Raw genomic sequence first — 102,558 nt, 5'->3', positions numbered from 1 at the left:
GAGTTGGATGATATTTAATGTTCGCAGTATCCCGATACTTCCAGTTTGCTCCTCCATCGATCGATTCTGCAATCCCAATTCGTGTTCCGTGCACCCATTTTGATCCCTCCTGAGTCATATCCGCCGCACGACGATTGGTATAAAACATAAACCATTTTTTCTCCTTTTTGTTCCAGATAATTACCGGGTCAGCCGCACCATCATAGATTGGATCACTGAATACAGGCTTGTCAGCCAATTTTCCTTTAGCTTTCTCCTGTCCAAAAGCCACACTTGACATTAAGATACCGCAAAACATCAGGAGCATACTTTTATGTTTTACTTTCACAATGGATCGTTTTATTTTATTCATTGTTATTTTACTGTTTTTACTTGTATTTTTTTTATTTAAATTTATTATTTAGGAAACCTTACTTCGACTTAACATCATTTATTGAAATTCCCAGGGGCGATTTTTTCCTCTTTTATAGCATTTCAAATAATGCAAAAAAGCAAATTGAAACACCATCATTATGGTAAAACAAAACATCATTTCCTCCAATTATCACACAAAAAAAGAAAACATAAGCATAATAATTACTGCCAATACCCAATACATGAAGAATCGGGTACCTGTCTACTGGCACGTAAATGATTTGGAAAAATTTCAATTATAAGGACCAAAATTACTGCTCCCTATCCTATCGCATATGAAGAAATAAGCACAAATAAGAAAATAGGCTCTAGTCAACCACAACAATTTACCTGAGTATCAAAATTACCTACAATGCTAATTTTTTAAGATAAATTATAATTCATTTTACATAAATTATCGCCCATTTAAAACATTAAAATTAAACGCTATTTATATTAATTCATTTTTAAGTATAAATAATTTCATTTTATAAAATTATTTGTACATTTTTTTATCATTTCCCCATATTTAAAATTAGCCAGGCTCAAAATTAACTCTGAACCTGGCTTCTTTATTTAGTAGTTTTATTTCCCTACTGGATTTGCTCTTATTTAGAAACTATGTATTATGAAATCATTATCTAATTAAAAATACACAATTCACATTTGTCAATAAAAGCATTTTATTTCACATTTGGGATTGGAGCCCAATAATAGGCATGATTAGTATCGTCCGGGTGATTGATTAAAGGTACTTCGGATGGATCACGATCAACAAGAGCTTTTGCAACAGTTTCAGTTCTAATAAGATCAAACCATCTGCTTGCAGGTTCACCTCCGGCAAATTCCCATCCTCTTTCAGCTACAACTGCAGCCTTAAAATCAGTTTGAGACAAGCCAAATGCAAGATTAGCTAAGCCAGCTCTGGTTCTTACTTCATTGATAGCAGCATAAGCAGTTGCATCTGGACCTGCAGACATAGCTTTTGCTTCGGCGTAGGTAAGCAATACTTCAGCATAGCGTATAACAGGAACAGTCATGCTTCCCCACCAATTTGACGCTGTATGAGTTGTTTTATTGTAGGAATCATCAAAACGATATTTTAAGAAATAAGGATGTTTACGTATTGTTTGCGTGTAATCCCCTGGAGTATTAGGATTTCCATTCAAAAAATATACTTTTTGATAGGTTGCATCTTTTCTAGGTCCTTCAGGAAATTTATTGTAAAATGCAATTTCAGCATATCCATCACTCCATCCTCCCTCATCTTCAGGCGCAAGACTGTTTGGGCCGCTCATATTACCGTTTTCCCATGACCAAACAGGTATGTTTGCATTGTAATAGCATCCAAAAACAGTCTCATGATTATACTTATGTTGTATATCAAACAGATTAGCACTATTAGGTTCCAAGTTATACCCCCATGTTGCTTTTGCATCAATAACTTCTTTTGCTTTATCAGCAGCTAATGCATACTTATCAGTTTGCTTAAGCGGCCATCCAGCCATGGTAAGATAGACATTGGCCAATAGTGCTTTTGCAGAGCCTTTTGTCGGAAAAACATCTACTCCATTTTGAACTCTTACACCATCCCAATGATCTGGAAGCATTGTTTCAGCCATTTTTAAATCGGCTACGATTAGCTTATAAACTTCTTCTGGTTGAGAATTAGGTAAATCAGTATAAACAACAGCTTCGGTTGGCATAGGGACAGCTCCCCAAACTCTGGTCAAAAAGAAGTAACTAAGCGCTCGTGCAAAATAAGCATAACCTCCTGCACTATTTCTTTCTGTTTCAGTAGCCTCACTAGCATTTGGATAATTTTTAATCAGTGCATTAGATGATTTAATCGCAGCATAGAAGCCGTTCCACCACACAGTCATCCTGTCATTGGATGATGTAGCATTAAATACATCAAAATCAGAATAACCAAATTTATTACCAGCTCTTTGAACAGATATATCATCAGCACCATAGGTGACAGCTAGCCCGCCAGTTTGATTAAAAGCCCCATTCACTTGAATACTCAATGCAGCAGCTGCCATATTCAAATCATTATTATTCTTATAAAAATTGGTTGGCGTAAGGCTTCCTTTTGGAGTTTCATCTAAATTATCATTGCAGGATGAAATACCAATCATCACAACAATTAAAAAAATATATTTTTTCATTTCTTTTACTTTAAGTGTTTCTAATAAATAATCTATAGCCCTATGTTAAGAGACAAAGTCACTGTTTTTGGAGATGGATATGCACCCATATCTATACCTGCGTCTGCATCACTAAATGCTGAAGTTGAAGATGCTTCAGGATCAAAGCCTTTATATTTAGTAAAAGTTATCATGTTTTGTGCACTAATAGATAATTTAATCGACGAGACTTTCAATAAATCTTTTGGCAGTGAATAAGATAGACTAATGTTTTTAAATCGTATATAACCAGCGTCTTGGAGAAAACGAGTTGACTCGACAATGTTCCTATTGGTCTTACTTCCAGGATTAGCCCAAGCTGCAGTTGTATTTTGAGGAGTCCAATAATCAGATACTTCGTTTAATGTTGGATAAGCAACATCGCTTGTAGGGACTGCTGTTGCAGCATAGGTAGCATTAAACATTTTGTTTCCATGCGCTCCTTGGATAAATACATTCAACTCGAAATTTTTATAATTAACTTTGTTATCAAATCCCCACTGATACTTAGGTGTTGCCGAACCTGAAATTACTTTGTCCTCAAAACCGATAGACTTATTGCCATTAACATCTGTATAACGGTTATCCCCAGCTTTAAAACCAAGAGTAGGATCGTCATTGCTATATATACCAGTCCAAGGAATTAAATAAAAAGACCCTAATGGCTCACCAACTTTAACTGCTTGAATCTGACTGGTAACCAATCCATTAATTGGCCCTCTTAATAATATTGATTCTTCTCCAAGACTTACAACTTTATTTTTATTAGTAGAAAAATTACCTCCGAATGACCATTTGAAATCTTTAGTTTGAATGGCAGTATAATCAACCGAAAATTCAAATCCCTTATTATTTACTTCACCGATATTTTTCAAAAATGATCCGCCTCCACTGTAATTTGGAATATTGGTAAACAATAATAAATCACTGGTGTTTTTATTGTAGTAATCAGCGGTGATGGTTAATCTATCATCTAATAATCCCATATCAAAACCTATATCTGTTTGTCTTGAGGTTTCCCATTTTACATCTGGTGTTGCTGGGTTACCTAAAGTATAACCCAAGTAAGCATTAGTGGTGCCATAAGAATAATTAACAGGATTCATCAATCCTAATGTGCTGTATGGTCCGATAGCTTGGTTACCCGTTACTCCCCAGCCGGCTCTTAATTTAAGATTCGAAAAAAGACCTAAATTTTTGATAAATGATTCTTCAGAAAGTTTCCATCCTAAACCAATGGATGGGAAATTACTCCATCTATTTTTTTCTTGAAATTTAGAAGATCCATCTCTTCTCATTGTTGCAGTTAAAAGATATTTACTGTTATAGGAGTATTCCAAACGACTCATATAGGACAAAAGCCCCCAGTTAGAGTAAAAAGAAGAAATACTTTGACTTGCATTCAGCGACAAATTGTTATATCCATTTGTTGTAGATGTTAATCCTGAACCACTGGCATTAAATCCAGATGTTTTATTAGAAGTGTTTTCAGTAACTAAAGTCACCGTTAGGTCGTGAACATCATTAAAACGTTTATGGAAATTAAGGACATTACTGTTTTGAAAAGTATATGATTCGTTCATGCTTTGACCTGACCCCATATTCCCGGGACTAATCCAGTCATTGTTTAAAAATGCTCCTTTAGAAATTTTCATATCTAATCCTGCATTGACTGTAAAACTCAACCAATCAGTAATTTTATACTTTAATTTACCATTAAAAATTCCAATATTTGAAAAATCATTATTATTTGTTTCTTTTAAAGCCATATATGGATTGGACCAAATTGGTGATACCCCTACACGGTTATATAATCCTTTTATTTCGTCATCATAAACAGACTCTGTGGGAGCCCATGTGATTCCAGACATAACAGGATTCCCTTTACTTCCCGTATCAGTATTGTTTTTAGAATTAATTCTGCTAACAAACATTCCAAGGTCTAAATTGAAACGATTACTCAATTTTATACCTAAATTAGAACGAAGTCCGAATTTCTTTTGAGAACTGTTTAAGAGTAAACCTTGCTGGTCGGTATAAAAACCAGAAATAAAATATTTAGTATTTTCATTTCCCCCTGACGCAGAAAGTTGATGATTATGAGTTACAGCATTTGCAAAAATCAAGCTTTGCCAATCAGTTGTTTTATTAGCAAATGAATCTGGATTTGAGAATATGGTTGCACCTGCAGTAACATTGGCTACTTTAGCATAAGTAACTGCATCCATCAAATCATATTTCTTCATAGGACTATTAAAACTCACAAAAGAATTATATTGAATTTTAGACTTTCCGGATTTACCGGACTTGGTAGTAATTAATATTACACCATTTGCTCCTCTTGAACCATAAATAGCAGTTCCTGAAGCATCTTTTAAAATTTCCATTGATTCAATGTCATTTACATTTACATCTTGAAATCCTAAACTGCTTAATGCAATACCATCTACAACATATAGTGGATCATTTCCGGCATTAACAGAATTTGCTCCTCTAATACGAACTTTGATTCCTCCTCCCGGAGCGCCTGAGTTATTACTTACAGAAACTCCTGCTACACGGCCTTGTAAAGCTGAAGCCGAATTCAATACAGGCTGATCTTTGTAGCTGTCAGAAGACAATGTTGTCACAGCTCCTGTTAAATCTTTACGCCTTTTTGTACCATAGCCTATAACAACGATTTCTTCTAATTTACTTGTTTCTTGCAGTAAAACAATTTTTAAATTTTCTGATTTAGAAACTTTTACTTCTTTGGTAGCAAAACCGACAAACGAAATGACTAATATACTTTCGCTATCTGAGGTTTTTAATTCAAAACTACCATCTAAATCTGTAGACGTTGCTTCTTTTGTATTTTTTACAAGTACAGTAACCCCTGGTAAAGGAATTCCATTTTCGTCAGTAATTTTACCTTTAATTATATTTTGCTGAATTGGCAAATTGGTTGATTCTTTTGCCTTTTCAACTTTAGGAATAAATGAAATTGTTTTTCCTTCAATAATCCATGTAATTGGTGTTTCTGCGAAAACTTGTTCCAGCACCTTCTCAATCGGGGCATCTACAACATTAATGGAAATTGGCTTAACATTTTTTAAGATAGCCATGTCATAGAAAAAAACATAATTAGTTTGATCTTTCATGACCGATATTACTTTTTTAAACGGCACATTCTTTCCTGAGAAAGTAATTGTTTGTGAGGACACTGCTGCTGAAACTTGAAAAGTCAGCGCAATAACTAATATGGATGTTAATTTCATAACTTTCCAGGTTTTACTAGTTAGCCAATAATTTTTTGGCTTGGCTTTTAATAATAATTTCATACTTTTGGTAATTGTTTTTGGTTAATAATGAATTCTCGTTACTGGGTTTATCTATCTATTTTTCCATCAACTGTTCCTTTTTTAGGAACAAGCCAGCAATGCTTCCAACATCTGCTGGCTTTTTTTATGGATAACAAATACATATTTTATAAAAATGGGTTTCCCCGTTCTAATCTAATTATGGCATCACTCTTAAAACATTTCCATCGATTTGAAAATGAACTTTATTCTTTTCTAAAATTTTTAATACTTGTGATAACTGTAAATTCCTTTGTATTTCTCCTTCAAATGTTCTTTCAGGTATTCCTTTTTCAAATACAACATCTACCCCATACCAACGGCTTAGTTCTCGTAAAACCATTTGAAGACTGGCATTATCAAAATAGAATATGCCGTTTTTCCACCCCATCACTTCTTCTAAATTTACATTATCATTTACGACAATATCACCTAGTTTTTGTTTTTGCGCTTGCTGTCCAGGTTTCAATAGTACTTTTTTGCCTTTCTCAGTAAGCAACACGCTTCCTTCTAAAAGAGTGGTATTTACGGTAGCTTCATCATCATACGCATTTACGTTAAAATGAGTCCCTAATACATTTACCTGCATATCATTTACCAAAACTCTAAAAGGTCTCTTTTTATCTTTGGCAACTTCAAAATAAGCTTCTCCAGTTAGGGTTACTTTTCTTTCGTTTGCCGCGAAAGAAGTTGGAAAAGTAATTGACGAAGATGCGTTGAGCCATACTTTTGTACCATCTGATAATTCCAGATTATACTGCCGCGCTCTTGGAGTGGTCATAGTATTGTATACGACTTGAGCACCACTGCCCGCTTTATATACAATCCCGCCATTCTTTTTTGAAACAGCCGTATTGTTTTGATTGGCTAACAATCCATTCCCTGCGCTATCCAAAACAATTTTAGAACCATTGGAAAGGGTCAGTATTGCTCCCATTTTTGCAGGCTCTTTATCATTACTCACCTTTGACGCTACAATTACAGGAGATTGATCTTTTTTTTGAAAAAGAACAAAAGTCCCAATACCAATAGCTACTAAAACACTTGCCGCTACCGCTATTTTTCTCCAGTTAAATAACCTTATAACAGACGACTCTTTTGTTTTTGAAGAAGCATCCATTTTCTCCCTAAGTCCTTCAATGAATTTTTTAGTTTCCTCAGGACTAATGGAAGGAAGTTCTACAGAGTCATAATTTTCTCGAAGAATCATATTCAGTTCTTCCAAATATTGGGGATCATCCAACATTACAAGTAGCATTGTTTTACCTTCAGAAGTAATCTCTCCTGAAATAAACTGCTCCATAAGTTCTTTAAATACTTCTTTTTGATACATAAATACAAGTTTTAGGGCGACCAAATGCAGGTCTCTAATTATAAAGACGAGAATTGGCAGCTAAAGTGGCAATGAAAAATGAAAAAAATTATGGAAAAAAATTTATTACCAATAAAATTATCGTTAATAAATTGACATTATAATACTTATGCATGTAGTTTCTAAGAAAATTTAATGCCTGTACCAAATGCCAGCGAACGGTTCTGGTGGCTATTCCTAATTCCTTACTGATATAGTCGGCATCTCTACCTTCCATACGGCTTAACAGGAAAACAGAGCGACGCGGTTCTTGCAAAAGTGCAGCCCCATCATTTATAATTTTGACCAATTCCTGAAACTCATATTGCTCGTCGGGCTTAAAAAATAGCTCTTGCAGCTTTTCATCTTTTAGCGAATCTGTTTCTATAAGTTTTTTCCGAATATGACTAATAATCAAATTGCGACTCGCTATAAAAAGGTAGTTCTCAAAACTGTTTACTTCAGATAGTTTTTTCCGTTTTTCCCAAATCTGAATAAAAACATCTTGTACTAATTCCTCAGCAACCGGATATGATTTCACAAAGCTGAGAGCATGCTGAAGCACCTTTTGCCAGTATTTTTCTACTAGTAAGGTATAAGACAATTCATCGCCAGCTGCAATACGCAATAGAAGAGAAGATTCATTTGAAGATATCAAATTAGTATTCATATTATAGTTTAATGCAATAAGATTAAAACAGACATAATTAAAATACCTTAAGTTAAGCAAAAAAAAACAAGAATACAAATTTACATTTTATTATTGACATGTACTTTTTTATACATATCTTATTATTAAACATAAAAACAGTTAAAAAAGCAGAGGTTAAAATATTGGAAATTTATACATTAAAAAGCCCTAAACAACCATTAGAACTATATCTGCAAATTAACTATAATCTTCTAAAAAACTACAAGTTGTACTTAAAATAATGAAACAACAAAAGAGATCATCAAGACCTCTTTTGTTAAGTTATTTTAAAACCAATTTACTTCTGCTCAAAAACTGTTTCCTGAAGTTCTTCCAATGACTTTCCTTTGGTCTCGGGCATTATAAATATTACAAAAAGGGTCTGTAGAATCATCATCAAAGCAAAAATTAAAAAAACAACTCCTGCACCAATAGTGGAGAATAAAAAGGGTATAGAGGAAGGTATAATTGCAGCCAAAACCCAGTGTGTAGATGATCCAAATGCTTGTCCGTTAGCTCTTAAGTGATTAGGGAAAATTTCAGATATAAAAACCCATATCACTGCACCTTGCCCAATTGCATGGGAAGCGATAAATAAAAATAAAAATATAGGAACAGCCATTCCTTTCCATTCTAAAAAAAAAGCTAAGGAAACCAGTCCCAAAGAAACAACATATCCGATAGAACCAATAAACATCAGCACTTTTCTTCCCAATACATCAATTAAAAAAACCCCAATAAGAGTAAATATTAAATTGGTCAACCCTATCCCAATACTGCTCATTAAAGCAGCACTCTCTTCTAAGCCTGCTTCAGCAAATATTCTGGGAGCATAATACAAAAAAGCGTTTATGCCTGATAACTGGTTGAAAAAAGCAATGAGAAAAGCCAAGATTAATGGAAATCTGTATTTTTTTAAAAAGATGGTTTCCCCTTTTTTATGTTCGCTGCCCCCAATATGCATTTCTTCGATTAAATCTTCCAATTTAGCAGTTGGATCAATTTTTCCCAATACTTTCTTTGCCTCTTCATTTCTTGATTTTGACAGCAGCCATCTTGGGCTTTCAGGAATGGTGAATACGATAAGCGTATAAAAAAAGGCCGGAAATGCCATCACTCCTACCATCCAGCGCCATGAATTTTCTCCAGCATCTCTCAGCAAATAATTAGATAAAAAAGCTACTAATATTCCTAAAACAATATTAAATTGATACAAAGAAACTAAACGTCCCCTGTCTTTTGCTGGCGCAATTTCAGATACATAAGTTGGTGCAGCTATGGTAGAAGCCCCAATTCCTAAACCACCCATAAAACGAAAAAAGGCAAAAGTAAATGGATCATTAGCTAAGGCCGACCCTATTGCAGAAACTAAAAACAACACCCCAATCCAAATCAATGTTTTCTTTCTACCGATTTTATTTGTCGGGAGACCCCCAAAAATAGCGCCGATTACGGTTCCCCATAATGCCATTGCCATAACCACAGAACCATGAAAAACGTCCGAAGTATGCCATAATGCCTGTAATTTTTTATCCGCACCTGATATTACCACAGTATCGAAACCGAACAAAAATCCAGCTAAAGCGGCTGTAACAGACCATAAAAATATTTTCTTCATAATTGATAATTTTAAATTTAATGTATATTGTTTGGTTAGTAAAAAGCGCGTTAACTAATTAATATCTTACCAGCTTGTTAATGTCTAAGAGGTGCAAATAAATCTTTTCCCTCTTTTAGCTTTTTTAAACGCAATAAAGCTTCTATGTAATAATAATCAGCATATATAATTGAATAATCAATCTCGCTTTTATTAGGATAATGCCCCGTTGAATGTAATAAAAAAGCTGAATTTACATTACCGCTTTGATATCTTTTACTAGACAATTCTGCCAACATTGCTTCAGCTTTACCCAAATAAGTCTTGGCTAAAGCTTTGTCTTTTGTATAAGTCGATAATTCTATAAGTCCTGATGCTACCAGTGCTGCTGCCGAAGCATCTCTTGGTTCATTAACAATTTTAGGTGCATCAAAATCCCAATATGGTATTAAATCTTTAGGCAAACGATCTAAATAAACTTTGGCCACCTTATGTGCAAAATCCAAAAATTTGGGATCTTTTGTTTCTCTGTAAACCATTGTATAGCCATAAATCGCCCAGCCTTGTCCTCTTGCCCACATTGTTTCATCCCCAAATCCTTGATGAGTAACCGCTTTTATTTTCCTACCTGTTATGGTGTCGTAAACAACTACATGATAAACAGAATGATCTTTTCTGAATTGATTTTTCATGGTAGTTTCAGCATGCTTGACTGCCATATCATATAAAAATTTATTTCCTCCGTTTTTATAAGCTTCAAATAAGATTTCTAAATTAATCATATTGTCAATAATGGTATTGTGAGGCCAATTCATCTTTTTTACCATTTCCGGCCATGACAAAATAGTTCCCACTTTAGGATTGTATAAAGTGGCCAAAGTATCTGATGCTTTAAGTATAACATCCAAATATTCTTTATTTTTGGTTAATCGATACCCATTGCCAAAACTAGAATATACTTGAAAACCTAAATCATGATCTAGAGCTGGACTTACCGATAATGGAGTTAAAAGACGGCTGTACTTATCGGCCTGCACCTTCCATTTTGCATCTCCTGTGTATTCATATAAATACCACAATACTCCTGGCCAAAATCCACTAGTCCAGTCTTTATAGCCTACCATATTCCAATCTTTTGAGCCTGGAGCCACATTTCTGGGAATAGCTGAGCTATTTGGTAAAACGGTTAATGTTTTTTTAGCCTGTGCTACGCAATAATCTAAATTTTTATCTATACTAAAAGGTTCTTTTTCTTTTCTTTGGAAGCTTACTAATGCAATTATCAATGCAGAAAAAAGTATTATTTTTGTTTTTTTCATTTGCTTTAATTTTTAATTTTATTTTTTACCAAGAGAGTGATTACCTACATCGTCCAACTTTGCAGAAAGGAAGCCAATGCATTTATAACTTTTCTTGAATCATGTATTTCATTTTGATACTTTATACCAATCAAAATCGGCATAACTTCCCATTCTGACATTGGCTTCGCTTACCGCGAATATTCCCATTTTGGCACTGATCCATAAATCTTTTTGCGCTTTGAAAGACTCTCCAATTGGCAGAAAATGAATGCCATCTTCACTAAAGCTGAAATGACAAGCGGCGTCTGGAGATTTTACTTCCATTCTTAAAAAAACCTCATTTTTTTCGAGTTTTTTCTTTTCTACCACTTTTTCTTTGACGCCACTGATGGCATCATTACAAACTGCTTGTTTCACCCAAAAACTTCCCTCTTCAAAAGTGATTCCAACATAGGCATACGACTGTCCCATCATCAATAACCCAGCTGTTTTTCCAGTAGTTTCCCATTCAATGTTTAACTTTACTTTTGTGGTTGTGGTGAAATTTTCTGCTGGTAATTTCTGCAGCAATAAATTGGGTGCATCCCATAAATTAGGAAGCTCTTTTTTACTCATGCAAAAAAGCCTCAAAAAATCAGTTCCCGGAATTTGTGCACTCCATTTAATCGACGAATTAGCATACCATTGCCATTGCATCCCATATTTTCCATCATTAAAATCATCGCTTTCCAGTGGCATTTGAATAGGATATTGTTTGCCCACATTTGGTTTTTTGTGACTCGAAACAGGCTCGCCAATACCATTTCCATCAAAATCTTTTCCCATCAATGGCCAATCATCTATCCAATTTATAGGTTGCAGGTGCAAAACCCTTCCATAAACTCCTTTATCTTGAAAATGCACAAACCAAGAATCTCCATTTTGAGTCGATACCCAAGCTCCTTGATGTGGGCCATTTATTGCCGTACTGCCTTGTTCCAATACAATCTTTTCTTCATAAGGACCATAAATGTTTTTTGACCTCAAAACCAACTGCCATCCTGTTGCCACACCACCAGCTGGTGCGAAAATATAGTAATAGCCATCCTTTTTGTACAGTTTCGGTCCTTCAACAGTATTATGTTTATCATGGCCGTCAAAAACGTGTTTCCCTTCATCAATAACAGCAGTTCCCGAACTATTCATTTGATTAATAGTCAATAAACTGTTAATTCCAGCCCTGCTTCCAGCCCATCCATGAATCAGGTACGTTTTTTTGCCATCCCATAACGGACATGGGTCAATAATTCCTTTTCCTTCCATAACCAAAACAGGAGCTTCCCATACTCCAGCAGGATTTTTTGTTTTGACCATATAAACTCCAAAATCAGGATCGCCCCAATAGATATAATACTCATCATTATGGTATCGTATCACTGGTGCCCATACTCCTTTGCTGTGCTGGGGAACATCAAACACTTTTTCTGGTACCAGTTTATTAACTGCATAATTAATAATCGTCCAGTTCACCAAATCTTTGGAATGAAGAATGGGCAATCCTGGAACACAGTTAAAACTGCTTGCGGTCATATAATAATCATCCCCCACGCGAATCACATCGGGATCGGAGTAATCTGCATGCAGAATCGGATTGATAAAAGTTCCATCTCCTTGATCAGATTTCCAAACCTCAGACACATAATGTCCCGTTTTATTTTCTTGATGAACAGGGGCACTATTTTTTTTATCAATAGAACTACATCCATTGATAATCAAAATACTTACACCCAGAAAAAAACTTTTACTTCTCATTATTAGCTTATTATTAAATTTTAACAGATAATGGATTTTGAATTGCTTGTGATTGTTTTTCCAGCATCGCGTCCCAATCTTGTACAGATTGTACTTGACCGCTTCCTGTCCAAGCAAAACCAGCATAATAAGTCAATGTACTATTCTTGGGTGCTGTTACCACCAAAATCTGGCTTTGGTCTGCAGTTTTAGAATGATGATTTAGCGCCGTTTTTACCACGCTCGGATCTATAACAATTCCTTCTCCCACGAAAGAATCGTCGATAGGTTCCCAGTGACGAAAAATTCCATTTTTGGCATTTATGGCAACCACTCCTTTTTCTTTATGCAGCGTAATTCCTAAAGTACAGTTTGGTATTTTATTTGTTGAACTTATTTTATCTTCAAATTTTGAAAAATTAGAACCTAAGTCAAGAGAAATTCGTTTGGTTTCTTTAACTCCATATTTACTCCAAGGTGCGTAATCCAATTCAAAAATGGTACGTAAAGGTCCTTTTGCAATTACTCTGTACTGCGTATAGTTTTTAGAAATGTACAAACTATCATTTTCCCAAATTCCTGTCCCGCCCGTACCTCTACTGCTTCCCACGTGATAAGGGTCATATCCTTCGCCGTGCTCAATATGATAGTAACCTGGCGCTGCAACATTTTTGGCATACCAGGAATCAATGATGGAATAATTTACTTTTTTCAACCAGAGATCTATTCCGCTTGAAAGCGTACCGCCTTCTTTTCCTTCCTCTACCAAGCGTTGGGCTTCCGGACCATAAGTACGAAAAGCCACTCTGTCATTTTCCCATGCAAAATCATCGATTCTTTCCGGAACAAAACGGGCATAGGTAGCAGTAACACTTACGGGACTTTTTTGATTGGATTCCATGTCTATAAATAAAGTATAAGCAACTTTAGACATTGCAGGAACACTAGCTTGAAACAATAGCTCATCTGGAATTCCATCAATATTTGTATCAATTAATTGTGTAACCAATAGTTTCCCTTTTGCATCTTTCACCAATACCCTGCTAAAATCTTTAATTTTAGAAAGACATTTATAGGCATTTAAACGAATAGCTACGACTTCATTTCGATCAAAATGAAGCTTGTTTTCAACAACTACCTTTTTGTTTAGTTTATTTTCATTGTCAAAACTGGAAAACAAAACAATGATTCCCAAAAAACAGCTGATATTCTTTATGCTTAATTTCATGCTACTTAATTATTTAAAAACTATTCGAATTATAATGCTCCACTGAACATTAGACTATGACATAAATCTACTGGTGTGAAATGAGGGTTTCATTTCCAAAGGTTTCGCATTTTGGGTTTAATTCTTTATTTCGCTAATCCAAATGGCAGCACCGCCAGAAGCTTTAAGATTTAATTTAATCTTGTCTCCTTTTTTAATGACAATATCTTTAAGTGCAACTTTTGTTTTAGTCTGAATATTTTCATCATCTTGATAGAATCTGGCTTTGTATTTTTTATTGGCATCCAGAAAATTAAAGTCCAATTCCAAAGTGCGCGCCTCATTATTAGTAATACTTCCCACAAACCAATCTTTTCCTGATTTTCTTGCGGTAGTAATGTATTTTCCAATTTCACCGTTTAGTACTTTGGTATCATCCCAAACTGTTGGGACTTTATCAAAAAATTCTATTTCAGGTTCTCCCTGATAAGCCGATGGTTGGTCATACCAATACAAAAACTGAATAGGACTATAATAAACCACTGATAATGCTAATTGATGTGCATGCGTATTTTTAATCGCCTTAGAATAATAGGCGATTGTATAATCAGCCGGGCCTGCTAAAAATCGAGTAAATGGCAAAATGCTGTTATGGTTAGCATCGGGCATTTCTTCGTTCCCACGAATTCCTTCCTGTGTCATTAAATTAGGATAAGTACGACTGAAGCCAGTAGGTCTATACTCATCATGTATATCTACCATCATGTCATATTCGGCACACTTTTTTACCGCTTCATGCAGCCAAGTAGTCCAACGCTGATTTCCTACTTGCACAAAACCAAATTTTATCCCTTTGATGCCCCATTTTTTATATAATGGTAAAATCGTATCTAATTGCTGTATCAATGCACGCTGATTAACATATACCCAAAGCCCGATTCCTTTAGCAGCACCATAAGCAGCCAGTTCAGGAATATTGAGGTCTTTTGTTTCTGAAACAGTAGTAGCATCTGAACTCATTTTCATTTCAGATCCATACCAACTGGCATCAAGATGAATATATTGCAATCCTCTTTCAACTGCAAAATCAACACATTTTCTAGCATCAGCCTGGGTTAATTTTGCTACGCGCATCACTTTTCCTGGTTTAATCCAAGACATGTCTTTTAATTGACTTTCAGGATTTAAATTCAAAATAATACTGTTATTAGCAATCAAATCAGTTGCTTTATCTGCAGCCATAATTACACGCCAAGGAGTAGAATAAGCCGGAATTACATCAACACTGCTATAAATTGTAGCCTGAAGTGTATTAGGTTTAGTCTCGTTCAAACTAAATTTCATTCGAGCGTAATCAGTCATTTGTGCTTCGGCAAGAGCCACAGTTAACCCATTACTAAGCTTCATTGTTAGCGGGCGTTCACTTTGTCCTTCCCAATCTTTTAATGGTAACAAAGAATAAGGCCCCTGTGCCCATGGCTCATAATATGCTAAAGTTCCTTCAGGCATTGTAAATTGAGTTTGCTCCCCTGCTATATGAAGAAACAAACCGTTAGTTGGTTCAGGAAAATGATAACGTATTGCAATACCTTCATTATAAGCACGAACTACTATATTCATAAAGTATCCCTTGCTTTTATCATAACCATCTGTAGCCGCTTTTTTCGTCTCGTCTCCTTTACTAAAAGACAAAATCATTTCGTTATAGTTATTACGAATGAAATTGTTTTCCCCGTATATAGGTTTCCAAGTCTGATCAACACTATTTCTTTGAACATCTTTAAATTTCAAATTTTCTCCCCATACTTTGCAAGTGTCATTTGGCACAGCAAGAGCAGATTCAAAAGTTTGATTTTCTATTAACACACCTAATTCTGACTCCAGCACAACTGTTTTGCCTTTAAAATTCAAACGATAGCTAAGACTATTTGCCCCTGAAACATCCTGCTTTTGCTGTATAACAAACTCATAATTTTTATCAGGGGAAGACAGTTTTTTTTCAAACGTTTGATTTAAAGCTGAGTCTTGAGCAAACATCTCTATACTAATAAAAATCAATAAAAAGACTATTAAAATTATTTTTTTACTATAAAACATTCTTTGTTAAATTTAAAAAATAAACCAACTGAGTGTAAACAACTTAACCGACACGCCTTATGTGTTAAAAAAAGGAGTACAAATAATTAACAACTATTTTTAGAATATAAACAAGGGGATAATTTGCTTAATCCCCTTGTTTTATAATTTATAAACTGTAAATTAATTTTTAACTAATTTTATATAGGATACCCAGAAGTAATTATTCACTGTCAGATTTCCTAAGAAACCGATAGAAACCACTTGAGGAGAAGTAATACTAAATGTTAAAGTTTTAGTTTCCGTAGCACGAGGCTGACTCGTTCCAACAACTGCCGGATTTGGAAGGGCCACTGAAGCTATTGCTGTAGAAAGATTAGCCAAAACCGGAATACCATTTCCACCTGCAGCTACCACACAATAAACAGAAGAGTTTGTCTGAATTTCAGAGTAAACTTTAAATGTTATAGTATAACTCCCTACTGATAAAGGCATCGAAGTTTTTTGATAAACAATTCCATCAGTAATAGGAGTATTGCCATACGTTTCCCAACAAATATTACCCACAACATTATCTGCCTTATCAGCTGTATACCCTCCATAAGTGCCTGATTTATTTTTTCCGGCAGCATTTGTAACCCATGGGGCAGCAAGAACGCCCCATCTACCGCTTACGCTTGAATTGGTAAAACCAGGTCCACAATTACCTAAAAAATAAGGGGTGATATCGCCCGATGCATTAGGGTTAACCATTGCAGGAGTCCCCGAAATCGTTAAACCTCCCATTGTAACTGTAACAAAACCAGTTTTGAAATTATCCGGAGCCACTACTGTAATCTTTGTGTCTGCAATAGTTACTATCGGAGCAACAGTACCATTAAAACTTACCACTGCTTTTGACGCATCGGTACCAAAATTAATACCGTTAATAGTTACGGTATCAACTCCAGATAGTGCAACGGTATTAATTGCATTACTTGAAACAACTGATGTAATTGCCGGGGCAGGCAAAACGGTATATTCTGCAAAAGAATCATTAAGATGTTTCCATACTTGTAAACTTACTTTTCCGCTAATTGCTCCAGCAGGCACCTGTACTACAATTTTAGTATCCTCACAGGAAACTACATTAGTAGCCAAAACACCTCCAAAATATACTTTTACGGCACCTTTTAAAGTCCCAAAATCAGTTCCTGTAATAGTGACATTGATTCCTGGATATCCAATTGCAGGGCTTATTCCTGTGGCTATTTGTTCAGGGTACTCTTGAATTCTAAAATTTGGACCTTCTTCACAGGCCGTAAAAAAGGCAAAACAAATAACCATCATAAATCCTCTGATGAGGATACTATTATTTTTAAATATTTTCATAATTCTTGTTGTTTAAATTTTATCTATTATATGAAATAATTATAATATTACTTTTAATCTCTAGTATACATAAGTGTTCCAAATCCTAATTGGTCATACCCGCCGCTATTAGGACCGTAATCGCCTCCACCGCCTTCAGGTGCAACACTATTTAATCCCATTTTTGTATATTTTGCAAAATTTTCGGAAACCTTTTTAATTTTCGTATAATGAAAATAAGGTCCACTCCACATAGGACGAGCTGTTCCCTGACTAGCACTACTAACTTGGGTATGTATTTCTACCCCGCCGCAAACACTCCAGGCATCTTTAAAATTCCTGGTGTACTCAGCAAACGGAACATTAAGCCTTGCTACATTATACTTTGCCGTATATTCACATGCTTTTAAGAAGCGGTTATTATCCAATCCATAAAAATCATCTCCCTGGTTCCATGTTAACTCGCATATATGCCCCATCAATGCAATGCACAATGTTGCATGCCCCTGGTCCCGACCGCTTTCCTGAATCTGAGCCAGACCTTCGTTTTCTCCATCAAAAACATGGTTTATGGCTTTATACCAATTCCCATTACCATCGCCTTTCTGTAAATAATTAATGGCATAATTATAAATAGATCTGTCATCTGTCAAAATACCTATTGCCAATACTGAAGTTAAGTTAGCCAAATCCCAATTGGCCCAATAATGAGATTTACAAGTACCCCAATGGGTTTCTAAAAAGGCTTTATTCAAACTGTAGAAAACATCTTTCATCCATTTTTGGTATGCTGCAAAATCATTTGGGTTCCAGCCTTGGTACCCTCTCAGCATTTCTCCGGCAATGGCAAATTGATAACCATATATCCCTGCTGCCAAAGCGGTATTGGAATCCCCGCTAATCCGTTTACAGGTCAAAGCCCATGCATTCAGAATATTGACTGCGGTTTGGGCATAAACAGCATCTCCACTTATCTTCCACCTTAATGCTAATTGATAAGCTGCAGCCGCATCATTAAAAGCACGACTATAATTATCCGGATCTGGTTCCTCTGCAGAGCCTCCTCCTCTTACCAATTTCTCAACAGGACTAGGAGTATATGTAGATTGTGCATGCGAATTAGCTTTTAATTTATTCCATCCAGACATCCATGGCTCAGCTTGCACTGCTATTTTGGCTCTTATTCTTGCAAAATCTTCTTCGGTATGAAGCCCTCCCACATGTTTCATAGGAACAGAAGGATCCAAAGTCTTAATAGTAAGTACAGAAGACGTTGGAGGAGGAGTGGTAGTATTATCATCCCCAACCGAAGGTTTTGAACATGCAAGCATCATACCTATCACACTTAAAATTAGTATTGGTATCACTAATCGGTAAAAATTAAACTGTTGTTCTTTCATAATTACTATTTTTTATAGACAAACCTTACAGGCATAAAACCTGCAAGGTCTATCAAATTTCAGTTTACTAATAACCAGGGTTTTGAAGCAACTTATTATTCAACAGCATTTGACTTTGAGGAATAGGGTACAAATAATGTTTTTTGGCCACTGAATGGTTTAATTTGCTATCAATTACGACGCAACTCAATATACCTTTTGGAGTTTCTACTGTCTCTTCACCAAACACATATGTATTTGCTTTATAAGCTGCAGTAGGATTACCGGAAGCATCTTTAAATGGTGTAGCGTAAGAAGCACTACCCACTACTCTACCCAAACGGGATGGGTTTAATGATGCTTCTAAAATACCCCAACGCTTCAAATCGTCAAAACGTTTACCTTCACGATATAGCTCAACAGCTCGTTCCCTTCTTATTTCTTGTTTCATATCCAAACCATAGGCAGAAGCCAACGCATTGGTCAAATTAGCTACCTTTGCACGGTCTCTTAATTTATTGATTGAGGCATTCAATTGCTCATCGGTAATGCTTCCGTTTAGTTCGTACAAAGCCTCTGCATAGGTTAAGTACACTTCTGCCAATCTAATAATAGGCCAGTTAGCCGATTCGGTATTATCCAATCTACGAGTACCAAAACCATACACGGCGTATTTCGAGTTACCGTATCCGCTTGATCCCAAGCTTCCAAAATCTAAAGTAACAGAGGCTGGTGCTGTTGTTGCACTATATAAATAGTTTAACAAACGTAAATCTCTGTTCTTAAATTCATCGGCTGCAGCATGATATCCTTGAAATAATGGTGATGCCGTTGCTGGTAATCCATCTGTACAAACTGCCATATCAACAAATTTGCGGCTCGGATACAGCTGCCAGGATGTCCAACTAATATTTTTCCTAGACTGTTTAAATGTATAATCATAGACGCTGTATAAAATGAATTCCTTATTTGTAGATTTATCATATCCCCCAGGGTTAGATCCTGCATCCTCAAGATTGAATAAATACCAAGAACTTAAGTTCCCCATACTGCTGGTGGCATTTTTGTTCCACAGTTCGTAGCCCCCATTATCCATGATTTCTTTACACAGTGCCACGGCATCTGCCAAGTAAATTTTTGCGTTGGCAGCATTATATCCTGTTGTTCCTGCACCAATTGCAGTACCATCTCCATCTGCATCCTTGCCTACATATTTTTCCCATGTGGCTTCATATAGTTCGGCTTGTGCTTTTAAGGCCATAGCTGCCCCTTTACTTATCCTGCCTTTATCGGCACCTGCCAAATTCTGTTCTGTAGGAAGATTTGAAATAGCTTTATCTAAATCACTTAAAATTTGCGCAACCACTTCGTAACGACTGTTTCTAGGCTTAAATAATTCAGGAGAATTAGTATCTAATACTGTTGTTACCAAAGGCACTCCTCCAAAAGTTTTTAGTAAATTAAAATAGGCATAGGCACGGAAGAAATGGGCTTCACCCACATATTGGCTTATACTTCCTTCTCCATTGTATTCATTTGCCTTAGCTAATAAAATATTACAGACACGGATACCGCCATAATCCCAATTGGTACTACCTGTTGCAATAGTCCCTTGCCCTAAAGCCGCACCATTGCCGTTTGCATTGGCCGACAAATCTGAGCCATTATCCATATTTCCAAAATCCCATCCTTGCAACTGACCATAAAAACCGGTAGTATATGCTTTAAAATCACTCGGTTTTTTGAAATAGACTGCATCTGTAAATTGTCCAGGTGGATTTAAATCAATAAAATCGTCCTGACAGCCCGACAAGCTTAAAAAAAGACCTCCGAGAACTATATAATTCAATATTTTTTTCATTGTTTTTTTCATTTAAATTATTAGAATCCAATATTTAATCCAAAAGACCAAGTACGTCCAAAAGGATACCCTGCATTATCACCATCCGTTGCATTTTCGCCTGACTCCGGATCAAATCCATCTTTAATACTTGATGCTTCCCATAGATCATTACCAGAGAAATACACCCTTACTTTAGTTAACTTTAAACGGCTTGTTAATCCTGCGGGAAGTGAATATCCAACTATCAATGTTTTTAGTCGGATATAACGGCTGTTCTGTAGCATAAAATCGTTATTACCATAGTTCCATCCTGCACGGGTTGGGTTAACCGTTAAACGCGGATACATTGCGTCAGGGTTTTCTTCTGTCCAAGTATTACCCAAAAAGGTTGGATTCTGGTTAGTAAATAATGCTCTAAATGGATAAGCCATATATCCTGAGCGCATAATATTTTGCTCTAGATGACCTTGAAAAAAAGTATTGAAATCAAACCCCTTCCAAGTTGCTCCCATGTTAATTCCATAAGTATAATGCGGTGTTCCATCTCCCATATAAACCAATGAACTATTCTTATTGCCATTTGCTGTAATATTCCCTGTTCCCGCAACATCTACTCTTTTCGTATCCCCAGGACGTAAAGCTACAGCTTGATTATTTTTTGGTAAACCTGCTAAAGCATCACTAGTTCCATAAGCTTGATAATAAGCATCAACATCTGCTTGGTCTTTAAAATAACCATCGGTCTTGTATAAAAATATAGGTTTCCATGGAAGTCCATTTACAATTCCGTTTTGACCTGCACCATAGCTATCAGCATTTTCTACCCCGCTTACCATAGTTTTTGCATCACCCATGTTGAAGGACACGTTGTAGCTAAAATCCTTGATATTGTCTTTCCAGCCAATAACAAATTCCCATCCCTTGGTATTGAAATTTCCACTATTAGTTTTAGGCGGTGTTCCTCCCAATACAGATGGATAGGTTACCCCAATCAACATCCCTATATTTTCTTTTTCATAAAGGTCGAAATTAGTAGTCAAACGATTCGTAAAAAAACCAAGGTCGATACCCACATTTTTTTGTGTTACTCGTTCCCAAGTACGCGTATAGCTAATCAAACCATTATTATATGATGCCGTTTGTTGTGAAGCAGGCTGTCCTAAAACCGCCGAACCAATGCCCATAAGAGAAAGATAGTCAAACGCTCCTAGGCCTTTTGCCTCATTACCTGTAGTTGAAATGCTTCCTCTAAGCTTACCAAAATTAAGAATGTTGTCAATAGGGCTTAAGAATTCCTCTTTGGTAAATACCCAACCCAACTGAGCCGATCCAAAATTTTGAAACTTGTAGCCTTTTGCAAAACGCGAGTTACCATCCCTTCTTCCTGTCAATTCGGCAATGTATTTTTCATTGTAGTTATAATTTAATCGTGCTAGATACGAATAGCGGCCGTTAATATCTTTATAACCTCCGTTTGTTTGCGTGGTAGTAGCTGCTACACTGATATCATAAATACCCAAATCTTCAAATCCCACACGTGATGCACTTATCCCTTGGGCAGTCCATTTTTCAGAATTCACACCCCCCATAACCGAAACATTATGTTTCCCATTAAAGGTTTTATCGTAGCGTAATAATGCCTGATAATAATGGTAAAATTTTGACTCTGCACTGGTTTCATAAACATTGTTAATTCCATCGGTTTGATAAGCATTGCCTTTAGGATTCCCATACCAATCATATAATCTTACAGGAACCACATATCTTTCATGATTAAACCGCTCATTTTGAATGGAAGCCAAGCCTTCTATAGAAATTCCGTTCCATATTTTATAGGTTCCTTTCAAATCTACGCGACCAGTTAATTGTTTTTTTTCATACCTGCCCCCATCGGAAGTGGTTGCAGCGGAATTTTTAATAGCGCCACCATCAATCCCGTTAAAAGGAGCAAACCATTGTCCATACGGATTTTTTGCTGGGTAGAAAGGCATATCTGTTGAATAAAGTATGTTTCCTAACCCTTTAGAAGGCTGACCTGTATTAGTATTGACAATACTAATGCTTGATTCCAATTTTAATCTTTCCGACACATTGAAGTCATAATTAAAACGGGCATTTAACTGTTTCTGACCATCATAAGCCGTTGCCAAATTACCCTGATTATCTGCAAAACCCAAAGATAAACGGTAAGTCGATTTATCGTCTCCACCAGAAACACTCAAGTTATGCTGGTAGGAATAGCGGGTAGAAAACATTTCTTCAATACGGTTTGCATTGAATATAAAGAAATCTGTACCAAAAAGATCGTATTTCCCTTCAACTCCCTTCTGCATGTTTAACAGATTATCTTTATTACCCCAAATCCACCAGTTCGGTGTAGTTTCTTCCTTGTTGGCCTCTAACCACATCGTAGCATATTCCTGCATAGTAGGTGAATAGCCAACCAGACCATTAGTAACAAAACGAAGATTGGTATTAAAGTTTACTTTAATCTTTCCTTTCCCCCTTTTAGTAGTTACTAAAACAACCCCATTAGATGCACGGGAACCATAAATAGCAGCGGAACCGTCTTTTAAAACCGAGATACTTTCTATATCATCAGGATTCATATTTTGAAAAGATTGAGCATTTAATACCGGTACTCCATCTACAATAATCAATGGTTCAGACCCATTGACTGAAGAGGCACCACGGATAGCGAATGACAACCCCTCATTTCCTGGTCGGGAAGAGCTTCTGGTAACAACTAAACCAGGTGTTTGTCCTTGAAGTGCCAAACCTACGTTTGTAACCGCACGATCTTCAAATACCTTAGAACTTATAATTTCTACCGCTCCACTTAACGTTGCTCTTTTTTGGGTTCCATACCCTACAACTACTACTTCATTTAATTTAGAAACATCTGCTGCTAATTTCACATTGATTACTCTTTGCGCCCCCACTTTAACTTCCTGGGTTTTAAAACCAATCTCGCTAAATACTAATACTGCATCGGGTGACGAAACATTTATAACATATCCCCCATCAAAATCAGTACTAACCGTACCACCTTTAACGCCTTTTATGGAAACGTTAACTCCGGGTATCCCCATATTATCATCGGCAGAAACTACTTTCCCCGTTATCGTAATATTTTGCTGCACACTTTCTAGCCTAGCAGCATTCAAACTTAGGTTAACAGAACTATCAGAATTCGTAGCGTACACTTCACCTACCACACTACTTCCTAATAATAACACTAACAAAGTTGGTTTTGATAAAAATTTCAGCTTATGCTGAATGATTTTTGGTCTGTTCATAAAACAATTCATTTTGGTTAATAATTTTTCTTCTTTTGGTTATTTATTTTCATATTTTATTCAAACTATCCTCTTCTATCTATTGAAAACAGCCATAATTTTGCAACAGTACAAATAAGAATTCGCAACACTGTTATGAACTATTACGATTGATTGAAAAATAATATTGAAGCAATTAGGCAATCATACGCTGCCTTTAACATACCGTTCTGTCAGCCATTACATTAAACACTACAATGAGTTCCTGACAAAAACACCAAACCCATTCCGAATTTGCTCTTTTCTATTTTTTAAAACCATATGAGCAGCCTGCTTGCCTAATTGATCAAAGTCAGATGAAATAACAGTAATTCCGTCAAGCAAAACCTCTTTTAAAGAAGAATCGTTATAGGAAATAATACCAATATCTTCACCTATTACAAAATCATTGCTTTTTATTTGTTTTATAAGATGTATCAGGTCATTTTCTTCAACATTAATATATACTGTGCGTTTTTCTAATTTTTCATTAATTGCATCTTCAACGATACCCCAATCATATTTAAACTCATTGCAAAATTTGAAAAATCCAGTTTTTATTCCTTGAGGCAAATGGCTTTTTTCAGGAAATACTAACTTAATTGCCTTATATTTTTTTAGTAATGGATTTAATTCTACTAGAGCAGAAATAATATCACTTTCAAAATCCTGATAAACACAGGCAACTTCACCGAGTTTGTCCATTTTTTTATCAAGCATAATAAGCCTTTTCAATGGAATTTCATTTTTGATAAATTCAACGACATCTTGGTCTCCATCATCAAAATGTGCATTTAAAATATAATGTGTGTAGTCTTTCGACTTACTGTTTAATATCAGTTTTTTAAACTGCGCATAATCATTTTGATATACATAAAAATCAATTATCGCAAACTCATTAAGAATGCTTGTTAGAGCATCAAAAATTTTCTTTTGGCATGAACTTAGCTTATTAAACAATAAAAAAACTTTTAATTTTAAATCATTAGATGCTAACTTTAGATAGTATCCTTTGCCAGGTATAGATTCTATAATATTATTCTCTTTTAAAAAAGCATAAGCCCTTACAACCGTATCTCTTGAAACATTATGATCAAACGCCAATTCATTTACCGATGGCAATTTGTCGTTAAAACTCAAAGACCCCATTCGAGTAGCACTCATAACAGAATCAACAATCTGCTTATGCTTGCGAACTCTTGAGTAATCACTAATTGATATTATATCTTTAATTTTTACAAAATTTTCCATTTGAATAACTTTTAAATTCATCTAAATAATTTAGGCTGCTTTAGAATTTGGTTTACAACTGCCAATAATAACTATCGGCAGCTGTCATGTAACTAACACAAACTAACCAAATTTGTTTCTTCGAATCCTAATCACATCCTCTATTCTTTTATATGTAAAACAGATTCCTATTCTGTGTTTAGTCTTACTATTTTTTTACTGAATAATAAAAATTCATTTAATCAGTATATTTTTTATCAGATTGATATGTTCTTACTAAAATTCATTTATTTATGATTTACCCTTTATAATTTCTAGAGTAGAAAAAACAGAAGTAATATGAAATTAGTTTTGCTTACTATTACGTTTGAGAGAACTGATTTGATTTGTCAATGTTACAAACAATAGCCTTTTTAACTTATAAATTATCATCCATTATGCATAAATTATAACCCATTATTCCAGTAAATTAAGAGAAAATACGGGTTTTTCTTATTTTGCAGATTGCATTTAAAAAAAGACTGAATAATTCGCTTAATTATCATTTCAAATTAATTACGCAAAAACTATATTTTCCACATTATTATTGATACCAAAATAATTAGTTCAAAAAAAAATGAATTATGAAAAAAAAGTAGAACTTTATGAATGAAATAAAAAAAACATTTTTCTTACTGTAATTATTCTTCTTGGTATAATTTTTGAAAAATCAGAACTAAAAATCAACTACAGAATTAGTGTTATGTTTTTAAAAAAGATAATTCAGAATACTATTAAGCCTGAGTTCGATTATTGTTTATTCCGTAAGGATTTAATATAGTAGTAGTATCAATGCGTTAAAGTCATTTATCCCGTAGGGACTAAATCAATTTAATTAAAATATATAGTCCACTGCGACGGACAAAAAAAATATGTGCAATTATTCTACACCTATTATTTAACCCCCCACAGAATTAAAACTACTGTAATTCAAATAGTTAAAAACTTAACTCAAGTTTAAAAAAGGCTTAATCGTCAAAAATGGTTGGTGAAAATGCTGTGAAGTATTATAAAATATAATGTTCCCGAAAGTTTATTGAAATTCGTTTMAATAAACTTTTTTATTTATGCAAAACTCAAAAAAAAAAAAAAAAAAGCATTGCCCAGCGTTTAAAAGTCTTCAAACAATAAAATAGGGAATAAGAGAAAACAAACTGCTACTTAAATATAAAGATTGCAGCCAATTATTCACCTCTAACAATAAATCTGTTTCAGATTCTAATAAGGAAATTTGGTTCAAGAATTGGATAATCAGCAAAGACACATTTGATAAAATCTCACTTGAATCTTAGGTATAATAAAAGTAACTTTTAGGTTTACAGAAACTTTTCATTTAAAGTCAACACAGCTTTATAGAATGACTAATGGAGAACATATTGCAGAAGGCTTGCAAAATTCATTAAATCTGGGAATTAAAATGAAAAACATTACTTCTGATGGAGACAAATCATCTATAATAGCAATCAAAAAAGTTTATTCAAGAGTACCTTTTCAAAGATGTTTGATGCATCTATCAAAATTTACTGATTTAAACTCTAAAAATGTATTGGAAACATTGACTTTACTGAATTTCCAGTCTATCAAATTAGTTGATTTCAGCAACACCATTCCCTGGTTTGAATCCCATCCTTTGGTGGCTACTATATCTGTAGCCACCATGTAGAATGCTTTGCCATTAAGCGTACGCATAATATGAGGATCGCGAATTCCCCCGCTTTCACTAATCTTCTCTGAACTTAAAATAGTTTGATTGTGATTTAATACTTTAAAATTATATTCATCATAGCTCAGTGCAAATCGATTTTACTCTTTATCTGCTGCTGTAAAATAAACAAATAGGCAAGAATTATATTTATTTGTAGTTTATTCTTTATGTTTTGCGCATTTGTTTTTTGTTGACTATATCCTGTCATTACTGCACATAAGATAAGTGAGATACAGAACCTTATTTTGGATAGAATTTCATTTGATTAAAATCATTTTGGATTCTTCATTAATATTTTTTTATGATGCAGAATTAGATCAGCAAAATTCTATTTGAAATCCTCAGGTGACAAAATTCTTATCTGATTCTTTTGAAAAATGAAATCAACAATTTTCCCATTATAACGAATTTTACACACAGTACCACCAACGCTTTTTATAGTTACTGTTTTCATTTGTTTGTTCTCCCAAACAATATCTACCTCAAAACCGCCACGAGCTCTGAGACCTTTAACAGAACCATTTACCCAAGAATCTGGTAATGCTGGCAATATGTCAACTATATATAAATCATGATTAGCTTGTTCAGCATTTACATCTATTTCCTGGCTTTGCAGCAACATTTCGGTCATACCGGCAGTTGCTCCAAAATTTCCGTCAATTTGGAAAGGCGGGTGGGCATCAAAAAAATTAAGGTAAGTACCTCCACCGGTTACGCCGCCTTCCTCCTTATCGGTATACTGTAAAATATCGCGTAGCATTTTATAAGCATGATTGCCATCACGTAATCTTGCCCAAAAATTTATTTTCCAAGCCTTACTCCAGCCTGTCCCTTCGTCACCTCTAATTTCTAAGGTTTTTTTAGCAGCTTCAGCTAATTCGGGAGTTTTTAATGGTGAAATTTCATGTCCGGGATGTAATCCAAACAAATGAGAAACGTGTCTTTGATGTGGTGTTGCCTCTTCATACTCTTCATTCCACTCCATTAATTGTCCCTTGCTTCCGATTTTAGGAGGAAGCAGTTTTGCTCGTTTTTCAATCAATTGATCGCGGAAATCAGCATCAATATTAAGGACCTTAGAAGCTTCAATAAGATTAGTGAACAAGTCCCGACAAATAGACATATCCATCGTTGAAGCAACTGTTACGCCATAATTTTTTCCATTCACACGAAATTCATTTTCTGGAGATGTAGATGGAGCGGTTACCAGAAAGCCATCTTTTTCTATCAGCCAATCAAAACAAAAGAGAGCAGCCTCTTTCATCACTGGATAAGCTTTTTCTCTTAAAAATTCTTTATTTCCAGTGTAACTATAATGTTCCCAAAGGTGTTGGCAAAGCCAAGTTCCGCCCATATACCAATTGGCCCAGGTTGGAGCGCCATCTCCCTTATTGCCAACAGCATTACTCAATCCCCAAATATCAGAATTATGATGTGCGACCCAACCTCTGGCCTTATAATATTCACTTGCGGCAATCCTCCCTGATTTAGACAAATCAGTAATCCAATCCAGTAAGGGTTCGTGCATCTCAGAAAGATTGGTTTGTTCTGCCAACCAATAATTCATTTGGGTATTGATATTAATCGTGTAATTAGAACTCCATGGCGCACGTAATTCTTTATTCCAAATGCCTTGCAAATTAGCTGGACGGCCTCCTGAACGAGAAGATGAAATTAGTAAATAACGACCGTATTGGTAAAAAAGCTGTTCTAACTGAGGGTCAGAGACTCCTTTAGAATACGCTTTGAGACGCTCATCAGAAGGCAATGATAGCTGATTAGCGTCAGTTTTATTTTCTGACAGATCAAGACTTACCCGATTGAAATACTTCTGAAAATCATCAAGATGTTTCTTTTTTAAATTATTGTACGATAATTTTAATGCTTCATTCAACAGATTTGAAGCAATCGCTTTTTCATCTTTTCCTTGTGAATCAGGACATTTATCAAATCCATTAAAACTGGTCGCTGCAGTTAGATAAAGAATTACCTCTGAAGCATTGCGGATATGAAGACCATCAGTATCTACTTTTACAGAACCTCCTTTAAGTACCGCTTTTAGATTAGATTGAAAACGCATTCCATTGCATCCTGTTGTATCAGCCCATGAAATGGGTTCACGTCCTTTAAGATTATAATAACTTGGATCAACACGACTTGGCGCTTTTCCATTTATGACTAACTGATCATTACTTTTAGTAAGTACTGATTTAGATAAAGGACTGCTCAAATTGATGTCAAGCGTAAGGGATTTTGGCTTGGATGCCGTGATTCGAATTGCCATTACATTATTTGGGGCAGAAATAAAAGTTTCACGCATGTATTCAATACCATTTACAGTAAAACGGCTTGTCGATAATGCGTTGTTCAGACTTAAATCCCTATAATATTGCTTTGGCTGAACTCCTTTAAAATTTTGCTTAATGACCAAATCACCCAATGGCAAAAAACTTTCACTAAAATAACCCTGCATTTTTTTACATAAATTAGTGGCAAGTTGATAATCATTATTTTTCAATGCCTCACGGATCGATTGAAGATATTGATTGGCTTCAGGATTAACATTCTTTTGCATCGGGCCACCTGACCAAAATGAACCTTCGTTGAGTTGAATCAGTTCTTTTTCCACTCCGCCAAATACCATTGCTCCTATCTGCCCGTTACCAATAGGCAAGGCTTCAACCCACTTTACAGCTGGTTTATCATACCATAATTTTAATAAATTTCGATTATCCTGGGAAATATCGGTGTTATTTCTTGCTGTATTTATCCCCCTATTTGTAACCTGTGCCGATAAATTTAAAAATCCTGACAACAGAATTCCAATAACTAATTTTGAACTCATTATACTTTATTTTAACCCGTTGGGTGTAATTATTATTGTCCTTTATTTTCTTCTGTTAATTCCTCGTTTTTCTAATTCTATGTAAACACGCTTATCCCTGTCCACAGTTATTACCCCGTCTTTATATTCCAGTTCAGCTACCTGAATTACACTGCGGCGAGTTTCAACATTGTCTGCAAATTTTGTCGTAACTCTGCCAGGATGAGTAAAATAATATACGAAAGCACGGTCACCTGAAACTACCACATCCGCATGACCGCCAATAGCCTGATCTTCCTTTCCTTTTCCTGGAAGCTCCAGAATCCTTTCACCTTGCTGTTTCGTCCAAGTGGCTGCATCATCGGAATAATAAAAACTCATACCGGACCAGTTATCAACCAACATCCAGTATTTTCCTTTCCAGCGAAAAACTTTYGGTCCTTCTCCTCTATCTTCAATTACTCTTCCTTTTAGATCCCAGTTTTCAAGATTTTTACTATCTGCATAATAAATAGATTTTCCATCTTTTTCGTTATTATACCAAAGCCGCCAARTACCATTTGGCAAYTGATAAACTGTTGCATCTATAACATGATCATTAACCAATTTCAAGGTAGATTTATAATCCCAGTTCAAAAGATCTTTACTAGTAAGATGAATGATTTCRCGGGGATGATCCCAACTGGCAAAAACCCCTGGCACATAAGTAAGATACATATGATACACTCCTTTATGTTCAAACACATCWGGCGCCCAATGGGTATATTCGAGAGTTGGATGATATTTAATGTTCGCAGTATCCCGATACTTCCAGTTTGCTCCTCCATCGATCGATTCTGCAATCCCAATTCGTGTTCCGTGCACCCATTTTGATCCCTCCTGAGTCATATCCGCCGCACGACGATTGGTATAAAACATAAACCATTTTTTCTCCTTTTTGTTCCAGATAATTACAGGGTCAGCCGCACCATCATAGATTGGATCACTGAATACAGGCTTGTCAGCCAATTTCCCTTTAGCCTTCTCCTGTCCAAAAGCCACACTTGACATTAAGATACTGCAAAACATCAGGAGCATACTTTTATGTTTTACTTTCACAATGGATCGTTTTATTTTATTCATTGTTATTTTAGCGCTTTTACTTGTAATCATTTTTTATGCATAAAGCATAAATTTAAAATCAGCTAGGTTCAAAATTAACTCTGAACCTAGCCGATTTTTATTTAGCAGTTTTATTTTCCTGCTGAATTTGTTCTTATTAAGAAACTATGCATTATGAAATCATTATCTAATTAAAAATACACAATTCACATTTGGAATCCGAAGTTTGATCCTTTTACAAAGAATAAACCTTGGACTGACAAGAAAATCAAATCTATAACTGACACCAAAAAAGTAATTAAATTGGTCGGACAGCGGCCATTTTTAAAAACTATTGCCAATTAGGATTTTGTATCAAAACACCGTTTGAATTTGTAACAAATGTAGACGGAATTGGAAATTTACTGTTCTTAGCATAATTAAAATTGGATCTGCCTAAATTGTTCATAATATTGGTGGTATAACCTGGAACAACTTTTTCATAGCGAACTAAATCAAACCAACGGTTACCTTCAATAGCAAGTTCTACTCTTCGTTCTTTCCAAATAATCTGGCGCAATTTAGCCTTATCAGTTTCTGTAATTTGTGGCAGTACCCCAGCCTGTAAGAACGTTTTATTGCCACGAGCTCTAAAACGCACCTGCTCCAGCGCATTAAGTGCATCTCCGCTATTACCTAATTCATTCGCTGCTTCTGCATAAATAAGTAATAAATCGGCATAACGCAGAAATGGAAGATTAAGTTGCTGCTTAAAAAAATCTGCATCAGGCCATTGTGTAGCTGGCCAAATAACTTTTTTATTTGCATATTGAAACCCGGAAGCCCAATTGAGGGTACCTGTATAACCTTCAACTGTTTCACCCTTGTTAAAAATAGAAGCGGCTTTACGTGGATCATTAACTTCATAACTGTTCACTAAATCATCAGATGGAGCAAAAAATGCACTTCCAAGACCCGATCCCGGTATTCCCTGGAATTCTACATAAGGATTTCTGGTACGCCCCGCAATATTCTGATAAATGTAATGCCCTGGCATCATACTTTCAACAGAATATTTGCCGTCTATAGAGAATAGATTTCTGTAGCTGGGATCAAGACTGTATTCACCGCTCTGAACCAGTTGTTTTGCATATTTATAAGCATTGCTATAATCCTGTCTGTATAGATAAACTTTAGCCAATAATCCCAATGCTGTACCTTTGGTAACCCGCCCAAGGTTACTGGCTCCCCATTCCTGTCTGGTAGGCAGATTCTCTACAGCATATTCAAGATCACTGATGATAAGTTTGTAAACATCTTCCTGCGGGCTTTTAGGAATATTAAATTCGTCCGTAGTTGGTACATGGTCACGTATCACCACATCTCCAAAAACATTTACCAGATCAAAATGCCAATATGCTCTAAAGTAACGTGCCTGCGCATTGTACTGTAAAGCTTTACTGTCATTATAATTACTTGCCAGCTTTAATACCTGATTACAGTCATTAAGATACTGATACCATCTTTCCCAAAGACGCTCTATATATATATTAGAAGGGCTATTGGTAAAGGTATAAGCTGAGGTAAAGTTGACATCAGCAGTGTTCATTTTCACATCATCGGAAGAAAATTCATGTGATGTAAAATACATGGTTCCTAACCTGAAGAAACGCCAGTTAACTGAAGAATATACCCTGTTAAGGGCGTCATTTATACTTTGTTCATCAGAAAAATAAACATCAGTAGTCAGCTGAGCCTCAGGAGTAACATCCAGGAATTCATCACAGGAAACCAAAAGGCTTAATCCTGCAATGGTTAATACATATTTTAGCTTTTTCATACTTAATGAATTTTATTGTTAATTAAAAATTAAGGTTCATACCAAATTGCATACTGCCTGAGATAGGAAAAGAATTATAATCAAGCCCATCAGCCAATTCCGGAGTAAAACCTTTGTACTTAGTAAAATATAACAGGTTGGCTCCTGTAAAATAAAATCGTAATTTGCTTATTCCTATTTTTTCAGTAACTGAATCCGGCAACGTATAACCAAGTGTTGCACTTCTCAATTTCACATAGTTTCCGCTAAATACCATAATATCGATGGTTCTGTTCATGTTTACAGATCCTGCAGCCAGACGCGGCATAGCTGCTCCGGTATTATCAGGGGTCCATGAATCCAACCAGTCTGTATGCATGTTATTGTTAGGCGAAGTAAAATCGTTATAAGAGTTATTCATCACCTTTGCCCCAAAACTTCCAGTAAAATCTAAATTAAAATCAAAATTTTTATATTCTGCATTCAAAGCAATACTTCCTGTAAATTTAGGGAACGGACTTCCAATATTAGTCTGGTCAGCCGAAGTTATCTGACCATCACCATTAGTATCCACATAAATCAAATCTCCTAATTTCGCGGCTGTATGGTAAGCTGCCTTTCCTTTGCTTACTGCATAAGCATTCCAGCTGTCAATATCGGCTTGTGTGCGATAAATCCCTTGGGTTTTGTAGCCGTAGAAATAATTGAAAGGCTGACCTTCCTGTATTCTGGTTTGTAAATTTGTAGAGAATGCTGTGTTGGTGGTAGTAATGCCATTCCAGTCAACAACTTCATTTTTAAAAGAACTTCCAGTGAAGCTTACTCCATATTTAAAATCATTTTTGCTATCCTGCCATCCTAACATTACCTCATACCCCTTATTTTGTACAGAACCAGCATTACTGTATGTTGGAGCTATACCCACAGAACCGCCCTGTATAGGCAATATCAATAGTAAATCTTCTGTTTTTCGGTTAAAATAATCAAATTCAAAAGTAAGTCTCTTATCCAATGCGCTCATTTCGATACCCAAATCAGCCTGAACATTGTTCTCCCATTTTACATTAGGATTATAATCATTTACAATACCAGCCGCAGGGTTTACCTGATTATTGAAAATCGCATGAAATTCATCGCTCTGTGTTACTAAAGCATAAGCCACGTTATTAAAAATTTTATCATTACCAGTCATCCCCCAGCTTCCTCTTATTTTTAAATTATCAAGCCAGCTTAGCTGTTTTAGGAAACTTTCTTCACTGATTCTCCAACCTAAAGCTGCAGAAGGGAAATAACCCCATCTGTTGTTTGGACCGAATTTTGAGGAACCGTCGGCGCGGATAGTTGCCGTAAACAAATAACGATCCTTCAATGCATAATTCGTTCTGAACCAAAACGATGCTCTTGATGATTTTGCAGGCAGAAATGCATTTACAGTCCTGTTATTTATACTGGCAGAATATATAGAAGCATAATCCAGATTATCCACCGCATATTTTTTGCCTGTTGCTCCCAGGCCACGCAACTGGGTCTCTTCTGAACTCTGGCCTACAAGCAGGTTTAGACGATTGTTTTCATTAAATTTTTTATCATAAGTTACTGTATTGGTCCATAACCATGTATTATTAGTACTATAGTTTTCCGTATAGCTGTTTGGATTATTAAATTGGAATGAAGGGTTTATGCTGTACTGCGGCAGGAACTGGTCAAATCTTGTGAACATCCAGTCTTCTCCAAAGGATGTCTTAAACTGAAGTCCGTCTATAATGTCCCATGTTCCCCATAAGTCCCCTACAAAACGAAGATCATTTGTATTAGCGTCCTTATTAAATTCTAATTCCGCAACAGGATTAATGAGATCATTGTTCTGCATCGGATTCCATTTTCCCTGATCGTTTTTAGGCGTAATAAGCGGTGAGCCTGAAAGAACGGAACGTACTGTTCTATAAGTCAATCCCTGACCTGCATTTGCGTTACTGAGATTGAAATTATGCCCGATTTTTATCTTGCTGTTCAGTTTGTAGTCATTATTGATTCGCAAGGTCAAACGGTTATAACCTGTATTATTCCAAACCCCTTTCTGTTCAAAATACCCTAAGCTTATATTGTAGCCTACATTTTCAGTGCTTCCTGAAGCAGATATCTGATGATCGCTCATCAAGCCCGCCTTGCTGATTTCGTCCATCCAGTCGGTTCCTTTTCCATACTGCGAAGGATTTGGGTAGGGCTGTGCCAGCCCGGCCGAGGAAGCAACCGTATTCATCAGCGCTGCATACTGACTTCCGTTGGCTACCTTGTAATTATCAAGGACAAATTGACTACCTACACTTCCTGAATAGGAAATAATACTTTTCCCCAATTTTCCTTTTTTTGTTGTAACCATGATTACCCCATTTGCACCTCTGGAACCATAAATAGCCGTAGCCGAAGCATCTTTCAATACACTCATTGATTCAACATCTTTAGGATTTAGCCAAGCTATATCATTTGTCATCATACCGTCTACTACATAGAGCGGAGAAGAATCGCTGTTGGTACCGATACCACGAATCCTAACTACAGGACTTGCACCCGGTGCTCCAGATGACACTACAGTTAAACCACTTTTTCCTTGTAGCGCTTCCGCAGCATTACCACCTCTGATACCGTTAATATCTTTTGCTTTCACCATCGTAACAGCACCAGTAAGATCTTTTTTCTTCTGCGAACCATATCCTACTACAATTACTTCTGTAAGGTTCTCAGAAATGGATGCCATGGTTATATCAATTACTGATCTAGCTCCTACTTTGATTTCCTGCTGAACCAAACCAACGAAAGAAAACACCAATACGTCATCATCAGAACTAACTTCAATCTTATAACTACCATCAAAATCTGTAACAACAGACTTTTTTGTTCCTTTTACAACAATAGTAACACCCGGAATTCCATTCTTATCTTCAGAAGAAATTACCTTTCCTGTAACAATTTTTTCTTGTCCTGCAACCATTCTGACCTCTATACTAGATTTAATAGTATTTTCTTTGGCCTGCACCAAGTTTGTAGACACCAGTGCCATGGATAACACAATTAGACCCCCTTTTTTACTGAGTAAATTAGGAATCTGGTACTTTTTTCTCATTTTTTCAATCATATTTAAGGTTAATTAAGGTTAATTCGTCATTTAAAGTTGAACTTAAACAATTAATTTTTTAAATAAATCATTTAGACTCTTGCAATTATGTGTTATTATTAAATTGACTTCTCATTTTGGTATATGGCTACCGATAATCTATCAGAAACAGCTATGTAAAAAAACAGCAAACTAACCAAGATTTATATTTTGAGTTCCAAACCCCACCCGCTAAAGAAATTAAAATCCAGCACGTTTAAGCTTTCTCATAACTATAAATACCGATACCTATAAACTTATTGACAGTTCATAATGTATTAACCTTAGATTAATAATTTATTGATTTATCAACATATCAAAATTACCCTAAACAACTTAATTAAAAGATAAATTATAATTCATTCTGCATAAATTATCGTTCTTTTTTAGCTATAAGTAAAAAAAATAGCACTTTTTTTATTTATAATACATTTTTAAAGATAAAATATTATCAAATAAAAAACAGAGGCAATCCCATAAATCAAGATAAAAAAGGGTAGTATGAATTCTGTTTCTGCTACTATTTTGATGATGTAAAGCAAAAATTCAAAAGGATATATATTCTAAAACAGGAAGGGAATAAGCTATTGGGAATCATAATTAAAAAGTCAGTCCGAAGTTTGATTCTTTAAAAAGAATAAACTTCGGACTGACAAAAATTAAACATTAATTATCCTCTATCAACAAAGAAAGACAATTAGAAATTATTGATCCTGTTTTTGTTCAACATACTGGGTAGGTGTTAAACCAAAAAGCTCTTTAAAGGTTTTGGTAAAATAAGCAGAAGAATTAAAACCGCACAAATGAGTCAGTTCCTTGATAGAATACTGTTTACTCAATAATAATTCTGAAGCATATTTTAATCGGATAGTCCGAATAAAATTACTTGGATTTTGTCCCGTAATGGAACTGATTTTTCTATAAAACTGAGACCTGCCCAATCCCAATTCTTTTATAATGTCCTCTAATGCAAAATCAGGATCAGAGATATTCTCCAAAACGATTTTGGTGGTTTTGTCCAAAAACATTTCATCTATAGTGTTTGTAGCTATTTCGCTGGAAGGCAATATTCTGCCAATAGAGGCAAAACGTTCTTTAGCTCTTTTTCTTGCTTCGAGCAGGTTTTTAATTCGCGCTTTTAGAACATTTATGTTAAATGGTTTGGATAAATATTCATCGGCACCGGTATCATAGCCTTCTATTCTGTCTTCTTCAAGACTTCTTGCAGTCAATAACACAACTGGGATATGACTCGTTTCTATGTCATTTTTAACCTGTCTACACAATTCAAAACCATCCATCTCAGGCATCATCACATCACTAATTACAATATCAGGATAGTATTTTTTAATCATTTCCAATCCAATAAGCCCATTAGCCGCCTCCTTAATGTGAAACTGGTTACTCAATTCGTTTTTGAGATGATTACGCAACTCCTTATTATCCTCAACAATGAGCACCACCGGACGGTTTCCTTTATCTAAATCCGAAGCAACTATATCATCCTCTTCATTCGATATAGCAATTTCATACTCGGTTGATGCTATTGAGTTCTGGTCTATTTGATAACTGCCTGCTTGATAAAAATTAGCGGATTGTTTTTTCTCAAGTGGCAGATCCGCAGGCAATCTTACTATAAAGACAGTTCCCACTTGATACTGACTTTCTACTAAAATTTCTCCTTTATGCAATTCAACCAAGCTCTTGATAAAATTCAATCCAATTCCTGTTCCGGTATTGGAGCTGTCTGGATGAAAAAATCGTTGAAAAACTTCTTTTAATTCTTCTTTTTTAAAACCTATTCCTGTATCTGAAACACGAATTTCAACCTCCCTTTCTAATTTTGATTTTCTAAAAAACCACAATAAAGGCTCCGTTTTTTTTCTGTTTAATTCAGAAATCGACAATTTTATTGTGCCCCCTTTCTCTGTAAATTTGACAGCATTTGACAGAAGATTAGTTAGAATTTTTTCAATTTTATCAGGATCGAACATTCCGTAAAATTCTTTTTTAGGAGAATCAAACACAAACCGAATACCTTTTGCCTTTGCCAAATCTTCAAACAGCAAAAAAACGTCTTTACTGAACTTTACGATATTTATATTGGTAATTTCCAATGGCGTTTTTCCAAGATCCATTTTCCGGAGATCAAGAAGCTGATTGACAAGATGCAGCAGGCGCCTGCTGCTTCTTTGTATAATCAGTGCTGATTTCTTGACTTCTTCAGGATCATTGTAAGCTGAAAGAATTTTATCAACAGGATTTAAAATTAATGTCAGTGGTGTCCTAAACTCATGCGAAACATTGATAAAAAAGTTTAACTTCATTTGGTCTAATTCCTGCTCTTTGTCTTCCCTTACCTTCTTGGTATAATAATATACGGAGAACCAAAGTGCCGAAACAAAAGCCAAAATATAAATACTGTAAGCCCACCAAGTTTTCCAAGGAGGCGACAACACAGTAACCTTTAAAGCAGATCTTCTCGCCTGTTCCCACTGGCCGTCTATAGAAGCCATGACTTCAAAAGTATAAGTGCCTGGCTCTAAATTAGAATAATTTGCAATCCTGGTATTACCTGCATTAATAAAATTTTCATCCAGCCCATTCATCCTGTAGGCATATTTAACCCGTTCCGGATTTTGGTAATTTAGAGCAACAAAACCAAAAGAAATGTATCCCTCGTTATATTTAAGTTCTATTTCTTTAGCAATACTTGCCGATTCTTTTAACAGTATCCTCCCCTTTAGAGTATCGCCTGGATTTACCCTTTTATTAAATAATCTAATTTCTGTAATAACCGGACTTACAACATTTGATTTCAAAGAAATACTATCCGGATTAAAAATATTAAAGCCATTTATACCGCCCACAATGATGCGGCCGTCTTGGGTTTTACTTATAGACTTACTTTGAAATTCTATGCCTTGTAACCCATCATGCACATTAAAATTTTTAAACGCTCGTGTTCTTGTGTTAAGTAGCGATAAACCACCTTTGGTTGTAATCCATAAATTCCGATTATTGTCTTCTTGAATACCCACAACTAAATTATTGGGCAGCCCATTCAAGGAAGAATAGGAATGTTTCAAATTCAAATTGGAATCAAGCTCATACAATCCGATATCGGTTCCAACCCAAATGTTTTGCCTATAATCCTCGATGATATGATTAACGCGGTTTCCTAGAATATTTTTTATTTTAATTTCCGTGAATGGTATCTTTTCAGGTACCCTTCCTTTGAGTTTGGCCAACTCCGTATAACATAATCCCTGTGCAGTACCTGTGAATAGCCTGTTTTTTGAATCAATAAAAAGTGAAAAGACAAAATTGCTTATGATGCTTTTTGGATCCCCCGGAATATTCTTGTATTGGTAAAATTTTTCAGTAATGGGATCAAACAAATTTAAGCCTGCTGTTGATGTTCCCAGCCATAATCTGTTTTGGGAATCCTTTTCGGCATACCAGACTGTATTCTGGCCTATTGAAAAAAGATTATTTCGATTGTATTGATACGATTTAGCTATTCCTTTATCGGTTTCAAACTTGTTCAAACCGCCATCCCACGTACATACCCAAAGGATATTATTACTGCCCTTCAACAGATATGTAATTTTATCAGAACTCAAGGAATTTGGATTCCCAGACTTTGCCATGAAATGTTTAAAAGTGCCTTTCTTTTCATCAAAAAGATTCAAACCTCCTCCGTCAGTGCCAATCCAAATTCTCTTTTTGTCGTCCTCCAGAACAGATTGTGCAGTTTTGGCACTCAAGCCTTCATTGCTTTCCGGTTTATAAAAATAATGCCCGAATGAGGATTTAGATATCGCCAATTTGCTAACCCCGCTGTTGTATGAAGTGATCCAATAAATCCCATTTTTATCCTCCAAAACTTTCGAAGGCTGATTGTTGGATAATGAAAAAGGATTATTTGGATTATGTGTCAAGTGTTGCAGTAAACCTTTCTTTTTATCCATTAAAAATATCCCATCACCGTCCGTAGAAATCCAGACAATACCTTTTTTGTCTTGAAAAAGATGAAAAATAGGGACTCTTTTATTTAAAGGAGAGACATTTTTAAAAACGTTTTTTTCAACATCAAACAAAAACAAGTGAGACAAGTCATTTCCAATCCAAAAATTACCCTCTTTGTCTATTAAAATTTGTTTTGGCAAATGATTCAAATACTCATTGCCTTCAAAATCTATGGAGAATCTTGCAAAATTATTAGCCTTTGAATTATATCGGTGCAAATGACTGCCTTTAGTTCCAACCCAAACATTTCCCTTACTGTCATTTATAACATTAGTAACATCGTTGCTGTCAATTGAAGCCTTGTCATTCGGCTTATTTACATAATATTTAAACTTAATTTTGTCATAAGAACCAGCTCCTGTACTATCCAACACTAATTTAATAACGCCTTTTTTTGAAGCTACCCAGAGGGTGTTAGTTTTTTTATCATACAAAAGAGCATTGATAACTTCTCTAAAATTAGCTTCACCTGCCTTTGTCGGATACAAATCAATCTTATAGAATCTCTCTGTATTCTTGTCAAAAACATTTAATCCATTATCAGTTCCAATCCATAAACGGCCATAACCATCTTCCGTTATGGCATTTATTCTATTATTGCTGATTGAATGTGAATCATTTAAAACAGTACGGTAAACTTCAAATTCGTACCCATTATATTTATTGAGACCATCTATGGTTCCAAACCATAAAAACCCTTCGCGATCCTGAAAAACATCAAGACAGGTACTGCTCGAAAGTCCTTTTGACGTATCAAGATTTTCGAATTTTAAATTTGAAAATTGGGCATAAGAGAAAGAGGTAACTAAAAAAAACAGGAACCATATTAATTGTTTCATTTTCATTGCTTTTATTATTCCAACTACTTTAAAATAAATTCAGTCCTATTTTTTGACTATCAAAATTACTCAATTAAAAAGGAGATTTCAATAATAGGAAATTTTAATTTTGATTTAAGGGTGAAATTCATCTCCAATTATATAACCATAAATAGTCAACGTAAATTTGTCAGATAAAAAAACTCCCTCGAAAATCTATCCCTCGAAATTACCTAATAAACGAACGACATCCTCTTCATCAGATGGGTTTTTCCAAATTGGCGTGTTGCCAGAAATTCAGTTTTCAAATCTTCTTCAAAGATTTGAAAACTGAATTCTCACTTCCWATTGTTAAGATGGCTTACTTTTGTATTCGATCTGGTCAATATTTACTTGCACCGCAAAAAACTATTTACATTAGCCTATTTTCACTGAAAGATATTATTCAGGCTAAAATTGGTGCTTTTTGAATTGGCTTTCGGCTTATAAAACATCATAACCTGAAAATCAATAAATGTTTTATTTTATTGATTGAATTAAATTCAAAACCTTTTTTGTTTCCGATTCAATAGTAACATAATCCCTGTTAATCCAATTAATTAACTTCCAATTCCTACTGCAGAAACTCCAGCTTTGAACCAGCCACCGATATTTCCACTTGTTGTACTATAGCATCGGATACAATTTGAATTTTATTCACTATTTATAAATTTTAATTACTTTTTTTTGATTTCTTCTTCTCCAATCATTGGGCATGTACATCTTCTGGATAAAATCCTCCAAATAACCATTGGTTAATTAAAAATACATAACGACGCAAAGAATTAATAGAGCTTGGCCAATTGGATTAAATGATTTATGAAAAACATTTATTTCACTTTTTAGCAAAATACAATCGATTTTACAAAAATAGTTTTTAATCCCATATATTTTAAGTGTTTTTTTATACATTTTTTAAAAAATAACACAAAAAGCTGATCTTCAATAGATACAATAAAAAAGGAAGTAACCAAAAAATAAAATCTTAAATTAACGGAAGCTCAATGCAAAAAGGGAAGAATATATTTGATAAACAGAGATGCGTTATACCTATTAATTACTAAAAATCAATTAATTACATTTAAAACCATCTCAATATTAGATGTAAATAAAACTACGAAGCGTACATTATTATAGACGAATTAATAAAAATCAGTACATTCGTTTTTAAACCTGTAAAACAGCTTCCTGTAAGCATCATTGCCAAAGGCTCTTAGACGCTTTCTGTTTTTTTTTGATTTAGAAAATATTATTTCTTAGGTCAAATTGAAAAAAATGGTCGCTACAAATTGAAATTAGATCATCAATCATAATTCGGAGAGAAGAGTATCTCTTCTTTATCGTTTGTTTTAATCGAAATTCTAATCTCTTTTAAACAAGCGCCTTTTTCATCTTTGGCCACACAGTATACTAAAACTTCATCAATAAGTGCATCATTTTTATCCCTGATAATAATTTTGAAGAGTTCTTTGTTTTTATAATAAAAATACTGTGTGTAGAAAGTAGCAAAATTATCTGCTATTTTATCAATAGTTCCATCTTTATTATAATGATAAATTGCTTCATTTTGTTTGTATTGTTTTTTAGTATAGCAACTAATGCGTTCTCGTTGTTTAAATTTCCAACGTGTTTTACAGTAATAGGGTTCTTTATCTGGATACAATTCAACTACAAACCATAATTTCTTTTCGGTTTCTTGCAACAGATTGCCTACAGAATCAATAGTTTTGGAGTATTTGATTCGCCCATTTTTAGTAAAAAGCATTTGCTTTTTATGCAAAAGCTTTTTCTGATTATTTACTGTTACATATATTTCTTCGGTAGCAGATTTTATTCCTTCAGGCAGCAGCAGTTTCTTACTATCCTTTTTTGTAGCACATGATTCTGCTGTTAAGAGTAAAATAATAAAAAATATAGCTCTCATGATCGTAAAACTTAGTTAAACACTAAGTTACGGATTTTAAAAATTTTAAAAGCAGAACTATAATACTAGTAGACTGCCCCCAAAAAGTCAGACACTTTTTGGGGGCAGTGCAGTGTTCGACAGATGCTTTCTTAATAGTATAAACTGTTTTCGAATACTATACGTATAAATTCTCTTTTTTGTAAAACATTTAATTTACTCAACAATAATTATATTCAAAGAAAGATGATATATCAAAAAATGCTTTTTTTTTGTACATTTATGATTTAACACCCAAAATAACAGTTGGTAATTTCTTTTAAAKAACTTTGTTCAAAATTATTTAGACACATAATTTTTACCTTTCGATAAATGAATAACGATATTTCCTCCATACCGCAAAACGAAATGGAACGCCTGGCGGCATTGAAACGTTATAATATACTTGATACTTTACCCGAAAATGCTTTTGATGATGCTACAAAACTCGTTTCTTATATTTGTAGCGTACCCATTGCCCATATTTCATTTATAGATGATAGCAGACAATGGTTTAAATCTGAAATAGGGATTGGCGTATCCGAAGTGCCAAGAGAAATTAGTTTCTGCAGATATACCATTATCGAATCAGAAATGGTCGAAATACCAGATACCTTTTTAAACGAACGTTTTAAAGACGATCCTAATGTTACAGGAGGATTTAAAGTAAGGTTCTACGCCGGTATTCCACTCACTACACCCGATGGTTACAACATAGGGACAATATGTGCTATAGACCATGTTTCTAAAAAGCTTAATGAAAACCAGCGGAATGCACTTTCTATTATTGCAAAACATGTAATAAACCAATTAGAATTAAGAACAAAAAATATTGAGTTAAGCATTCAGAAAAAGATTGCCGAAAAAGCTATATTGGCAAAAGACAGTTTTTTAGCAAATATGAATCATGAGATCAGGACTCCATTAAATGCAATAATTGGCTTTACTGACCTCCTAGCCCAAGAAAAATTGACGCCAATTCAGCGTGATTATATTAAAAGCGTACAAATAGCTGGTGAAAATCTGCTTTTAATAATTAATGACATTCTCGACCTTTCTAAAATTGAATCAGGAAATTTAACTATTGATGCTGCACCATTCAATTTGAAAAAGACTCTTAAGCATGTTTATAACTTACTAAAAGTAAAAGTCCCTAAAGATGTTGAATTCAATCTCTTTTTAGACGCTGACATGCCTGACACTGTAATTGGCGATCAGGTAAGATTAAACCAAATACTGGTTAACCTTACTGGTAATGCTCTTAAATTTACTGAAGAAGGCGAAGTGACAGTTTCTGTAAAAAAGGTCGATGAGACAGCCGATCAGTATTCACTTAGATTCTCCGTTAAAGATACTGGCATTGGCATACATCCGGAAAAGCTTAAAACTATTTTTGAACGGTTTACACAAGCAGAAGAAAGCACTACAAGAAGATTTGGCGGTACAGGACTTGGCCTCAACATTGTAAAACAGCTGATTGAATTACATGGCGCTGAAATTCATGTAAAAAGCAAACAAAAGCGTGGTTCAGAATTTTTCTTTGTGCTTACTTATAAAAAAGTAAATCAGGCAGAAAAAACAGCTAAAAAAGCAGCTAAAACATTAACAGGAGACAATCTTGGCAAACTTAAAATACTGCTTTGTGAAGACAATGTTTTAAACCAGGAACTTGCAAAAAACGTTATCAGCAACTTTGGTTTTAAATTAGACATTGCCGAAAATGGTGCTGAAGGAATAGATTTATTATCAAAAAATAAATATGATGTGGTGCTAATGGACCTTCAAATGCCAGTTAAAGACGGTTACCAAACTACAGAATATATTAGAAATGAAATGAATTTAACCATCCCGATAATAGCGATGACTGCCCATTCTCTAGCCGGCGAGCAGGAACGCTGTTACAAAACGGGAATGAATGGTCATGTGCCAAAACCTTTTAAACAGAAGGAACTTCTGGAAACAATTAAGGCAGTCCTAAGTAAAGACAATATGCTTCCTCAGAAAAAAATGGCAGATCTGTCTTTTTTGGATGAAATGTCCTGTGGCGATCCGAATTTCATACAGGAGATGATAAACCTTTTTATAGAAAAAATGCCAAATGAAACAGTCCAGCTGGAAAATGCATTTCATAATAAAAACCATGAGACCGTAAAGAAACTGGCGCATAAAATGAAGTCTAGTTTTGATATGTTTATGCTTAATGATCTAAGCAATTGTTTGTCTGTTATTGAGGAAGCAGCAAATTTAGGTGAGTTTACCGCCGAAACTGCAAATAAAATAGACATTATACACAATAGAACCAATGAAGTAGTTAAATACTTAAAGGAATTATGATAAAAAAGAAATATACTATAGCTTTACGTTAATTTCTGATGCTTTAAAATTAGTTTGCCTCAAAATATTTAAAACCAATGAGAGTAATTTTAGCCGAAGATAATGACATTCTACGCAAATCATTATCTTTTTTCTTAGAGTCTAAAGGATTTAATGTTGACCAATTTTCTGATGGTAAAGATGCATTGGACGCTATCGAAATGAATAGTTATGACCTGATTCTGACCGACATCAATATGCCGGGCATAAGCGGCATGGAAATTACGCAATATGTAAGACAAAATATTAATTCAGATATTCCGATAATTATATTTACTTCTTCTGGCGTAGAACAGACAGAACTGGATTCTTTTGATATAGGCGCAAACGAATTTATAGCCAAACCTGTTAGTCCAGCCGTGCTTTTAGTGAGAATTAATAAATTATTAAATACACGTGTATAATGAAGTTCTAATATATGATAAAACTCTGGAAACTTTTTAAGGATGGTACATGGGTAGAATCTTTTCTAATTGGGTCGATCTGCCTGTTTGTCATTGCCTCTTTTATTCTGTATCTAATGATTATCAGAAGCCGCAGTAAGAATATAAGAAAAGAAAGACTCCGGATAGAATACAGCATAATTATTGAAAAATTAATGTTCTCGGTGATTTTTCAGGGCATTCCTTTTTCAGCCGTTAAGGAAGACAAAAATTACAGGATGCTTTCTAATGCTATTTTTTTTAGAGAAGTGATAACGGAATCGATTATAAATCTCCATAAAAATTATGAGGGCGTTTATGCACAAAAACTGGAACAATTTTATAAAGAATCCGGATTAATAAATGATTCATTTAAAAAACTCAGAAATCTGAAATGGGAGATAAAATGTAAAGGGATTACAGAATTGGCAGAATTCAATGTTAATGAATCTTTTGACACCATAATAGCATTTTCTAAAGCCCGAAATAAAACTTTAAAAATTACAGCAATAAATGCCTGTATTAAATTGGCAGGCATAAAAGCCATAATGCATCTTACAGAACATCCCTATCCTATTGATGACTGGACGCAGCTGAATATTATAAATGCTTTTAAAAAACATGATATAGGCGATAGTAAAGGTGTCGAACTCTTACTGGTGTCACAAAACACAACTGTCATTACGCTTGGCTTAAAGCTTATTAATGAACTTAAGCTTACGCAAAAACATTCCTATGTCGCACAATTAGCGGATAGTACTCCAAATACATTAATACAATATGAAGCCCAAAGTGTTTTGCAGACATTAAACAGTTTAACAGTATAAACAAATGACTTTTTTAAATAATGATATAACATGGTTTTTGGATTTGTATATAATCCTCATTCTTGGATATGCAGTACTAATCATGTCATCTTATTTTTTTTTAGCCTACCTTTCTACAAAAGAGCTAAAGAGTTATCTAAAAAAAAACAGTTTTGCAGATTATGAGGTGCTTCTTACAAGTGAATTTGCACCCAGACTTTCCCTAATTGCCCCTGCCTATAATGAAGGCTTTACCATTGAAGAAAATGTAAAATCCTTACTTTCATTAAATTACAATAATTATCAGGTAATTGTGGTAAATGACGGCAGCAAGGACAATTCGATGGGAATTCTTATCAAGACTTATGATCTTGTTCTCACAGAACTTGATATTCAATCAAAAATTGAAACAAAAAAAATCAAAGGGATATATGCCTCCAAAAACGCTGCATTTAAAAAACTGATAGTCGTAGACAAAGAAAATGGAGGCAAAGCCGATGCATTAAACGTAGGCCTTAACATTGCACAAAATCCATACGTAGTATGCATTGACGTTGATTGTATCCTGGACAAAGACTCCCTGCTCAAACTGGCTAAACCCTTTTTGGAATCTCATGGCAAACGCATTATTGCTACCGGTGGCGTAGTCAGAATTGCAAACCAGTGTGTCATTAAGAACGGGCGTTTGGTTGAAATAAATGTTCCGGATCTTATGCTGTCAAGGATACAGGTTTTGGAATATCTGAGAGCTTTCCTCCTAGGAAGAATGGCTTGGGGAAGACTGGACGGGCTATTGCTCATTAGCGGAGCATTTGGTGCATTCGATAAAGAAATTGCATTGCTGGCAGGTGGCTATAACACAAAAACGGTTGGTGAAGACATGGAGCTGGTAGTAAGAATGCGCCGTTATATGATTGAAAACAAAACCCCTTATTCTGTCAGTTATATACCCGATCCGCTTTGCTGGACAGAAGCGCCTGAAGAGTTTAAAATATTCAAAAAACAACGCAGCCGCTGGATGAGAGGAACGATTGAAACACTTAGTATTCACAAGAAAATGTTTCTGAACCCAAAATACAAACTGCTGGGCATGCTCAGTATACCCTACTGGACATTCTTTGAATTTTTGGCTCCAGCAATAGAGTTTACAGGTCTTTTAGTAACAATTATATTAATTGCTTTTGGTTTGCTTAATTGGCATTTCTTTTTGCTGCTAGTATTATTTGTTTACTTTTTTGCTGTTTTATTTTCAGTTATTGCTCTTTACAGCGAAGAGTATACTTATCACAAATATCCAAAGCAAATCGATTTTTTCAAACTGCTGCTCGCCGCTTTTATAGAGCCATTGTATTTTCATCCTCTTACGGTATATGCCGCTTTAGTTGGTTATAAAGAAAAAGTTATGGGAACCAAAGGCTAGGGCGAAATGACACGAAAAGGTTTTACGAAGAAACAATAATCATCTGATGAAAAAAATATTTCTGTCTCTCTTATTCTTAAGTTTCTGTTATAGCAATGCGCAGCAAAATTTGGTTCAATATGTAAAACCAATTATTGGCACCGAAAAAATGGGACACACCTACCCTGGCGCTACAGTACCATTTGGAGCTGTGCAGCTTAGTCCGGAAACCGACACTATTTCGTATGAACAAAACGGAAAATATAATGGCGAAGTATATAAGTATTGTGCCGGATACCGCTATGAAGATAAAACCATAGTCGGTTTTAGCCATACCCATTTAAGCGGAACAGGACATTCCGATCTTGGTGATTTTTTGATTATGCCAACGCAAGGAAAACTGCAGTTAAATCCAGGAACTGCTTCAAATCCAAAAAGCGGCTACCGTTCGGCATTTTCTCATGTTAATGAAACTGCCGAAGCTGGTTATTATAAAGTTAAATTAGATGATGAGAATATTTTGGCCGAAATGACCGCCACAACCCGAGTTGGCATGCATCAATACACTTTCCAAAAATCGGATGAAAGCCATATAATATTCGATTTAATGGCTGGAATTTATAACTATAATGACAAAAATGTTTGGACTTATGTAAGAGTCGTTAATGATACTCTGGTTACAGGTTACAGACAAACCAATGGATGGGCAAGAACAAAAACAGTTTATTTTGCCATGGCTTTTTCCAAGCCTTTCATTCAATACGGCCAAAAGAATTATGAGACTAAGCAGGCCTATAGAGGTTTCTGGGGAAAATTTGATCAAAATAAAAACTTCCCAGAAATAGCTGGAAAAAAAATCAGAATGTATTTTGATTTTAAAACAAACGAAGATGAAAAAATTAAAATAAAATTTGCGGTATCTCCCGTTAGTCAGGAAAATGCTCTGCAGAACATGAAAGAAGAAATAAAAGATTGGAATTTTGAAAAAGTAAAAGCACAAGCACAGTCTAATTGGAACAAGGAACTGAATAAAATTAAAATTACTGCTCCCGAAGATGTCAAAGTAAATTTTTATACGGCCATGTACCATACTTTTATAAATCCTACTGTTTATACTGATGTAAATGGAGAATACAAAGGCTTAGATCAAAGCACACACAAAGCAAATGGATTTATCAATTATAGCACCTTTTCACTATGGGATACTTACAGAGCACTGCACCCCTTTTTTAATATAATTCAGCCTTCAAGAAACAACGATATGGTAAAATCGATGCTGGCTCATTACGATCAAAGCAGTCTCCACATGTTGCCAATTTGGTCGCATTATGCCAACGACAACTGGTGTATGAGCGGCTATCACAGCGTTTCTGTAATTGCAGATGCCATCATAAAAGGAGTTTATAACGGCGATCCAAATGAAGCTTTAAGAGCCTGTGTCACTACTGCAAAACACCGCGATTACGAAGGCATTGGCTACTATATGGACTTAGGATATATCCCTGCCGAAAAAAGTGGTATTTCAGTATCCAACACTTTGGAATATGCCTATGATGATTGGTGCATTGCTCAGTTAGCCAAAAAATTAAATCAAACCGAAATTTACAGCGAGTTTATAAAACGCTCTGAAAATTGGAAAAATAATTTTGAGCCAAAAACCGGCTTTATGCAGCCTAAATTGGCAGACGGTAGCTTTAAAAAAGAGTTTGATCCTTTAAGTACCAACGGACAGGGATTTATAGAAGGCAACAGCTGGAATTACAGCTTTTTTGCACCGCATAACCCAACAGATTTAATAAACTTAATGGGTGGCAAAAAAGCTTTTGCCTCACGGTTAGACACTCTTTTTACAATGCATCTGCCTGATTCATTTTTTGCCGAAACAGAAGATATTACAAGAGAAGGAATTATTGGAGGATACGTTCATGGCAATGAGCCGGCACACCATGTGGCTTATTTTTATAATTGGACGGACCAGCCTTGGAAAACACAGGGGCAAGTCCGTAAAATTTTAAACATGCAGTACAAACCCGCTCCAGACGGCTTAGGCGGTAACGATGACTGCGGGCAAATGAGTGCCTGGTACATTTTCTCCTCCCTAGGATTTTACCCTGTAGCTCCAGGATCAGATCAATATGCATTGGGATCTCCATTAGTAAACAAAGCCGAACTGACATTAGAAAATGGAAAAACATTTACAATTGAAGCTGTTAACCAAAGTCCAAAAAATGTTTACGTTCAAAAAGTACTGCTGGACGGAAAACCTTTAAATAGTTCATTCATCAGCCATACTGCTATAACTAATGGCTCGAAAATAACTTTTTATATGGGACCGAAGCCCAAAAAAATAAATAAATTTGATATTAGAAAAATTCATTAAAATAAAAACATGAAAAACAAGATATTTATAATAGGAATGTTATTCTATGTATTAATTTCCAAAGGCCAAACCAAGACAGAGGATTTGGCTGATTATGTAAATCCTTTGATGGGAACCCAATCAACTGATGAATTATCCAGCGGGAATACTTATCCTGCAATAGCCAGACCTTGGGCAATGAATTTTTGGACTCCACAAACCGGTAAGATGGGTGATGGTTGGTGTTATACTTATACTGCTAATAAAATTAGAGGCTTTAAACAAACTCATCAGCCTTCTCCTTGGATGAATGATTACGGTCAATTTGCCATAATGCCAGTAACCAATAAAATAGTTTTTAACGATGATGATAGGGCAAGCTGGTTCAGTCACAAGGCAGAAATTTCAAAACCTTATTATTATAGTGTCTATTTAGCAGACTATGATATCGTTACTGAATTGACAACTACCGAGAGAGCAGCAGATTTTCAATTTACTTTTCCTAAAAACAAACAGTCTTCTATTGTAATTGATGCTTTTAAAGGAGGTTCATATATAAAAATAATCCCAAATGAAAATAAAGTAATTGGGTATACCGTACTTTCAAAAAAAAGCAAAACGGTTGATTTTAAAAACTATTTTGTTTTAATTTTTGACAAACCATTTAAATCCACCGCTTGTTGGTCTGATGGAAATTTCCAAAAAGACATATTAGAAATAGCGGCTGATCATTCTGGGGCTGTAGTTAATTTTGAAACTAAAAAAGGAGAAATCATAAATGTGAAAACAGCTTCTTCTTTTATCAGTTTTGAGCAGGCTGAGTTGAATTTAAAAACAGAATTAGGAAATAAATCTTTTGACAATTTAGTAACCGAGTCAAAAAATGAGTGGAATAAAGTATTAGGGAGAATAAAAATTGAAGGCGGAACTGATGAACAATTAAAAACTTTTTATTCTTCGCTGTTTAGAGCAACGTGTTTTCCGCAAAAGCATTATGAAATAGATGCTACAGGAAAGACAATTCATCGTAGCCCATATAATGGCGGGGTTGAACCTGGTTATATGTATGCAGGAACAGGCTTTTGGGATACTTTTAGGGCATTATACCCATTATTAAATTTAGTTTATCCTTCCATAAACAAAGAAATGCAGGAAGGTTTGATAAATGATTATAAAGAAGGAGGCTTTTTACCCGAATGGTCTAGCCCTGGCTTTAGAAACATAATGGTGGGGAATAATTCGGCTTCGGTTGTTTCTGACGCTTATATAAAAGGATTACGAGGATATGATATTGATATATTATACAAAGCCTTGTTGAATGGAGCTAATAACGAAGGACCAATGGAAGCCGTTGGAAGAGCAGGAATTAAGTATTATAATGAATTAGGATATGTACCTTATGATGTAAAAATCAACGAGAATGCAGCAAGGACTTTGGAATATGCTTATGATGATTTTACAATTTGGAAATTAGCTAAGGCATTAAATCGTCCAAAAAATGAAATTGCTTTCTACGAAAAACGAATGATGAATTATAAAAATGTCTTTAATCCATCAGCTAAATGGATGAGCGGAAGGAATAAAGACGGCTCATTCCCTGCTAACTTTAATCCATTTAAGTGGGGAGATGCTTTTACCGAAGGAAATAGTATGCATTATAGCTGGAGTGTGTTTCATGATATTAATGGCTTAGTGAATTTGATGGGTGGAGAAAATGCATTTATAGATAAACTGGACTCTGTTTTTGACACACCGCCTGTTTTTGATGAAAGTTATTATGGCAGCGTTATTCATGAAATTCGTGAAATGCAGATCATGAATATGGGACAATACGCGCATGGCAATCAGCCAATTCAACATATGATTTATTTGTATAATTATGCTGGTCAGCCATGGAAAACACAGTATTGGTCTAGAGAAGTAATGAATCGTTTATATAAACCAACTCCCGATGGATATTGCGGAGATGAGGATAATGGACAAACCTCAGCTTGGTATATCTTTTCTGCTATGGGCTTTTATCCTGTTTGTCCAGCTTCTGATGAATATGTTTTGGGAGCTCCTTTATTTAAAAAAGTAACTTTGAATTTAGAAAATGGCAAACAATTAATAATAAATGCATCTAATAATTCTGATACAAATAAATATGTAAATGAATTAAAATGGGATAATTCAATCTATTCAAAAAATTACATCAATCATTTCGATTTACTTAAAGGAGCTGTTTTGGATTTTGATATGATTGCAAAACCAAATACCCAAAGAGGAACTTCTCCAAGTAGCTATCCTTATTCCTATTCGAATAGCAAAAAATAAAAATTTAAACAAAAATTTAAGGAACGATTTTTATTTTTTTTTTGATGTGTCGTATCAGATATTGAGAGAATGAAGCAATATGGCCACCATTTTAAATGGGAATAGAAGCCAATACAATAAATATTGGCATCAAATACATATATTTCCAGAAGAAAATTGATGCTCAAGTCAAAGCCATAATGACCGTACATTGGGCAGGTTTTGCATTGGCACAACACAGCTTGACTGAACCTAAAGAAAATTTAAAATACATTGTGCCGCAGTTAGGGGTGGTGGCACTTATTTCTAATGTCACTGCATCAACTTTTTGGTTTAAATAAAACAGGGATACTATTAAATAATTCTTTCATAAATCCTGCTTTATGACCACTAGTTCAAAAGCTACTTTTATATGGATTAAAGTCCAAAATGAAATAACTCTGTTTTGATACATCAAGAAAATATTAAACCCAATAKAATGATTTAATTTAAAAAAAAACAGCCTTTGAGTTCATATTTTGAACCAAAGGCTGTTTTTTTTTAATATGAACTAATCCCATTTTACTATTGAATTCAGCATTAAGAAATTAAGAGAATTTAGACTTAATGGTTTATAAATAAAAAACAACGTTTTTTATTCAAGTAAATTCAAAGAATAAATGATATAAATTATTCTAATACGACAACTTTTTGTTTTTGAATTTTATTCTGAAGCCAATCACGTACGGGTTCATCATATAGTTTCAAGCACAAATAGGCAATTAAAATACTGGCAATTAAAACACCTATTCCTAATGCATAACCATTTTCTAGCGAAACTTTATTATCTACAACCCAAGCGGTATACCAATAAATAAGCGGATAATGAGTAATATAAATTGGATATGAAATATCGCCCAGCAGTTTGCAGATTTTAAGAGAAAAAGGGTTTTTAATTTCGCCCCCAGCTCCAATTGAAACGATTAAAGGAAAAATAAGAATAATACAAAAAGACTCATATAAACCATTCATCCATAAACTGTTTTCATCACCAATTCTTGGCACGATAAGAACAATGGCAATCAATAAACTGCAAACCCAGAAAGCCCCTTTTACATTGATTAATTTTCCTAAACGGGAAAGTAAAATCCCTGCAAAAAACGGATATAACAAACGGGTAAAACCAACATTCATTTGTTCCAAATTCAACGACCATCCACCAATGACATCTCCTTTTGGTCCAAAAACAGTATAATTAATAAGCATTCCTGCAAATATCAAAACAAAAATGGAAAGCACTTTATTCGAAAATTTTCGAAAAACTAAAGCATATAAAATATTAGCTATATATTCAAAAAATAATGACCAGGCAGGACCATCAAGCGGATGCATTTCGCCCCAGCCTCTAATTTCTGCCGACGGCGTTAACGGAATTAGCGTAAATCCTATGAACATTACCAATAGTAATTTCCATAATGGCATTGCCGCTATTTGAGGAAATAAAATATCCGAAGCCTGAAAATAATATAAAGAGGCTCCAATAACCATCCCCATAATAACCATAGGCTGCAAACGAATTAAACGCCGTTTATAAAACTCCCATTGTGTCATTTTTCCCCAACGGTCATCATACGCATAAGCGACAACAAATCCTGATAAAAGGAAAAAGAAATCAACGGCCAAATAACCGTGATTGATAATTTGGACAAAACGATTCCCTCCGCTAAAAGTTTCAAAAATGTGAAAAGCAACGACTAAAATTGCTGCTACTCCACGTAAACCGTCCAAAATTTCATAATGCTTTTTGGGTTTAATATCTGTAGAAATGGAACTCATAAAATGGTTATTGGTTAAAAGTGAATTTTATATTTTGGTTAATCTAAAAATTAAAAATACTATTTAAAACATAAAAACATAGATTTATTTATTCTTTACTCTTGATGATTTTTAAGCCGTTTAATTTTAAACAATAAAGTCTTTTATTTTTTGAACCATTAAGAGATTAAGACAATTAAGCCTTTATGACTTAATGAAACTTAATATCTTAATGGTATTTTTTTTTTTAGATTAGTAAACACAACTCTTAATTTTTCTTAATCGCTTAATGGTAAAAATAAAAATTTAATTTTAAAAAAAGCTGCAACTATTTATCATTGCAGTTTTACAACCAACTAACTTAGAATTAATGAAATTTATCGAAGTGAAAAAATCACTTTATATTTTATATCCGTAGATGATGCTCCAATTAAAGCTTCGAAATCACCTGATTCGGCAACCCAATCGTGTTTTTTATCATCAAAAAAACTCAAGGCTGTTTTATCTACTGTAAAAGTTACTGTTTTTTCTTCACCGGCTTTAAGTAAAATTTTCTCAAAACCTTTTAGCTCTTTTATTGGGCGGGGCAAAGATGATTTTAAATCGCTTATATACAGCTGAACCACTTCTGATCCTTCACGGCTTCCTGTGTTTTTTACTTTAACAGAAAATGTAATTTGATCTGCATTTGTCATTTGTTTTTTATCAGCAGTTACTTTTCCATATTCAAAAATTGTATAGCTTAAACCGTGGCCAAAAGAAAACAAAGGCTTTATCTTTTGTTTATCAGCCCAACGGTATCCAACAAAAATTCCTTCTTTATAGGTCACTTCATCACCACCTGGAAATTCTCCAAGAAAATGTGCACCATTATCGCTTAATTTTACTGGAAAAGTAAAAGTCAGTTTTCCAGACGGATTCACATCTCCAACCAAAACAGCAGCCAAAGCAGTTCCAGCCTCAGTGCCTAAAAACCATCCTTGTACAATTCCGGGAACTTCATTTACCCACGGCATCGCCACAGCATTTCCCGAAATATTTATAAAAACCACATTTTTATTTACTTTAACCAATTCACTTATTAATTTATCCTGATTATAAGGAAGACCTAAATCTTTACGGTCTGCTCCTTCAGCATCCTGATTATCGCTTTTATTTAAACCTCCAAAAAACAATACTACATCTGCGTCTTTTGCTGCTTTTAAAGCTTCTGCAGTTAATTCAGCCGGAGAACGTTTGTCTTCCAAACTCACTTTTGCAACTACTCCATTATAATTACTTGTTGGGTCTCCTACATAACCGCGGGCATAAACCACTTCAGCCTGGTTTCCAATCTTTTTCTTTAATCCATCAAGAGGTATCACTTCATATTTCGCTTTAAGCGAAGAACTTCCGCCGCCGACAGTCATCATCTTGATGGCGTTCTCTCCGATAACTGCAATTTTCTTCGTTTTAGAAAGATTAATCGGCAGAATATTGTTTTTGTTTTGAAGCAGTACAATTCCTTCTTCAGCGATTTTTAATCCAGCTTCAGCGTGTTCTTTTGTCCCAAATGATCCAAAAGGTCTTTCTTTATTCATTGTAGTTAAGAACGATAAACGCAAAATACGACGCACTTTTTCATCTAATTCTTTAGTCCCAATTTCACCTTTTGCGATCATAGCCGAGTATGGTTTTGCCAAATAATAGTTGTCGTATGCATTACTGGTTCCCCATGAAAGTCCGTTAGTCCAAGAACCAAATTCCATATCCAAACCATTATGAATAGCCTGTTTTGTATCATGGGCTCCTCCCCAATCTGAAATTACAACTCCTTTGAATCCCCATTCCCCGCGAAGAATATCATTCAATAAAAACTCATTATGACAGCAGTGCTGCCCTCTGTATTTGTTGTATGAACCCATAATTGCCCATGCATCTCCTTCCTGAACGGCTGCTTTAAATGCCGGCAAATAAATCTCATATAACGCACGGTCATCAACAATTACATTTACAGCATTACGATTGGTTTCCTGATTATTTAGGGCAAAATGTTTTACGCAGGCAGCCACTCCGTTTAATTGTACCCCTTTAATATAAGGCACTACCATTTTTGAAGTAAGAAAAGGATCTTCTCCCATATATTCAAAGTTTCGGCCGTTTAATGGTGTTCTGTAGATATTTACTCCGGGGCCTAACAATACGTTTTTGTTCCGGAAACGAGCTTCTGCCCCAACTGATTTTCCGTATAAAGAGGCCATTTCTTTATTCCAAGTTGCAGATAAAGCGGTAAGTGCCGGAAATGCAATACAAGAATCATTTGTCCAGCCTGCCTGATTCCATTCGTCCCATAAAACTTCGGTACGAATTCCGTGTGGTCCGTCAGTCATCCAGTTTTCTGGAATTCCCAAACGCGGAACGCCTGGCGAACTGAATTTTGACTGCGCATGAATCATGGCAATTTTTTCTTCAGTTGTCATTTTAGAAAGCGCATCTTCTACACGCTCATTAACAGATTTTTTATCATCAAGATAAACAGGAACTTTATTTTGTGCATTCATACCGAATGAACTCAACAACAATAAAAAAACAATTGTTTTAGTATTTTTAAACATACCTCTAATTTATTAAAGCATTAAAATTTACAATCAGGATACTTACTTTCAAAAGTATCTTTTAATAATATTGTAAAGCTAAAACGTTATCGTCTGCATTGAATTTCTAAACGAAAAAAGTAGTAAAATAAAAATGTAATTATATAAATATCAGAAGTTTAAAATAAATAAAAAGCTAAAAAAAGTAGTGATTTTAAAATAAACAATCAGACTTTCAACGATAATAATCCTATTTTCATGACTGATTCTTCAAAATCATTTCGAGAAACTGCAGCTTTATTTCGAGCTTTCGTACGATAATTATAGATAGTGCTTAAAGAGTAACGAAGAAATGCGGCAATTTTTACGCTGTCAGTTATTCCCAAACGGATCAGTGCAAAAATACGGAGTTCTGTATTTAACAATTCTCCTTGTTTCAATACGATTTGCTCTTCATTAATAAGCAGAACATTAAAGTCTTTTACAAAAGTCGGATACAGGTTTAGAAAGATTACATCAAAGTTCTCATACAGTTCTTCCAATTCTTTTTCAACCAAAGTGGTCGATTTTAGCATCTTGTAAATCTCATCAAACTGTTTGAGAGCTGCTTTTTTATTTAAAATAACACGATAATTTTCTAACTTATTGATGTAACTGGAACACAGACTGAAAAAATGTGCAATATATTCTTCTTTAATATGGTTGGATTCGGATAATTGTGCGTTCCGTTCCTGTAACTGGCTATTTGTTTCGGTAATATCTTTGTTTAATTCGGCTAATTTTTGACTGGTTATAAAAAGTTCTCCTCGAATTCTGGATACTTTTTTCATTTGTCTGTACACATAAATAACAGCAGCAATCAAGAAACCCGAAAGCAGACTAATACATAACAGATACAATTGCAATTCCATTTTTCTTTGAGCCTCTCTTTCTAAATAGGCGGTATTTATAATCGAATAAATCTCAGACATCAGCAGTGTTCGAAACTGAACATTACAATAAAGCGCATCTTCAATTGCCGACTGTGTGAGTTTATAAGCCATGTCGACATCGCCAATTTCATAAAAAACCAAAGCCAATTCCTGAAGTGAAGCATTATCTTTTATTGCATTTTTAATATCTGCAGTGGCAGAAAGCGCATAATATTTTTTTCTTAATTCTAATTGATTCGTAGCTTCATAAATTTTCCCAAAAAGGTACGTAATCATGGCATATTGTGAATCCTCCTCTTTTGCGTCCTTCAATAAAACCGATAATTGCTTTAGGGCAATAGTAAACTTTTTATCAAAAATATTTTTCTGAATCTGATTAACTTTAAAATTCAATGCTGCAGGATTTAATATGCCTAACAAAGAATCTCTGTATTTCCCTATTTGCTCAGTATATATTTTACTGTTACTGTTTGCATTATAATGTTCAAAAAACTCCCGATAAACCACATAATAATTTGGAAGCAGTGATTTGTCTAATGTTTTTTTGTTGATGCTTTTTAAAATAGATTCAGATTCGCGGTATTTTCCTGATGAAGAATATGAGTTGGCTAACTGCAGTTTAGCTAAAGCTGATAAAGCTGCATTTTGAAGTTTAGCAGCAATTTCAAGATTCTTTTTGACATATAAAATCGCAGAATCAGAATTAAATTTTTGGTATTCTGCATATAAAGTTTTGTTGTAATTGTATTTTTCTTCTTCCGATAAATCCTCTGACTGAATTTTTTTGAAGTTCAGAATGCGTTCTTCTTTTAATAAGACATACCGCTGTTTGTTTTTTATTGCTTCATTTAGCTTATCAAAAATAGAATCAGCAGTACCCGATGAATGACCCGAATAACTTATTGTAAATAAAAAAAACAGCAGATAATTTTTCAAACTAAATAATAGCTAAATGATATGGATTACAAATATAATAAAGTGACTATTAAATAGAATGTTTTTCGATTTCTATTTATAAAATAGCATCCAATTTAAACATTCAGTTCCTTTTTTCGAATCCAGTAAAAATAAGGCCTAATACTATTTTTTGTTATAAAAAAAACATACAAAATATAAAGGCTGTTCCTCCTGCGAGAAACAGCCTTTACCAACTAACTAAACTGAAATTATTTTTTAATTCTCTATAATTTATTTTACCTGAATAGTAACCTCTGTAGGTTTTAACCAAGTGCTGGTAAAATTAACTTTTATAGGCTCATTACCTCCTGTAGACTGAATATATGCTACAAGATGTCCGTGAAATGCTCTTTGAACATTATCGGTATAATCACCCATATCGCTGTTATTTCCAGCTTCCAATCCCAATAAAGTCCCAGAACCGCTTATTGCACAAGTAATTTCATTATCTGAAAGCATTACAGGCAGTCCTTTTTCATCCAATATCTGCACTATCACTTTGGCAACACCGTCTTTATTTACAGTAATGTCTTTTTCATTAACCACTAAAGCATAAGGCTGCTGCGAAGAAACAATCGAATATCGGCTCTCTATTTTGTTATCAGCACTAAGTCCGATTGCTTCTAATTTGCCTGGAGCGAAAGGAATATCCCAGTAAATAACACCTGTTTTTTCATCGTAATTTTTTTCTTCGCCAACCACTTTTCCGTTTAATTCCAAGCGGGCTTTGGCAGCATTAGTATAGCAAACCACTCTGATTAATTGTCCTTCATTGTAGTTATTCCAAATAGGCCAAGCATCTTTAGAAAGCTCTTTTTCATTATTGCTGATGTACGTTCCTGCATAAATCATTGGTTTCTCTGACCATAATGACTGACGGAAGTACCCTCTAGGCTTAATAATCCCGGCAAGATCAACCAATCCAGAATAGAATCCTCTTGATGGCCAGGCATTAGATTCACCCAAATAATCAATACCTGTCCATAAAAACTGTCCAAATATATGCTCGTTATTTTTTACTGCCAGCCATGGTCCCATATCATGAACATTCTCACTTCCAAAAATCACTCTGTTTGGGTATTTTTTGTGATCTGAAGCATATTTGCTCTCTGTATAATTGTATCCTGTAATGTCTAAAGCTCCTGGATATTCTGTTTCGTTGGACATTGCAACTCCGGCAAGACCGGCAGTAGTAGGACGGGATTTATCATATTTTTTCACAGCTGCTACAAGACGTTTGGCTATTCCTCCAAGACGCATAGCATCTGGTGCATCTTTTTTGTAGCCTCCATAATTTGCTTGTCCGAAACCTTCTGTTCCTTTATCCAAAACTGGGTGTGAATACGGATCATTTGGATAATCTACTTCGTTACCGATACTCCACCCAAATACGGAAAGATGATTTCGGTCACGGCGTACCATGTCTTCCAAATCTTTCTCACCCCATTCAACAAAAATATCATTAGACCCTTCAAAACCAGGAGTACCTACGTTCCATCCTGTTAACCATTTACGTTTAGGAAATTCCCATTCGTCATACGCTTCATTAAGAACTAAGATTCCTAATTCATCACAAAGGGCATAAAAATCGGGAGCCTGCGGATTGTGGCTCGTACGGATAGCATTTACCCCTATTTCTTTCAAAGTCTGCAGTCTTGTTTTCAAAACCTCTTTAGGCACTGCCGATCCTAAAACTCCGGCATCGTGGTGTAAACAAACCCCTTTCATTTTCATCCATTTGCCGTTAAGTGCAAAACCTTTATTGGCATCGAAAGTAAAACTTCTGAAACCTGTTGAGGTAACTGTTTTGTCGATTAGTTTTCCGTCTTTTAAAACAGTTGTTTTTAACTGATATAGATTTGGATGTTCTAAATCCCATAATTGAGGATTCTTTACATTTATTTTAACTGCAGTTTTATTGGCTGCATTTGCTTCTACAAGAACTTTTTGAGAGCTTTTGGCAACAACTTTTCCGCTGTTATCTAAAAGTTCATTTACAACAATAAGATTTGTTTTTGCAGACGAACCATTTTCTAAAGCAACTTCTACATTCAAAGTTCCTGTTCCATTAGCAACTTCTGGATAGGTATAAACACCCCACTGCGCAATATGCACTGGATTTGAATAAACCAGCCACACATTACGGTATATACCAGAACCTGAGTACCAGCGGGAATCTGCACTCTTACTGTGATCGACACGTACCGCAACGATATTGTCCTCACCATATTTTACAAAAGGAGTCGCATCATAAGCAAAAGAAATATATCCGTTAGGACGTTTTCCTAAAGAATGTCCGTTTATAAAAACTTCGCTTCGGTTATACACTCCTTCAAAATATAAATAGACTTTTTCGCCTTTCTTATTTTGAGGAATATTCAATGTTTTTCTGTACCATCCAATTCCGCCTGGCAAGTAACCTTGACAACTCGCCAAAGTTGGGCTCAATCTCCCTTCAACACTCCAGTCATGAGGTACATTTACCGATTGCCAATTAGCATCATTGTAAGTTGTGTTTTGAGCATCTGGGGCATCTTGCAGCGTAAACTTCCAGTTGTCATTAATTTTTTTGGAATCCCCAAACGATATCTGGCTAAAAGCAGATAAGCAGGAAAAAAGAAGAATTGGCAATGCGAATTTTTTAATAGTCATTGTGTATTTATTTTAATTATTCATCCATTCGTTTATGATGTCTAAAGCTTTTTTGACATAAAAAGCCTGCAATAGATTACCTCTATTTGATTAAATCATCAAGTTTTTTTTGATAAAGCTATTTTTTTAAAGGCTTAATTCCTTCGTGAGTGGGTATTATGGGAAGGATTGCTCCGTCCTTATCAAATTCCATTTTATCTATACAGACTTCCCTGTTAAATCCAGCCGCATCACCCATTGTAATTCCTTTTGGATAATTAAAGCGGTGATATACGATATACCATTCATCTTTACCGGGAATCTGAAGGATTGAATTATGGCCTGTTGCATAAATACCGGCTTCCTTGTTTTTGGCTATAACCAAGTTGTTTTTGGGAATAGTGATTTTACCGGTCGGAGAATCGGAAATTCCATAGCGCACACGATAATTTTCACTGCGGGTATCTTCTTCTGACCATAAAAAATAATATTTTCCATTTCTAAAAAAGACAGTAGTGCCTTCACGAAAAGTATCATCAGGAGTTATCACTATAACTGATTCGGGCTTAAACGAAATCATATCATCATTAAGTTCTGCGCAAGCCATATAACCGTTACCCCAATACAAATAGCTTTTGCCCGTTTGAGGATCGGTAAATACATCCGGATCTATCTGCTGTCCTCCTGAAACTCCATTAGGCAATTTGTCTACTAATGGTTTTCCTGAATCAACAAATGGTCCTTCCGGCTTATCAGCAACTGCTACACCAATTTTTTGAGCTCCAGTAAAATAGAAGTAATATTTATAATCGTTCCCAACTTTTTTCTCAGTAATACAAGGAGCCCAAGCGTTTTTATTTGCCCAAGTCACATCTTTTTCGAGATCCAGAATAATTCCTTCATCTGTCCAATTCACTAAATCAGGCGAAGAAAATGTTTTGAAATAAGTTCCAGACCAGCCATTAAATCCATCACTTGTTGGGTAGATGTAATATTTGGATGTTTTTTCAGAATACATAACATCTGGGTCAGCATAAAACCCGTTCAAAACAGGATTATTGGCAATTGAAGCGGTAACTGACCAAATCTTCGATGGCTGTCCCTCTATTGCAACTGTATATTTCACAGCACCTTTTGTAAAATTCTGAGCTGTTTTTGGCTCTACAGTAACTCCTGCAAACTTTGTAAAATCAGGTTTGAATGACGATAGATTTGTTCCCCATTTTACAGGCAGATGAACATGTTTTGCGTCATCATCTGCTTTGATATTGGTTTTCTTAATAGCTGTAGCTTCAACAGAACTCAAAATGTCTTTTGCACTTCCCCATTTGCTTTCCAATCGTGCCAATTCATTTGCCGTTATTGGCATAACCGTTCCATGACGCGGATGAAAATTCATCGAAATAGCATTATCAATCACCGAGAAATTTTCAAAATCATTCGTTTTTGTAAACTGATATTTTCCTTTGGTATAAAGATCATACATCAAGATATAATCGTTGGAATTGTTTAGTTTAAAAACTCCGGCACCCTCTACAGGATATTTAGTCTGCTGCACATATTTATCTCTCAAAACATAGCCTTCGGTAAGTTTATTGGATACGGCAACTTTTATGCCAGCTCCTGCCCCTTCTGTTTTGAAAAACAAATGATATTTATTGTCTTTAAAGATAATTTCCCCATCGATACAAGAGCCATTTGTCGGACTGAAAAACAGTTGTTTAGGTTCGGTTTCCAAATCAGTAAAATCAGCATTGGCGTAAGCATAATAAATTTTGTCAATATCGTTTCCGTGCTGCATCGACCAATAAATCATATATTTTCCTTTTTGGGCATCATATATGGTTTGTGGTGCCCAAACCCGTTTTAGATTTTCATTGTTTGGATATTTTTTCTGAATATTAATAATTGCAGAACTCCAGTTGATTAAATCAGTTGATTTCAATAAGACCATTGCTCTGTTAGAATCCCAGCCTTTGTCCGAAGTCATGTCAGTGGCAACCATATAGAATGTTTTGCCATCTTCTGCACGCAAAATATGAGGGTCGCGCACACCTCCTGTGGAACTGATTTGCTTAGAATCGATTACTGGCTGATTGTTATTTAATGCTCTAAAATTATAGCCGTCATTACTGACTGCAAAACGGATTGCTTCTTCATTACCTGAATTACCTGTAAAATAGGCAAATAAATAGGCAGTCGTTTTTATTTTAGGGCTCTTTAATTCAGATTTGGCAGATTTCTTTTTGGAAGCCTGCTGCCCATTAGCTGTTCCCAAAGTTATCAATGCCAATAACATAACTATGCATTGGTACGCATTACTTTTTTTGAGAGCTATTTTTGAAATATGGTTCATGCTTTTTTAAATGAAATTATTATTTTGATGCTTTGACAATTTTATACAACCCTGCTCCGTGCCTGTTAATTTCAGGCGCAAACTCACCCGAGAATTTGCCAAGCACTTTACCAGACCATAAATCAGTGATTATATATTCATCAGAAAGTCCAATATTTTTAAGATTGACCGGGATTTTTGCACTTGGCGGAGGCATTGACCCCGAAGGGTTTTCTGTAAATACAAAAAAGTTAACTGTTGCTCCTGTATTTTGGGTCACGCAAGCTTCGTCCAATCCTACAAGTGCTTTAAAATGAGTATAGCCTTCTGGCAGATCAAATTCTATAATTGAATTAGAATGTGTGCCAATTCCGTTTTCATATTTAACTTTATTCACGGTAAGCGTATTGCCCGAAACACTTTTGCCAACTCTTGGTTTTTCCCATCCGGCTGTTGCTTTGTTCCATTTTATATCAGTAAGCTTAATCGATTCTTTATCATTATATAAAGTTGGTTCTATCCAGTTGGCATGATCCCAATCGGTTTTATCGCCTCCGTCATTTGCTGCTAAATACAATTTTTTAGCCCCCGAAATATCAATATCAACTGTGGCACTTTGACCAGAAGTTGTTTTAGAAATCAATCCGCTGTTCCAAACTGCTTTTTCAGCAGTTATCAAGTGCTGATCGGCCGTGTTGAAAACTGCTAAATATTTAGCTCCTGTTCCTTGTTCATCTGCAATCCAAGCGGCTTTGTCTTTGTCCGTAAAAAGCGGTTTGTTATTGGTGCTTTCGTTAAGAACCTTTAAGACATTTTTATTCGTCAGTAAAGAAAGTGTGAAAGGATCATTATCAGGAAGATTTCCTCCAAACATTAACGGTGACTTAAAGATTGTCCATAAGGTCATTAAAGTATATTGTTCATCTTTAGTAAAAGAAGTCATACGCGGATCTCCTCTTTCTGCCCTAATGCCAATACGCCCCATTGGCAGCATATCGCCGTCAGGATAGGCTCCAAAAGAACGCCACGCATTCCAACGCTCAAATACTTCAAAATGATCTTTTAACTGTTGCCAGCTATCCCAAAAATCACCAACAGTACGCCACATATTGGCATTTTTCTGAACGTGATCAGCATGTGCGATAGGAGTTTCGCCGGGCGAAGTGCTCAATACAATTTTGCGCCCGGTACGGTCAATCGCTTTACGGATCATATCTATTTCACCTTCAAAATAAATAGGCGAAGAAAGGTCATCTATCTTCACAAAATCAAGCCCCCAAGAAGCATATAATTCAAAAAGAGAATTGTAATATTCCTGAGCCCCCGGTTTACCAGGAACAATGGTGTACATATCATGCAGCCAGCTGCATTGATCTTTATCCGAATAAATATCTCTAGCGGTCAGCTTTGTCCCTTTTATAGGAATGTTTTGTTTTACAGCAATTACAGGAATACCTCTCATGATATGGATTCCAAATTTCAGTCCTTTTTTATGAAGATAATCGGCCAGCGGTTTAAACCCTTTTCCTCCCGCAGCTGATGGAAAACGATTTACGGCAGGCATAAATCTGCCATATTGGTCAATCACATAATCAGGATCTTTTTCGTTGTATCCGTGTGCCTTGTCGTTCCCTACATACCATCGGATATCCACTATAATATAATCCCAGCCATAAGGTTTTAAATATTTAGCCATATAATCGGCATTTGCCTTTACCTCTGCTTCAGTAACTGTAGGCCCAAAGCAATCCCAACTGTTCCATCCCATAGGTGGTTGTGGGGCCCAACTATGGAATTCGGTTTTAGTTTGGGATTGAACAATGTGGCCAATTATTAAAAAAAACAAAACAAATACTGCCGTTTTATGAAATTTATATCGAATCATTGGTGTCATTTTTTATTGTAATTGTTTAAATATTGATTTCAAGCAAAAAAATTATTAAATAAGTGTCTTTTATACATTTGTAAATGTACCTGAAAAAATATATCCAAACAAAACAACATTATAAAAAAAGTCTACAAATTATGAATCCCTTCAATTGTCTGAAAACTTTAAAATAAACTTAAATTATACCTTATTTGAATTCTCCTACGAATGTTACAACAGATCTCGCCGGAATTGCCAAATTATCAATCTTCTGAATGTCAGATCTTTTTAAATTGGAACTTTCGGAAGTAACATACGGAGTCAACTCATTATTTTTCAGCGTTCCTTTTGTCAAATTAAAAGCATATTTCTGATCCGATTTGCCGCAGTTTACAGCAACAACAATCAGTTTTTTATTTGCAGCATCTTTATAAGCTGTAAGCATCACATCATTTGCTGCTCCCAATTCATCCTGATTGGGAACATCAATTCTTAGCATCCCCGGACGCACGAACAATGAATAATTTCCTAAAGCCCAAAGCAGTTTTGAATCATGGAATTCTCCGTCATTTCTAACATAATCAGGTGCTGTACCTCCTTTGCTTTTTCCGTCATCGAGATAAATCAAGCCGTCTTTATAATCAACACGTGTAATTGATGTCCACCATTGCCATGAAGCCGCATTGGCAAGAGCAATATCATTGTGTATCAAGCGAGCTACAAACAAAGCTGTCTGCATACCCAAATCCCTGCCACTTCCTCCACCGCCTGGGATTTCAGCTTCTCCAGGATTCTCTAAAATACAGTATTCTGACTGCCAATATTTTAAACCCGGATGCTGCTTAACATTTGCAGCAATCAATTTTCGGCTTAAAACCTGTCTGTCAACAGGCCAAGTTGTAAAATAACTGTGTGCCAAAATGGAATTTTTTACATTTGGTAATTTTGAAATATTTGTCTTTGAATTACCAAAAAAATAATCGATCTGATTATCACGATTTTCACCATTTACATTTTCATACAAATAGTTGATTTGCCCAGCCTCGGCAATAACAATTTCTGTATTCATTTTTTGAGCTTTCAGCTTTTCAGAAAGCGCTTTTGTCAAATCGTAAATTTCCTGATTGGTAGCAGGCGTTCCTTCCTGACTGTTTTTATCGCCATTATTGGCCATCCATTCCCATTGAGGCTCGTTGATCGGGCTAACGTAATCAAACTTAATTCCTTCTTTTTTCTCTAATCCCTGAATACTTTTAACAAAAAAATCGGCAAAATTTGGAATTGCTCCTTCTTTCAGATTCAGTTTGTTTTTTTGAGTTGCAAAAGACAATCCGTTATTTGTCATATAAACCGGAGGACTGTTTGTAAAAATCAAATACTTTTCCACACCGCGTTTTTTGGCTGCCTGCAAAAACCATCTTTGTCCTTCCTGTTTGGAAAAATCATAAGTTCCGTCAGCATTAAGGAAACATTCGCTTCTTCTCCATTCGTCAGAAACCCTGCTGTTTTCTCCTTGCTCCGTACTTCCTGCTCCAAGATTAAACCTCCAAATGGAAAGCCCGATTCCTTTTGGATTTCCCTGTGCATCAATTTCTTTACTGAACAATAAATCGGCAATGGCGTTCTTTTTTTCGTCAGGCCAATTTTTTCCAACAAATTGGCATCTCCAAGCATCAGAACCTCCAAATCCATCCATGGTCTGTACGACATTATCGGTACTAATGCTAATTGTTCGCTGTGCAAAAGAATGCATACTCATTAGCAATACAAGCGAAACATATACCTTTTTCATTTTTTTATTCTTTGTATATTAATTTATAACTATTATCAGCTTTTACGATAACCCGCAGGAGATTTTGCTTATTAACTTGCGAGAGAATCTGTAAAAAATATCATAATCTGAACTAAAATCAATGCCTTACAATGAATTGTTTGACAACAGATTTTTCGTCATTTTTCAATTTCAGTATATAGGTTCCAGATGGAAGATCAGAAGTATCCAATTCAATATTTTTACTATCACTATACGTTCTGTTTATAACAATTTTTCCTTGCATATCATATACAACAAGAGCTGATGCAGTACTATTCATTTCGGCAAGCCCCATACGCATCACCTCATTAGCAGGAACAGGCCATAATGACACGTTTGCCGCCCCGCTTCCGTTCATCTCATTCGAATCTACACCTAAACTGCTAGACGCAAGAGCTGCTATTTCGTTTTCAGATAATGTGTAATTGTAAATCCTGAAATCGTCTATATAGCCATTGAATAATGGATCCGCAATGTATTGACTGCGGCCGATATAATTAAGAATTGGCTTAAAATCATTTGGGCTGACAGTGGAGTTATCCAGCTGTTTTACTAATTTGCCATCGACATACATTTTTAAACCTTTTGTTTTACTTATTGTTACAGCAACATGTACCCAAGTGGAGGTGGCTAACTTGGCAGTCTCCATTTGAATCTCACCATTTGCATTTTTGATTACAAAACGTAAATTACCACCGGAAGCATTGGTAGTTAAAAACATATTTTCATCCACACCGTTTCCAAAATCAAAAATTCGCTGCCACTCATTTCCGCCTTTCCAATTTACCCATGCTGCAATGGTACTGTCATCATGATTAGCCACATTTGCTGGAAGCTGCAGAAAACCATTGGTGCCTTTCAGTGAAATTGCTTTTAAGCCATTTTTTCCGTCAACAAAGGCAACATCACCGTATGAAGCACTGTGGTTTAATTGAATACTTTTGTCTAATGTATTATCATCAAATTGAAAATGTGCTATAATATCTTTATTGCCTGTGGATGCAGCCGAAGTTTCATTTGAATAAACAGAACGATTCAACGAATTATCTACAGCTTTGATTACATAAAAATAAGGCTTCCCAGTAGCAGTCGTATTGTCAACAAAAGAAGTTGTTTTTATATTTCGAGCTATTGTATTGTAAGATCCACCTTTCGATTCGGCTCTAAAAACTGTATAGCCAGCAACATCTGTATCCGTACTAGGCGTCCAGTCTAAACGAATAGATGCTGCATTAGCTGTAGCTGTCAAATTACCCGGAGTACTAGGAGATACAAAATCTATAGGAACACCAATAGGGATTAAACGCCATTGCTGCTGAGTCCCGCCAGATTTTTCGTATTGTTCAATATTATCCCCTGTACTAGCAACCTGCAGACATTTTGCACTGAATCGGCTGCGAATATAAAACCATCCATCCTCGGCATAATCCAAATACCACTGCTGGTTTGCCGATTTAAGATCGTTCCAAACGACAATATTTCCCCCATCTTCTAATGAATAATTATAGATATCCAGAGACATGCCACTATGCTGTGCAGTAAATGTAAAATAGCTAAAATCACCGCCAATCCTGGAATCAACTGGAGTTACGTTCCATTGCTGATATGTTGCACTTGAATTATAATTGTATTGCCGAATGTTTGAGCCTGCTGCAGTAGAGCCATTTTCTACTTCCAATACTTTTCCGCTTTTGCGATTTACTAATATATAACGGCCATTAATAACCGGCTGTATATCATCACCCCAAGTAATATTAACAACTCTTTCGGCATTGGTTTGTCCCTTTTGGTAGCCAGTACCCCCGGGCAGTTGCATCGTATACTCCCGTTGCGGGCCATAACCGTCAAAATAAACCTCTTTATCTTTTGATATAAAACGGTACGAAGTGGCTGTAGCCTGTCGTTCAGAAGTTCCGCCAAATGCCTGTACGTTGCCTTGGCTTGTTTTATAAACTGCGGCGGCTGTCCATTTTGGACGATTTTCTGCATAAGCCAATCGTTTTCCATTTCGGCTTGCCTTTACAAATTCACCTCTTGCAAGTTCTGCAGTACCCCACCATATTCCAGTCTGCATACCGTATTGGATGCCAACTATTCCTTCCATTACATTGTGTAATTCATCAGCGGTGGCATACTTGCCGTCACTTCGGACTTTCTCAAAAAAACTTGCATAACTATCAAATCCACCGGCAAGCTGATGGGTGTTTCCTTCATCTAAATTAGACTTTAATTGGTCATACCAATTTTGAGCCTGATCGCAATTGAGCGTATTTCCCCCCGAAACACGGATAGCAGAAAAATAAGGATTATTTTTTAGACGAGCAGCAATATCATTAAAATTTGAAACAGTACCTTGTCCCCATCCATTATCTGGTTCATTAAAGGGTGCTACAGATACTACGGTTCTTCCTTTTCCCTGAGCATATTTTGTACTTGCATAAATCAGCTGTTCCCAGCGTTGGGCATAAGCAACACGATCTCCAGGACTAAACCAAGAAGCTACAAAAGGGTGGTCACAATTGAATGCCACTTTTGTTTTTTCTCCTGTTAAAGCCACAAGAGCAAGACGTCTGTCCAGCCAATCTGTTTGACTGCTGTACGTTTTTCCATCCGCTCCTACATAGTTTCCACTTTGAAATTCACCATTAATCAGTTCACGAGTAGGCTGAAATGATATTCTTACAATATCAACATTTTCTTTGCCCATAAAAGATATGCCTCTACGCATATTATTTTCATCAGGCCAAGCGGTATCAAGTCCCCATGTAACAGGAGATGAAATACCATTATCCAAAACACTAAATGGCACTGTGTTATCTGTAATAGGCTGTGCTATTAAGTTATCACTTGTGCTAGATTGTGCATTTATGTTTATTATTCCAAATCCTAACAATAAAACCCCTAATAGGAAATATTTTTGTCTCATGATTGTTAATTGTTTTTCACTTATTTTAACTTTTATATCAGATAGATGCAAATTGCAGTTCACAAATAGCGTGTACAATATGAAAGCTAATTATATATCATTTTTTTGCCCTGCCTTTTTTGCCCCTAACAACTCTAATTCATGAAATTAGGKGTAAAAAAAGCTGCTTTTTGCTATTTCAGCAAAAACAAAGTTCTATCCAAAAACATTTTACTTGTAGGTACCTACGTATGTTACAACTGATCTTGCTCCTATCTCAAAACTTGTCGCATCTACATCAGTTCCTTTTTTCAGACTTTTAGTATCTGAAGTTGTATATGGCGTAAACTTATTATTTGTTAAAGTACCTCCTGAAAGATTCAATTTATACGTTCTGGCTGTACTGCTGAAATTTACAGCTACGATTACCAGTTTTTTAGCAGTTGCATCTTTGTAAGCAGTCAGCATTATATCAGTAGCTGCTGCAGCATTATCCAATCCTGGTATCTGAACTCTTACCATTCCCGGTTTTACAAAGAAAGAGAAGTTTCCTAAAGCCCAAAGTGTTTTAGAATCCCTAACGAAACCGTCATTTTTGCAGTAATCGGCATTACCTGCTCCTTTACTCGCTCCATCATCAACATGAATCAGACCGTCTTTATAATCACCGCGGCTAATTGCTGTCCACCACTGCCATGAAGTAACACCTCCAATAGAAATGTCTGTACTAATAATACGGGCTGTCCAAAGCGCTAACTGTATTCCCAAGTCTCTTCCAGGACCACCACCGCCAATCAATTCAGAAGTCCCAGGGCTTTCAAGAACACAATATTCAGAAGACCAAAGACTAAGTCCCGGTGCTGTCATAATTTTTGAAGCGGCCAATTGTCTTGATGTAATAAGCTCATTCAGTGGCCAAGCCTGCCAATAACTGTGACCAGATATTGTTTTCTTCACATTGCTCATTGAAGCAATATTTTTTGTAGAATTTGGTCCAAAGAAATAATCAATCTGACCCGATCTGCTGGCAGTACTGCTCACCGTTTTATACAATGGCTCATAAGCACCTGCTTCTCCTACAACAATTTGAGAACTAAGACCTTTTGTCTGTAGTTTTGGAGATAAAACAGATACAAAACTGTAGATATTTGCGTTTGTAGCCGGCGAACCTTCCTGACTTGTTCCGTCCCACTCGTACTGCGGTTCGTTGAAAGGACTGATATAATCGATTGTCAAACCATGAACTGTTTTCAATTTATCTATTGAATTCACCCAAAAATCTGCCAATTCGGGCATTTTTCCATCCTTTAAATTGTAAAACTCTTTAATGCTTGCATGAGCTTTACCATTATTTGTCAAATAAACAGGCGCACTGTTTGCAAAAGCCAATAACTTTTCAACTCCGCGTGCCTTAGCCGCTTTCATAAACCATATTTGACCAGCCTGTTTGCTCATATCATAAGTAACACCATCGGCGGTAAAACATTCGGTACGTCTCCATTCATCCCCAATATCACTTGCATCACCCTGCTCAGTACTTCCTGCGCCTAGATTAAAACGCCAAAGTGATAATCCAATTCCTTTTGGATTTCCCTCAGCATCCACATCTTTGCTGAATAATAAATCAGCGATAGTATTTCTTTTATCCTGAGGCCAGTTTTTACCAATAAAATTACATTGCCAGGCATCCGAAGCTCCAAAGCTTTCCATTGTCTGCAGATTGGCATCAAGATTTACATTCAGCTCTCTTGTGTTAGGATTAACTGGCGTTGTATCATCTGTATTATCAGAAGAACTGCAGCTAATGAATGGTGAACTGATTAAAAGCAAGCCCGCAAATAGCAGGCTTACTTTATAGTTTTTAATACTAATCATATTAGTAACCAGGATTTTGTGTGATCAAACCGCCACTTAAATCTATTTCCAATTGAGGAATTGGCCATAATAAATTTTTAGTAGGGTTAAAATTAATTCCTTTATCTTGTGCTTCTTTCAAATTCGTAGTTTCATAAGGATCTGCAGAGCTCAAGTTATATTTTACAAAAGTTCCGTTTGGTCCCATCAAAGATTCTATAACTGGTCTTCCAGTGCTTGGATCTTTTTCACGACGAATATCAAACAAACGTAATCCTTCGAAAGCCAATTCTAAACGGCGTTCTTTGTAGATTTGTCTCAATAAATTTGGACCTGCCAAACCTACTTTAGCGTCAAGTTTTACACGGGCTCTGATAACATTGATATCTGCCAAAGCTCCTCCGGCATCTCCCAATTGGTATGCTGCTTCTGCTCTTGTCAAATACATTTCGGCCAAACGAATCAACGGCACATTCAATGGTAAGTGTCCGTCTTTTTTATCCAAAGCACGGCGTGTAGCAATTGGAATATAATATTTACGGCAGATACGTCCTGATTTGTTGTCATTCAAACTAAATTTATGGGTTGGGTTTAGCACCTCATCTCCATAAGCGGCTTCACCCCATTTGGTAATTGTGCTTCTGCGGCGTATCACATCATTTTCAGAAATATAAGCATTCTCCAAGTCACTGGTTGGCATACACCATCCCCATCCGTCAATAACATCTTTTGCATCATTGCTTGGGAAATATTTCTTGTCTTCGCCTCTTGCTCCTGAGAAAGTAGGTAGCATAGATCCTAAATTCTTATCCTGCACAGAAGATGACTGAGCTTCTAAAATTGATTCTACACCATTATGATTATTCACATTCCAGATGTTCAAGAAATCTGCTTCAAGAGCGTAAGGTCCTTCCGTAATAACTTTGTTTGAATATTGTTTTGCTTCTGCCCATTTTCCCTGAAATAAAGATACACGAGCTAATAAAGCATAAGCTGCCCATTTGTTTACTCTTCCGTTTCTGTCAACTGGAATAGTTTCTAATTTTGCTGCAGATTCTTTAAGATCGGCCTCAATTTGTGCATAAACAGTAGCCGCAGGACTGCGCTCTAATTTCAAATCACCAGTTCCAAGAGATGTTGTATATAATGGAACAGCTCCAAAAAGATTTACCAATTCATAGTAGCAATAGGCACGAATAAACAATGATTCACCTACATATTGATTTTTCTGCGTATCAGAAAGCGGTGATAAAGCCATTTTTTCTAAACCAGTATTAGCTGATTGAATGGTATAATAATGAGCTGTATAAATACTGTTCATTGATCCCATGTTTTCAGGCGTAACAATGTACTGCGCACAAGGCCTGAAAGCACCGCTGTCCTGTCCGGTATTACCCATCCAGGCATCATCTGTAGCCGTTTCGTTTGTCAATCTTGGTGCTAGTAATGCATACCAATCATTTGACAGCAATAATCTGTGCGTTAATTCATTTACATAATTTTCGCATTCTGTCGCTGTTTGAAAGTAGTTTTCCAAGGTTTGCTTTCCTCTTTGTTCTTTATCGATAAAATCTTCACAAGAAACTGCAAATACAGCAAAAGCGAGTACTGATAATATTATTTTTTTCATGTTCTTTTTTATTAAAATCCTACATTAAGCCCCATCAAGATTGTTGGCTGCACTGGATAGTTCCATCCTCCAAAACCTGCTCCTTTAACTCTATCTCCTTTATCAGGATCTCCTCCTGCAACTTCAGGATCAACACCTGTATAATTAGTTACAGTCCATAAATTTTGACCCGATATAGACAATCTAAGTTTGTCAAGTCCAAACTGATTAAGGAATGTATATCCAATTTGAAGGTTTTTCATACGCATGTACGATCCGTCTTCAACATACAATGATGAAAATCTGTCAAAATTACGATTGTCGTCATTTCTAGACAAACGGGGAATATTAGTTGAAGTTCCTTCTCCATGCCAAGCCATATCTTCAAGTCCTGCAACTTTGTTAGTCAAACTTGCACCATTATATAAGTCAGAAATATTTTGATTTACAATGTCATTTCCAATACTTGCATAGAAGTTAGCAACCAAATCGAAACCTTTGTAAGCTAAATTCAAATTAAATCCCATAGTGTAATCTGCCCATGGAGAACCAATTTTTGTTCTGTCTTTATCATCCAGTTTACCGTCACCATTTACATCTTTGAAACGAATGTCTCCCACTTGAGCATAAGGCTGTAATTTAGTTYCATGATTATCTGTATGAGAATTCAATTCTGTTTGATTTTGGAACAGACCATCAGCTACATATCCGTAAAAATATCCGGGTACATCGCCTTCAACGGTTAAAGTTCTGTTGTTTGATCCATATAACTTTTCACCATCAGCTGATAATGAAATCATATCAACGTTAACAGTCGTAAAAGTAAAATCTGCACCATAAGAGAAATTACCTTTTTTATCTTTATAAGACAAAATCAAATCAATACCATTGGATTTCATAGAACCTACGTTTGTCCACATAGTTGAATAATCTGGAAATCCACTGTAAGTTGGAAACTGCTTCTTGAACAACATATCTTTTGTTGTTTTTTCATAATATTCTATAGTTCCTGAAATTTTATTTTTCCACAATCCAAAATCAAGACCAAAGTTAAAATCTTCGACGGTTTCCCATTTGATGTCTTTGTTGGCCATAGAAGAAGGGTAAGAAGTATCGACAACATTACTTCCGATAACATAATAACCAGTTCCAATGTTTGATTGATAAACAGCGTCTGGTAGATTTTGATTACCTACTCTACCCCAACCTGCTTTCAATCTAAGATCATTAACAACTGATTTTGTGTTTTCCATAAAATCTTCATTTGAAATTCTCCAAGAGGCAGAAGCAGAAGGGAAATTCGCCCATTTGTTTTTAGCCATAAATTTTGAAGAACCGTCACGTCTGAATGAACCTGTCAAATAATATTTGCTGTCATAGTTATAAGAAAGACGTGAAAGATAAGATTCCATAGAACTAGACCAGCTGTTACCCTCACTCTTAAAATTTTTGGTAGCCGCATTTAGTTCTCTCATCAAATCTGAGTTGTTAGGCACTCCTTCTCCGTAGCCCTTTACATCATTTCCATTGTACTCTTCCATTGTAGCACCTACCATTAAAGACACATTATGTTTACTGGCAAATGTTTTGTTATAGGTCGCTGTTGTCTGCCATGTCCAGTCATGATTAGTAGTATTTTTTCTTTCAATACTATTGATTTCTGCTTTTTCGTGCGCAGCATCAATTACGAAATCAGGTCTAAAGATACTTTGTGTTTTATCACCCACTTCAATAGATCCTTGAGTACGGAAAACCAGTCCTTTGATAGGCTCATATTGTAAATATGCATTGGTATTCAAATTATACTGATCGGTATAATCATCATATCTCGCAACTGAAGCTACAGGATTCCAAACATACGAAGGAGAACGCGCATAGATGCTATATTCATTTTCCGTACCGTTCAATTGATCTGCTGGCTTATAAATTGGCGTAATTGGATCAATTTTATCAAAATCGGCCCAGTTCCCTGGTGAACCCCAAGTTTCAAAACGTGGATTTAAAGTGATACCAACAGAAACTTTATCAGAAAATTTGAAATCATTAGCAATTCTTGCTGTAATTCTTTCCCATCCTCCAACTCCGTAAAAAGAGTCCGATTTATAATAGTTCAAACTTGCTGCATAAGTGTTTTTTTCAGAACCTCCAGTTACTCCTATAGAAGCATTACTCACTGGTGAAGCTTTTTTTATTCCAGTACCCCACCAATCGGTAGTTTTTCCTCTGTATTGCTCAGCATTTGGCAAATACTCAGAATATCCTGAATTAGTATATGCTTTGTTCATAATATTAGCATAGCTTTCAGCATTTGCCATATTATACGGATTATCCATCATTTGGAAGCCATTGCTTAAATCAACATTGAACTTAGGTTTTCCAACTTTACCTCTTTTGGTAGTAATAAGGATAACACCGTTTGAAGCACGAGAACCATAAATAGCACTTGCAGAAGCATCCTTAAGCACATCCATAGATTCAATCTCATTGTTGCTCAAAAAGTTGATGCTAGTTCCCATTGGGACACCATCTACCACATAAAGAGGATCGGTGCTAAGGTTTAGGGTAGAAATACCACGAATCAATACTCTTGGCTGAGCTCCTGGACCTCCTTGTCCTGTAACTTGTACACCTGACACTTTACCTTGCAATGATTCGGTAACATTACCTACAGTCATTGTTTGAAGTTCTTTTCCTTTTACAGAAGAAATTGAAGTCGTTACATCTCTCTTTTTCACTGTTGCATAACCTACAACGACTACTTCATCCAAGTTTTGTCCCACTTGTTCCAAGACAACATCTAGTGATGTTCTGTCTCCAACTGTAATTGTTTTGGATGTAAAACCGATGAAAGAAAATTGAAGCTGAGCGTCTTTATTTGGAACGACAATAGAATATTTACCGTCAAAATCAGTGGAAGCAGAAGTTCCTGCTCCTTTCACAATGATATTCGCACCTGGTACCGGCAAGGCACTTTTGTCCTTAACAGTCCCTTTTACTGTTATCTGAGCAAATGTTGCAGCACTGCACAACACGGCTATAAATAACCATATAAATCTATATTTCATATATGTTAAATTTAATTATTAGAGGTCATATATGATGTCGCCTTTTTTGTTATTCGTATTTGCTTGCGCAAATTTGTTTTAAAAGGCGATTTCATATTCTGATATTTTATTTATTAATGTTATAACAAGGTAATAACTAACTATTTTTTTGTTATGAAAGCTCTTTCCAGTTCAGTATCAAGAATAACTTTATACACGCCTGGAGCAGCAGGATATTTAGCATTACCGTTTTCACCTGGTGACATAGTTGCAATACCATTTTTGATAAGTCTCCAAGATGGGTTCCACCATTGTCCTGTAAATGTTGCTTCTATAGTTCCAGTAAGCGTATACTCACCCACTAACTGATATGGATTGTTAGGATTGTTTGCTAAATGAAGTCCTGTTTGAACCCATCCATTCCAAGTATCCCAGTTAGCATCTTTGATTCCGCCTCCGCAGACACTTACGAAAGGTCTTCTTAGCGCTTCATCATCATGCCATAATCCGTTTGCAATATCAGCCCAAACTTTACTTGTTGGGGTATATTTTGTAACTGTGTATGCTAATGTATTTGGATTCACTTTTATTTTATAGTATCCTTTTGTTGGCAGAACAATTGGTGCCGAAGCAACATCATCTGTCAAACTTCCTGATGCGCTCAATCCAAAACAGTGCGGTGCAAAATCAGACTCTTGCCCTAAGAAATAAACTTCTTTATTATCTGCGTTAGCATAATATTTGAATTCGAAATCCTGTCCGTTTTTATCATGGAAATACATTGGAACACCAACTGCATCTGTTGTAAGATTTGTCCCTTTTGGCTGATCGCATAAATAAATTGCAGGATACTCATTGGTAGCAACCACATTAATATTTAATGCACCCGTGTTTGGTATCGCAAATTTATCTCTTGCAGTAATTGTCAATACATAATTAGCGGCAGTTACCGGCAATGTATATATTTTACTGAAAGAATATGATTGAGGCGAACCTGTTAATTGCACTGTTTCATCAATACCTAAAGCAACGCATTTTACTTGAACAAAATCGATACCTGAATTATCATTAACAGTGAAATTCACCGGCATTTTATTGCTTGTTGACAATAAAACAACAGCTCCTTCTTTTGGAGTTATCATTGTTATGGCAGGAGCATCAAACTCTCCGTCTAAACGCAGATTAATATCCTGATCAACTGAGTTATTAGAAACGTCTGTTAATGTCAGCTTAATTTTAAAAGCTTCTGATGTTCCTCTATCAGCAGGGATTTCAAAAAAGTAGCTCAAATCATAAGTTGTTACCAAAGGCTCTGTTTCAAATGAGATTACTTTATCTAACGACAGTTCCGGTATTTGAATTCGTACACTTCTTAATCCTAAATCATCTGCCAAAGCAGCTTTAATTTCAAATTTTCTGTTAGGAGCACCATATATTTCTGTTGTGCCTACAGCCAGCGTAGGTTTTTCTGATGTTGGAAAATCATCTTCATTATCTTGACATCCCGTAAAAAGGACTGCAAAAAAAGCAAGAAAAAATAAAAATTTAATTTTTTTCATTTCTTTAATTTTAAAGGTTATTTATTGGTTTTGTTTTTTTTTTTGTAATTATTTAAACATAAACAAGACGGGTTGTTTTTGTCGGATTTAATAAATCAAATATTATATGATCCAATAACTTTTTTGATTTTAAGTGTCCCTTCATATTCTGCAACAAATTATTGCTGTAAGGAAATTTTTTTTTGTTTTTTTTCATACGGGTTTTTTTAGATTAATTGTTAGGGTTTTGGCTATTTATAAGTGTTTATTTTACATTTTTAATTTTAAGAAAAAAAATTATTCGCAAGAGCTGATAAATTAAGTTGCTAACAGATTACACAAATAATGTTTTTAATTAAGTATTCCTTTTTAATATTCATTTTTCGACAGATCCGGCAATCGATTCAAAATTTATTATAGATTACGAAAACGATTTTTATTTTTATTTAGCATACTCCTAAAATATACTATTAACAAAACTTATTAAATTGATAATAATACAACGTTGTAGTAACTATAAGTGCAAAGTAATGATTAGTTCCAAAGCTTTAGGAGGGGTAAATTGGAAAAAAAAGGAGGGCAAAATTGCAATCAGATAGTTTTTAGCTAAGAAAAATACGAAATAATAAAAAATAACAGTTGATTTTTAAACGATGTGTAATTATTGTTTTATACTTTCGACAGATTCATATTTTTTAAATAATGACATAAATTTGAAAAAACAAGGATATAATTACCTATTCATACTTAAATGATGCATCACTATTTTAACGGAATCAAAAAATAAATCGTGAAATGAAATCTTAAAAACACAATTGGGAATACTTTCCCTCCGATTTAAATATTAGCTGATAATATTTAAATCGGAGTTAAAAGAGTTTTTGTATTTCTTGATGTACTCCGAAGGCGTTATTCCAAAAAGCTTAACAAATTGCTGTCTGAAATATTTTGGATCTTCAAAACCTACCTCAACACTTGCCTGGGCAATATTCATGTTTTCGGTAAGCATTAACATCGCGGCTCTTCTTATACGTATAGAGCGAATAAATGCATTTAGGGTTTGCCCGGAAATGATTTTAATTTTAGTATACAGCGTTCTATGGCTCATTCCCATTTCGGCGGCAAAATTTTTAATCGTAAAATCACGCTTGTGAATATTGGCCTCAATAATAAAGATACATTTTTTTAGAATTTCCTGATATTCGGCAGGAACCTTTTGGGTATTCTCTTTTAAAGTAATACTGTCCAGAAAATATGTTCTTAAATTACTGCGGCTTTTTAATAATGATTCAACACGGGCAACAAGCAAATCATCATCAAACGGTTTGGTTATGTAATCATCTGCTCCATCACTTATTCCCTGCAGATGTGTTTCAGGATTTTTGGATGCGGTTAACAATATTACCGGAATATGAGACAGATTGCTGTTCTCTTTAATTTTTCGGCATAACTCAAGTCCGTCCATCACATCCATAGCGATATCACTGATAACCAAATCCGGCATGTGTTTTTTGGTCAGTTTTAAACCTTCTTCCCCATTATCTGCACTGTATATTATATAGGTATCTGAAAAAAGCCGAATCAAATAATTCCTGATATCGGTATTGTCATCTATAATCAAAAGTGTGCGCTTATCGGTGAGCATCTCTTTATGCAGTTCGTGCTCAGAAACTGCATGGGTTGCCACATCTGCAATCTCCTCGATATCGTCTGTCATTAATTCTTCGACTAACGGGCTCAATTTTGGAGTAACTATGTTAATGTGCAGATCATCAAAATGATCCTGACCTTTTAAGAAAGTTAATTTGAATGTGCTTCCTTTTCCTATTTCACTGGTACAGCTTACTGTACCTTTATGTTTTTCGACAAAATATCTAACGATGTAAAGCCCTATTCCAAAACCGGAACTCCCGCCAACCGGAACCTTCGAATTCACTCTTTTAAATTTCTCAAAAATAGTTTCCAAATCATCTGTTGCAATTCCTGTCCCGCTATCCAAAACCTCTATAATTACATTGGTTTCAGTTTCAGATAAATTAAGGCTGATTTCTCCTCCAACCGGGGTGAATTTGAACGCATTGGAAATCAAATTAAACAAGGAAATCTCAATTTTCTCGTAATCACCTATTATTTCAATATTGTTTTCCGGTATTTGAAAAGTATAGTCAATATTTTTATCCTTTGCCTGATTTACAAAACACTGATGTATTTCATAGCAAAGATTATTGACATTTATTACAGACATCTTGAGCTCATCGGCATCATTTTCAGCTTTGCGAAAAAGTAATAGCTGATCTACTAAACTCAAAAGCCTTTTAGCATTTCTATGTGCAATGACTAAATCGCTTACCGAAGAACTATTTTCGGTATGGCCTTTTTTAATGGCCTTTTTCAACGGATTTATAATCAATGACAAAGGCGTGCGGAACTCATGAGAAATGTACGTGAACATTGACGACTGCTTCTCGGCAATCTCCTTTTCTTTGATTCTTTCTAATTCTGCAATTTTTACTTTATACTTTAATTTTTCTTTGTTTTTATTGTATCTGATGTACCCGTAAATAATTCCTGCTCCTGCCAATAAATAAAAACTGTATGCCCACCACGATCTATACCATGGCGGTGAAACAATAACCGTAATAAGACTTTCTTCTTTGTTCCAGCCTCCTCTAAAATTTGTTGTTTTTACTTTAAAAACATACTTGCCTTCTGCCAGTTTCGCATAATTTGCCTTTCGGGCCTGACCCACATAATTCCAGCGGTCATCCCAGCCATCCAAGTAGTAGGCATAATTAATTTTATCGGCATTATTATAATCTAATGCCACAAATTCTATTGATAATGTAGTCTGATCATAAGGCAGATTCACTTCTTTAATTCTGCCGGAATCCCATCCCGAAATAAATTCGTTTTTACTTTCTTCTATAGGCTGGTTATTTAAATAAAAATCAGTCAGCAGTAAATTATTCTTCTGATTAAACTCTTTTATATCTTCAGGGAAAAAGGAGTTGAAACCATTTATTCCCCCAAAAAGAAATTCTCCAGTAGATAATTTCAGACCGGCATTAAAACTAAACTGATTGCTTTGCAGTCCATCATTGACCGAAAAATTCCTGAATGTTTTACTTTTTTTATCAAATCGGCAGATTCCGTTGTAAGTGCTCATCCATAAATTCCCGCCTTTATCTTCCAGCAGTCTCAAAATCGTATTGGAAGGCAAACCATCATCTGTCGTCAGTCTTTTAAACTTATTTGTTTTCCGGTCAAACAGCAGTAATCCTCCTTCTTGTGTACCTAGCCAAAGATTTTTGTTTTTATCTTCATGTATGCATCTTATAGGATTCCCAATAAGATACTTCTTGTATTTTCTGTCTTTTTTATCTATAGCTAATAACGATGTATAATTACAGCCCCAAAACTTACCGTCACTCGCCTCAATAAGGCACTGCAGATTATCAATGGTTTTATTAAAAAGCACAAAACTGTTTTTAGTCCTGTCAAATAAATACAAAGAGCCTTCATTGGTCGCACTGGCCCAAATATCCCCATCAAAATCTTTATAGACAAACCAGATATTTTTCTCAATCTGTTTAGTAAATGGGTTATAACATGAAAAACTTGTAATACTGTTGGTTACAGGATTGATACGGTTTATACCTCCAGCCCAAGTTGACACCCAGATCTCATTATTATTATCTCTTATTATTCCGGTAATAAAATTACTGCTGATTTTATGAGACGAAGCCGCTGAAGTGCTATAAATTGTATAGGTATTATTTTTTTTGTTCCAATATTTCAAACCTGCCCCATCGGTTCCTATCCACAGATTCTTTTTCTCATCTTCGCAAAAAGACAGTATGAAATTTTCGGCAGGATCGCTGTCCTTTTCATTAGATCTAATGTTTTTAAAATATTTTGGACTATTACCTATCATGCTTATACCGCCACGCAAAGTGCCAATCCACATATTTCCCGAAACGTCTTCATGCAGGCTCCATATCGAATTACTCTTCACAAGCTGTTTACCTTTGGCCAAGCTGTATGGGACTGCTTTTTTATTTTCGCCAGTCACTTTATAAATACCGCGTCCATCTGTAGTTGCCCACACTTCTTTTTTCTTGTCTATATGAATATCGGTCACCGTACAGTTAACCGGCAAATAATTGGATGATAATAAATTAGTACGTGTGTCAAAAGAATACAGCCCGTCATCTGTTCCCAACCAAAGAGACGCATCTGCTGAAAGCTTCATGCATTTTGCTTCCATTGAAGACGAATACACTACCCTCAATCTTTTTGAATTATAATTATACTGACAAATACCCACATTTCTTACATATACCCAGCAACGGTTATTTTTTGGATCATTTTCAAGAACAGTAGCATTATAGTTGTATAACAGTTTATTGGATTGTTCAAGACGGAGATTCTTTCCAGTATAGGAGCCGTTTTCGTAAATAAGCACCCCGTAATTTTGTGAAGCGACTAACACCTGTCCTTTTGAAACAGACCGAATCTGATGAACTATATCTTTTAAGACTTGAACAGTATTGTTTTTTGAAACAAAAACTAGAGGATGAAAAACAGATTCTCTTTTATCAAAAACACAGGCTCCATTTGCACCTCCAACCCATATATTTTTTTTAGAATCGCCCTCTATATTATAAATAGTATTGAACGACAAGGAATTTTTGTCATTAATCTTATTGCGGTACACTTTAAAATTATAACCATCATAGCGGTTTAATCCGTCATAAGTGCCAAACCACATAAAACCATCACTGTCCTGATAAATTGTCGTAACCGAATTATTAGACAATCCATCAGATATATCAAGAAATTTAACTGAGTACTCTTGTGAAAAAGCAGTCAAAGAAAAAGCCAGTAACAGTATAAAATGCGGTATAAAATTCTTCAAGAAAGTAGGTTTAAGAATTAATTTTTTAATACGTGTAAAAAACACAATTAAACGGTCCAAATTTACCAATAACAAATAGAAACAGCGAAACAAAATACTTATAAATTGCTTCTTCTTTATTAAAATTAGCATGCTAAGTTAGTTGGTATTTGAGTTAAAAACAAACAAAACCAGCTTTAAACAAATCTTCCATATCCTGACTTACGCTTTTATAAGAATACTAAGATACTTGAAAAATAAATCTTGGAATTTTCTTAAATTTTTAACTTAATGGCAGAAATCTTTATTTTTACAAAAAAAGATACATGGAAAAGCTATATTCCCTAGTTATTCATCCTCCGGAGGACATTCTCATTTTGGTCAAAACAATGAAAGAGCAATTGGCCTCCAAAGTGGGCTGGTACAATAGTAAAAACTCCGTAGGACACATTACCATCTGCGAATTTAAAGCAACCGAAACTGCGATTGAATCCATCAAAAAACAAATAAGCACACTATGCGATTCTTTGACTCCCGCTACAGTACACTTGAACAGCTTTGGTTCCTTTCCCAACGGCGCATTTTTTATAGCACCCGACAAAAATTCAAAAAAGGATTTGAAACACATCATGAAACGTTTTAACAAATCCCTTCAAATTCAGGGCATAAAAAAAAGCGACAATCCGCATCTCTCTATTGCCCGAAGGCTAAGTCCCGAAAATCTAATAAAAGCCAACCATTTATTTACCGAAATCGATTTGTATTTTGTTTGTGACAGCGTGGTTTTACGCCAATTTGACGAGAACATAAAACAGTTTTTTGTAACTGATACTTTTCCGTTTAACAACAATCCTCAGCCACAATTAATACAAGGAACTCTGTTTTAATACAGCCAAAAACATTAAATTGCAATTTCAAAACATCAATGAATTAGCACCAAAACGTCAATAAATGAAAACTTCTGCAAAACATACCTGCATTATTATTTTATTGCTATTAACAGCAACGCTAAAGGCACAAAAAGCAACCATAAATTTTATAGAAAACGATTATAAATTGGCACTTGAACAATCCAAAGCGTCCAAAAAAACAATTTTTGTCATGGTCTACGCCACTTGGTGTACCCATTGCAATAAAATGAAGAATACCGTTTTAAAAGAGCCAGCTGTGATTACTTTTTTCAACAGCAATTTCATTAATGTAATGATCGATTCTGAAACAGCCTGCGGAAAAGACTTTATGAAAAAATTTAACATAAAATCCTTTCCCGCCTTTCTGTTTTTGGACGAAAATGAAACCCACCTTTACAGTACCGGAGGCGAATTTACTACCGAAGATTTTATTAATGAAGCTCAAAAAGCGTTAAACCCAAATATGCAGCTGCCCTATTTGGAAAAAAAGTTTAATGAAGATGTAAGGAATCCCGAAAACTGCATTATTTACTTAAATGCTCTAAGGAAAAGTATTGATTCAGACAAAAGCGACGACGTTACTGCCAAGTATTTAGCAACCCAAAAAGACCAGCTCATAACTGCTGTCAATTGGAAAATCATAGCCTTTGGTGTTAATGAACTGAATTCAAAAGGATTTGAAACAATCATAAATCATCAAAATGATTTTGCCAAAGTGGCTTCGCCAAAAAGAGTCGAAACCAAAATTGTAAGCATAGTCAATAAAACATTAAGACAGAATGTTAATTATTTGGATTCCGTCAGCTATTCCAAAAACAGAATTCTGGCAAAAAACAGCAATCTGGCAAAAGCAGATTCTTTGGTTTTCAGGTATGATTTACAAATATATGAAGCCTCAAAAAACTGGAAAAAGTACCAGCAGACCACTCTAGAATCTGTAGAGAAATGGGCATGGAATGATTATTCGGCTATCAATGAAATTTGCAAAGTCTATGTTGAGCATGTAAACAAAAAAGAAGATTTAACCACAGCAATTTCTTGGGCAAAACGTTCAATTGAAATTAAAAATTCTGCCGAAAGCACGCTTTTATTAGCCAGACTGTATAACAAAATCAATGATAAAAAAGCAGCAATCGAAAATGCAAAAAAAGCTAAAAATATAATCACGGCGATGGGCTGGAACACCAAAGAAATTGATCAGTTTTATACGGATTTAGGAATCAGGTGAATTCAAAATTGACATAAAAAATATTGCTTTTTTGAACTATTCCAACTATCATTCTAATCATTTTTAGGCTAATAAAAATAGCCTGAAAAAAGGATTTTCTCTTCACACGAGCGATAGCGAACTGGCGAAGCAATCTGGGCTAGGGCATTTGGCATTCAGAAGAAATTTATTACATCATTTCAAACAAAGTCAAAACCATTACCAGCTTTCACCAGACAAAAATATGATTTTATATAGATACCGTTTTTTTTAAAATACTGGTAACAATTTCATATTTTAACCGTCATACTTTAAACTATGTAATCAAATATGAAACTTTCTCTCAAAAATTTTGAAGGCTCTCCACAGCTTTATGCAAGGATAGCTGGAGTACTTTATCTAACAATTATAATAGCAGGCGTATTTGGAGAACTTTTGGTTCGAAACAAATTACTTGTTTATGGAGATGCAACTGCCACCGCAAACAATATTATGCATTCAGAATTGCTATGGAGAATTGGCATCAGTGGCGATTTGATTATGCATATTTGTGATTTGCCTGTAATGGTAATTCTGTATTACCTGCTTAAGCCCGTAAACAAAAAACTTGCCTTACTTAACTTGTCTTTTAATTTAATACAAACTGCTGTTTTGGTAGTCAATAAACTGAATCTGCTGGCTGCGTTATTTTTCTTGGGAGATGCTGAATATCTAAAATCATTTAGCCCTGATCAACTGCATGCATTATCTTATCTTTCCATTAAACTGCATGATTTTGGTTTTGGAATCGGTTTAATCTTTTTTGGGTTTGTCTGTCTTTTTGAAGGATATTTGTTTTTTAAATCCCGTTATTTCCCAAAAACAATTGGAGTTCTAATGTCAATTGCGGGTTTATGTTATCTGACAAATAGTTTTGCACTGCTTCTTGCTCCGCAATTTTCAAGTATCACATTGCTAATGCCATGTTTTATTGCAGAACTGTCACTTAGTTTATGGCTTATTTTTAAAGGTGTAAATCTGCCAATCTGGAAAACAGCGGTTAATCAAAATTTATAAAAGGAGTGTTTTTCAATCAATCAGATAATTCCCTTTAGAAATTGATTAATTTTAGACGGATTTGGGAAAAAATAAGTTCAAATAGTGTGGTTCCTCGTGCCTCGGAATGACAAAACATGAAAGATAGATATAAAAAAAAGCCTGCAGGAAATTAATCTCAGCAGGCTTCATTTTCGAAATAATTGGATTAGTAAGCACTTTTTATTTCTAAATTTTATTTTTTCAACCGGTCGGTTAATTCTCTTCTGTAAGTGATCCCAATAGGCAGTTTTTCTTTTTTAATAAAAACAAAATCTTTGTCAGCATCATCAATTTTATTGATAGCAACTATATAGGATTTATGAATCCGGATAAAGTTTTTTTCGGGAAGGCCTTTTTCTAACTCGCTGGTAGTAATCGAAGCCAAATACGTTTTCTTGGCAGTATGCAGTTTCACATAATTACCAAAACTCTGCGCATATAAAAGCTGGTCTAATTCAATATCTGTCAAATACCCGTCGATTTTCACGCTTATAGAATTGACAACAGCTTCTTCGGGTTCGGTTTTTATGATTTCTATGGAGAAAAAACGCTCGATAGCCTTTAAAAATCTTGGGAAATAAATAGGTTTCAAAAGATAATCAATCACGCCATAATCATAACTTTCGAGAGCAAATTCAGAGTAAGCAGTCGTTAAAATCGTTTTTGGATAAATTGGAAGGATTTTTAGCAGTTCCATACCTGAGATTTCGGGCATATTGATATCTAAAAACATCAGATCAACTTTGTTCTCCCGAAGATAATCCATCGCTTCAATGCCATTATAAGCCTGAAACATCAATTCTAACTGCGGGTTTTGCTTGATATAATTCGCCAAAACATAATGCGCTGCCGGTTCATCGTCAACAATAATACATTTTTTTGGTTCTTTCATCTGTTTATAATATGTTTTTTATCGGAGGATGTAACGCCTAGATAATAATTCCTCTGTTTTATCTTAATCATGGGCGTTTCATTATACAATCTTTTTTAGCTGCAGTTTCAAATCTACAATGTAAGTATTTTTATCATCTTTAATATCCAGTTCGTAATCTTTTCCATAAATCAGATTCAAACGCTCAATGGTGTTTTTCAAACCAATTTTTGTCGAAACCACATCGGTTTTCTTCGGAATGGAATTCACAACATGCAAATGCAGTAAGCCGTTTTCGACAGTAATAATGATGCGCACAAAACATTTTTCGATAGCGCAGGTTCCGTGTTTAAAAGCATTTTCTATAAAAGCAATCAACAGCATCGGAGAAACTTTATAGGCGTTCTCATTGTCAATTTTGCAGTCGTAAGTAATCTCACAGCGATAACCTACTCTCTCTTTTTCCAACTGAATATAACTGTTAATAAACTCCAGTTCGTCTTCCAAAGAAACACATTGCTTGTTATTACTTTCCAATTGATACCGCATTAACTGCGAGACTTTCATAATCAAATCGGGTGTTCTTTCAGGAAATTCTAAGCTGATTCCGTAAAGGGTATTAAAAGTATTGAATAAAAAATGAGGATTTAATTGTCCTTTCAGCGAATTCAGCTGCATCTGATTGAAAAGCAGCGTTTCATCTGTTTGTCTTTTATTAATCCTATAGAATTTAAAAACAATTATCGGACTCAAAATACAAACCAATGTCCCTAAAACACTTGCCAATTGATAAACATAACTTCTTTGATGGGAGTTTTGATACAAATGGCATTTGGCAAACATCTCCAAAGACGTAATTTCATATAAGACTATTGAAAACACGAATACTGCCAAGAGAGTTAAAACAATATAAGTTAGCGGTCTTTGTTCTTTGAATAATATGGGAAGTATAAAAAACCGGTTAAATTGGGCATGCATATACAAAATGCAATAGAAAAAAATCCCCATCAAAATAGAAATGAAAGAACTAAATAACATCCAATCATTTTTCAAGGTATAAATCGTAAATGAAAAAGCAACGACAGCAATTTCCTGCCACCATTTATTCTCCATTATATCATTAAACTTTTTGTTCATTTTCATACTTAAATAGTTTACAAATTAACCACAATTTTTTAATTATTATTACCAATAAATGACCAATTCAATTGGTCATTTATAATTGCAGTACATCATTTAAGGACGCTTATATCCGCTTAAGAGAAATAATTTTGAAGCATAATTTCTTATTTGAGTTTTATGTATTTCAAAAAAATCACTTTATTATTTTTCTTGGTTTTTGCCAGCTCCGGCTTTTCACAAACCCTGTCTTTAAAAGAAGCCATAAAAACAGGTCTTGAAAACTACGGTGCTGTAAAAGCAAAAAGCAATTACAGCAAGGCTTCGCAGGAAACACTTAAACAGTCCCGACGCGATTATCTTCCTAACTTAAACCTATCCGCTCAGCAGGATTACGGGACAATCAACGGTCAGAATGGTGCTTTATACGGTTTCAATGGTTTAGGAACGGCTTCTTCAGGACCAGCACTTCCGGAGCAAAACTGGAATGCTGCATTTGGTGCTTTGTACCTCGTCAACATGAACTGGGATTTTTTCACTTTCGGAAAAGCGCAGGAAAAAATCAATTTGGCCAAAGCCGATGTTCAGACGAAAGAAAAAGATTTGAATCAGGAAAAATTCCAGCTGCAGATTAAGATTTCGTCAGCTTATTTAAATTTACTGGCGAGCCAAAGATTATTGATTTCACAGCAAAAGAATCTGTCCCGTGCCGAAGTTTTCAAAAAAACAGCCGTTGCCCGCGTGAAAAACGGATTATTGGCCGGAGTCGATTCTACATTAGCCACCGCCGAAGTTTCGAAAGCTAAAATCGCTTTAAATCTGGCTCGAAATTTCGTCAAAGAACAAAACAACAAACTGGTCGATTTGATGGGCGCTGCACCTCATGATTTCATAGCCGATACGCTTTTTGTGAATCAGATTCCGAAACAATTAGCTTTCGCAGAAAAAGCTCCTGACAGTCTGCATCCGCTGTTACAATTTTATAAAACCAAGACCGATTACAGCAATCAGCAGGTCAAATTATACAAACGTTTTTATTACCCAACCATGAGTGCGTTTGGTGTTCTGCAGACTCGGGCATCTGGTTTTAATACAGGCTATGCCATCGATCAGACTGCTTTTACCAAGAACTATTGGGACGGTGTAAATCCTGATCGCACTAATTATTTGGTCGGAATTGGAATCAGCTGGAATCTGACGACTCCTTTTAAAATGAGTAAACAGGTAAAAGCGCAGAAGTTTGTTACCGAAGCCTTACAGGAAGAATACAATCAGGCGGACAGAGAATTGAAATCGCAATTGGCATTGGCTGATGATAAAATAAAAATCACGCTGGAGAATTACGCCGAAGCTCCGATTCAGGTGAATGCTGCACAACGCGCCTATTTACAAAAATCAACTTTATATAAAAATGGATTGACGGATCTGACCGATTTAACACAAACCATGTTTACTCTAAATCGTGCCGAAATTGACCGCGACATTATCAATAACAACGTGTGGCAGTCTTATTTGCTAAAAGTAGCGGCCACGGGCAATTTTGACTTATTTACAAATGAATTTTAACCTATAAATTTAAACACATAGAAACATAGTCAGCATTGGTTTTATTTAGTCGTTTCACTTAATTTCAGAATACATAAGCTATGCGACCCGAGACCGAAGGTCGAACAGGCGAAGCAAAACCAAGTATTGGTCTATGACAATCTTTTTTCTATGATTCTATGTGTTTCATTTTTTTTATCTCTTAAATATTTAATAATTTGAATTTTAATAAAAAATCCCAATGAATTTAATACGTTTTGCACTCCGCAAACCCATCTCTATTTTAGTATTGGTGGCCGGTTTATTTTTCTTCGGAATTGGTGCCATCAAAGACATCAAAGTAGATATCCTCCCGAAAATGAATTTACCGGTAATCTACATTGCGCATCCGTTTGGAGGTTATACACCTGACCAGATGGAAGCTTATTTTGCTAAAAACTACGTGAATATTTTACCTTTTGCCAATGGCGTAAAATCGGTAGAAACCAAGAATATACAAGGGTTAATGATTATGAAATTAACCTATTACGAAAATACGAATATGGCTCAGGCTGCTGCCGAATTGAGTGCGCTGTCAAACAGAATTCAGGCGGCATTTCCTCCAGGAACACAACCGCCGTTTATCATTCGTTTTGATGCTTCTTCGCTGCCAATCGGACAATTAGTACTGAGCAGTAAAATACGTTCCAATAATGAATTACAGGATTTGGCCAACGTCTACGTTCGTGCTTCGTTTACTTCGATTCCGGGTTTATTATCGCCGGCACCTTTTGGCGGAAGCCCAAGAACGGTAGAGGTTAACGTCGATCCAGATTTACTCCGTTCACACAATATGACACCTGATCAGATTGTGGAAGCGATTCGTGTGAACAACCAAACGGCTCCTTCTGGAAATGTTAGAATCGGGAATACCAATTACCTCACGCCTACTAATAATACGATCAAAGAAATTAAGGATTTTGAACAGATTCCGCTGTTTAAAGGCGGTGTTCAGAACTTAAAATTAGGTGATGTTGCCACTGTAAAAGACGGAGCCGATATTACCAACGGATACGCCTTGGTAAACGGAAAACGCTCGGTTTATATCAGTATTGCCAAAGCGGGAGATGCTTCGACCTGGGATGTGGTTCAGAAATTAAAAGCAGAACTGCCTAAAATTCAGAGCACACTTCCTGAAGATGTACAGCTTTCATACGAATTTGACCAATCGGTTTACGTAATCAATTCGGTTAAAAGTTTAATTACCGAAGGAATTATCGGTGCTGTTTTGACCGGTTTAATGGTGTTGCTTTTCCTTGGCGACAGACGTGCCGCTTTGATTGTAATTCTGACGATTCCAATTTCGATTATTTCGGGAGTTTTATTTTTGAAATTATTTGGGCAGACGATCAACTTAATGTCTTTAAGCGGACTAGCATTGGCAATTGGAATTTTGGTGGATGAAAGTACGGTAACTATCGAAAATATTCACCAGCATCTCGATATGGGAAAACCCAAAGCACTCGCCATTTGGGATGCTTGTCAGGAAATAGCTTTGCCAAAATTATTAATCTTGCTTTGTATTCTTGCCGTATTTGCACCCGCTTTTACAATGGTAGGAATTCCGGGAGCTTTGTTCCTGCCGTTGGCATTAGCGATTGGATTTTCGATGGTGATTTCATTTTTGCTGTCGCAGACATTTGTTCCTGTAATGGCAAACTGGCTGATGAAAGACCATCCAAAACACGAACATGCGCCAAATATTACGGATGATGAAGCCGAATTTAACGCCTGCGGACTGACTCCTGAATCGGAGAAAGAATTGATTACGCAGAAAAAAATGATGGTCGAAAGAGATGATTTTAATAACGATGGAAAAATAAGCCGTTTTGAAAAATTCAGATTGCGATTTATGAAGACCTTAGATCGTTTGTTTCCATACAAAAAAGTAACCGCTTTGGTTTATCTTATAGGAATTACGGTTCTTGCTGTTGTGTTTATTTCGTTTATTGGAAAAGACGTTTTCCCGAAAGTCAATTCAAGTCAGTTTCAATTGAGAATGCGCGCTCCAGACGGAACACGTTTGGAACGCACCGAAGAAAAAGCAATTTTAGTATTGAAAGAATTGAAGAAAATGGTGGGCAATGAACACATCGGAATATCTTCGGTATATGTTGGTCAGCATCCGTCCTTGTTCTCTATCAACCCGATTTATCTGTTTATGGCAGGTTCTCACGAAGCTGTTTTCCAAGTGAGTTTGAAAGATTATGAAGCGGATATGGACGAATTTAAAGATGATCTTAGAGCCAGAATTAAAAAGATTCTGCCCGATGTAAAAATTTCATTTGAGCCTATTGAACTGACCGATAAAGTATTGAGTCAAGGCTCTCCTACTCCAATTGAAATCCGAATTGCAGGAAAAGACAAAAAACGAAATGAAACCTATGCTAATCAAATTGTAGCCAAACTTCAAAAATTCTCTTATTTCAGAGATGTGCAAATTGGTCAGCCGATTCATTATCCTGCAATGAATATTGACATTGACCGAACACGTGCTGCCGAATTGGGCGTGGATATGAATGATATTTCGCGTTCGCTGATTGCTTCTACCTCATCATCGAGATATACGGAGAAAAACACCTGGATTGATGAAAAATCAGGTTTATCAGTGAATGTTCAGGTTCAGGTACCGCTGAATCAAATGAAAAGCAAAACCGATATCGGAGAAATTCCAGTATTAAAAAACTCGCTTCGTCCCGTTTTAAGTGACGTTGCAAAAATTACACCAGGCTTTGTAAGCGGTGAAAATGACAATTTAGGAGCCATGCCATACATTACGGTTACAGCAAACATCAATCAAACCGATTTAGGGACGGCGGCTAAAGATGTAGCTGCAACGATAAATTCATTGGGCGAATTACCGCGGGGGTTATTCATCAATCCAATTGGGATGAGTAAAGTATTGGAAGAAACATTAAGCAGTTTACAAGTTGGATTATTAGTCGCCATCTTCGTAATCTTCTTAATGCTGGCCGCTAATTTTCAGTCATTCAAGGTTTCGTTAGTGATTTTAACAACAGTTCCTGCGGTAGTTTTAGGAGCGTTATTAATGCTGACCATTACAGGTTCAACGCTCAATTTACAGTCGTATATGGGAATCATTATGTCGGTTGGGGTTTCGATTGCCAATGCCGTTTTATTGGTTACCAATGCCGAGCAATTGCGAAAAATAAATGGTAACGCTTTAGAATCGGCACGTGAAGCTGCGGCGCTTCGTCTTCGTCCTATTATCATGACTTCGGTGGCGATGATTGCAGGAATGTTACCAATGGCAATTGGTCATGGCGAAGGAGGCGATCAGGTTTCTCCGTTGGGTAGAGCCGTTATTGGCGGATTGTTATTTTCGACTTTTGCCGTATTGCTAATATTGCCTTTGATTTTTGCCTGGGCGCAGGAACATACCTCAACACAATCCGTTTCCTTAGATCCAGAAGACGAAGAAAGCATCCATTATATCTCATCAATAAATCCGAAAAATGCAAAATAAAATTATACAACCGACCGCGCTGTTTTTTACAGCACTATTTATTCTGAGCAGCTGTAATTCCAAAAAAGAAGAAACTGCTGTCACAGAAATCGAACCTAAAACAGAAACTTTTCTTTTGACAAAAGAAAAACTAACAACCGAATTGCGTTTACCAGCCGAATTAACTGGTTTTCAGCAAGTGGATTTATACGCGAAAGTGAGCAGTTTTGTCAAATTATTAAAGGTTGATATTGGAACCGAAGTTAAAAAAGGACAGCTTTTGATTGTTTTGGAAGCTCCCGAAATCAGTTCGCAATTGGCTGCTGCCGAATCGAGATTAAAATCGATGGAAGCCATTTATTTCACCAGCAAAAGCACCTACAACCGTTTGTATGAAACGAGCAAAGTAGAAGGAACGATTTCCAAAAACGATCTGGAAATGGCAAGCGGCAAGAAAAATTCTGATTATGCGCAGTATCAGGCGGCGATTGCAGCGCACAAAGAAGTTTCGATTATGAGAGGTTATCTTGAAATCCGCGCTCCTTTTGACGGCGTTGTAGCAGCTAGAAATGTGAATTTAGGAACATATGTCGGTCCTTCCGGAAAAGGTTCCGATCTGCCATTATTGACCATTCAGCAGCAGGATAAACTGCGTTTGGCGGTTTCTATTCCGGAGCTGTACACGGGATATTTACACAATGGCGACGAAATGAGTTTTAATGTAAAATCACTGCCTGATACTTTCAAAGCAAAGATTCAGAGAATGTCCGGCGCTTTGGACTTGAAACTGCGTTCCGAAAGAGTTGAAATGGACGTTCACAACACCAGCGGCAATTTACTGCCCGGAATGGTTGCCGAAGTGCTGTTACCGCTTAACGCAAAAGACAGCACATTTGTAATTCCAAAATCGGCATTGGTAAATTCTGCTGAAGGTACTTTTGTGATTAAAGTGGTAAACCACAAAGCCACTAGAATCGATGTCAAAAAAGGAAGAGAAATCGATGATAAAATTGAAATATTCGGTGATTTAAATTCAAATGATAAACTGGTAAAAATCGCCAGCGAAGAAATTATAGAAGGTGATGATATAAAAGAATAGTTTTTTTATTTGGTTAATTTGGGGCGAAAGTGCTGTAAGACTTAGGTTTTACAGCATTTTTTTTTTGGAGCTGATTCCTGCTATTCGTTTCAATCTTTTGTGCCTCTCGTCTTTTGGGACGAGACGGCACAAAAGGATTTTCACTGCTATCAGGGCTAGAGTTTTTGTGGTTTATCAAGATGTTTTATACTCTAAAAATTCTTCTGTTAATTTGTGAAAGTCTAGCAAATACTTGCTAAATAAATTAGCTTTAAGCACATTCAACTACAATAATAACATTTAGCTATATTTGCCGATATAAAAATTAAACTAATGAAAATATTTATTTCACATTCATCAAAAAATGCAAATTATGGACAAGCCATAGTAGATTTATTAGTTGCAATTGGCGTAAATAGCGAGCAAATTATTTTTACGAGTAATGATGCTTTTGGAATTCCCACAGGTCAAAATATTTTTAACTGGTTAAAAGCAAAAATCACTGAAAAACCACACGTTGTATACTTACTTTCAACAGCTTATTACTCAAGCATTGCTTGCTTAAATGAAATGGGAGCTGCATGGGTCGTAGAAAATGAGCATACAATGATCTTCACTCCAGAATTCAATATATCAAGTTATGAATTTCAAAATGGTGCGCTTGATCCAAGAGAAATGGGTTTTAAAATTAATAATCACGACAGAGTGGTTGAATTCATTGAAACACTTCGCAGAACTTTTCCAATCTCAACAAATGCTGTTTTAGTCGGACAAAAAATCAGAGAATTTATTGAAAAAGTTAATTCTTTTCAAGTACCAAATGAGAGTTTACCAATTAATAAATCTAATGTCGAAGAACCAAAAGCCTTAAATGAGTGGAAAAAAAGCACAGCTCAAAAAATTTACAATAATTTTTCAATCTTGGAACAACAATTTTTTAAATCAATGATAAATAAATCGGGGGTATTTGAAGCACAACGCGTTCCGCCTTCATCCATTAAAACATTCATAGAAAAAGAGATAATTGTAAACACTGAGAATGGTTTGGAACTGACAGAATTAGGAAGATCTATATGGATGGAAACTATATTTATTTCCTAAACCAAAACCGATCGCGCAGATCTACGCAACGATAACGCAGAATTGCATCGCGCTAACGTGAATGCAATGTCATCAAATTAAAAAGAAGTCTTGATTTCACTAGGAATGTTAAGTCTTATGTGTGATCTCTTCTGCGTCGAGATGACACTTTGCGTATTATTCGCTCCTATTTCGTTCAGGTTTTGTCATTCCGAGGTACGAGGAATCACATAAAGTTTGTCACGTACTTTGTATTCTCTAAACTTAACATTGGGTATATTAGCTATTATTGTACTAAAGTAAATATTAAAGAGTTACTTGTGTGATCTGCTTCGCCTGTTCGCTATAGCTCGAGTCTCCTTCGTCGAGATGACAAACTTTGCGTATGATTCGCCAATATTTCGTTCAGATTTTGTCATTCCGAGGTACGAGGAATCACATAAAGTTTGTCACACAATATGAAGCTTTTTTTATCTTAGTTAATAGTATAAATTATCCAAATATGATTGAATACACCGAAGGTTATCATAGCTACTATGTTTATATTATTACAAATAAATATAGATCAACTTATTATGTTGGTATGACAAATAATTTAGGACTAAGACTGCGGCAACATAAAGAAAACATAGAAAAAGGAAATAAAACTTTTGCTTCAAAATATGGCATTGAATTTTTAGTCTATTATGAAAATTTCACATGGGTTGAGCAAGCAATCGCTAGAGAAAAAGAAATTAAGGGATGGAGAAGAGAAAAAAAACTAGATTTAATTCGTTCGTTTAATGATAATTTTGAATTTTTAAATTACCGTTTTGAAAGTGGATTTTGACACTTTATTTTATAGTCTTAATCGCTAAAAAATTGGTTTGAAGAAATAGATTGCGGAGCTGCTTGTGTGATCTCTCCTTCGTCGAGATGACAAACTTTACATATAATGCCTGCTCGCGCAGATTTACGCAACGATAGCGCAGAATTGCATTCATAAGTGTTCGAAACCTTAAAAATACTTATTTTTGAACTAAAAACGATGAAAGTTTCTGATGTTTTAAACTATATTCCTAAAGCAGAATTAGAAAGATTATTATTAGAGTATAAAGTTAATTATCAAGTTAAGAAACTTGACGGTCAAACTATATTTCAGTTGTTGCTATTCTCAATGTTAAACGTTCGAGAAAATAGTCTTCGGATAATGGAGGAATTTTACCATTCATTAGCTTTTAAAAATATTGCAAACAATAGCTTTGAAGGGGTAAAATATAATTCAATAAGAGATAGACTCGTTACTATTAATCCTGATTATTTTGAAGCAATTTTTAATAGTTGTCTTACCCAATTTCAAACTAAATATTTAAAGAAAAAGCATAATATCATTTCTTTTGACTCCACTATGGTTACAATTTCATCAAAATTATTAAAGGATGGAATGAAACTTAATAAGAAAGGAGATAAGAAATACGTAAAATTCAGTATGGCATTTTCAAACGTGCCAATTCATTCAAAAATATTCACAGAACAGCAGTTTCTTTCAGAAGAATTTGCATTAAAGGAATTAATAAATGAATGTCCATTAAGTACTAATAATATCTTAGTTTTCGATAGAGGTCTTCAGGCTAGATCTAGCTTTGAAGAGTTTAGCAAACAGGATCAGATTTTTGTAACACGTCTTAATAATTATGCTCGTTTTGAAACAATAAATGAATTAAATATTGTCGAGAATGAGACAGAACGATTAATTATAGAACAAGATTTACAAGTAACGCTATTTGACAAAAGAAATAAAAGAACCAAAAATTTTTTACGTTTGATTATTGCTAAAGAAAAAGAAACTAAGGAAGTATTTTATTTTCTGAGCAATAGTAAGGAATTGACATCTAAAGAAATAGTGGAGATTTATAAGCAAAGATGGGAAATTGAGGTTTTCTTTAAATTTATCAAACAAAATTTGAATTTTAGTCATTTACTAACCAGAAATGTCAATGGAATAAAGGTCGTTATGTATATGACTCTAATTATGGCAATTCTTCTAAATGTTTATAAAAAGCTGAATAATCTCAAAGGATATAAAATTCCAAAACTAAAGTTTGCTAATGAATTAGAGGTTTTAATAATCAAAGACATTGTAGAAAAATGTGGCGGAAATTCTAATCAAGTTGATGATATTCTCAAACCTAAATAAGGTTTCGAACACTTATGAATGCAAAACTGCGCTAACAGCGACTTTGCGGATGGGAAGAAATACCTACATTATGAATAAAATATTTTTTTTGCTATTACTTTTTACTGCTTTTTCTTTCGGTCAGGAAACAAATAAAAACACTAAAATAATCAGAGGTTTTGTTTTTGAAGATTATTGCCTGCCAGCACAGGTAGAAGTTAGTGTAAAAGGAACAGCTGTGAAAACGTTGACAGATGCAGATGGAAAATTTATTATACAGGCAAAAGCTGGTGATGTTTTAATTATTTCAACTTTCGGAGGAAGACCAATTGAAATTACTGTAACTGAAAAAAATTGCTATACAGCCCAATTATTCAAAGACACGGGATTATATTACCATACTAAAAAAGGTGCTAGAAAAACAAAGAAAATCAGGCGCAAGACAATACGAAAGTATAAACAAGGCTTTTATGATTGTAACGACTAACGATATAATAAAACAGCTCCATTAGGAGGATTTGGATCCACTGGCTCGAATGCAATCTTCATTAAGTTAAGAGAATAATGTTAATTATATAAGGATTGTGGAGTTACTTGTGTGATCTCTCCTTCGTCGAGATGACAAACTTTATGGATAATGTAAACCTATTTTGTTCCCGTTTTGTCATTCCGAGGTACGAGGAATCACATAAAGTTTGTCACACACTTTGTATTCTCTAGACATAACATTAGCTAAATTAGCTATTATTATACTACAATAAATGTTACGGAGCTACTTGTGTGATTTGCTTCGCCTGTTCGCTATCGCTCGAGTCTCCTTCGTCGAGATGACAAACTTTATGGATAATGTAAACCTATTTTGTTCCCGTTTTGTCATTCCGAGGCACGAGGAATCACATAAAGTTTATCACGAACTTTATATTCTCTAGACTTAACATTCGATAAATTAACTATTATTGTACTAAAGTAAATGTTACGGAGCTACTTATGTGATTTGCTTCGCCTATTCGCTATCGCTCGAGTCTCCTGCGTCGAGATGACAAACTTTATGCATAATTCACACCTATTTCGTTCCCGTTTTGTCATTCCGAGGCACGAGGAATCACATAAAGTTTATCACGAACTTTATATTCTCTAGACTTAACATTCGATAGATTAGCTATTATTGTACTAAAGTAAATGTTACGGAGCTACTTATGTGATCTGCTTCGCCTGTTCGCTATCGCTCGAGTCTCCTACGTCGAGATGACAAACTTTGCGTATGATTCTCTCCTATTTCGTTCAGTTTTTGTCATTCCGAGGTACGAGGAATCACATAAAGTTTGCTACGCAATATGATTTTTTTTTATATTAGTATTGATTGAAAGTGTTCTAAGCAGTATAAATTATCGAAATATGATTGAATATACAGAAGGTTATCATAGCTATTATGTTTATATTATTACAAATAAGTATAGATCAACTTATTATGTTGGCATGACAAATAATTTAGGACTAAGATTGCAGCAACATAAAGAAAACATAGAAAAAGGAAATAAAACTTTTGCTTCAAAATATGGTATTGAATTTTTAGTCTATTACGAAAATTTCACATGGGTTGAGCAAGCTATCGCTAGAGAAAAAGAAATTAAGGGATGGAGAAGAGAGAAAAAACTAGATTTAATTCGTTCGTTTAATGATAATTTTGAATTTTTAAATTACCGTTTTGAAAGTAGAATTTGATACTTTATGTTATAGTCTTAATCGCTAAAGAAATTGGTTTGAAGAAATAGATTGTTAAATTATTTGTGTGATCTGCTTCGCCTGTTCGCTATCGCTCGAGTCTCCTGCGTCGAGATGACAAACTTTACGCATAATTCGTTCAGTTTTTGTCATTCCGAGATACTAGGAATCACGTAACAAGAGTCGGCATACAGAATCACTAAAAGTGAGTATCTAATGCGATTCCTCATTCTTCGGAATGACAAAACAATGACTTTATATCCTTAACTTAATGACATTGCACTCGTACCAGCCCTGAGGACTACAATCGGCAAAAGTTTTTATGAAAAACTAAATTTCTCGTTTAGCCCCGATGGAAGTGAAAATCCTTGTGAGCCGGGGTTCGGCTCACAAGATTGTAGTGGACAGCGGGACTAAAGTTCTTATGAAAATGGATTTTCTGCTCCTAAAAATCATCTCGTTATTCTGCCACTCCCGAGAGAGTTCAATGGAAACATCTCCTCATAAAAAAACGAGATCGTTTCTAAAAAGAAACAATCCCGTTTACTGAACTTAAAAAAATCAGAATATTAATTATCTATGTGCTGCTGCAGAAACGTCAGCCCATTCTTCCCAGACAGCAATTTTTTGTTCGTAGGTTTGTTTAGCGAATGGCAAGGCCACTTTTCCTAAAAATAGTCGCAGAGGAGGATTTGCAGCTTCTACCAGTTTGATAATCGCCGGAACTGTAGCACTTATTGTCCCGAAAGTATCAGGATCATGTCCATCTACAATTGCTTTTTTTAGTCCATCATAAGCATCGATGCTCTGGCTGTTGAATCCATTACCCCAGATATCAGTAGCATAACCGTTTGGCTCTAATAAAGTTACATTGATTCCGAATTGTTTCACTTCTGAAGCCAGCGTTTCAGTTAGACCTTCAACGGCAAATTTAGAAGCATTGTATAGTCCTAAAACGGGCAAAGCGACAATCCCTAAAATAGAAGAAACCTGAATGATGTGACCGCTTTGCTGCTTTCTCATAATAGGCAGGACAGCCTGTGTTAACCATAAAGTTCCGAAGAAATTGGTTTCGAATTGTGCTCTTGCTTCGCTTTCGCTGGCTTCTTCAACAGCACCGTTTAAAGCATAACCGGCATTGTTAATCAGGATATCAATTTTTCCGAAATGCTCTTGCACTTTTTTAACTACTTCGAACGATTCTTCGCGTTTGTTTACATCTAATTTTAGCGGTAAAATCGCATTTCCATATTGTGCTTTTAAGTCGGCTAAGGTGTCAATATTTCTTGCTGTTGCAGCTACCTGATATCCTTTTGCTAAAAATGCTTCTGCCCAGATTCTTCCAAATCCTTTTGATGCTCCTGAAATTAAAATTGTTTTTGACATGGTTTCTAATTGTTAATTGTTGATTATTAATGTTGTTACTATTGAAATTGTTTTTGTTATTAGTGCTTTAAAATGACCTATCGGTCATTTTTTTGATAAAAAAAATTAGAGGCTGTTTTCCTCTATCATTGATTTTAGGGTACTGGTAATTATTTTCATCTTATCATTATTGCCTGACATTCTTGATATTAAGTGACCGCCTTCCATCATGGCAACGATTACGGTGGCAAAATCGACTGCATTCCAGTCGGCTCTGAATTCAGAATTGGCAATTCCTTTGTTTATACTGGTTTCTAACACCTTCTGATTTAAATTGATACCCTTATTTATTTTTTCTTTGATAACTGGATTAGTGTCATCAGCCTCTGTCCCGAAATTCAATAAAGGACAACCTCCGGTAAGGGGCGGATTTACAGCATTGCTGAAGAAATCGATGTATGTAAACAACTCCTCTTTGGCTGTTTTGCTTTTGGCCAGTCTTGCCATCAATTTGTCTCCCAATACTTTCATATTGTAATCTACAGCAGCGCAGGCAAGGACTTCTTTATTTTCAAAATGAACGTACATACTTCCCTTAGACAATTTGGTCGCTTCCATAATATCACTCATAGCAGTTGCTGCAATCCCTTTTGTGTTAAAAATGGGAGCGGCTTTTTCTAAGATGAATTGTCTGGTTTCTTCGCCTTTTGTCATGATAATTGTTTCTTTACTTTATCTATTCTAAAGAATTACAGCGCAAATATATGACCGATTGGTCATATATCAAAATTTTTTATCATTTATTTTTGATAGCGGTTATTTTAACCTGACAACGCAGATCTACACAACGATAGTGCAAAATTAAATTCTGTATCCACAAAGTAAAGCAGACAAAGCGTATAAAATTGCTTAATAACAATCCTGTACTTCTTATATTTGTAAGAATAAAGAATGATATGGCAACAAAATACAAAACAACACCGCTATCAGACGGAATATAGAAACTACAAATTAAATTCATCAATCAATGGAAAATTATAACAAAGACGTTACTGCTTACATTGCAAAAATGGCTGACTTTGCAAAACCTATTCTAACCCATTTAAGAGAACTAATTTTTAGTACCTGCCCCGAAGTAGAAGAAAATATTAAATGGGGAACTCCGCATTATTCCTACAAAGGCGACCATTTAGTTATGATGGGCGGTTTTAAACAGCATTGTTCTTTTAGTTTGTACAAAGCTGAATTGATGAAGGATGAGGACATACAGGCAAGTGTAAAAGCAGGTAAAAAATTCGGTTATATGGACAAAGTCAAAGATATATCTGAACTGCCTGACAAGAAAATTTTAATTGCATATCTCAAAGAAGCGATAGCATTAAACGAAAATGGCACTGCGAAACCCAAACCAGTAAAAGAGAAATCAGCAGTAGAAGTTGCTGCTCCTACAGCATTTATCGACGCATTAAAAAAAGACAGCAAAGCAACCGAAATCTTTGAAAATAAATCGCCTTCATTTCGTAAAAATTATATTATCTGGATTGCAGACGCAAAGACAGATGAAACCAGAAATAAAAGAATTACCCAATCATTAGAATGGATAGCAGAAGGGAAAGACAGATTTTGGCAATCTAAAAAATAAACCTCCACGCGTAAAGTACAACACTACAACCGGCTAAAATTTTTATGAAAAACTACACTTCTCGTCTAGCCCCGATTGCAGTGAAAATCCTTGTTGCCCGGGGTTCGGGCAACAAGATTGCAGCGAAAAGATTCTGTGTTGATTTTCTAATAAATCTAAATTTTATTTTTTAWTTTTTATCATTAAATTTGTCCTCTAAGTCGGCCATAGAGCTAGACTGTATAGCGTGCTTATGCCTTTTGTGCTTGCACGCTATTTTTTTTATAATCCTTGTCGTAAGTTGTTTTGTTTTTATAAAGAACATAAATCAATTCCAATAACTTTCTCTGAACGGCGACACATCCTTTCATTTTAATCCCATGTTTTGCTACTTTTAATCCCATGTTTTGCTACTATT

At 35.3% G+C, this 102,558-nt stretch carries 58 protein-coding genes and 1 pseudogene; 20 read left to right on the top strand and 39 right to left on the bottom strand.

What is annotated here, in order from left to right; all coding sequences use genetic code 11:
• The 15 genes and pseudogenes from AC1DVP_RS16890 to AC1DVP_RS16820 all read right to left on the bottom strand — a co-directional run.
• Positions 1-298 (bottom strand): annotated as a pseudogene (locus tag AC1DVP_RS16890) (glycosyl hydrolase); the annotation flags it as partial.
• Positions 299-1,076: 778 nt separating this feature from the next.
• Positions 1,077-2,564, bottom strand: a complete 1,488-nt coding sequence (locus AC1DVP_RS16885) for a RagB/SusD family nutrient uptake outer membrane protein (RefSeq protein WP_477184659.1) — start codon at positions 2,562-2,564, stop codon at positions 1,077-1,079.
• Between the two features lie 32 nt (positions 2,565-2,596).
• On the bottom strand, positions 2,597-5,902 hold the full coding sequence (locus tag AC1DVP_RS16880; RefSeq protein WP_477184658.1) for a TonB-dependent receptor: 3,306 nt from the start codon (positions 5,900-5,902) through the stop codon (positions 2,597-2,599).
• A 178-nt stretch (positions 5,903-6,080) separates the two neighbouring features.
• On the bottom strand, positions 6,081-7,253 hold the full coding sequence (locus AC1DVP_RS16875; RefSeq protein WP_477184657.1) for a FecR family protein: 1,173 nt from the start codon (positions 7,251-7,253) through the stop codon (positions 6,081-6,083).
• A gap of 88 nt (positions 7,254-7,341) precedes the next feature.
• A complete protein-coding gene (locus AC1DVP_RS16870; protein ID WP_477184656.1) occupies positions 7,342-7,941 on the bottom strand; it encodes an RNA polymerase sigma factor in 600 nt (199 codons plus the stop codon).
• A gap of 319 nt (positions 7,942-8,260) precedes the next feature.
• Complete coding sequence (locus AC1DVP_RS16865) at positions 8,261-9,580, bottom strand: sugar porter family MFS transporter (protein ID WP_477184655.1); 1,320 nt, start codon at positions 9,578-9,580, stop codon at positions 8,261-8,263.
• Between the two features lie 77 nt (positions 9,581-9,657).
• Positions 9,658-10,878 carry a glycoside hydrolase family 88 protein gene (locus tag AC1DVP_RS16860; protein ID WP_477184654.1) on the bottom strand — a complete coding sequence of 407 codons (1,221 nt, stop codon included), beginning with the start codon at positions 10,876-10,878 and terminating at the stop codon, positions 9,658-9,660.
• A 108-nt stretch (positions 10,879-10,986) separates the two neighbouring features.
• Entirely contained in the window at positions 10,987-12,651 is a 1,665-nt protein-coding gene (locus AC1DVP_RS16855) for a glycoside hydrolase family 43 protein (RefSeq protein WP_477184653.1), read from the bottom strand.
• Positions 12,652-12,664: 13 nt separating this feature from the next.
• Entirely contained in the window at positions 12,665-13,858 is a 1,194-nt protein-coding gene (locus tag AC1DVP_RS16850) for a DUF4861 family protein (RefSeq protein ID WP_477184652.1), read from the bottom strand.
• Between the two features lie 117 nt (positions 13,859-13,975).
• A complete protein-coding gene (locus tag AC1DVP_RS16845; RefSeq protein ID WP_477184651.1) occupies positions 13,976-15,934 on the bottom strand; it encodes a glycoside hydrolase family 97 protein in 1,959 nt (652 codons plus the stop codon).
• Between the two features lie 162 nt (positions 15,935-16,096).
• Positions 16,097-17,284, bottom strand: a complete 1,188-nt coding sequence (locus AC1DVP_RS16840; protein WP_477184650.1) for a DUF5013 domain-containing protein — start codon at positions 17,282-17,284, stop codon at positions 16,097-16,099.
• A 53-nt stretch (positions 17,285-17,337) separates the two neighbouring features.
• The gene (locus AC1DVP_RS16835) at positions 17,338-18,663 is read right to left on the bottom strand and encodes an alginate lyase family protein (protein ID WP_477184649.1); all 1,326 of its coding nucleotides are present in this window, start codon (positions 18,661-18,663) and stop codon (positions 17,338-17,340) included.
• 67 nt (positions 18,664-18,730) lie between these two features.
• Positions 18,731-20,503 (bottom strand): RagB/SusD family nutrient uptake outer membrane protein, encoded by a 1,773-nt coding sequence (locus AC1DVP_RS16830; protein WP_477184648.1) that lies wholly within the window; start codon positions 20,501-20,503, stop codon positions 18,731-18,733.
• A 20-nt stretch (positions 20,504-20,523) separates the two neighbouring features.
• Positions 20,524-23,784: a SusC/RagA family TonB-linked outer membrane protein gene (locus AC1DVP_RS16825; protein WP_477184647.1), complete on the bottom strand. Its 3,261-nt coding sequence runs from the start codon at positions 23,782-23,784 to the stop codon at positions 20,524-20,526.
• Between the two features lie 231 nt (positions 23,785-24,015).
• Positions 24,016-25,053: a GntR family transcriptional regulator gene (locus AC1DVP_RS16820; RefSeq protein WP_477184646.1), complete on the bottom strand. Its 1,038-nt coding sequence runs from the start codon at positions 25,051-25,053 to the stop codon at positions 24,016-24,018.
• A 1,375-nt stretch (positions 25,054-26,428) separates the two neighbouring features.
• Here AC1DVP_RS16820 and AC1DVP_RS16815 point away from each other — a divergent pair.
• On the top strand, positions 26,429-26,734 hold the full coding sequence (locus tag AC1DVP_RS16815) for a hypothetical protein (RefSeq protein WP_477184645.1): 306 nt from the start codon (positions 26,429-26,431) through the stop codon (positions 26,732-26,734).
• Between the two features lie 370 nt (positions 26,735-27,104).
• On the opposite strand, the gene AC1DVP_RS16810 is transcribed toward AC1DVP_RS16815, so the two are convergent.
• From AC1DVP_RS16810 to AC1DVP_RS16785, 6 genes are all read right to left on the bottom strand, one after another.
• Positions 27,105-29,621, bottom strand: a complete 2,517-nt coding sequence (locus AC1DVP_RS16810) for a glycoside hydrolase family 95 protein (RefSeq protein ID WP_477184644.1) — start codon at positions 29,619-29,621, stop codon at positions 27,105-27,107.
• A gap of 42 nt (positions 29,622-29,663) precedes the next feature.
• On the bottom strand, positions 29,664-30,752 hold the full coding sequence (locus tag AC1DVP_RS16805; protein WP_477184643.1) for a glycosyl hydrolase: 1,089 nt from the start codon (positions 30,750-30,752) through the stop codon (positions 29,664-29,666).
• Positions 30,753-31,032: 280 nt separating this feature from the next.
• The gene (locus AC1DVP_RS16800) at positions 31,033-32,520 is read right to left on the bottom strand and encodes a RagB/SusD family nutrient uptake outer membrane protein (RefSeq protein ID WP_477184642.1); all 1,488 of its coding nucleotides are present in this window, start codon (positions 32,518-32,520) and stop codon (positions 31,033-31,035) included.
• Positions 32,521-32,542: 22 nt separating this feature from the next.
• Positions 32,543-35,620 carry a SusC/RagA family TonB-linked outer membrane protein gene (locus AC1DVP_RS16795; RefSeq protein ID WP_477184641.1) on the bottom strand — a complete coding sequence of 1,026 codons (3,078 nt, stop codon included), beginning with the start codon at positions 35,618-35,620 and terminating at the stop codon, positions 32,543-32,545.
• 734 nt (positions 35,621-36,354) lie between these two features.
• On the bottom strand, positions 36,355-40,521 hold the full coding sequence (locus AC1DVP_RS16790; RefSeq protein WP_477184640.1) for a hybrid sensor histidine kinase/response regulator transcription factor: 4,167 nt from the start codon (positions 40,519-40,521) through the stop codon (positions 36,355-36,357).
• 1,321 nt (positions 40,522-41,842) lie between these two features.
• Positions 41,843-42,463 (bottom strand): hypothetical protein, encoded by a 621-nt coding sequence (locus AC1DVP_RS16785; RefSeq protein ID WP_477184639.1) that lies wholly within the window; start codon positions 42,461-42,463, stop codon positions 41,843-41,845.
• A gap of 351 nt (positions 42,464-42,814) precedes the next feature.
• Here AC1DVP_RS16785 and AC1DVP_RS16780 point away from each other — a divergent pair, with 351 nt between their 5' ends.
• The 7 genes from AC1DVP_RS16780 (at position 42,815) to AC1DVP_RS16750 (ending at position 52,476) form a co-directional block, all read left to right on the top strand.
• Positions 42,815-44,815, top strand: a complete 2,001-nt coding sequence (locus AC1DVP_RS16780) for a GAF domain-containing hybrid sensor histidine kinase/response regulator (protein WP_477184638.1) — start codon at positions 42,815-42,817, stop codon at positions 44,813-44,815.
• A gap of 77 nt (positions 44,816-44,892) precedes the next feature.
• Complete coding sequence (locus AC1DVP_RS16775) at positions 44,893-45,258, top strand: response regulator transcription factor (RefSeq protein ID WP_477184637.1); 366 nt, start codon at positions 44,893-44,895, stop codon at positions 45,256-45,258.
• Positions 45,259-45,272: 14 nt separating this feature from the next.
• Positions 45,273-46,103 carry a hypothetical protein gene (locus tag AC1DVP_RS16770; protein ID WP_477184636.1) on the top strand — a complete coding sequence of 277 codons (831 nt, stop codon included), beginning with the start codon at positions 45,273-45,275 and terminating at the stop codon, positions 46,101-46,103.
• Positions 46,104-46,107: 4 nt separating this feature from the next.
• On the top strand, positions 46,108-47,502 hold the full coding sequence (locus tag AC1DVP_RS16765) for a glycosyltransferase family 2 protein (RefSeq protein ID WP_477184635.1): 1,395 nt from the start codon (positions 46,108-46,110) through the stop codon (positions 47,500-47,502).
• A gap of 46 nt (positions 47,503-47,548) precedes the next feature.
• Positions 47,549-49,861 carry a GH92 family glycosyl hydrolase gene (locus AC1DVP_RS16760; RefSeq protein WP_477184634.1) on the top strand — a complete coding sequence of 771 codons (2,313 nt, stop codon included), beginning with the start codon at positions 47,549-47,551 and terminating at the stop codon, positions 49,859-49,861.
• A 9-nt stretch (positions 49,862-49,870) separates the two neighbouring features.
• Positions 49,871-52,156 (top strand): GH92 family glycosyl hydrolase, encoded by a 2,286-nt coding sequence (locus AC1DVP_RS16755; RefSeq protein ID WP_477184633.1) that lies wholly within the window; start codon positions 49,871-49,873, stop codon positions 52,154-52,156.
• A gap of 95 nt (positions 52,157-52,251) precedes the next feature.
• A complete protein-coding gene (locus AC1DVP_RS16750; RefSeq protein ID WP_477184632.1) occupies positions 52,252-52,476 on the top strand; it encodes a hypothetical protein in 225 nt (74 codons plus the stop codon).
• 328 nt (positions 52,477-52,804) lie between these two features.
• Here AC1DVP_RS16750 and AC1DVP_RS16745 read toward each other — a convergent pair whose 3' ends face one another.
• The 13 genes from AC1DVP_RS16745 to AC1DVP_RS16685 form a co-directional block, all read right to left on the bottom strand.
• The gene (locus AC1DVP_RS16745) at positions 52,805-53,950 is read right to left on the bottom strand and encodes an acyltransferase family protein (RefSeq protein ID WP_477184631.1); all 1,146 of its coding nucleotides are present in this window, start codon (positions 53,948-53,950) and stop codon (positions 52,805-52,807) included.
• 356 nt (positions 53,951-54,306) lie between these two features.
• Positions 54,307-56,523: a glycoside hydrolase family 3 C-terminal domain-containing protein gene (locus tag AC1DVP_RS16740; RefSeq protein WP_477184630.1), complete on the bottom strand. Its 2,217-nt coding sequence runs from the start codon at positions 56,521-56,523 to the stop codon at positions 54,307-54,309.
• Positions 56,524-56,729: 206 nt separating this feature from the next.
• Positions 56,730-58,370 carry a DUF6377 domain-containing protein gene (locus tag AC1DVP_RS16735; RefSeq protein ID WP_477184629.1) on the bottom strand — a complete coding sequence of 547 codons (1,641 nt, stop codon included), beginning with the start codon at positions 58,368-58,370 and terminating at the stop codon, positions 56,730-56,732.
• Between the two features lie 252 nt (positions 58,371-58,622).
• Positions 58,623-61,043, bottom strand: coding sequence for a glycoside hydrolase family 2 TIM barrel-domain containing protein (locus AC1DVP_RS16730; RefSeq protein ID WP_477184628.1), 2,421 nt, complete (start codon positions 61,041-61,043; stop codon positions 58,623-58,625).
• A 118-nt stretch (positions 61,044-61,161) separates the two neighbouring features.
• Entirely contained in the window at positions 61,162-63,378 is a 2,217-nt protein-coding gene (locus tag AC1DVP_RS16725; protein ID WP_477184627.1) for a glycoside hydrolase family 43 protein, read from the bottom strand.
• Positions 63,379-63,397: 19 nt separating this feature from the next.
• Entirely contained in the window at positions 63,398-65,242 is a 1,845-nt protein-coding gene (locus AC1DVP_RS16720) for an NPCBM/NEW2 domain-containing protein (protein ID WP_477184626.1), read from the bottom strand.
• Between the two features lie 190 nt (positions 65,243-65,432).
• Entirely contained in the window at positions 65,433-67,016 is a 1,584-nt protein-coding gene (locus AC1DVP_RS16715; RefSeq protein WP_477184625.1) for a glycoside hydrolase, read from the bottom strand.
• Between the two features lie 118 nt (positions 67,017-67,134).
• On the bottom strand, positions 67,135-69,963 hold the full coding sequence (locus tag AC1DVP_RS16710) for a LamG-like jellyroll fold domain-containing protein (protein WP_477184624.1): 2,829 nt from the start codon (positions 69,961-69,963) through the stop codon (positions 67,135-67,137).
• A 210-nt stretch (positions 69,964-70,173) separates the two neighbouring features.
• Complete coding sequence (locus tag AC1DVP_RS16705) at positions 70,174-71,817, bottom strand: glycoside hydrolase (RefSeq protein WP_477184623.1); 1,644 nt, start codon at positions 71,815-71,817, stop codon at positions 70,174-70,176.
• A gap of 1 nt (position 71,818) precedes the next feature.
• Positions 71,819-73,426, bottom strand: a complete 1,608-nt coding sequence (locus AC1DVP_RS16700) for a RagB/SusD family nutrient uptake outer membrane protein (RefSeq protein WP_477184622.1) — start codon at positions 73,424-73,426, stop codon at positions 71,819-71,821.
• A gap of 11 nt (positions 73,427-73,437) precedes the next feature.
• Entirely contained in the window at positions 73,438-76,470 is a 3,033-nt protein-coding gene (locus tag AC1DVP_RS16695; RefSeq protein ID WP_477184621.1) for a SusC/RagA family TonB-linked outer membrane protein, read from the bottom strand.
• Between the two features lie 140 nt (positions 76,471-76,610).
• Positions 76,611-78,008 carry a cadherin repeat domain-containing protein gene (locus AC1DVP_RS16690; protein WP_477184620.1) on the bottom strand — a complete coding sequence of 466 codons (1,398 nt, stop codon included), beginning with the start codon at positions 78,006-78,008 and terminating at the stop codon, positions 76,611-76,613.
• An 823-nt stretch (positions 78,009-78,831) separates the two neighbouring features.
• Entirely contained in the window at positions 78,832-82,905 is a 4,074-nt protein-coding gene (locus AC1DVP_RS16685; RefSeq protein ID WP_477184619.1) for a two-component regulator propeller domain-containing protein, read from the bottom strand.
• A 305-nt stretch (positions 82,906-83,210) separates the two neighbouring features.
• Between AC1DVP_RS16685 and AC1DVP_RS16680 the strand changes: the two genes are divergently transcribed.
• The 3 genes from AC1DVP_RS16680 to AC1DVP_RS16670 all read left to right on the top strand — a co-directional run bounded on the left by AC1DVP_RS16680 (position 83,211) and on the right by AC1DVP_RS16670 (position 86,058).
• The gene (locus AC1DVP_RS16680; RefSeq protein WP_477184618.1) at positions 83,211-83,771 is read left to right on the top strand and encodes a 2'-5' RNA ligase family protein; all 561 of its coding nucleotides are present in this window, start codon (positions 83,211-83,213) and stop codon (positions 83,769-83,771) included.
• 64 nt (positions 83,772-83,835) lie between these two features.
• The gene (locus AC1DVP_RS16675) at positions 83,836-85,023 is read left to right on the top strand and encodes a thioredoxin family protein (protein WP_477184617.1); all 1,188 of its coding nucleotides are present in this window, start codon (positions 83,836-83,838) and stop codon (positions 85,021-85,023) included.
• A 309-nt stretch (positions 85,024-85,332) separates the two neighbouring features.
• On the top strand, positions 85,333-86,058 hold the full coding sequence (locus AC1DVP_RS16670) for a DUF4386 domain-containing protein (RefSeq protein WP_477184616.1): 726 nt from the start codon (positions 85,333-85,335) through the stop codon (positions 86,056-86,058).
• A 214-nt stretch (positions 86,059-86,272) separates the two neighbouring features.
• On the opposite strand, the gene AC1DVP_RS16665 is transcribed toward AC1DVP_RS16670, so the two are convergent.
• Entirely contained in the window at positions 86,273-86,971 is a 699-nt protein-coding gene (locus AC1DVP_RS16665) for a LytR/AlgR family response regulator transcription factor (protein ID WP_477184615.1), read from the bottom strand.
• Between the two features lie 81 nt (positions 86,972-87,052).
• Positions 87,053-88,087 carry a sensor histidine kinase gene (locus AC1DVP_RS16660; protein WP_477184660.1) on the bottom strand — a complete coding sequence of 345 codons (1,035 nt, stop codon included), beginning with the start codon at positions 88,085-88,087 and terminating at the stop codon, positions 87,053-87,055.
• 162 nt (positions 88,088-88,249) lie between these two features.
• Here AC1DVP_RS16660 and AC1DVP_RS16655 point away from each other — a divergent pair, with 162 nt between their 5' ends.
• The 8 genes from AC1DVP_RS16655 to AC1DVP_RS16620 all read left to right on the top strand — a co-directional run bounded on the left by AC1DVP_RS16655 (position 88,250) and on the right by AC1DVP_RS16620 (position 99,154).
• Positions 88,250-89,635: a TolC family protein gene (locus AC1DVP_RS16655; RefSeq protein ID WP_477184614.1), complete on the top strand. Its 1,386-nt coding sequence runs from the start codon at positions 88,250-88,252 to the stop codon at positions 89,633-89,635.
• Positions 89,636-89,855: 220 nt separating this feature from the next.
• Positions 89,856-93,140: an efflux RND transporter permease subunit gene (locus AC1DVP_RS16650; RefSeq protein WP_477184613.1), complete on the top strand. Its 3,285-nt coding sequence runs from the start codon at positions 89,856-89,858 to the stop codon at positions 93,138-93,140.
• Positions 93,130-94,218, top strand: coding sequence for an efflux RND transporter periplasmic adaptor subunit (locus AC1DVP_RS16645; RefSeq protein ID WP_477184612.1), 1,089 nt, complete (start codon positions 93,130-93,132; stop codon positions 94,216-94,218). The genes AC1DVP_RS16650 and AC1DVP_RS16645 overlap by 11 nt, the downstream gene beginning before the upstream one ends.
• Positions 94,219-94,530: 312 nt before the next feature.
• Positions 94,531-95,298: a toll/interleukin-1 receptor domain-containing protein gene (locus AC1DVP_RS16640; RefSeq protein WP_477184611.1), complete on the top strand. Its 768-nt coding sequence runs from the start codon at positions 94,531-94,533 to the stop codon at positions 95,296-95,298.
• Positions 95,299-95,779: 481 nt separating this feature from the next.
• The gene (locus AC1DVP_RS16635) at positions 95,780-96,106 is read left to right on the top strand and encodes a GIY-YIG nuclease family protein (RefSeq protein ID WP_477184610.1); all 327 of its coding nucleotides are present in this window, start codon (positions 95,780-95,782) and stop codon (positions 96,104-96,106) included.
• Positions 96,107-96,304: 198 nt separating this feature from the next.
• The gene (locus AC1DVP_RS16630; RefSeq protein ID WP_477184609.1) at positions 96,305-97,453 is read left to right on the top strand and encodes an IS4 family transposase; all 1,149 of its coding nucleotides are present in this window, start codon (positions 96,305-96,307) and stop codon (positions 97,451-97,453) included.
• A gap of 70 nt (positions 97,454-97,523) precedes the next feature.
• Positions 97,524-97,919: a hypothetical protein gene (locus AC1DVP_RS16625; RefSeq protein WP_477184608.1), complete on the top strand. Its 396-nt coding sequence runs from the start codon at positions 97,524-97,526 to the stop codon at positions 97,917-97,919.
• A 908-nt stretch (positions 97,920-98,827) separates the two neighbouring features.
• On the top strand, positions 98,828-99,154 hold the full coding sequence (locus tag AC1DVP_RS16620) for a GIY-YIG nuclease family protein (RefSeq protein ID WP_477184607.1): 327 nt from the start codon (positions 98,828-98,830) through the stop codon (positions 99,152-99,154).
• A gap of 573 nt (positions 99,155-99,727) precedes the next feature.
• Here the strand turns inward: AC1DVP_RS16620 and AC1DVP_RS16615 are convergent.
• Together AC1DVP_RS16615 and AC1DVP_RS16610 are read right to left on the bottom strand one after the other, a co-directional pair.
• On the bottom strand, positions 99,728-100,540 hold the full coding sequence (locus tag AC1DVP_RS16615; RefSeq protein ID WP_477184606.1) for an SDR family NAD(P)-dependent oxidoreductase: 813 nt from the start codon (positions 100,538-100,540) through the stop codon (positions 99,728-99,730).
• Between the two features lie 105 nt (positions 100,541-100,645).
• Positions 100,646-101,233, bottom strand: coding sequence for a TetR/AcrR family transcriptional regulator (locus AC1DVP_RS16610; RefSeq protein WP_477184605.1), 588 nt, complete (start codon positions 101,231-101,233; stop codon positions 100,646-100,648).
• A 313-nt stretch (positions 101,234-101,546) separates the two neighbouring features.
• Here AC1DVP_RS16610 and AC1DVP_RS16605 point away from each other — a divergent pair, with 313 nt between their 5' ends.
• Positions 101,547-102,161, top strand: a complete 615-nt coding sequence (locus AC1DVP_RS16605) for a YdeI/OmpD-associated family protein (protein ID WP_477184604.1) — start codon at positions 101,547-101,549, stop codon at positions 102,159-102,161.
• A gap of 230 nt (positions 102,162-102,391) precedes the next feature.
• On the opposite strand, the gene AC1DVP_RS16600 is transcribed toward AC1DVP_RS16605, so the two are convergent.
• Complete coding sequence (locus AC1DVP_RS16600; protein ID WP_477184603.1) at positions 102,392-102,544, bottom strand: hypothetical protein; 153 nt, start codon at positions 102,542-102,544, stop codon at positions 102,392-102,394.
• Positions 102,545-102,558: the final 14 nt, after the last annotated feature.

Source organism: Flavobacterium sp. P3_A6, assembly GCF_056403035.1.
Note: the sequence above shows the minus strand (reverse complement) of the source record. Positions and strands in the feature narration are given on the sequence as shown.

Bases quoted from the DNA above. Each gene is read 5' to 3' on its own strand.
- AC1DVP_RS16885 (WP_477184659.1), bottom strand. From the start codon at position 2,564: ATGAAAAAATATATTTTTTTAATTGTTGTGATGATTGGTATTTCATCC.
- AC1DVP_RS16880 (WP_477184658.1), bottom strand. From the start codon at position 5,902: ATGAAATTATTATTAAAAGCCAAGCCAAAAAATTATTGGCTAACTAGT.
- AC1DVP_RS16875 (WP_477184657.1), bottom strand. From the start codon at position 7,253: ATGTATCAAAAAGAAGTATTTAAAGAACTTATGGAGCAGTTTATTTCA.
- AC1DVP_RS16870 (WP_477184656.1), bottom strand. From the start codon at position 7,941: ATGAATACTAATTTGATATCTTCAAATGAATCTTCTCTTCTATTGCGT.
- AC1DVP_RS16865 (WP_477184655.1), bottom strand. From the start codon at position 9,580: ATGAAGAAAATATTTTTATGGTCTGTTACAGCCGCTTTAGCTGGATTT.
- AC1DVP_RS16860 (WP_477184654.1), bottom strand. From the start codon at position 10,878: ATGAAAAAAACAAAAATAATACTTTTTTCTGCATTGATAATTGCATTA.
- AC1DVP_RS16855 (WP_477184653.1), bottom strand. From the start codon at position 12,651: ATGAGAAGTAAAAGTTTTTTTCTGGGTGTAAGTATTTTGATTATCAAT.
- AC1DVP_RS16850 (WP_477184652.1), bottom strand. From the start codon at position 13,858: ATGAAATTAAGCATAAAGAATATCAGCTGTTTTTTGGGAATCATTGTT.
- AC1DVP_RS16845 (WP_477184651.1), bottom strand. From the start codon at position 15,934: ATGTTTTATAGTAAAAAAATAATTTTAATAGTCTTTTTATTGATTTTT.
- AC1DVP_RS16840 (WP_477184650.1), bottom strand. From the start codon at position 17,284: ATGAAAATATTTAAAAATAATAGTATCCTCATCAGAGGATTTATGATG.
- AC1DVP_RS16835 (WP_477184649.1), bottom strand. From the start codon at position 18,663: ATGAAAGAACAACAGTTTAATTTTTACCGATTAGTGATACCAATACTA.
- AC1DVP_RS16830 (WP_477184648.1), bottom strand. From the start codon at position 20,503: ATGAAAAAAATATTGAATTATATAGTTCTCGGAGGTCTTTTTTTAAGC.
- AC1DVP_RS16825 (WP_477184647.1), bottom strand. From the start codon at position 23,784: ATGAACAGACCAAAAATCATTCAGCATAAGCTGAAATTTTTATCAAAA.
- AC1DVP_RS16820 (WP_477184646.1), bottom strand. From the start codon at position 25,053: ATGGAAAATTTTGTAAAAATTAAAGATATAATATCAATTAGTGATTAC.
- AC1DVP_RS16815 (WP_477184645.1), top strand. From the start codon at position 26,429: ATGACTAATGGAGAACATATTGCAGAAGGCTTGCAAAATTCATTAAAT.
- AC1DVP_RS16810 (WP_477184644.1), bottom strand. From the start codon at position 29,621: ATGAGTTCAAAATTAGTTATTGGAATTCTGTTGTCAGGATTTTTAAAT.
- AC1DVP_RS16800 (WP_477184642.1), bottom strand. From the start codon at position 32,520: ATGAAAAAGCTAAAATATGTATTAACCATTGCAGGATTAAGCCTTTTG.
- AC1DVP_RS16795 (WP_477184641.1), bottom strand. From the start codon at position 35,620: ATGAGAAAAAAGTACCAGATTCCTAATTTACTCAGTAAAAAAGGGGGT.
- AC1DVP_RS16790 (WP_477184640.1), bottom strand. From the start codon at position 40,521: ATGAAACAATTAATATGGTTCCTGTTTTTTTTAGTTACCTCTTTCTCT.
- AC1DVP_RS16785 (WP_477184639.1), bottom strand. From the start codon at position 42,463: ATGAGAGCTATATTTTTTATTATTTTACTCTTAACAGCAGAATCATGT.
- AC1DVP_RS16780 (WP_477184638.1), top strand. From the start codon at position 42,815: ATGAATAACGATATTTCCTCCATACCGCAAAACGAAATGGAACGCCTG.
- AC1DVP_RS16775 (WP_477184637.1), top strand. From the start codon at position 44,893: ATGAGAGTAATTTTAGCCGAAGATAATGACATTCTACGCAAATCATTA.
- AC1DVP_RS16770 (WP_477184636.1), top strand. From the start codon at position 45,273: ATGATAAAACTCTGGAAACTTTTTAAGGATGGTACATGGGTAGAATCT.
- AC1DVP_RS16765 (WP_477184635.1), top strand. From the start codon at position 46,108: ATGACTTTTTTAAATAATGATATAACATGGTTTTTGGATTTGTATATA.
- AC1DVP_RS16760 (WP_477184634.1), top strand. From the start codon at position 47,549: ATGAAAAAAATATTTCTGTCTCTCTTATTCTTAAGTTTCTGTTATAGC.
- AC1DVP_RS16755 (WP_477184633.1), top strand. From the start codon at position 49,871: ATGAAAAACAAGATATTTATAATAGGAATGTTATTCTATGTATTAATT.
- AC1DVP_RS16750 (WP_477184632.1), top strand. From the start codon at position 52,252: ATGGGAATAGAAGCCAATACAATAAATATTGGCATCAAATACATATAT.
- AC1DVP_RS16745 (WP_477184631.1), bottom strand. From the start codon at position 53,950: ATGAGTTCCATTTCTACAGATATTAAACCCAAAAAGCATTATGAAATT.
- AC1DVP_RS16740 (WP_477184630.1), bottom strand. From the start codon at position 56,523: ATGTTTAAAAATACTAAAACAATTGTTTTTTTATTGTTGTTGAGTTCA.
- AC1DVP_RS16730 (WP_477184628.1), bottom strand. From the start codon at position 61,043: ATGACTATTAAAAAATTCGCATTGCCAATTCTTCTTTTTTCCTGCTTA.
- AC1DVP_RS16725 (WP_477184627.1), bottom strand. From the start codon at position 63,378: ATGAACCATATTTCAAAAATAGCTCTCAAAAAAAGTAATGCGTACCAA.
- AC1DVP_RS16720 (WP_477184626.1), bottom strand. From the start codon at position 65,242: ATGATTCGATATAAATTTCATAAAACGGCAGTATTTGTTTTGTTTTTT.
- AC1DVP_RS16715 (WP_477184625.1), bottom strand. From the start codon at position 67,016: ATGAAAAAGGTATATGTTTCGCTTGTATTGCTAATGAGTATGCATTCT.
- AC1DVP_RS16710 (WP_477184624.1), bottom strand. From the start codon at position 69,963: ATGAGACAAAAATATTTCCTATTAGGGGTTTTATTGTTAGGATTTGGA.
- AC1DVP_RS16705 (WP_477184623.1), bottom strand. From the start codon at position 71,817: ATGATTAGTATTAAAAACTATAAAGTAAGCCTGCTATTTGCGGGCTTG.
- AC1DVP_RS16700 (WP_477184622.1), bottom strand. From the start codon at position 73,426: ATGAAAAAAATAATATTATCAGTACTCGCTTTTGCTGTATTTGCAGTT.
- AC1DVP_RS16690 (WP_477184620.1), bottom strand. From the start codon at position 78,008: ATGAAAAAAATTAAATTTTTATTTTTTCTTGCTTTTTTTGCAGTCCTT.
- AC1DVP_RS16680 (WP_477184618.1), top strand. From the start codon at position 83,211: ATGGAAAAGCTATATTCCCTAGTTATTCATCCTCCGGAGGACATTCTC.
- AC1DVP_RS16675 (WP_477184617.1), top strand. From the start codon at position 83,836: ATGAAAACTTCTGCAAAACATACCTGCATTATTATTTTATTGCTATTA.
- AC1DVP_RS16670 (WP_477184616.1), top strand. From the start codon at position 85,333: ATGAAACTTTCTCTCAAAAATTTTGAAGGCTCTCCACAGCTTTATGCA.
- AC1DVP_RS16665 (WP_477184615.1), bottom strand. From the start codon at position 86,971: ATGAAAGAACCAAAAAAATGTATTATTGTTGACGATGAACCGGCAGCG.
- AC1DVP_RS16660 (WP_477184660.1), bottom strand. From the start codon at position 88,087: ATGAACAAAAAGTTTAATGATATAATGGAGAATAAATGGTGGCAGGAA.
- AC1DVP_RS16655 (WP_477184614.1), top strand. From the start codon at position 88,250: ATGTATTTCAAAAAAATCACTTTATTATTTTTCTTGGTTTTTGCCAGC.
- AC1DVP_RS16650 (WP_477184613.1), top strand. From the start codon at position 89,856: ATGAATTTAATACGTTTTGCACTCCGCAAACCCATCTCTATTTTAGTA.
- AC1DVP_RS16645 (WP_477184612.1), top strand. From the start codon at position 93,130: ATGCAAAATAAAATTATACAACCGACCGCGCTGTTTTTTACAGCACTA.
- AC1DVP_RS16640 (WP_477184611.1), top strand. From the start codon at position 94,531: ATGAAAATATTTATTTCACATTCATCAAAAAATGCAAATTATGGACAA.
- AC1DVP_RS16635 (WP_477184610.1), top strand. From the start codon at position 95,780: ATGATTGAATACACCGAAGGTTATCATAGCTACTATGTTTATATTATT.
- AC1DVP_RS16630 (WP_477184609.1), top strand. From the start codon at position 96,305: ATGAAAGTTTCTGATGTTTTAAACTATATTCCTAAAGCAGAATTAGAA.
- AC1DVP_RS16625 (WP_477184608.1), top strand. From the start codon at position 97,524: ATGAATAAAATATTTTTTTTGCTATTACTTTTTACTGCTTTTTCTTTC.
- AC1DVP_RS16620 (WP_477184607.1), top strand. From the start codon at position 98,828: ATGATTGAATATACAGAAGGTTATCATAGCTATTATGTTTATATTATT.
- AC1DVP_RS16615 (WP_477184606.1), bottom strand. From the start codon at position 100,540: ATGTCAAAAACAATTTTAATTTCAGGAGCATCAAAAGGATTTGGAAGA.
- AC1DVP_RS16610 (WP_477184605.1), bottom strand. From the start codon at position 101,233: ATGACAAAAGGCGAAGAAACCAGACAATTCATCTTAGAAAAAGCCGCT.
- AC1DVP_RS16605 (WP_477184604.1), top strand. From the start codon at position 101,547: ATGGAAAATTATAACAAAGACGTTACTGCTTACATTGCAAAAATGGCT.
- AC1DVP_RS16600 (WP_477184603.1), bottom strand. From the start codon at position 102,544: ATGGGATTAAAAGTAGCAAAACATGGGATTAAAATGAAAGGATGTGTC.